Annotated in this window: 100 protein-coding genes and 5 pseudogenes (1 of these 105 running past the window's edge); 50 read left to right on the plus strand and 55 right to left on the minus strand. The window is 73.0% G+C overall.

Going from position 1 to position 113,562, the window contains the following annotated elements; genetic code table 11:
- Positions 1–221: 221 nt before the first annotated feature.
- Positions 222–611 carry a hypothetical protein gene (locus JYK04_RS37475; protein WP_189745138.1) on the plus strand — a complete coding sequence of 130 codons (390 nt, stop codon included), beginning with the start codon at positions 222–224 and terminating at the stop codon, positions 609–611.
- A 3-nt stretch (positions 612–614) separates the two neighbouring features.
- On the opposite strand, the gene JYK04_RS37480 is transcribed toward JYK04_RS37475, so the two are convergent.
- Positions 615–1,652 (minus strand): PP2C family protein-serine/threonine phosphatase, encoded by a 1,038-nt coding sequence (locus JYK04_RS37480; RefSeq protein WP_229876729.1) that lies wholly within the window; start codon positions 1,650–1,652, stop codon positions 615–617.
- Positions 1,653–2,205: 553 nt separating this feature from the next.
- On the opposite strand from JYK04_RS37480, the gene JYK04_RS37485 reads away from it, so the two are divergent.
- Positions 2,206–3,123 carry an SAM-dependent methyltransferase gene (locus tag JYK04_RS37485; RefSeq protein WP_189745134.1) on the plus strand — a complete coding sequence of 306 codons (918 nt, stop codon included), beginning with the start codon at positions 2,206–2,208 and terminating at the stop codon, positions 3,121–3,123.
- Positions 3,120–4,241 (plus strand): terpene synthase family protein, encoded by a 1,122-nt coding sequence (locus JYK04_RS37490; RefSeq protein WP_229876727.1) that lies wholly within the window; start codon positions 3,120–3,122, stop codon positions 4,239–4,241. The genes JYK04_RS37485 and JYK04_RS37490 overlap by 4 nt, the downstream gene beginning before the upstream one ends.
- Before the next feature lie 119 nt (positions 4,242–4,360).
- Here JYK04_RS37490 and JYK04_RS37495 read toward each other — a convergent pair whose 3' ends face one another.
- The 7 genes and pseudogenes from JYK04_RS37495 to JYK04_RS37520 form a co-directional block, all read right to left on the minus strand.
- Complete coding sequence (locus tag JYK04_RS37495) at positions 4,361–5,773, minus strand: cytochrome P450 (protein WP_229876723.1); 1,413 nt, start codon at positions 5,771–5,773, stop codon at positions 4,361–4,363.
- Positions 5,770–6,390, minus strand: coding sequence for a GTP-binding protein (locus JYK04_RS37500; RefSeq protein ID WP_189745133.1), 621 nt, complete (start codon positions 6,388–6,390; stop codon positions 5,770–5,772). Before JYK04_RS37500 ends, JYK04_RS37495 begins: the two co-directional genes overlap by 4 nt.
- Positions 6,371–6,730, minus strand: coding sequence for a DUF742 domain-containing protein (locus tag JYK04_RS37505; RefSeq protein ID WP_189745130.1), 360 nt, complete (start codon positions 6,728–6,730; stop codon positions 6,371–6,373). Before JYK04_RS37505 ends, JYK04_RS37500 begins: the two co-directional genes overlap by 20 nt.
- Positions 6,727–7,137 carry a roadblock/LC7 domain-containing protein gene (locus tag JYK04_RS37510; RefSeq protein ID WP_373297500.1) on the minus strand — a complete coding sequence of 137 codons (411 nt, stop codon included), beginning with the start codon at positions 7,135–7,137 and terminating at the stop codon, positions 6,727–6,729. The genes JYK04_RS37505 and JYK04_RS37510 overlap by 4 nt, the downstream gene beginning before the upstream one ends.
- Positions 7,138–7,140: 3 nt before the next feature.
- The gene (locus tag JYK04_RS37515) at positions 7,141–8,619 is read right to left on the minus strand and encodes a sensor histidine kinase (protein ID WP_229876719.1); all 1,479 of its coding nucleotides are present in this window, start codon (positions 8,617–8,619) and stop codon (positions 7,141–7,143) included.
- Positions 8,620–8,970: 351 nt separating this feature from the next.
- Positions 8,971–9,082, minus strand: a pseudogene (locus JYK04_RS42485) (IS5/IS1182 family transposase); the annotation flags it as partial.
- A gap of 45 nt (positions 9,083–9,127) precedes the next feature.
- A complete protein-coding gene (locus tag JYK04_RS37520) occupies positions 9,128–10,060 on the minus strand; it encodes an MBL fold metallo-hydrolase (RefSeq protein WP_189745127.1) in 933 nt (310 codons plus the stop codon).
- An 84-nt stretch (positions 10,061–10,144) separates the two neighbouring features.
- On the opposite strand from JYK04_RS37520, the gene JYK04_RS37525 reads away from it, so the two are divergent.
- Together JYK04_RS37525 and JYK04_RS37530 are read left to right on the plus strand one after the other, a co-directional pair.
- On the plus strand, positions 10,145–10,834 hold the full coding sequence (locus JYK04_RS37525) for a TetR/AcrR family transcriptional regulator (RefSeq protein ID WP_189745125.1): 690 nt from the start codon (positions 10,145–10,147) through the stop codon (positions 10,832–10,834).
- Positions 10,835–11,005: 171 nt separating this feature from the next.
- Entirely contained in the window at positions 11,006–12,184 is a 1,179-nt protein-coding gene (locus tag JYK04_RS37530) for an epoxide hydrolase family protein (protein WP_189745122.1), read from the plus strand.
- 13 nt (positions 12,185–12,197) lie between these two features.
- On the opposite strand, the gene JYK04_RS37535 is transcribed toward JYK04_RS37530, so the two are convergent.
- Entirely contained in the window at positions 12,198–15,275 is a 3,078-nt protein-coding gene (locus JYK04_RS37535) for a CHAT domain-containing tetratricopeptide repeat protein (protein WP_189745120.1), read from the minus strand.
- Between the two features lie 128 nt (positions 15,276–15,403).
- Here JYK04_RS37535 and JYK04_RS37540 point away from each other — a divergent pair, with 128 nt between their 5' ends.
- Both JYK04_RS37540 and JYK04_RS37545 read left to right on the plus strand, forming a co-directional pair.
- Complete coding sequence (locus tag JYK04_RS37540) at positions 15,404–15,793, plus strand: hypothetical protein (RefSeq protein WP_189745118.1); 390 nt, start codon at positions 15,404–15,406, stop codon at positions 15,791–15,793.
- Between the two features lie 2 nt (positions 15,794–15,795).
- Positions 15,796–16,743 (plus strand): hypothetical protein, encoded by a 948-nt coding sequence (locus JYK04_RS37545; RefSeq protein ID WP_189745116.1) that lies wholly within the window; start codon positions 15,796–15,798, stop codon positions 16,741–16,743.
- On the opposite strand, the gene JYK04_RS37550 is transcribed toward JYK04_RS37545, so the two are convergent.
- Entirely contained in the window at positions 16,740–17,381 is a 642-nt protein-coding gene (locus JYK04_RS37550; protein WP_202185962.1) for a TetR/AcrR family transcriptional regulator, read from the minus strand. The two genes, JYK04_RS37545 and JYK04_RS37550, sit on opposite strands and share 4 nt — an antisense overlap.
- Before the next feature lie 73 nt (positions 17,382–17,454).
- Here JYK04_RS37550 and JYK04_RS37555 point away from each other — a divergent pair, with 73 nt between their 5' ends.
- A complete protein-coding gene (locus JYK04_RS37555; protein WP_189745114.1) occupies positions 17,455–18,243 on the plus strand; it encodes an SDR family NAD(P)-dependent oxidoreductase in 789 nt (262 codons plus the stop codon).
- A gap of 102 nt (positions 18,244–18,345) precedes the next feature.
- Here the strand turns inward: JYK04_RS37555 and JYK04_RS37560 are convergent, their stop codons facing one another.
- Positions 18,346–18,780 (minus strand): hypothetical protein, encoded by a 435-nt coding sequence (locus JYK04_RS37560; RefSeq protein WP_189745113.1) that lies wholly within the window; start codon positions 18,778–18,780, stop codon positions 18,346–18,348.
- A gap of 343 nt (positions 18,781–19,123) precedes the next feature.
- Positions 19,124–19,294: a hypothetical protein gene (locus tag JYK04_RS41675; RefSeq protein ID WP_229876752.1), complete on the minus strand. Its 171-nt coding sequence runs from the start codon at positions 19,292–19,294 to the stop codon at positions 19,124–19,126.
- A 364-nt stretch (positions 19,295–19,658) separates the two neighbouring features.
- Between JYK04_RS41675 and JYK04_RS41680 the strand changes: the two are divergent.
- The 5 genes and pseudogenes from JYK04_RS41680 to JYK04_RS37580 all read left to right on the plus strand — a co-directional run.
- Positions 19,659–19,745 (plus strand): annotated as a pseudogene (locus tag JYK04_RS41680) (hypothetical protein); the annotation flags it as partial.
- 211 nt (positions 19,746–19,956) lie between these two features.
- Complete coding sequence (locus JYK04_RS41685) at positions 19,957–20,337, plus strand: sensor histidine kinase (RefSeq protein WP_229876751.1); 381 nt, start codon at positions 19,957–19,959, stop codon at positions 20,335–20,337.
- Between the two features lie 15 nt (positions 20,338–20,352).
- Positions 20,353–21,069: a response regulator gene (locus JYK04_RS37570; protein ID WP_189745111.1), complete on the plus strand. Its 717-nt coding sequence runs from the start codon at positions 20,353–20,355 to the stop codon at positions 21,067–21,069.
- A 75-nt stretch (positions 21,070–21,144) separates the two neighbouring features.
- Positions 21,145–21,927, plus strand: a complete 783-nt coding sequence (locus JYK04_RS37575; RefSeq protein ID WP_189745109.1) for a crotonase/enoyl-CoA hydratase family protein — start codon at positions 21,145–21,147, stop codon at positions 21,925–21,927.
- Between the two features lie 323 nt (positions 21,928–22,250).
- Positions 22,251–22,991 carry a DJ-1/PfpI family protein gene (locus tag JYK04_RS37580; protein WP_189745107.1) on the plus strand — a complete coding sequence of 247 codons (741 nt, stop codon included), beginning with the start codon at positions 22,251–22,253 and terminating at the stop codon, positions 22,989–22,991.
- A 25-nt stretch (positions 22,992–23,016) separates the two neighbouring features.
- Here the strand turns inward: JYK04_RS37580 and JYK04_RS37585 are convergent, their stop codons facing one another.
- The 4 genes from JYK04_RS37585 to JYK04_RS37600 form a co-directional block, all read right to left on the minus strand.
- A complete protein-coding gene (locus tag JYK04_RS37585; protein ID WP_189745105.1) occupies positions 23,017–23,370 on the minus strand; it encodes a UBP-type zinc finger domain-containing protein in 354 nt (117 codons plus the stop codon).
- The gene (locus JYK04_RS37590) at positions 23,367–24,854 is read right to left on the minus strand and encodes an ATP-binding protein (protein ID WP_189745103.1); all 1,488 of its coding nucleotides are present in this window, start codon (positions 24,852–24,854) and stop codon (positions 23,367–23,369) included. Before JYK04_RS37590 ends, JYK04_RS37585 begins: the two co-directional genes overlap by 4 nt.
- The gene (locus JYK04_RS37595) at positions 24,851–26,527 is read right to left on the minus strand and encodes an NAD(P)/FAD-dependent oxidoreductase (RefSeq protein ID WP_189745101.1); all 1,677 of its coding nucleotides are present in this window, start codon (positions 26,525–26,527) and stop codon (positions 24,851–24,853) included. Before JYK04_RS37595 ends, JYK04_RS37590 begins: the two co-directional genes overlap by 4 nt.
- A gap of 144 nt (positions 26,528–26,671) precedes the next feature.
- Positions 26,672–28,075, minus strand: coding sequence for a helix-turn-helix domain-containing protein (locus tag JYK04_RS37600; RefSeq protein WP_189745099.1), 1,404 nt, complete (start codon positions 28,073–28,075; stop codon positions 26,672–26,674).
- Between the two features lie 222 nt (positions 28,076–28,297).
- Between JYK04_RS37600 and JYK04_RS37605 the strand changes: the two genes are divergently transcribed.
- Positions 28,298–28,999: a DUF4232 domain-containing protein gene (locus JYK04_RS37605; RefSeq protein ID WP_189745097.1), complete on the plus strand. Its 702-nt coding sequence runs from the start codon at positions 28,298–28,300 to the stop codon at positions 28,997–28,999.
- Here the strand turns inward: JYK04_RS37605 and JYK04_RS37610 are convergent.
- Positions 28,994–29,752 (minus strand): ABC transporter ATP-binding protein, encoded by a 759-nt coding sequence (locus JYK04_RS37610; protein WP_189745095.1) that lies wholly within the window; start codon positions 29,750–29,752, stop codon positions 28,994–28,996. The genes JYK04_RS37605 and JYK04_RS37610 overlap by 6 nt on opposite strands.
- A gap of 196 nt (positions 29,753–29,948) precedes the next feature.
- On the opposite strand from JYK04_RS37610, the gene JYK04_RS37615 reads away from it, so the two are divergent.
- From JYK04_RS37615 to JYK04_RS37625, 3 genes are read left to right on the plus strand one after another with little or no spacing between them, the layout of a single operon-like run.
- Complete coding sequence (locus JYK04_RS37615) at positions 29,949–33,239, plus strand: ABC transporter permease (RefSeq protein ID WP_189745093.1); 3,291 nt, start codon at positions 29,949–29,951, stop codon at positions 33,237–33,239.
- Positions 33,236–36,142, plus strand: coding sequence for a hypothetical protein (locus tag JYK04_RS37620; RefSeq protein WP_189745091.1), 2,907 nt, complete (start codon positions 33,236–33,238; stop codon positions 36,140–36,142). The genes JYK04_RS37615 and JYK04_RS37620 overlap by 4 nt, the downstream gene beginning before the upstream one ends.
- Positions 36,139–37,101 carry an ABC transporter ATP-binding protein gene (locus JYK04_RS37625; protein ID WP_189745089.1) on the plus strand — a complete coding sequence of 321 codons (963 nt, stop codon included), beginning with the start codon at positions 36,139–36,141 and terminating at the stop codon, positions 37,099–37,101. Before JYK04_RS37620 ends, JYK04_RS37625 begins: the two co-directional genes overlap by 4 nt.
- A gap of 52 nt (positions 37,102–37,153) precedes the next feature.
- On the opposite strand, the gene JYK04_RS37630 is transcribed toward JYK04_RS37625, so the two are convergent.
- From JYK04_RS37630 to JYK04_RS42490, 4 genes and pseudogenes are all read right to left on the minus strand, one after another.
- Positions 37,154–38,032, minus strand: coding sequence for a GNAT family N-acetyltransferase (locus JYK04_RS37630; protein ID WP_189745087.1), 879 nt, complete (start codon positions 38,030–38,032; stop codon positions 37,154–37,156).
- 204 nt (positions 38,033–38,236) lie between these two features.
- Positions 38,237–38,359: pseudogene (locus JYK04_RS41690) on the minus strand (IS5 family transposase); the annotation flags it as partial.
- 57 nt (positions 38,360–38,416) lie between these two features.
- Complete coding sequence (locus tag JYK04_RS37635; protein ID WP_189745085.1) at positions 38,417–38,917, minus strand: hypothetical protein; 501 nt, start codon at positions 38,915–38,917, stop codon at positions 38,417–38,419.
- A 688-nt stretch (positions 38,918–39,605) separates the two neighbouring features.
- Positions 39,606–39,726 (minus strand): annotated as a pseudogene (locus JYK04_RS42490) (transposase); the annotation flags it as partial.
- 202 nt (positions 39,727–39,928) lie between these two features.
- On the opposite strand from JYK04_RS42490, the gene JYK04_RS37640 reads away from it, so the two are divergent.
- Entirely contained in the window at positions 39,929–40,981 is a 1,053-nt protein-coding gene (locus tag JYK04_RS37640) for a ferritin-like domain-containing protein (protein WP_189745083.1), read from the plus strand.
- A 358-nt stretch (positions 40,982–41,339) separates the two neighbouring features.
- Here the strand turns inward: JYK04_RS37640 and JYK04_RS37645 are convergent, their stop codons facing one another.
- From JYK04_RS37645 to JYK04_RS37660, 4 genes are all read right to left on the minus strand, one after another.
- Positions 41,340–41,579, minus strand: a complete 240-nt coding sequence (locus JYK04_RS37645; protein ID WP_189745081.1) for a hypothetical protein — start codon at positions 41,577–41,579, stop codon at positions 41,340–41,342.
- Between the two features lie 361 nt (positions 41,580–41,940).
- Positions 41,941–42,225 carry a DUF6221 family protein gene (locus JYK04_RS37650; protein WP_189745455.1) on the minus strand — a complete coding sequence of 95 codons (285 nt, stop codon included), beginning with the start codon at positions 42,223–42,225 and terminating at the stop codon, positions 41,941–41,943.
- A gap of 57 nt (positions 42,226–42,282) precedes the next feature.
- A complete protein-coding gene (locus tag JYK04_RS37655; protein ID WP_202185963.1) occupies positions 42,283–43,188 on the minus strand; it encodes a patatin-like phospholipase family protein in 906 nt (301 codons plus the stop codon).
- 588 nt (positions 43,189–43,776) lie between these two features.
- Positions 43,777–44,784, minus strand: a complete 1,008-nt coding sequence (locus JYK04_RS37660; RefSeq protein ID WP_189745077.1) for a LacI family DNA-binding transcriptional regulator — start codon at positions 44,782–44,784, stop codon at positions 43,777–43,779.
- A 195-nt stretch (positions 44,785–44,979) separates the two neighbouring features.
- Here JYK04_RS37660 and JYK04_RS37665 point away from each other — a divergent pair, with 195 nt between their 5' ends.
- The 6 genes from JYK04_RS37665 to JYK04_RS37690 all read left to right on the plus strand — a co-directional run bounded on the left by JYK04_RS37665 (position 44,980) and on the right by JYK04_RS37690 (position 51,668).
- Positions 44,980–45,927, plus strand: a complete 948-nt coding sequence (locus JYK04_RS37665; RefSeq protein ID WP_229876717.1) for a nitrilase-related carbon-nitrogen hydrolase — start codon at positions 44,980–44,982, stop codon at positions 45,925–45,927.
- A 98-nt stretch (positions 45,928–46,025) separates the two neighbouring features.
- Positions 46,026–46,601: a hypothetical protein gene (locus tag JYK04_RS37670; RefSeq protein WP_189745075.1), complete on the plus strand. Its 576-nt coding sequence runs from the start codon at positions 46,026–46,028 to the stop codon at positions 46,599–46,601.
- Between the two features lie 107 nt (positions 46,602–46,708).
- Positions 46,709–47,440, plus strand: a complete 732-nt coding sequence (locus tag JYK04_RS37675) for a hypothetical protein (RefSeq protein ID WP_189745073.1) — start codon at positions 46,709–46,711, stop codon at positions 47,438–47,440.
- A gap of 53 nt (positions 47,441–47,493) precedes the next feature.
- Positions 47,494–48,425 (plus strand): IS5 family transposase gene (locus JYK04_RS37680; protein ID WP_425282274.1). Its coding sequence is split into 2 segments (ribosomal slippage): positions 47,494–47,829 and positions 47,832–48,425, totalling 930 coding nucleotides; the frame shifts between segments, so codons are not numbered across the junction.
- Positions 48,426–48,887: 462 nt separating this feature from the next.
- Positions 48,888–51,029, plus strand: a complete 2,142-nt coding sequence (locus tag JYK04_RS37685) for a PIG-L family deacetylase (RefSeq protein ID WP_189744169.1) — start codon at positions 48,888–48,890, stop codon at positions 51,027–51,029.
- 192 nt (positions 51,030–51,221) lie between these two features.
- Complete coding sequence (locus JYK04_RS37690; protein WP_189744171.1) at positions 51,222–51,668, plus strand: hypothetical protein; 447 nt, start codon at positions 51,222–51,224, stop codon at positions 51,666–51,668.
- A 57-nt stretch (positions 51,669–51,725) separates the two neighbouring features.
- Here the strand turns inward: JYK04_RS37690 and JYK04_RS37695 are convergent, their stop codons facing one another.
- On the minus strand, positions 51,726–53,204 hold the full coding sequence (locus JYK04_RS37695) for a glycoside hydrolase family 15 protein (protein ID WP_189744173.1): 1,479 nt from the start codon (positions 53,202–53,204) through the stop codon (positions 51,726–51,728).
- A 418-nt stretch (positions 53,205–53,622) separates the two neighbouring features.
- Between JYK04_RS37695 and JYK04_RS37700 the strand changes: the two genes are divergently transcribed.
- A complete protein-coding gene (locus JYK04_RS37700) occupies positions 53,623–55,116 on the plus strand; it encodes a hypothetical protein (RefSeq protein ID WP_189744175.1) in 1,494 nt (497 codons plus the stop codon).
- Between the two features lie 16 nt (positions 55,117–55,132).
- On the opposite strand, the gene JYK04_RS37705 is transcribed toward JYK04_RS37700, so the two are convergent.
- The 3 genes from JYK04_RS37705 to modA all read right to left on the minus strand — a co-directional run bounded on the left by JYK04_RS37705 (position 55,133) and on the right by modA (position 59,459).
- A complete protein-coding gene (locus JYK04_RS37705) occupies positions 55,133–56,284 on the minus strand; it encodes a methyltransferase domain-containing protein (RefSeq protein WP_189744176.1) in 1,152 nt (383 codons plus the stop codon).
- A 428-nt stretch (positions 56,285–56,712) separates the two neighbouring features.
- The gene (locus JYK04_RS37710) at positions 56,713–58,644 is read right to left on the minus strand and encodes an ABC transporter permease (protein WP_189744178.1); all 1,932 of its coding nucleotides are present in this window, start codon (positions 58,642–58,644) and stop codon (positions 56,713–56,715) included.
- Complete coding sequence (gene modA, locus JYK04_RS37715; RefSeq protein WP_189744180.1) at positions 58,641–59,459, minus strand: molybdate ABC transporter substrate-binding protein; 819 nt, start codon at positions 59,457–59,459, stop codon at positions 58,641–58,643. The genes JYK04_RS37710 and modA overlap by 4 nt, the downstream gene beginning before the upstream one ends.
- 370 nt (positions 59,460–59,829) lie before the next feature.
- Between modA and JYK04_RS37720 the strand changes: the two are divergent.
- A pseudogene (locus JYK04_RS37720) lies at positions 59,830–60,030 on the plus strand (TOBE domain-containing protein); the annotation flags it as partial.
- Positions 60,031–60,192: 162 nt separating this feature from the next.
- On the plus strand, positions 60,193–61,437 hold the full coding sequence (locus JYK04_RS37725) for a molybdopterin molybdotransferase MoeA (RefSeq protein ID WP_189744182.1): 1,245 nt from the start codon (positions 60,193–60,195) through the stop codon (positions 61,435–61,437).
- Between the two features lie 19 nt (positions 61,438–61,456).
- Here JYK04_RS37725 and JYK04_RS37730 read toward each other — a convergent pair whose 3' ends face one another.
- From JYK04_RS37730 to JYK04_RS37760, 7 genes are all read right to left on the minus strand, one after another.
- Complete coding sequence (locus JYK04_RS37730) at positions 61,457–62,161, minus strand: M24 family metallopeptidase (protein ID WP_229876609.1); 705 nt, start codon at positions 62,159–62,161, stop codon at positions 61,457–61,459.
- Positions 62,162–62,189: 28 nt separating this feature from the next.
- Positions 62,190–62,852, minus strand: a complete 663-nt coding sequence (locus JYK04_RS37735; protein ID WP_189744183.1) for a class I SAM-dependent methyltransferase — start codon at positions 62,850–62,852, stop codon at positions 62,190–62,192.
- Between the two features lie 88 nt (positions 62,853–62,940).
- A complete protein-coding gene (locus JYK04_RS37740; RefSeq protein ID WP_189744184.1) occupies positions 62,941–63,612 on the minus strand; it encodes a pyridoxine/pyridoxamine 5'-phosphate oxidase in 672 nt (223 codons plus the stop codon).
- A gap of 162 nt (positions 63,613–63,774) precedes the next feature.
- Positions 63,775–67,968 carry a bifunctional nitrate reductase/sulfite reductase flavoprotein subunit alpha gene (locus JYK04_RS37745; protein WP_229876610.1) on the minus strand — a complete coding sequence of 1,398 codons (4,194 nt, stop codon included), beginning with the start codon at positions 67,966–67,968 and terminating at the stop codon, positions 63,775–63,777.
- A 175-nt stretch (positions 67,969–68,143) separates the two neighbouring features.
- Entirely contained in the window at positions 68,144–69,109 is a 966-nt protein-coding gene (locus JYK04_RS37750; RefSeq protein ID WP_189744185.1) for a GDSL-type esterase/lipase family protein, read from the minus strand.
- Positions 69,110–69,241: 132 nt separating this feature from the next.
- Positions 69,242–69,916: a hypothetical protein gene (locus JYK04_RS37755; RefSeq protein ID WP_308431102.1), complete on the minus strand. Its 675-nt coding sequence runs from the start codon at positions 69,914–69,916 to the stop codon at positions 69,242–69,244.
- A 10-nt stretch (positions 69,917–69,926) separates the two neighbouring features.
- Positions 69,927–70,274, minus strand: coding sequence for a S24/S26 family peptidase (locus JYK04_RS37760; RefSeq protein WP_189744186.1), 348 nt, complete (start codon positions 70,272–70,274; stop codon positions 69,927–69,929).
- 143 nt (positions 70,275–70,417) lie between these two features.
- Here JYK04_RS37760 and JYK04_RS37765 point away from each other — a divergent pair, with 143 nt between their 5' ends.
- Complete coding sequence (locus JYK04_RS37765) at positions 70,418–70,921, plus strand: hypothetical protein (RefSeq protein WP_189744188.1); 504 nt, start codon at positions 70,418–70,420, stop codon at positions 70,919–70,921.
- Between the two features lie 13 nt (positions 70,922–70,934).
- Here JYK04_RS37765 and JYK04_RS37770 read toward each other — a convergent pair whose 3' ends face one another.
- From JYK04_RS37770 to JYK04_RS37790, 5 genes are all read right to left on the minus strand, one after another.
- Positions 70,935–71,363 carry a VOC family protein gene (locus JYK04_RS37770; protein ID WP_189744190.1) on the minus strand — a complete coding sequence of 143 codons (429 nt, stop codon included), beginning with the start codon at positions 71,361–71,363 and terminating at the stop codon, positions 70,935–70,937.
- 22 nt (positions 71,364–71,385) lie between these two features.
- Entirely contained in the window at positions 71,386–73,020 is a 1,635-nt protein-coding gene (gene dacB, locus JYK04_RS37775) for a D-alanyl-D-alanine carboxypeptidase/D-alanyl-D-alanine endopeptidase (RefSeq protein WP_229876618.1), read from the minus strand.
- Between the two features lie 87 nt (positions 73,021–73,107).
- Complete coding sequence (locus JYK04_RS37780; RefSeq protein ID WP_229876620.1) at positions 73,108–74,574, minus strand: carotenoid oxygenase family protein; 1,467 nt, start codon at positions 74,572–74,574, stop codon at positions 73,108–73,110.
- Between the two features lie 98 nt (positions 74,575–74,672).
- Positions 74,673–75,050, minus strand: a complete 378-nt coding sequence (locus tag JYK04_RS37785) for a hypothetical protein (RefSeq protein ID WP_189744192.1) — start codon at positions 75,048–75,050, stop codon at positions 74,673–74,675.
- 104 nt (positions 75,051–75,154) lie between these two features.
- On the minus strand, positions 75,155–76,261 hold the full coding sequence (locus tag JYK04_RS37790; protein ID WP_189744194.1) for an aromatic acid exporter family protein: 1,107 nt from the start codon (positions 76,259–76,261) through the stop codon (positions 75,155–75,157).
- 173 nt (positions 76,262–76,434) lie between these two features.
- Here JYK04_RS37790 and JYK04_RS37795 point away from each other — a divergent pair, with 173 nt between their 5' ends.
- The 8 genes from JYK04_RS37795 to JYK04_RS37830 all read left to right on the plus strand — a co-directional run bounded on the left by JYK04_RS37795 (position 76,435) and on the right by JYK04_RS37830 (position 83,579).
- On the plus strand, positions 76,435–76,851 hold the full coding sequence (locus JYK04_RS37795; RefSeq protein WP_202185964.1) for an Ig domain-containing protein: 417 nt from the start codon (positions 76,435–76,437) through the stop codon (positions 76,849–76,851).
- A gap of 64 nt (positions 76,852–76,915) precedes the next feature.
- Positions 76,916–77,533, plus strand: a complete 618-nt coding sequence (locus JYK04_RS37800) for a nucleoside/nucleotide kinase family protein (protein ID WP_189744198.1) — start codon at positions 76,916–76,918, stop codon at positions 77,531–77,533.
- Between the two features lie 218 nt (positions 77,534–77,751).
- Positions 77,752–78,414, plus strand: a complete 663-nt coding sequence (locus JYK04_RS37805) for a hydrolase (protein WP_189744200.1) — start codon at positions 77,752–77,754, stop codon at positions 78,412–78,414.
- 5 nt (positions 78,415–78,419) lie between these two features.
- Positions 78,420–78,923 carry a DoxX family protein gene (locus JYK04_RS37810; protein ID WP_189744202.1) on the plus strand — a complete coding sequence of 168 codons (504 nt, stop codon included), beginning with the start codon at positions 78,420–78,422 and terminating at the stop codon, positions 78,921–78,923.
- Positions 78,924–79,044: 121 nt separating this feature from the next.
- On the plus strand, positions 79,045–79,875 hold the full coding sequence (locus JYK04_RS37815) for an alpha/beta fold hydrolase (RefSeq protein ID WP_189744204.1): 831 nt from the start codon (positions 79,045–79,047) through the stop codon (positions 79,873–79,875).
- A gap of 86 nt (positions 79,876–79,961) precedes the next feature.
- Positions 79,962–80,915: an alpha/beta hydrolase gene (locus JYK04_RS37820; protein WP_189744206.1), complete on the plus strand. Its 954-nt coding sequence runs from the start codon at positions 79,962–79,964 to the stop codon at positions 80,913–80,915.
- Positions 80,912–82,828 (plus strand): amidohydrolase, encoded by a 1,917-nt coding sequence (locus JYK04_RS37825; protein ID WP_189744209.1) that lies wholly within the window; start codon positions 80,912–80,914, stop codon positions 82,826–82,828. The genes JYK04_RS37820 and JYK04_RS37825 overlap by 4 nt, the downstream gene beginning before the upstream one ends.
- A 25-nt stretch (positions 82,829–82,853) precedes the next feature.
- Positions 82,854–83,579 carry a GPR1/FUN34/YaaH family transporter gene (locus JYK04_RS37830; protein ID WP_189744211.1) on the plus strand — a complete coding sequence of 242 codons (726 nt, stop codon included), beginning with the start codon at positions 82,854–82,856 and terminating at the stop codon, positions 83,577–83,579.
- 5 nt (positions 83,580–83,584) lie between these two features.
- On the opposite strand, the gene JYK04_RS37835 is transcribed toward JYK04_RS37830, so the two are convergent.
- From JYK04_RS37835 to JYK04_RS37855, 5 genes are all read right to left on the minus strand, one after another.
- Positions 83,585–84,541 (minus strand): AraC-like ligand-binding domain-containing protein, encoded by a 957-nt coding sequence (locus tag JYK04_RS37835; protein ID WP_189744213.1) that lies wholly within the window; start codon positions 84,539–84,541, stop codon positions 83,585–83,587.
- Positions 84,542–84,631: 90 nt separating this feature from the next.
- Entirely contained in the window at positions 84,632–87,400 is a 2,769-nt protein-coding gene (locus JYK04_RS37840; protein WP_189744215.1) for an AAA family ATPase, read from the minus strand.
- A gap of 151 nt (positions 87,401–87,551) precedes the next feature.
- Positions 87,552–88,157 (minus strand): GOLPH3/VPS74 family protein, encoded by a 606-nt coding sequence (locus JYK04_RS37845; RefSeq protein WP_189744216.1) that lies wholly within the window; start codon positions 88,155–88,157, stop codon positions 87,552–87,554.
- Positions 88,158–88,291: 134 nt separating this feature from the next.
- Complete coding sequence (gene efeB, locus JYK04_RS37850; RefSeq protein WP_189744218.1) at positions 88,292–89,557, minus strand: iron uptake transporter deferrochelatase/peroxidase subunit; 1,266 nt, start codon at positions 89,555–89,557, stop codon at positions 88,292–88,294.
- Positions 89,547–90,203, minus strand: coding sequence for a molybdopterin-dependent oxidoreductase (locus JYK04_RS37855; protein ID WP_189744220.1), 657 nt, complete (start codon positions 90,201–90,203; stop codon positions 89,547–89,549). Before JYK04_RS37855 ends, efeB begins: the two co-directional genes overlap by 11 nt.
- Positions 90,204–90,566: 363 nt before the next feature.
- On the opposite strand from JYK04_RS37855, the gene JYK04_RS37860 reads away from it, so the two are divergent.
- The 3 genes from JYK04_RS37860 to JYK04_RS37870 all read left to right on the plus strand — a co-directional run bounded on the left by JYK04_RS37860 (position 90,567) and on the right by JYK04_RS37870 (position 94,200).
- On the plus strand, positions 90,567–91,664 hold the full coding sequence (locus JYK04_RS37860) for an alpha/beta hydrolase (protein WP_189744222.1): 1,098 nt from the start codon (positions 90,567–90,569) through the stop codon (positions 91,662–91,664).
- Between the two features lie 100 nt (positions 91,665–91,764).
- Complete coding sequence (locus JYK04_RS37865) at positions 91,765–92,337, plus strand: PadR family transcriptional regulator (protein WP_189744224.1); 573 nt, start codon at positions 91,765–91,767, stop codon at positions 92,335–92,337.
- A gap of 126 nt (positions 92,338–92,463) precedes the next feature.
- Positions 92,464–94,200, plus strand: coding sequence for an acyl-CoA dehydrogenase family protein (locus tag JYK04_RS37870; protein ID WP_189744226.1), 1,737 nt, complete (start codon positions 92,464–92,466; stop codon positions 94,198–94,200).
- A 59-nt stretch (positions 94,201–94,259) separates the two neighbouring features.
- Here the strand turns inward: JYK04_RS37870 and JYK04_RS37875 are convergent, their stop codons facing one another.
- On the minus strand, positions 94,260–94,991 hold the full coding sequence (locus tag JYK04_RS37875) for an SDR family oxidoreductase (protein WP_189744606.1): 732 nt from the start codon (positions 94,989–94,991) through the stop codon (positions 94,260–94,262).
- Positions 94,992–95,155: 164 nt separating this feature from the next.
- On the opposite strand from JYK04_RS37875, the gene JYK04_RS37880 reads away from it, so the two are divergent.
- Positions 95,156–95,764 carry a TetR/AcrR family transcriptional regulator gene (locus JYK04_RS37880; protein ID WP_189744228.1) on the plus strand — a complete coding sequence of 203 codons (609 nt, stop codon included), beginning with the start codon at positions 95,156–95,158 and terminating at the stop codon, positions 95,762–95,764.
- Between the two features lie 171 nt (positions 95,765–95,935).
- Here the strand turns inward: JYK04_RS37880 and JYK04_RS37885 are convergent, their stop codons facing one another.
- A complete protein-coding gene (locus tag JYK04_RS37885; RefSeq protein ID WP_189744230.1) occupies positions 95,936–97,066 on the minus strand; it encodes an FAD-dependent oxidoreductase in 1,131 nt (376 codons plus the stop codon).
- A 102-nt stretch (positions 97,067–97,168) separates the two neighbouring features.
- Positions 97,169–98,068, minus strand: a complete 900-nt coding sequence (bla, locus tag JYK04_RS37890) for a class A beta-lactamase (protein ID WP_189744232.1) — start codon at positions 98,066–98,068, stop codon at positions 97,169–97,171.
- Between the two features lie 118 nt (positions 98,069–98,186).
- Here bla and JYK04_RS37895 point away from each other — a divergent pair, with 118 nt between their 5' ends.
- The 5 genes from JYK04_RS37895 to JYK04_RS37915 all read left to right on the plus strand — a co-directional run bounded on the left by JYK04_RS37895 (position 98,187) and on the right by JYK04_RS37915 (position 103,276).
- Positions 98,187–98,600: a hypothetical protein gene (locus JYK04_RS37895; protein WP_202185965.1), complete on the plus strand. Its 414-nt coding sequence runs from the start codon at positions 98,187–98,189 to the stop codon at positions 98,598–98,600.
- A 330-nt stretch (positions 98,601–98,930) separates the two neighbouring features.
- Positions 98,931–99,281: a GNAT family N-acetyltransferase gene (locus tag JYK04_RS37900; protein ID WP_189744236.1), complete on the plus strand. Its 351-nt coding sequence runs from the start codon at positions 98,931–98,933 to the stop codon at positions 99,279–99,281.
- A gap of 218 nt (positions 99,282–99,499) precedes the next feature.
- Positions 99,500–100,912, plus strand: coding sequence for a family 2B encapsulin nanocompartment shell protein (locus tag JYK04_RS37905; protein WP_189744237.1), 1,413 nt, complete (start codon positions 99,500–99,502; stop codon positions 100,910–100,912).
- 105 nt (positions 100,913–101,017) lie between these two features.
- Entirely contained in the window at positions 101,018–102,373 is a 1,356-nt protein-coding gene (locus JYK04_RS37910; RefSeq protein ID WP_189744239.1) for a family 2 encapsulin nanocompartment cargo protein terpene cyclase, read from the plus strand.
- Between the two features lie 15 nt (positions 102,374–102,388).
- Positions 102,389–103,276, plus strand: coding sequence for a geranyl diphosphate 2-C-methyltransferase (locus tag JYK04_RS37915; RefSeq protein ID WP_189744242.1), 888 nt, complete (start codon positions 102,389–102,391; stop codon positions 103,274–103,276).
- A gap of 81 nt (positions 103,277–103,357) precedes the next feature.
- Here JYK04_RS37915 and JYK04_RS37920 read toward each other — a convergent pair whose 3' ends face one another.
- Positions 103,358–104,980 (minus strand): FAD-binding oxidoreductase, encoded by a 1,623-nt coding sequence (locus tag JYK04_RS37920; protein ID WP_189744244.1) that lies wholly within the window; start codon positions 104,978–104,980, stop codon positions 103,358–103,360.
- A 64-nt stretch (positions 104,981–105,044) separates the two neighbouring features.
- Here JYK04_RS37920 and JYK04_RS37925 point away from each other — a divergent pair, with 64 nt between their 5' ends.
- Together JYK04_RS37925 and JYK04_RS37930 are read left to right on the plus strand one after the other, a co-directional pair.
- Positions 105,045–105,686, plus strand: a complete 642-nt coding sequence (locus JYK04_RS37925) for a TetR/AcrR family transcriptional regulator (RefSeq protein ID WP_189744246.1) — start codon at positions 105,045–105,047, stop codon at positions 105,684–105,686.
- 80 nt (positions 105,687–105,766) lie between these two features.
- Entirely contained in the window at positions 105,767–106,174 is a 408-nt protein-coding gene (locus JYK04_RS37930) for a DUF3224 domain-containing protein (RefSeq protein WP_189744248.1), read from the plus strand.
- 45 nt (positions 106,175–106,219) lie between these two features.
- On the opposite strand, the gene JYK04_RS37935 is transcribed toward JYK04_RS37930, so the two are convergent.
- Positions 106,220–106,711: a MarR family winged helix-turn-helix transcriptional regulator gene (locus tag JYK04_RS37935; RefSeq protein ID WP_189744251.1), complete on the minus strand. Its 492-nt coding sequence runs from the start codon at positions 106,709–106,711 to the stop codon at positions 106,220–106,222.
- 87 nt (positions 106,712–106,798) lie between these two features.
- Here JYK04_RS37935 and JYK04_RS37940 point away from each other — a divergent pair, with 87 nt between their 5' ends.
- A complete protein-coding gene (locus JYK04_RS37940) occupies positions 106,799–107,668 on the plus strand; it encodes an SDR family oxidoreductase (RefSeq protein WP_189744253.1) in 870 nt (289 codons plus the stop codon).
- 264 nt (positions 107,669–107,932) lie between these two features.
- Here JYK04_RS37940 and JYK04_RS37945 read toward each other — a convergent pair whose 3' ends face one another.
- Complete coding sequence (locus JYK04_RS37945) at positions 107,933–109,051, minus strand: serine hydrolase domain-containing protein (RefSeq protein WP_189744255.1); 1,119 nt, start codon at positions 109,049–109,051, stop codon at positions 107,933–107,935.
- A 171-nt stretch (positions 109,052–109,222) separates the two neighbouring features.
- Between JYK04_RS37945 and JYK04_RS37950 the strand changes: the two genes are divergently transcribed.
- Positions 109,223–109,882 carry a TetR/AcrR family transcriptional regulator gene (locus tag JYK04_RS37950; protein WP_189744257.1) on the plus strand — a complete coding sequence of 220 codons (660 nt, stop codon included), beginning with the start codon at positions 109,223–109,225 and terminating at the stop codon, positions 109,880–109,882.
- 96 nt (positions 109,883–109,978) lie between these two features.
- Here the strand turns inward: JYK04_RS37950 and JYK04_RS37955 are convergent, their stop codons facing one another.
- Positions 109,979–110,398 carry a hypothetical protein gene (locus JYK04_RS37955; RefSeq protein WP_189744259.1) on the minus strand — a complete coding sequence of 140 codons (420 nt, stop codon included), beginning with the start codon at positions 110,396–110,398 and terminating at the stop codon, positions 109,979–109,981.
- A gap of 373 nt (positions 110,399–110,771) precedes the next feature.
- Between JYK04_RS37955 and JYK04_RS37960 the strand changes: the two genes are divergently transcribed.
- Positions 110,772–111,509: an NPP1 family protein gene (locus JYK04_RS37960; RefSeq protein ID WP_189744261.1), complete on the plus strand. Its 738-nt coding sequence runs from the start codon at positions 110,772–110,774 to the stop codon at positions 111,507–111,509.
- Positions 111,510–111,581: 72 nt separating this feature from the next.
- On the opposite strand, the gene JYK04_RS37965 is transcribed toward JYK04_RS37960, so the two are convergent.
- On the minus strand, positions 111,582–112,736 hold the full coding sequence (locus tag JYK04_RS37965; RefSeq protein WP_189744263.1) for a substrate-binding domain-containing protein: 1,155 nt from the start codon (positions 112,734–112,736) through the stop codon (positions 111,582–111,584).
- Positions 112,737–112,769: 33 nt separating this feature from the next.
- Positions 112,770–113,562, minus strand: the 3' portion of a protein-coding gene (locus JYK04_RS37970; RefSeq protein WP_189744266.1) for an ABC transporter permease. It continues 272 nt past the right edge of the window; only the last 793 of its 1,065 coding nucleotides appear in the window; its start codon lies off the right edge, out of view; it ends in the stop codon at positions 112,770–112,772.

Raw genomic sequence — 113,562 nt, forward strand, 5'->3', positions numbered from 1 at the left:
CACCGTGATGGTTCAGCAGGTTCAGGACCCCTGTTCCAGGTCACGGGTGCTGATCGGCGGCAGCGGCGCGTTGCGCTCGGGTGCCCGTCACGCGCCTGTGACAGTCGGCGGACAGCCTCATGAAGATCCGCGGCCAGGCTCTTAGCGAGAGGGCAAAAGGGATATTTCACCTCTGGTCCTCTGGAACCTCCCCCTCGCCGCCTTTCATTGGAGTCGTTCTCATGATCCGCACGTCCCGGAAGCGTTTCGCGATGTTCACCGTCCCTGCCGCGCTCGTCACGGGAGGCGCGCTGGTTTCCGCCGGCGCATTCGCCGCCCGGGCCGCTCCGCACGCCGCCGAGGTGCACACGAAGAGTGCTCACGTGAGCGCGGTCGGCAAGAACGATCCGGGCGGCGGGAAGGACAGGTCCAAGGGCGGGAAGAACGGCAAGCCCCGGGACGTGGAGAACATGCCGGGCTGCAAGTTCTTCCAGGGCAAGGTGTACTGCGAGCACAAGCCCGACACCCCGAAGCCCGCTCCGGCCCCGGATCCGGGTGCGGTGGGCCGGGAGAACCCGGACGGGGTTCCGGCCCCCGGCGTGGGCGGGTTCGGCACCGAGCTGAAGCCCTGACGCTCAAGGCTCGCACAGGCGGACGGCGAGGGCGGCGATGTCGTCGTCGAGACGCCCCTTGCTGTGCCTGAGGAGGTCGCGGTGCAGAGCCGTGAGCAGTTCGTCGGGCGGCGTCGGGGGCTGCCGGCGCATCCAGGCCGCCAGCGGGAAGAACTCGCCGTCGCGGGCGCGGGCCTCGGCGATCCCGTCGGTATAGAGGAGCAGCAGATCGTCGGGGGCGAAGTCGAAGGTGTCGACGCTGTAGTGGTCGCCGATCAGCTCCGCGAGGCTGAGCAAGGGAGACGGGTTGGCGGACTCGAGGGTGAGGACCTTCCCGTCGTTCAGGAGCAGCGGCGGGGGGTGTCCGCAGTTGAGGATGTCGATACGTCTGCCCCCGTGCGGGATCTGGACGAGAAGGGCGGTGGCGAAGCGCTCCAACGGCCCCTCGGGTGGAAAGGCGCCGTTGTAACGGGTGCTGCTGGCGTCCATGCGGCGGGCGACGTCGACCAGGTCGGGCTCCCCGTACGCGGCTTCCCGGAAGGCGTTCACGATCGCCGCGGCCGCCCCCACCGCCGGCAGGCCCTTGCCCCGCACGTCGCCGATGAGCAGCCTGACCCCGAAGGGCGTGTCGACCACCTCGTAGAAGTCCCCGCCGATGCGGGCCTCGGCCGCGGCGGCGAGGTACAGCGACTCGATCTCGATGCCGCCGAAGCGGCGGGGCAGCGGGCTGAGTACCACCTGCTGCGCCGCGTCGGCGACGAGCCGCACCTGGAAGAGGGTGCGTTCCCGCTGGAGCCGGACATGGCTTCCGTACGCGGCGGCCACGGTGACGGCGATGATCCCCGCGGCCGTCCACCACGTCCCCAGGTCGGGGAAGACGAAGCTGAGGCCGATCATCAGAATGAGGCAGACCGTCCCGAGCAGGACGGTGGGCAGCACCGGCCACATGGCGGCGGCAAGGGCCGGCGCCGCGGGCAGGAGACGGCTGAAGGCCATTTCCGGCGGAGTGTTGTACGCCAGGCTGGCGATGACGACGGTCAGGATGACCGGCGACAGCCGCACAAGTCTCCCCGGGCCAGGGCGCCTGCGTAGCCGCGGCCGTCCAGACTCGATCACACTTCACAGGATATCTACGTAATCGGGTCATAGCGCTCTGGCGGCCGCTGCCCGCGGTCCTTCTTGCGGACAGGATCTGTCCGCAAGGGGGTGCACTCGCGGTGTGTCGGAGCGCCCCTTCCCCGAGGTGGGGCGTCTCCCGGGACGGGTGCGGGCGGCCCACGCCGTGTGCCGGCTCCGAGGTGCGGCGGATGCCGCTGCCGGGCGCGGTACGGGGCCGCGTCCGGCCGATCCGCACCTGCCGGCGGCCGTCCCGCACGGCCGGGACCTCGCCATCGCCACCGGCCGGGACCGCGCCCGCGACCCGGACGCCGTAGAGCCGGCCCGGCCCGTTTACGCGGGGACCCGGATGCCGCTCCGTGTTACTCCAGTGGGCTGACGTGCCGGATCTGAAGTGCCACGATGATCCGTGCTTCAACAGTGTGCCGGACGGGACGCGGTGAGTGCGGTGACAGCGTGTCCCGGAGGCAGCCCTACCCCACGAAAGGGCGGACACCCCATGTACGTCACCCCCCTCTTATCGTTTTTGGACAGCGACCAGGGATCGGCCGCGGACGACCCCATACGTCTCTACTACAGCCGCAAGACGCAAGAGATCCTGCACAAGTACGGTCCGGGCCCCCGTGTCCACTTCCACGTGGGCCTCTACCCGGACGGCCCGCCGGACAGCACCGCCCCCCAGCACGTGCTGCAGCAGCGCCTGTTCGACGCGCAGGAGCGGATCGTCGAGCACGCGGCCCGGTCGTGGGGCGCGTACGAGGCACCTCCCCGGCGCCTGCTGGACATCGGCTGCGGCCTGGGCGGGACGTCGCTCTACTGGGCGCAGGAGCACGGAGCATCGGTCACCGGCCTCACCGTCGCGGCGGAACACATCCCGATCGTCCGGCACTTCGCCCGGCACGCCGGGGTGGGGGAGCGGGTGAAGCCCGTACTGGCGGATGTGCACGACCTGGACGAGACCGGCGCGTACGACGCCGTCTACGCCAACGAGAGCAGCGGCTACACCGACCGGACCCGGCTCTTCCGCGTCGTCGCCCAAGCGCTGGAGCCGGGCGGATGGTTCGGGATCCAGGAGCATTTCGCCGGCCGCTCCGCATGGCGCGAGTTCATCGACGGCTACTACAGAACGCGACTGGGACGGAGAGAGGAATACCTCGCCGCGGCCGAGGCGGCCGGCTTTCAGCTCGTGGACGAGGAGGACGTGACGGACTCGGTGGCGGAGTTCTGGGTGCAGTCCATGGCGTGGAACACCGCCGAGCTCGACCGGCTCCGCGCGGGCGCGGATGCCGGGCCCGGCGCCTGGACCGGCGAACGGCTCGAACAGTCGACGCTCGCGCACAGCAGGTTCTTCCGGCTCTGGCGGGACCACGCGGTGCAGACGCGGCTGCTGCGCTTCCGGCTCGGGGGCCGCCGATGACGGCGTCACCGGCACCGGCACCGGCACCCGCACCCCGCCCCTCGCGCCTCGGTACGCGCCTGCCGTCCTTCTACTGCCCCCTGGAGCGCGACCTCGTCCATCCCGAGGCGAAGCAGGTGGAGGCCCTGGCGGTCGAGTGGCTGGACGCCTTCGGCGTCTATCCCGATCCGGTCGAGCGCGCATGGGGTCTCGCCACCCACAGCGCCGACTTCTCCTGCCGCATCATCCCCGACGGGGACGTGGACGCCCTCCTGCTCTTCACCCAGTGGAACTACTGGGCCAACGCCGTCGACGACTGGCAGGATTCGGGTTCCGATGAGGTGGGGACGGGTGCCGTCGTCGAACACGGCGTACGTCTGCTGCGCACCATCGAGGACCCGGGGGCCGCGGTGCTGCCCGACGGACCCATGACCCGTGCGCTGCTGGACCTCGTGCGCCGCACCCACGCGATGCTCACGCCCTACGAGCTGCGCAGGTTCGTCGAGGGGACGCGCGACTGGCTGCTCGGAGCGGCCTGGCGGGCCGCCCGGGCCGAGGCCGGGATCATGCCGGGACTGAACGACTTCGTCGCCATGGGGCCGCTGGCGAACGGCACGCGCTTCTCGCTGACCTGGTCCGACGTCGCACGCGGGGACCGGCTGCCGACGGAGGTGCTCTGCTCCCGCGCCCTGACGGTGCTGACGGATGCGGCGGGATTCGTCGTCAGCGCGGACAACGACCTGTTCTCCTACGACAAGGACGACCACCTGGAGCCCAGGGAGGTGAATCTCGTCAATGTCCTCGCCCAGCAGGAGAACTGCTCGCCCGCCGAGGCCGTGCCGCTCGCGGTGGCCCTGCGCGACCGGGTGCTGGTCCTCTTCATGACACTGAGGGCGCGGGCGGAGGCCGGCGCGAACGCGGAACTGCGCCGTCACCTGGCGGCGTTGGGCCACTACGTGGCCGGGTCCATCGCCTGGCAGAGCCGGGCACCCCGGTACGCGAGCCCGCGCAACCGGCACGAACTGCCGCTGCCGGACGCCCGGTTCGCGATCCGGTTCGCAGAGGACCCCAGTTTCGCCGGGACCGAGCCGCCGGACGTGCCGGCCCTCGCTTCCTGGTGGCGGCGGGTACACGACTGAGCGGCACCGAGGGCCCCGGCCGGTGTGGTCGGGGCCCTCGGTACGGAAGCCGTCAGCCGTCAGCCGTCAGCCGTCAGCCGTCAGCCGTCAGCCGTCAGCCGTCAGCCGTCAGCCGTCGGTCATCGGCCGAGGCCGAGCAGCCGCCGCCACCAGCTGACGGAGCGGTGGCGGCCCGCGACCGCGGGCGCTGCCGCCGGCTGCGGCGGGACGACCGCATGGACCGGGTGCCCGGCCGGCTGCTCGGCCTCGGGCCGCGCGGTCGCCACGGGGCGCGGGGCGAACCGTACCGGCAGGGACAGCAGATGGCGTGACATGAGGGTGCCGCGCCACTGCAGCTCGCTCGCGTCGACCGCCAGCTGGAGGTCGGGCAACCGGTCCAGCAGGACCTCGATGCCGGTGTCCGCGATGGCGCGGCCGATGTCCTGGCCCGGGCACTCGTGCGGACCGCTGCTGAAGGCCAGGTGGGAGCGGTTGCCGTGGACGGAGGCCGAGGGATCCGGCCGGATCTGCGGGTCGGCGTTGCCCGCGGCCAGCCCCAGCAGGATCATGTCGCCGGCCTTCACCTGCCGACCGCCGAGCAGGGTGTCACCGGTGGCCCAGCGCCCGATGATCGTGTTGATCGGCGGGTCGTCCCAGAGGACCTGCTCCAGGGCGTCGGGCAGCGTCATATGGCCTCCGGAGAGGCTGGCCCGGAAGCGCGGGTCGGTCAGCACGGTCCGCAGCGTGTTGGCGATCAGGTTGGCGGTGGTCTCGTAGGCCGCGATCAGCACGACGCGCAGGTGCATCAGCACCTCGGTGTCGCTCAGGTTCGCGGGATGCTCGAGCAGCCAGGAGGCGAGGTCGCGCACGGGCCTGGCCTTGCGCTCCACGACCAGGTGCTCCAGCGTGGCGGTGACGTAGCGGTCGCTCTGCAGGGCCGTCTCGGTCCCCTGGAGCATGTCGCGGGCCGCGTTGACCAGCAGGGGACCGTGTTCGTCGGGCGCCCCGATGAGCTGTGTCATGACCAGCATCGGGAGCTGGTCGGAGAAGGCGGACACCAGGTCGGCGTACCCCTCACCCGCGATCTGGTCGACGAGTTGATTGGCGAACCGCGTCACGTAGCGGCGGATGCCGCGCTTGTCGAAGCGCTCCAGGGACTCCACCACGGCCGAGCGCAGCCGCTCGTGCACGGGCCCGTCGGTGAAGTTGCACACCGGCACCCAGGAGACCATGGGGCCGAGCGGGGTGTCGGCCGGGACCCGGCCCTCCTTCATGTCGCGCCACCCCCGCGGGTCGCGGGCGAAGCGCGAGGACGTGCGCGCCACGTCCAGGTTCTCCCGGTGGCCGAGGACCAGCCAGGCCGGGAGGTCCCCGCTCACCAGGACGGGGGCCACCGCCCCGTGTTCGGCGCGCAGCTTCTCGTACAACGCAAGGGGATCGGCCTGGGCCTCGGCTCCGTGGAGGCGGTACAGGCCGCCGGCCGTCGCCGCCGCCGCGTGGGCGGGGCACTCGGGCGGTGGGGTGGGGCTGGCGTTGGTGGGGCCGGCGTTCACATTGCCTCCTGGGTGGCTGCCTGGGCGTGCAGGTAGCGCATGAGGGTCAGCAGGACATCGCGGGACGAGTCCCGCCGTCTGGCATCGCAGACGAGGATCGGGACCGCGGGCGGCAGGTCGAGGGCTTGGCGCAGCTCCTCCACCGGATGCTCGGGGGCGCCGGGGAAGGAGTTGACGGCCACGACGAACGGGACGCCCCGCTCCTCGAGCCGTCCGATGACGTCGAAGCTGATCTCCAGCCGACGGGTGTCGAGGAGTACGACCGCTCCGAGCGCGCCCTCGAAGAGCCCGCGCCACAGGAACCAGAAGCGCTCCTGACCAGGTGTTCCGAACAGGTACAGCACGAGCTCGTCGTTGATGCTGATCCGGCCGAAGTCCATCGCGACGGTGGTGGTGACCTTGCGGTCCACGCCCCAGGTGTCGTCGACGCCGACGCCGGCCCGGGTCATCGTCTCCTCGGTCGTCAGCGGCCTGATCTCGCTGACGGCACCGACCATCGTCGTCTTGCCCACGCCGAATCCGCCGACGATGACGATCTTCACGGCGGCCGCGGCCGTCTGCGGGAGTATGTCCGCCTCGCGCGGCCCGGCGGGCGGGTCAGAGCTTCTGAAGTCCATCGATCACTGCCTCGATCAGAGCAAGGTCGGGTAGCTGCGCGGCGGGAACGGGCGGACGGACGTACACGCGTCGAGCGGCCATCAGGTCCCCGACCAGCACGGTGACGACGCTCACGGGCAGGCCCGCGTACGCGGAGATCTCGGCCACCGACAGCGGTGACTGGCACATCCGCAGGATGGCCGCCTGCTCGGGCTGCATCTCGGGCCGGGCGGACCCTTTGGCCACGACCAGGGTCACGAGGTCCAGATGGACTTCGGTGGAGGGTCCGCTGCGTCCGCCGGTGATGACGTAGAGCCGTTCGGGACTGCTGTCCTCCCAGCTTGCGGGCGGCTCATTCACGCGGGCTGCCCGTCATGCCGGGGCGGGCTGCTCAGGTGCTCCCCCATTCGGGTCACCAGGTTGCGCATCTGTGCGCCCATCAGGCCCGCGTCCACGCCCTCGTCGGCGAGGACCGCGAGGTAGGAGCCGTCGCCGGCGGCCATCAGATAGAAGAACCCGCCGTCCATCTCGATCACGACCAGGCGCATCCGGCCCTCCGAGCGGGGCAGTTCCGCGGCCACCGCCCCGGCCAGGCTCTGCAGGCCCGCGCACGCGGCCGCCAGGCGGTCGGCCGTGTCGGTGTCGGCCCCGTACTGCGCCACGCAGAGTCCGTCCGCGGACAGTACGATCACGTGCCGCGTCTGCGGCACTCCGGCCGCCAGGTCCTTGAGCATCCAGTCCATGCTGCTGATTCGCTGAGTCATCATTTCCTACGCCCCCTTGGTCGCTGAACCCGACGTTCCTTCGGTGCCCGGCGCATCATCGTGGCCGGGCGTGCCGGACAATCCGCTGTGGAACGCCTCCAGCCACATTCCGGGGCCGCCGTCGTCCGCCGAGCGGGGCTCCGCCGCCGGTCGGGCGCCGGAGGTGGCCAGACGGTCCTTCCGGCGGCGCTGCGGCAAGCCGGTCGCGGTCCGCGCGGCGGCCTGCGACTGCTCGGCGGCAAGGGGCGCCGGCCTGGGCGCCGGAGCCGGCCGGGGCGTGCCCACGCCCTCCGACGAGCGGTCGAAGCTGTGCTCGCGCGGCGTGGCGGCCACGGCCCTGGGCCCCGAGGAGGAGCCGATGCCGTGGGCGAGACCGGTCGCGGACGTCGCCGTGGTGATCAGGTGCTGCGGCACGATCACCACGGCGCGGACGCCGCCGTACGCGGACGAGCGCAGGGACACCTGGAACCCGTACGCCTGCGCCAGCCGGCCGACCACCGCCAGCCCCAGCCGCGGCGTCTCGCCCAGGTCGTTGAGGTCGATGCCGGACTGCGCCTGCGCGAGCATCTTCTCCGCCCGGCCGCGGGCCTCCTCGCTCATGCTCAGGCCGCCGTCCTCGATCTCCACGGCGATGCCCGACTGCACCTCGACGGCCGTGAGGTGGACCCGGGTGTGCGGCGGCGAGTACCGCGTGGCGTTGTCCAGCAGCTCCGCCAGGGTGTGGATCAGCGGCTCCACGACGGGGCCGACGACGGCGACCTCGGAGACCGAGTGCAGGTCCACCCGCTGGTAGTCGATGATCCGCGACATCGCGCCGCGCATCACGCTGTACAGGGTGACGGCCCTGCTCCACTGGCGGCCGGGGCGCGCACCGCCGAGGACCGAGATGGAATCGGCGAGCCGGCCGATCAGGGCGGTGCCGTGGTCGAGCCGCAGCAGGTCGCCGAAGACGTCCGGGTTGTTCCCGTGCCGGTCCTCCATCTCCCGCATCTCGTGGGCCTGCTGGTGGACGATCGCCTGTACGCGCCGGGCGACGTTCACGAAGGCCCGCTGTGCCGAGTCGCGCAGGCTCTCCTCGTTGTCGACCGCGTCGACGACGTGGGCCAGCACGGCCTGGAGGGCGGCTCTGAAGCGCGGGGTCAGGGCCTCGTCGTCGCCCCAGCGGCTGCCGTGGCCGCCACGCCCTCCCAGGGCGGTCAGCACCTCCTCGGCCGGCTCGCCCTTGCGCAGTCGCTCGATGGCCTCGGGCAGCACCGCCTCGGACAGCCGGGCCGCCTCGGTCTGCTGCCGGGCCAGGGCGTGCTGGAGGGCCGCGACCTGGGCGCGTCCGGCGGCGAGTGCGCGGCCGCGCCGTCGTGCCTCGACGAAGACCGCCGCGGTGCACACGGCGCCGACGGCGATCAGCGCGGTGCCGAGCGGTGCCGAGGAGGAGGCCAGCGCGCCGACCAGGCAGGCGGCGGCCACGACCGCGGTCGCGGGCAGCATCCGGCTCGCTCTTCCCTCCAGGTGGGGACTTTCGGGGGGAGTACCTCTTTGCTCCATCGGCGTCCTCGAACTATCGAAAAGGGGGGCCTTCTGACCGGTGGGCGGGAGCATAACTACGCCCAACTTCGCTGATGTGGGCTTTCGTTGGAGTTCATCGGACCGGAGGAACCGTTATGCGCCATCGATGGCGTCGAATTCCGGCAAGGGAAGGGGTCCGTACGCGGTGTGCGTCGGCGTAACGGGAGGTCGACGGCGTGCCGACCCCGTTGGCCGCGCGGGAATCCGCGCTCATGTTCCGATCGGTTCGGCCGTATCCCGAGGCCCGCCGGTGGCGCGCCGGACGGAAATGCGCTAGGGCGTGTCTGACGCTTGGTCATCTGCCTGGTTCGCGGAGGCAGAGGATCGGCGAGGCCAAGACGACCCCGGCGCGATGGCGGTCGGCAAGCTTGTCGAACCTGGTAGCGGGTGTGCCCTTGAGGGCATCGACGCCGGTCGCGGGCGGCGGGGCTCAGACCGATGCGCTGGTGTCGTAGAAGGCGCGGGCGGCGAGGCCGATCCACTCGGGGCGTTCCCAGGAAGGCCAGCGGGTACGGGCGTTCTCGTCGATGGTGGCGGCCGTGTCGTCGGCGGTGGTGCCGCACTCGCGCAGCCGTAGGGCCTCGTCGCGGACGTAGGTGAGGTAGTCGCGGACGTCGTGGATGAGCGAGGCGCCGGTGACCTCGCCGTGGCCGGGAACGACGGTCTGCGGGGCGAGTGCGGCGAGCTGGTCGAGCACGCCGATCCAGCCCTCGCCGTCCACGTCGGTGTCGTGGGGCGGGAAGTACGGTGCGATCGGGAAGATGCGGGTTTCCAGCAGATCGCCGGCGAACAGCACCCGGCCGTCCACAAGGACGATCTGGTCGGAGCCGGTGTGCGCGGGACCGACCTCGCGCAGCAGCACGGTACGGCCGCCGAGGTCGATCTCGGCCTCGCCCTCGTAGACCAGATCGGGGTCGACCAGTTCGACTCCTTCGAGTTCGGCGGCGACCGCGGGGCTCAGGCCCCTGAACATGCCGAGATAGCCGGCTCCCTTGCGCCGCAGTTCGGCGCGCTGGCCGCTGTTGTAGACGATCGTGGCGGCGCCCTTGAACGCCTGCGCGCCGAAGCCGTGCTCAGGATGGAAGTGGGTGAGGGTCAGGTACAGGCGGCGGTCGCCGGCCAGGCGCCGGGCGTGCTCCAGCACCATCGCGCCGTTGCGAGGGCCGAGGCCGGTGTCGATGACCAGCGCGGCCCTCTCCCCGAGGACGATGCCGACGTTGGGGACCAACTCGACGCGGTGGTCCGGGATGACGAAAACGCCCTCGGACACCTCGACGGGAGATCCCGTCACGACGGGCGGGGGGCTCTGCAGGACATCCGGCGCGCCGTCGGAGCCGAGAGGCGTGGGGTCGGTGGGGCACATGGCACAACTCCAGATCGGATCTGAACAGTGTTGAGATTTCGGCCCGAGCGTAACATTCGATCTGAGCACCGCTAAGATGAAGGCATGGCGAAGGAGCGATATCACCACGGGGACCTGCGCGGCGCGCTGCTCGACGCGGCGGAGACCCTTGTGCGGGAGCGGGGTGCCGACGGCTGGTCGCTGCGTGAGGCATCGGCACGGGTCGGCGTCAGCCCCAGCGCCGCCTACCACCACTTCGGTTCGCGTGACGCACTCGTGTCCGCCCTGTCCGAGGTCGCGCTGGCCCGGCTGGGGAATCGCCTGCGCGACACCATGGACCAGGCGCCGGAGCAGGGTCCCGAACGTCTCGCCGCATGCGGGCGCGCCTATGTCACCTGGGCCGTCGAGGACCCGGCCGTCGCCCGGCTCGTCTTCCGCGGTGGGGCCACAACGGCGCGGTCCGCCATCTCACCCCACCCGCACGACGTGCTCACCACCGAACTCGACCGTCTGACCGACACGGGCCACCTGCCCCCGGAAGCCCGCCCGGGCGCCGAATTCGTGGTCTGGGCCGCCATCCACGGCCTGGCTGTTCTGCTCATCGACGGCCTCGTACACATCGACGACCGGCAAGGCATCGAAGGCCAGACCGAGCGTCTGGTCTTCGCCACCTTCAACGGCCTGGCGGGGGAAACCGCCCCTGAGCCGGACCGGTCCATGCCCACCACGACGCACACGCGGCGCCTCACCCGGAGCCCGGCCCCCGGCACGGCACCACGCACGCCCTCACCCTGAAGGCTCACGGAAGGCCGCAGGCCGGAGGGAGCCGCCCCCGGAGGCAGCGGCAGTCCCTCAGGGCGCCCTCGGCCCACCAGCGGGCCGCCACCGGAGCGCCGGTTGATCGCCACGCGTGTCGGGCGCACGGATCCCGATCCCGCGTGGGTCACCCCCGCTAGCATGCGCCGCATGCCGGACGCCCTGACCAGCCCGCAGCCGTTCACCCAGCGGACCGACCCCGCGGCGATCGAGGACCTGCGGGCGCGGCTCCGCGGGACGCGTTGGCCGGACGCGCCCGAGGACGCCGGGTGGTCGCTCGGGACCGACCTCGACTACCTCCGCGACCTCGTGACCTACTGGGCGGACCGTTTCGACTGGGCGGCGCAGGAAGCGGCACTCGCCAAGCTTCCCCGCTTCCGCGTGGCGCTCGGCGGCCTCGGAATCCATTTCCTGCACGCCCGGGCCGTCGCGCCGGCCGGGCCGGTGCTGCCGCTGGTCCTCAGCCACGGCTGGCCGGACTCGTTCTGGCGGTACACGAAGGTCGTCCCGCTCCTGACCGACCCCGGCGCGCACGGTGGCGATCCCGCGGACGCCTTCGACGTGGTCGTGCCCGACCTGCCGGGCTACGGCTACTCCGACCGTCCCGCCGGCCCGCCCCTCGACTCCATCGCCGTCGCCGGACTGTGGGCCGAGCTCATGGCCCTCCTCGGCTACCCGCGCTTCGGCGCCGCGGGTGGCGACATCGGCAGCCATGTGAGCCGCTACCTCGCGCTCGACCACCCCGAACGGGTCGTGGCCGTCCACCGGACCGACGCGGGTGTGCCCGTCTTCACCGGCGACCCCGCGGACCTCGCGCCCGAGGAGCGCGCCTGGCTCGACAGCGCCGCTGCCTGGGGCGGCAACGAGGGTGCCTACGCGGCCGTGCACCGCACGAAGCCCCAGACCGCAGCCGTCGGACTCAACGACTCACCGGCCGGTCTCGCCGCGTGGATCGTCGAGAAGCTGCGGTCGTGGAGCGACTGCGGCGGCCACGTCGAGCGGAGCTTCACGAAGGACGAGATCCTCACGAACCTCACGATCTACTGGCTCACGGGGACGATCGGCTCGTCGATGCGCATGTACCGTGCGAACGCCGCGATCCCGCCCGCCCAGCACGCCCGCCGCGTCGAAGTGCCGTCCGGCTTCTCGCTCTTCCCCGGTGACGTCGTCCGTCCGCCGCGGGCGTGGCTCACGCGCACGGCGAACGTCGTGCGCGTGACCGAGCCCGCGCGCGGCGGGCACTTCGCCCCGTTCGAGGAGCCCGAGCTCTACGCGGAGGAGCTGCGCGCGTTCTTCCGCCCGTACCGGACGGCCGCGGCGGCGGGCTGAGGGTCCCGCCGCGTCACGCGCCGGTGTGGAGGTGGGCGGCCCACAGGGAGGGGGTCCTCGGGTAGCGGTCGCGAACCGTCCGGACCGCGTGGTGCAGGGCGGCCGCGGACCGGTCGGGATCGAGCGTCCCCGGCGGACCGGTCGTCAGGTGCGTGTAGAAGGACTCGGCGACCGTGACGGCCAGGTGGTCGTCGATCGGCCAAAGCGTGCCGACGACGTGGGGGAAGCCCGCGAGCTGGAAGGCGCTGGCGAGGTGGATGGCTTCGTCGAGCAGGTCGGCCCTGCCGGGATCCGCGGTGCTGCAGGCGGAGAGGAAGGCCAGCCGTGCGCGGCCGAGGTCGACGCGGGCGAGGGCGGCGACGGTCAGCGGCGCGGTGGCGTGGTCCTGCAGGAACAGCCGGCTCAGGGAGGGGTCGGTACGGTCGCCGGCACCATGGCAGGCGAAGTGGGCGATGGCGCACTCCGGCAGGCGGTCGAGGACGGCGGCCAGGGTGGGAACACCGCTGCCCGCAGGCCCGGGGGCCGTTTCCTCCGGGTCGCTTCCGGGCGCGGTCAGCAGGACGGGGCGGGGCAGGAGCGACCGGAGTCGGCCGGCTTCCTCCTGCACGTACCGCAGCCGGCCGAGACCGGGGGTGGTCGGCATGGCGACGATCAGGGAACGGAGGCCGTCGGCGGTCCGGGGGCGGGGGCGCCTGGCATGGCGCAGGGCCCGGACGGTGGGTGTGTAGGAGGAGATCACCCGGTCCAGGACCGTACGGCGCTGCGGGCCCTGGCCGGGGGTGGCGTGGAAGCCGGCGGCGTGCAGGGGCAACAGCCCGAGGATGCCGCCGGGGGCCCACCACAGGCGTGGGAGGGGCTCCCCGTCCTGGTCGGGGCCGGCTGCGGGGAGCGCGTCGCCCAGTGCGGAGAGGACCGGCTCGACGGCCGCCTCCCACAGCCACTCCAGGACCCGGCACAGCGACTGCTGGGCGGAGATCCGGTCGCCGTCGGACGCCATCGTTCCGGCCAGCGCTCGGTAGAAGGTGTTCACCTGGCCGATGACGGCTTCTTCGGTGAGCCGGGGCAGCGGGCAGGAGGTGACGCCGTCGCGCGTGAGGAGGAGCGCGTCGCTGCGGTAGCGGCTGACGTTGAACGTCACCACCGGGCCGTGCGCCGCTTCGGCCAGGAGGTCGTCGAGGGTGGGCGGCAGGCCGAAGGCGGTGAACCCCTCACAGGCCCGGATGCGCGCCAGTACCGCCTCCAGCTCCTGCGCCAGGTGGTGGCGCTCGCGACCCGTCGCCGCGGTCCGGCCGGCGGCGCCGGGAGCGGCCGCCTCGGCCTGCCCCTGGTCCAGCAGGTCGCGCAGCTCGCAGAAGCGCTCGGCGAGACCGGGGTGCTCGTCGTACAGATCGGTGAGATCGCTTCGGGTCTCCAGTGCCTGGGACAGGAGCACGGCACGTCCGGCCTCCGCGAGGCGCAGGGCCCGCGCCGGCCGTTCCCGCACGTCGACGGTGGGATCGTCGAGGGCCGTGGAGGCGGCTTCGGCGGCCAGCCCGGCGGAGACGCTGCCGAGGACGAACTGCTGGTCGCCGCGGTGCAGGCGACGCGGCGCCAATTCGGGCAGCATCAGCACCGCCTGCTCCAGGAGGCCGGCGGCCAGGGCCGGGTCCGAAGGCGCGGCCCAACGAGCCGCTTCCCGCGCCGTCATGATGCGCAGGCGGGGCGGGGCCGTCCGCTCCTCGACCGTCCGCCTCCACAGGGACAGCTGCTCCTGCCCGTCCCGCTGTGCCGGGCCGTCCCGCTCGGAACGCTTCCCCAAGGCGTCGCCGAGCACGGCTTCGTACGCGGCGCGCAGGGGATAGTCCTCGGGGACGATGCGCAGGGCGCCGCGGAGCGCCTCCACGGCCTCGTCCAGATCCGCCGGTGCTGCCGTGAGGCCGAACCGCCGGAGCAGGGCGCCGCCGAGTCCGAACAGGAGGATGGCCCGGTCGACATCGGGGTACTGGTCGGGAGCGACGCGGACGGCGGCCCGGGCCGACTCCACCGCTTCGTCCAGGTCGTTCGCCTCCCCGCTGTGTTCGAACCGCGTGAGCAGGACGAAGCTGAGTGCGGACAAGCCCTGGGCGCGATCGTGACGGTCGCCGGGGGCGTCCCGGACGGCGGCACGGGTCAGCCGCACCGCCTCCTCGAGATCCTCCATGGCCCCGGTGCGCTCGAAGCGGGCTTTCAGGACGCCCCCGAGGACGGACCGGTACTTCACCTGGTCGGGATGGCCGGCGGGGGCCGTCCGGACGACGGTGCGGATCAGTTCCACCTCCTCGTCCAGATCCGGGAGAGCCGCCGTGCGCTCGAACCGCACGCCCAGGGCGAGGCTCAGGTGGTACATGCGGCTCACGCGCTCGGCATCGCCGTCGGAGGTGGCCCGGACGGCGGCCCGGAGCATCTCCACGGCCTCGTCGATGTCCGCCGGTGCCCCGCTGCGCTCGAACCGCGCCCTCAGGGCGAGGCCGAGGTTGGTCAGGTACACCGGCCGTCCGGGATCCTGATCGCTCACGGCCCGGACGGCGGCACGGACCGTCTCCACGGCCTCGTCCAGACCGGTGACGGCCGTCGTGTACGTGGCACGCATCAGCAGAGCGATACCCAGGTTGGACAGCAGGGCGGCGCGGGCGGGATGGTCCTCGGGGAGGCTGTTCACGATGCGCCGGCACAGGCGCACGGCCTGCGCCTGGTCCTCCGGATCACCGGTGATCTGCGCCCTTCTCTGCACCGCCAGGGCAGCGGGGACCGCCCGCTCGGCGAGGGAGGTGAGGAGGGGCTCCGGGAGAGGCATCCGACCGGCGACGAAGCACGGCGTGAGCCAGTGGACCGCGAGGTTCTGCTCGGCCTCACGCTGTTGCGGACGCGTTCCGAACCGGGCTCGGTAGTGGTGCAGCCAGCCCATGGCGTACCGGGCTTCCAGGTCGTTCCCGTCGCCCGCGTCGCAGATCTTTCCCAGGGACCGGGATTCATCGAGCGCGGCCGGATCCAGGACCGCGGTCCCCTCGCCCGTGGAGGCCGCGTGGGCCACTCTGCTCCGGATCGAGGTCAGCAGGTCTTCCCGTTCCCCCATGCACCCTCCCCCGGCTGAAGATCCGTCAATGGGGATTCGATCAGCCTCAGTTGCCCACCTCGGCGGCCACATTCGGGGACCATGGTCGCACGCCGCACCGAACGGCGGGCTGGGAACGGGGGCATGTGGTGATCGAGGCGAACGGCGACCGCGACACGCGGCGGCGCGACGAAGTGGCCTACGTATGCGGACGGCTGGACCGCATCCGTGCGGACCTGGAGGCGCACGGAGCCGATGGTGCGGCGCCGCTGGAGGACCTGGCGGCGGCGTTGCGGGCCGGAACGGACCCCACCGCGCGGCTCGACGCGCTGCACGAGGCCCTGTTGGCGGCGGGTGACGCCGCCGGTGTCGGCGGCGGGGCCAGGGGATTGGACCCGATCGGGACCAGTGCGCCGGTCCCCGACGCGTGGGTGCTGCTGTGCCCGACGGGGCAGTGCTCGCGCTACTCCTGGCCCGACGGACCCGAGGCGCCGCGCTGTTCGATCGGCGATGAACCCCTGCGCAGAGAGCGCCTGTAGCGGTGACCGGGTTCCTCACCGCCCTCGGCCAGAAACTCGCCGAGCGCTGGTTGACACTGCTGGTCCTGCCGGGCGCGCTGTTCCTGTGTACCGCCGCCGTCGCCCGCGCCCTCGGCCAGGCCCACGCCCTGGACCACCGCCGTCTCGTCGGCCGGATCACCGACTGGGCCCAGGCGCCCGCCGTGAGCGGTGTCGGCGGTCAGGTCGTCCTGCTCGCCGCGGTCCTCGCCCTCGCGGCGGCGACCGGTCTGGCCGCCCAATGGCTGGGCACGGTGGTGCTGCGCACGGTACTGGCCGCCGACTGGCGCACCTGGCCGAGCCCTCTGCGGCAGTGGGCCCAGGCGGCCGTCACCCGCCGCCACACCCGCTGGAGCGCCGCCGCGACCGCGTACCGGCAGCAGCGTGATGCCGACGCCCGGGCCCTGGCCCTCCAGGGGCGCCGGGCCGACGCGGCGCCACGCCGGGCCTTCCACGATGCGATGCGCGCGATCGCCGCCGAAGCACCGGACCGGCCCACCTGGAGCGGTGACCGCGTCCACGCCGTCGCCGTACGCCTGGACCGTGATCACCACTTGGACCTGCCCACTCTGTGGCCCTACCTGTGGCTCACCCTGCCCGAGACGACCCGCGCCGAGATCACCACGGCGGAACAGGCCCTCACCCGCGCCGCCACCCTCGGGGGCTGGGCACTGCTGTACGCCCCGCTCGCGGTCTGGTGGTGGCCCGCCGCCCCGCTCGCCGCCGCCCTCGCGCTGACCGTCCGCCACCGCATCCGTGCCGCGGTCGACGTCTACGCCCAGCTCCTGGAAGCGGCCGTCCGCCTCCACTGCGCCGATCTGGCGACCCACCTCGGCTCCCTCGGCACCGGCCCGGAAGCCTTCACCGTGGGCGATTCCCTCACCCGGCAACTCCGCACCGGCACACCCCTGCCACGGGGTGACACGGCCTAGGAGCGCGGCTCGGGACCGACCGGGCCGAGGCCTGCGAGCAGGACGTCGAGGGCGAGGTCGGTCGCCTCCTCCAGCGGCGTGTCGTCGAGGAGGGAGCCGACGGCCAGGGCCGCGAGGCCGTGCACCACGGAGAAGGAGACCTGGGCGAGCCGGGCCGGGTCGCCCGCCCGTACGACACCCTCCTGCTGGGCGAGGGAGATCAGTTCGGCGGCGATGTCCAGGCTCCGGTGGCCGAGCTCGCGGAGCTCGGCGCTGGAGTCGTCGGCGTGCTTGGCCGTGAACATCAGGCTCAGCAGCGGGGCGTGCGCGACGGCGAAGCCGACGTACGCCCGGCCCATGCGCGCGAGCCGGGCGGTGACGGGGCCCGGTTCGTCCACGGCGGCCCGCAGGCGTGCGTTGAGCCGGGTGAAGCCGCCCACGGCGAGCGCGTCCAGCAGGGCCTGCCGGTCGCGGAAGTGGCGGCCCGGCGCCGCGTGGCTGACGCCGAGGTCCCGCGCGAGCGCGCGGAGGGAGAGGCTGTCCGCCCCCGCGGTCGCGAGTACGTCTTCGGCGCGCGCCAGCAGGGCCTCCCTGAGATTGCCGTGGTGATAGGGCGCATCGGCGTCGGCCAAGGCGGTCTCCTCCGTCGATGTTGTCATTGACAACAATGTTTGCTCTGTCTACATTCAAGTATCGACCATCGACCGGAGTCCCGGAACGGAGCGCCGACCCATGTCTATGACATACCGCGGAACCACAGCCCTGATCACCGGGGCGAGTGCAGGCCTCGGCGTCGAGTTCGCCCGGCAGTGGGCCGAGCGCGGAGCGGACGTCGTCCTCGTCGCCCGGCGCGTCGACCGGCTGGAGGAGCTGGCGGCGGACCTGGAGCGCCGGTACGGGGTCACGGCCCGCCCGATCGCCGCGGACCTCGCCCGGCCCGGCGCCGCGGCGGCGCTGCGCGCGGAGCTCGACGAACTCGGCGTACCGGTCCACACGCTGGTCAACAACGCGGGCTTCGGCACCCACGGCCCCTTCGCCGGCGAGGACCCCACCCGGATCAGCGAGATGATCCAGCTCAACGTGCTCGCGGTCACGGAGCTGACCAGGGAGTTCCTGCCCGGCCTGACGGCCGACGGCCGGGGCGCCCTCGTCACCGTCGCCAGCGCGGCCGCCTACCAGCCGACCCCGGCGATGGCGGTCTACGGCGCCACGAAGGCCTTCGTCCTGAACTTCACCGAGGCCGTCGCGTACGAGACGCGCGCCTCCTCCCTGCGGGTGCTCGCCGTCTCGCCGGGGCCGGTCCGCACCGAGTTCTTCGACGTCGTCGGCAGCCGGGACGCGGCCGTGGGCCGGATGGCCACCCCGGAGCAGGTCGTCACCGCGACGCGCCGGGCACTGGAACGCGGCAAGACGCCGCCCAGCATCGTCGTCGGCCTCGGCAACCGGCTCTCCGCCACGGCGTCCGCGCTCGCCCCCCGCCGCCTCGCACTGACCGTGGCGGGTCGCGCGCTCAAGGCGTGACCGGTCGCGGAACACCGGCGTCCGCAGGGCGCACCCGAGCACCGGAGGGCGGGCCGTCACAGGGGTGACGGCCCGCCCTCCGGTATTTCACGCGGGACCGGCCTACCAGGCGGCGCGGCAGTTCAGCAGCTTGGTGGTGCCGACCTTGCGGTCGCAGGCATAGGCCTTCACGTCCTTCTTGTTCTTGAAGGTCCAGCTCCTCGTGCCGTTGACCACCGCCACGTGGTTCGTCACCTTGTGCCAGGCGCCGTCCTTCCAGTCCTGGTAGGCGAGGGCCAGGACGGCCTCGTAGCCGTCACCCGCCACCTTGTCCTTGGCCGTGGCGCCCTGGAACGACCCGGAGTAGAGCTTCTCGCCGGTCCCCGGGATCGTTCCCGACACGTGGTACTCGTAGGTGCCGCTGATCTCAGCCTTGCCACTGGCGGAGGTCTTGTTGAAGCCGACGGTGGCCGCGCTCGCGGTGCCCGCCAGCCCGATGACGAGTGCCGAGGCGACTGCGGAGGCTCCGACGAGCGTGCGCTTCACAGAAGTGGTCATGGCGGTGTCTGCCTTTCTCAGGGAACCGGAAGTCGGTGGGTGCGCCGCCGCCGCGGTGAGCTCCGGCGGCCGGCCGGACAGAACGCTAGGCGGGCCGGCGGCCGCCCGGCGGCACGCACCGGGATGATTCGGTTCTCCACCCGGTGCGGGTGGCGGGCGTCCTCCCTGCAACTGCGGCGGTAGCCGGACCCTGCGGGAGCGGCAGGGCCCGGTCCTGCGGCAGGCCCATGGCCCGGCCGCCCGGCGGCCCGTAGGCTGCGCCGATGCACGCTGGATCGGGATTCCTCGAAAGGCTCGGGGGACGGTACCGGCCGTCGGCCGTCGACTTGTTGCTCGCGCTGGGCTACATCGGCGCCGGGCTGTTGCTGGGGCAGGAGCAGCCACCGGCCGGATGGCGGTCCATGGACGGGCCGGGGGCGGCCCTGACCGCCCTGGTGGGTCTGGTCATGGTGGCCCGCCACATCGCGCCCGTCGCGGTGTTCGCCGCCGGCAGTGCGTTATGGGTCCTGTTCATCGCCTGCGGGTACTGGCCGGTGGTCAACTCGATGCCCCCGCTGCTGGCCCTGTACACGGTGGCGGCGACCCGTCGCCCCCGAACCGCTGTCGTGTGCACGGCCGTTGTGGCAGGAGCGTGGCTGTACGCCGGGATCGGCAACATCGAGCACAGCTCCATGCCGACCGTCCTCGCCCAGGCGGTCCTGTTCCCGGCCGTCGTCCTCGTCGTCGGGCGCGGCTCGGGAGCACTCGCCGAACGGAACAGGCAGTTCGCCGAACTGACCCTCCAACTGCGCAGGCAGCAGGAGGAGAACGCACGCCGGGCCCTCACGGAGGAGCGGGTGCGCATCGCGCGGGAACTGCACGACGTGGTCGCACACCACATGTCGGTGATCTCCCTCCAGGCCGGCATGGCCTCGTACGTCTTCCCCACGGACCCGGCGGCGAGCCGGCGGGCCCTGGACACCATCGCCGACACCAGCAGGGAGGCACTGGAGGAGATGCGCCGGATGCTCGTACTCCTGCGCGTCGGCCAGGAAGGACAGCCGGACGGGCAGCGGGACGGACAGGGGGGACGGACAGGGGGAGGACGGCGGCGGCGCCGCCCACGCCCCGGCCCCCGGGCTCGACCTGCTCGACAGGCTGCTGGAGCGGGTGCGGGGCGCGGGGGTCGAGGCCACCATGGAGATCGCGGCATCCCCGGTCCGCCTTCCGCAGGGGATGGCCCTGTGCGTCTACCGAGTGGTCCAGGAAGCACTGACGAATGTGCTCAAGCACGCGGGACCGACCAGGGCGGCCGTGACCATCCGTTACGAACGCCGCACCATCGTGGTGTGCGTGACGGACGAAGGCGACGGCACGTTCCGGCCAAACAAGGAGATGTCACCTGGTCACGGCTTGATCGGCATGAGGGAGCGCGCGAAGATCTACGGCGGGTCGGTCACCGCCGGCCCCCGCGCCCTCGGTGGATTCGAGGTACGGCTCACCCTTCCGGCGCCCACCACCAGTGACCGGCCGGGCGGCCTCCCGGCCCCGGGCACCGGGGACGTCCCTATCCGATGAGGACCGAATTCCCCGATGCCCACGGTACTGGTCGTCGACGATCAACTGCTCATCCGTGCCGGCCTGGTGTCCCTGCTGAACGCCGCGCCCGGGCTGTCCGTGGCCGGCGAGGCGCGCGACGGGGAGGAAGCCGTCCGGCTGGCCGAGGCCACCGCACCCGATGTCATCCTCATGGACCTGCGGATGCCCGGCACCGACGGCATCACCGCGACGCGGCGCATCCTCCGGCGCGCGGGCGACACGGGTGACACACCGCCGAGGATCCTGGTGCTGACCACCTTCGACCTCGACGAGTACGTCTACAACGCGCTGCGTGCGGGCGCCTGCGGGTTCCTGCTCAAGGAAACGCCTCCCGAGCGCCTGGTCGCCGCCGTCCACACCGTCGCCTCGGGCGACATGCTCTTCGCGCCGACCGTCACCAGGCGCCTGATCGAGGCGTACCGCCCCGGGCCGACCCCGCCGGAGGTGATCGCCCCGGAATGGCACACCGTGACCGGCCGTGAGCGCGACGTCCTGCGTCTCGTCGCCACGGGCGCGACGAACACGGAAGTCGCCCGGCAGCTCTTCATCAGCGAAGCCACCGTCAAGACCCACCTCAACCGCGCGATGGCCAAGCTCGGTCTCTCCAGCCGCGCCCAGGTCGTCGTCTTCGCCTACGAGACGGCGCTCGTGACGCCCGGTGGCCCGACGGGCCTGCCCGGCTCCGGCCCCGCCGCGGGCGGGCCGGACTGAGCGTCCGGGGGAGTCCCGCGCACAGCGGCCTCCCCGCCCCCACAATGGAGGCCGGCGAGCGTGAGGGGAGCGGGCATGGCGGACGAGCAGGCCGCGGTACGGGTGGAGCGGGACGGCCCCGTCTACACGGTGATCCTGAGCAGGCCAGGGGTACGCAATGCCGTGGACGGTCCGACGGCAGCGCAACTGGCGGATGCCTTCCGGGAGTTCGAGGCCGATACGGACGCGGCCGTCGCCGTGCTCTGGGGCGAGGGCGGAACGTTCTGCGCGGGCGCCGACCTCAAGGCCATCGGCACCGAACGCGGCAACCAGGTGCTCGCCTCCGGCGACGGACCCATGGGGCCGACCCGGATGCGGTTGAGCAAGCCGGTGATCGCGGCCGTCGCGGGGCACGCGGTGGCGGGCGGTCTGGAGCTGGCGCTCTGGTGCGACCTGCGGGTCGCGGAGGAGGACGCGGTGTTCGGCGTGTTCTGCCGCCGCTGGGGCGTTCCCCTGATCGACGGCGGTACGGTGCGGCTGCCCCGCCTGATCGGCGAGAGCCGGGCCATGGACCTGATCCTGACGGGCCGTCCGGTCCCGGCCGCCGAAGCGCAGGGGATGGGGCTGGCCAACCGCGTGGTCCCCACGGGCCGATCGAGGCAGGCCGCCGAGGAACTGGCCCGCGAGATCGCCGGGTTCCCCCAGCTCTGTCTGCGCCACGACCGGTTGTCCGTCCTGGAACAGCACGGACTGGCCGAGGAGGATGCACTGGCGGGGGAGTTCCGGCACGGCCTGGTGCCACTGACCGCGGGGGAGACGCAGGCCGGAGCGGGCCGGTTCGCCGCCGGGGCGGGCCGGCACGGCGCCTTCGGGCCGTAGGCCGTGTCCGCAAAGTCCCGCCTGCCCCGCGACGCCTGGCACCGCACCTCGCCGCGTTGTCGGGCCGCCCGAGTACGTCCAGTACACGGGCGGCCCTCCGCCTTGCGAGGCACGGCACCAGACGCCGCGGGGTCCGCCCTCCGGGCGGCCGGCGCTACTTTGCGGACCCGGCCTACCGGCTGCCGGGGGATCCACGGCTTTCGGCGATCGTCCCGGCCGGGGTGTGGCGCCTGCCACAGCCAGGCCCGGGAACCCGGCCTTCGGCGGCTTCGACTCCTGTCGCAGAGCGGCGTATCGGCCGGGCGATCGGAAGGAACCATCGGATGAACCGCAGGAACGTGCTCCGGGCCCAGGTCGCCGTCGGCGCGGCAGCCGCCTTGGGGGGTGCCGCCAGCGTGGCCGCGGCGGCGGAACCGCGATCCGCCGGAAAACAGGCGGGGCCGTTACGCGTGCACGTCGTCATGTACGAGGGCGTGGAGGAACTCGACTTCGCCGCACCCTACGAGGTCTTCTCGGCCGCCCGGTTCTTCACCGACCGGGAGGTCGACGTCCGCTACGTCAGCGCCTCCGGGCCCGGTCCCGTGCGTGCCGCCTACGGCACGCAGGTGAACGTCGAGCACGCCTGGGCCCCGCGCACCGCGGACATCCTCCTCGTGCCCGGCGGCGGATACGCGCGCCGCGACAGCCCCGGCGTGTGGGCCGAGATCCGCAGCGGAGTCCTTCCCGGGAGGCTGGCCGCGGCGGTGCGCCCGGGCCTCACCGTCAGCGCCGTCTGCACGGGCACCATGCTGCTGGCCGCCGCCGGGCTGACCACGAAACGCCCCTGCACCACCCACCACAAGGCGCGCCCCGACCTGGAGAAGCAGGGCGGCCTCCTGAAGAACGCCCGAGTGGTGGACGACGGAGACCTGGTCACCGCGGGTGGCATCACCAGCGGGCTGGACCTCGCCCTGTGGCTCGTACGCCGGGAACTGGGTGCCGACGCCGCGACCGGGGTGGAGGCCATGCTCGAATACGAGGCCCGCGGCACGGTGTGGACGCCGCCGACGGCCGGGCGGCCGTAGCCGGCGCTCACGGCCGGCACCGCGGTCAGCGGTTCAGCCGCCGCGTCCAGTCCTCGGGTACCCGGCCGGCCGGGCCCGGGGTCGGCTGGTCCGCCGGGTGGTCGCGCGGAGCGGTCAGTTCGGGGCCGGAGTCGTACAGCGCGTCCGTGGCGTAGTTCCAAAACCACTCCTCGCCCGGCTCGAAGCTCTGCACCAGGGGGTGGCCGGAGGACTTCCAGTGGGCGGTGGCGTGCTGGGCGGGGGAGGAGTCGCAGCAGCCGATGTGGCCGCACTGGGCGCAGCGCCGCAGGTGGAACCACCACCCGCCCAGCTCGTCGCACTCGACGCAGCCGGTGCCGGTGGGCGCGGCGTTCGGGTCGATTCCCTCGATCTCGCTCATACGGGCTCCTCAGCGGTCTCGGTCGCGGATCCGGTCCCGGTTTCGGTTTCGGGGGCCGGGGCGGTCAGCGGCAGCAGCACCTGGAACCGGGTGTCACCCGGGGCGGACTCGACCTGGAGGCTGCCGTGGTGCTTGCTCACGACGATCCGCCAGGAGATGTCGAGGCCCAGACCGGTGCCCTCGCCGACCGGCTTGGTGGTGAAGAAGGGGTCGAAGATGCGGCTGCGGATGTCCGCCGGGATACCGGGTCCGGTGTCGCGGAACTCCACCAGCAGGCGGTCGCCCTCGCGGGCCGTGCGGACCGTCAGCGTGCCCTCGCCGCCGGTGCTCCCGATGGCGAAGACGGCGTTGTCGATGAGGTTGGTCCACACCTGGTTGAGCTCCGCCGGATAGGCGGGCACGTCCGGCAGGGAGCGGTCGTACTCCTTGACCACCCGCACCCGGGAGCCGATCTTGCCGGACAGCATCAGCAGGGTGCTGTCGAGGAGTTCGTGGACGTCGACGACCCGGTACGGGGCGCGGTCGAGCTGCGAGTACTGCTTGGCCGCGTCCACGAGATGGGAGATGCGGGTGGTGGAGTCGTCGATCTCGTCCATCAGCAGCTCGGTCTCGACCGTGTAGTTGAGCCAGCCGATCGCCGACGGCAGGATCTCCTCGGCGACGGTCGCCGCGACCTGCTCCAGCCAGTCCGTGTCGAGCCCGGCCTGCACGAAGGTCGGCGCGAGCCGCCAGCCCTCTGCGATGCCGTGGTCGTCCAGCCAGTCGGCGAGCTCGTCCTCCCGGTCGGAGGCGTCCAGCGGGCTGAGCGCCGGCGCCTTCGCGACGCGCTCGACGGTGCGTTCCTGGATCTCGATGAGGTCGGCGATCGTCTCGCGCGAGTACTGGCCCTGGGAGATGTGGGCCAGCTTGTGCCGCATCTTGCCGACCCGTTCCCGCAGGGTCGCCGTGGCCCGGACGGCGGCCGCCGCCGGGTTGTTGAGCTCGTGGGTGAGGCCGGCGGACAAGGACCCGAGCGCCAGCAGCCGTTCGCGCTGCCCGATGGCCCGCTGGGTGTTCTTGGAGCCGAAGAACAGCCCCTCCAGCAGGTGCGCCGCCATCGGGAACCACTCCCGCATGATGTCCGCGAACGACTGCGCGGGCAGCACGAAGAACCGCGTCGGCTCGGTCACCCGCATCGAGTTGGTGTACGTCTGCGGCACCTGGTCGCCCAGGTAGGCCTGCATGGCCCCCGCGTACACGCCGCGCTGCGAGGTGCGGCTCACCTCGACGTCGTCGCCGCCGACCCGGCGGGACAGTACGACGGTGCCCTCGATCATCACGTAGAAGCACGTGGCCGGGGAGCCCTCCGTGTACACCGGACCGGCTACGAACCGCTCCACCCGCCCCTCGCCGCACAGCCGCCCGAGCTGCTCCGGGGTGAGCTTCTCGAACAGGAACAGCGAGGCGATCTCCTGCGGGCTGCACGGCATGACCTGCCCGCTCATGACTGCTCCAGGTACCGGTGGACGAGCATCACGGCCATGGCTCCCTCTCCGACGGCGGACGCGACGCGCTTCGCGGACTGGGCGCGCGCGTCGCCCGCCACGAACACGCCGGGAATGTTGGTCTCCAGGTGGTAGGGCGGCCGGTCCAGTTCCCATGCGGCCGGCGGCCGCCCGTCCGGGGTGAGGTCCGGCCCGGCCAGGATGAAACCGTGCTCGTCGCGCAGCACCGTACCGTCCAGCCAGTCCGTCAGCGGGGCCGCGCCGATGAACACGAACATCCACTGCGCGTCGACGAGTTCGCTCGCTCCGCCGTCCACGTCCCGCAGGGTCAGCTGCTCCAGGTGCCCCTCGCCGTGCGCCGCCTCGACGACGGTCCGGGTGCGCACGGTGATGTTCGGCGTCTCCTCGATCTGCTGGATCAGGTAGTGCGACATCGACGCCGTCAGGGACTCCCCGCGCACCAGCAGCGTCACCGACTTGGCGCCCCGCGCCAGGTACATCGCCGCCTGCCCGGCCGAGTTGGCGCCGCCCACGATGTACACGTCGTGCCCCTGGCAGGACGCGGCCTCGGTGAGCGAGGATCCGTAGTACACCCCGCAGCCGGTCAGCTGGTCGCAGCCCGGCGCGCGCAGCTGCCGGTACGACACCCCGGTCGCCAGGATGACGCTGTGCGCGGCGATCGCCGAGCCGTCCGAGAAGCGGACGACGCGCGCCGCGCCGTTGACCTCCAGCCCCGTGACCTCACGCGCCGTGAGGATCTCGGCGCCGAACCGGCCGGCCTGGCGGCGGGCACGCTCCGTGAGCTGGGCACCCGACACGCCGTCCGGGAAACCGAGGTAGTTCTCGATGCGGGAGCTCTGACCGGCCTGTCCGCCGGTCGCGGACCGCTCGACCAGTACGGTACGCAGCCCCTCGGAGGCCCCGTACACCGCGGAGCCGAGCCCGGCCGGGCCGCCGCCGATGACGACGAGGTCGTAGAAGTCCGCCGCGGGCGTCGTCGCGAGCCCCACGTGGGAGGCCAGCTCGGGCGCCTCCGGTTCGATCAGCGCGGTGCCCTCGGGGGTGATGACCAGCGGGAGCCGCTGCCCGTCGGCCCCGGCCGCCTCCAGCAGCCGCCGCCCCTCCGGTTCGTCGGAGGAGTACCAGCGGTACGGCACCTGGTTGCGGGCCAGGAACTCCCGCACGTCCGAGGAGCGTGCCGACCAGCGGTGCCCGACCACCTTGGTGGCGGGTACCGGACGGTAGTCGCTGGTGCGCCAGGCCGTGAGCAGATCGTCGACGACCGGGTAGAGCTTCTCCTCCGGGGGGTCCCAGGGCTTGAGCAGGTAGTGGTCGAGGTCGACCACGTTGATCGCGTCGATCGCCGCGTTGGTGTCGGCGTACGCGGTGAGCAGCACCCGCCGTGCGCCCGGGTACACCGCCAGGGCCTGTTCGAGGAACTCGATGCCGTTCATCTGCGGCATCCGGTAGTCGGCGAGGATCACCGCCACCAGGTCGCCGCGCAGCTTCAGCTCGCGCAGCGCCTCCAGCGCGGACTCGCCCGACTCGGCGCGCACGATCCGGTACTCGGCGCCGTAGCGTCGTCGCAGGTCACGGGCGATGGCCCGGGAGACCCCCGGGTCGTCGTCCACGGTCAGGATGACGGTCCGCGCTGTGTCGGCGGCCTGTGCCATACGTCGTCTCCACCCCGAGTGCTCTGGGCGGGCCGCACGGCGAGCCGCCCGCGCCGGTTCCCGCCCATCGTAGGGTCGATCCCCCGGGACCGCTCCGGGACGGCGCGGACCGTGCGCTCCAGGTACACACCCGGTCGCTCCTGGTCAATGAATCGTCGTGCCCTCCCCGACCCATCCGTCGCCGCCGAGGGGGAACTCGTAGCCGGTCCGCCCCCCGCGTCCGCTGGTGCGGAAGGGATTGCCGTCGTGGTCGATCTTGAGGGTGCCGTGCCGGGAGCCGCTGGACCAGGACAGCTCCAGGTACCAGCTCACGTCGTGGGCGGAGGTGGCGGCCTTGATGTGGAGCACCTCCGGTTCCGACTCGCTCACCGAGAAGGGGAAGTCCCGCTGGCCCGGCAGGGGCGCGACGGCCGGGCGCGCGGAGTCCAGGGCCACGCCGAAGGAGCGGGTCGGGACGCCGGCGCCGCAGCCCACCCCCGGGTAGCCCATGGCGTAGTCGTTCCAGGGGAGCGGGGCACGCTTGGCGACCGTACGGACGGTCAGCCCGTCCAGCACCACCGTGTCCGCGCCGGATCCCTGCAGGGTGAGGGTGACGTACTGCTCGCCCGCGGGTACGGCCCCGGCTGCGGCCACCCAGGCGGGTGCGTCCCGTTCCACGGGGGGCGGTCCCACCTGGGCCGGGGGCTTGTCGATCAGGTAGTGCTGGCCGCAGGGGGCCTCCCAGGTGTGGGGGCGGGTGGTCACCTTCACCGGCGTGCCGGCGGAGGTGTCGCCGCCCCCGCTGCTGCCGTGTCCCGCTGCTGCGGGGGCGGCAGGGGTGGCGTTCGAGGGCGCGGACGGCGACGACGAGGCGGACGAGGACGAGGACGACGACGGGGACGGGGACGGGGACGAGTGCGAGGACGGTCCGTCCGGGGCGTCCGGTCCGGCCGGGGACTTCTCCCCGGCCGCGAACCGGTTCGCGGCACCGACGGGGCGGTCCCGGACGTCGGTGCCCTGTTCCGGCGGGCGCTCGTCCAGGGTGAGCACGCCGGCCAGGGCGGTGACGGCGGCCACGACCGTCACCGCGATCCCGGCGAGCACGGCCCCGCGCGGGCGAGGACGCCGGGTCGGTGCGGTCGGCCCGGCCGCGGCGGTCGCTTCTGCGACCTCGGACCCCGCCCCGGACCCCGCCTCGGCCACTTCGGGTGCGTCCGCCGCGCCGTGTACCTCGGCCGTGTCGACCGGAAGGGTTCCGGTTCCGGCAGGTGCCCCGGCCAGCTCCTGCACGGCGCCGCTCGTGTCCGCGCCCTTGCGCGGGCGGTTCGCATCGGACCGCACCCAACTCCGGTGCAGGGCGAGGAGTTCCTCGGGCGAGGCCTTGCACAGGCGGGCGAGCCGTTCGACCGGTGCGTAGTCTGCCGGGACCACCTCGCCGCTGCAGTAGCGGTGCAAGGTCGACGCACTCATGTGGAGCCGCTTGGCGAGCGTTCCGTAGCTGAGGCCCGACCGGTCCTTCAACTCCCGCAGCAGCCCGGCGAACCCGGACCCAGCAGTGTCCTCCGACACCGTTCCTCCCACCCCGTGTCCTGTCCCGCATTCCAGGAACAGGTTGTTTGCGCAGCTCAGAGCCTATGCCGGTATTCCAGCGTTCCTGATGGCCCAGCGGATGTGGCGGCCGGGACGGAGCATCGCTCAGGCTGAGGTCATCCAAGCACACCGCTCCCGGCGGCCGGTCCCGGAGGACCCCCACCGGGCCCTGTCGCCATGCCCCATGAGAGGCCGTCAGCCATGCACGCGTTCCACCGCACACCCCTCGTCCGCACCGCCCGTACCTCCCGCCCGCACGCCTTCCGGCGCCTCGCCGGTGCGGCCGCGGCCGCCCTGTTCGTCCTCTCCCTCACCGGGTGCGAGGACGGCACGGGCTTCAAGGACGGGGGAGAGGCAGCCGCTTCGAGCCCCGCCACGGAAGCCGCTCCCTCGGCCTCATCGACCGCGGCAGCGGCCCCCAAGGGCTCGCCGAAGGCGTCGGCCGCCTCCGCACCGACGGCCGCGGGAGAACAGCAGCGCGTCCTGTGCAACGGCGCGAACACCGGCGTCACGGTGCAGCCGGTCTCCCGGCCGCTCAACCACATGCTGATCACGGTGAAGAACACCGGCTCGAAGACCTGCGATCTGACCTACTACCCGGTGCTCCGCTTCGACGAGATGCAATGGGTGCCGACCGCGCAGCAGCAGACCCGGCCCCAGGCCGTGGTGTCCCTCGCCCCGGGCGAGTCGGGCTACGCGGGGGCCCTGCTGTCGGCGGCCGACGGCAGCGGCGAGGGCGGGACGACCGGACACCGGCTCACGATCGCCTTCCAGGGCCGGACGCCCCTCAGCGACGGGGGCGCGTCCGCGACCCCGCCCCTCCCGGCGGCCGGTCTCGCCTACGACAGCTCGCTGTCGGTCACGTACTGGCAGCGGAGCAGCGCCGACGCGCTCGGCTCATGAGTCGGCCGCGACGATGCGGCCGTCACGCAGTTCCACGACCCGGTCGGCGAGCTCGATCAGGTTGGGGTCGTGGGTGGCGACGAGGATGGTCACCGACTCGCTGCGCACCACCGCACGCAGCAGTTCCATGACCGAGCGGCCGGTCTCCGAGTCGAGCTGGCCGGTCGGCTCGTCCGCGATGATCAGGTCCGGGTCGTTGGCCAGGGCGCGGGCCACCGCCACGCGCTGCTGCTGGCCGCCCGAGAGTTCGCCGGGCCGCTGTTCGGCGTGGTCGGCGAGTCCGACCAGGGCCAGCAGGGTCCGGGCGCGCTCCTCGCGCTCCTTGGCGGGCACGCGCCGCAGCCTCATCGGAACGCCGACGTTCTCGGCGGCCGTCAGGACGGGTATCAGGCCGAAGGACTGGAAGACGAATCCGATGCGGTCGCGGCGCAGGGCGAGCAGGCCCGGCTCGTCGAGCGTCGCCAGGTCGGTGCCGTCGAGGGTGATCCGGCCGCCGGTCGGGGAGTCGAGGCCGCCCACGAGGTTCAGCAGGGTGGTCTTGCCGGAGCCCGACCGGCCCCTGAGGGCGGTGAGTTCGCCGCGGCGGACCTCGAAGGACACGCCGCGCAGGGCGTGGACGGCCTGCGGTCCGCTGCCGAAGCTGTGGTGCACGTCGTCGACGACCACGATCGGGGAGCCGGCGCCTGCGCCGGCGCCTCCGCCGTCCCGCACCGCCCGTGTCGCGACCGTCGCCGGTGCCTGGTGATCCCTCATCGCGTCTGTTCCCCCGTCGAGTTGTCCGCGCGGGGCGCCCGGCCCCGCGTCCCGCGCCAGCTGCCACTGCCGCTTCCTGATCGCATTTGCGCATCTGTCGCACCAATCACGCAAGCCCCTTCCCTCCATCGATCGCATCTGACAGCATCGTCCGCTATCCGGTACTTCAGGTCCGGACGGGGGAGGAATTCAACACGTGCTCGGCTTCGTCGTGCGCCGACTGCGCGGGCGATGGCCGCTCGCCGTCGCCGTGCTGCTCACCGTACTGATCACCGCGACCACACTGACCGCGCTGACGGCCTTCACCCGTGGCGTGGGCGAGGAAGGCCTCCGGCGGGCCCTGACCGGGACGGCACAGCCCCGGACCACCGTCGTCATCACCAGCGGCCATCCCGCCGATGCCCGCGCCAAGGACGACCAGGCCGTACGGGCCTTCGCCGACGAGGTGTTCGGGCGGCTCCCGGTGGCCTCCGAGAGCGTGGCCCGCAGCCGCTCGTACGGACTGCCCGGCGTCGCCGCCTCCGGCCGCGACGCCGACCTGACCCTGCTCGCCGCCCTCGGCAAGGACCACGTACGGCTGCTCGCCGGTGAGTGGCCCGCGCCGGTCGCCGCACCCCCGGCCGCCGGCGCCCCGCCGGCCCCGACCCAGGTGGCCGTGCCGCGCGCGGCGCTCGCCCGGCTCGGCCTGGCCGAGTCCGCGCTGCCCGCACCGGTCCGGCTGGACGACCGGTTCGGCGGGGCACCGCTGACCGTGCTGGTCACCGGCGTGTACCGGGCCACCGACCCGGACGCCGCGTACTGGCGGCTCGACCCCCTCGGCGGCCGCGAGGTCCAGGCCGACACCTTCGCCATCTACGGCCCGCTCCTGGTGGACGACAGCGCCTTCACCACCGGCGGCCTCCTGCAGAACCACCGCCTCACGCTGCTCACCCCGGACCTGCGCACGGTCCGCGCCGCCGAGGCCGAGGCCGTCCGCACCGCGACCGACCCCGCGAGCGTCACCCTCGAACGCGCCGGCTCCCTGCGGACCGCCACCGAACTGCCCACGCTGCTGGCCGAGCTGAGCGCCGGCACGGTCGTCGCCCGCTCCACCCTGCTGATGGGCGCGCTCCAGCTCGCCGTCCTGTCGACCGCCGCACTGCTCCTCGTCTCCCACATCCTGACCGTCCGCCAGGAACCGGAACGGGTCCTGCTCACCGCGCGCGGCGCCTCCCGCCGTCGTCTCGGCGCGCTCACCGCGGCCGAGTCCCTGCTGCTCGCCCTGCCCGCGGCCGTCCTGGCACCCCTGCTCACCCCACCCCTGCTGCGCCTGTTCGGCCGGTTCGGACCGCTCGGGCGGGTCCACCTGGAGATCCCGGACACCTGGCTGGTCTGGCCGGTCGCGGGCGGCTGCGCCCTGGCCTGCGTGCTGCTGACGACCCTGCCCTCCGTCCTGCGCGGGGCCTCCGCCGCCGTACTGCGCCGCGTGGGCAGCCGCCAGGCGCTCGTGACGGGCGCCGCCCGATCCGGCGTCGACCTGGCCGTCGTGGTCCTCGCCGTCCTCGGCTACCAGCAGCTCTCGCAGTACGGCGGTACGGACGCCCCCGCGCCCGGTGCCTCCGCCGGCGGCGGGCTCGGTGTCGACCCGGTCCTGGTCGCCGCTCCCGCCCTGGCCCTGTGCGGGGGCACCCTGCTGGTACTGCGCCTGCTGCCGTTCGCGGCGCGGGCCGGGGGACGGCTGGCGGCGCGCGGCCGGAGCCTGGGACCCGCCCTCTTCGGCTGGCAGCTCGCCCGACGGCCCGGCCGGGCCACCGGGCCCGTGCTGCTGCTCGTACTCGCCGTCGCCAGCGGGATCCTGGCGCTCGGCCAGCACGTCGGCTGGTCCGCCTCCCAGCGCGACCAGGCCGACTTCGCGACCGCGGGCGGCCTGCGGATCTCCGGCAGCAGCATGTCCCCGATGGGGCAGGGCGGCCGCTACGCGGCCCTGCCCGGCGGCGACCGCCTCATTCCGGTGGTCCGCCGGGAGCAGAAGCTGCCGGACGGGAAGCCCGCCGACTTCGTCGCGCTGGACGCCGTCAAGGCGGGCGAACGGGTGCCGCTGCGCGCGGACCTGCGCGGCGGGCACGGCATGCGCGAGCTGTTCACCCCGCTCGCCGCCGGCGACCCGGGCACCGCGGCCGCCCCCGCGAGCCCCGGTGTCGCCCTGCCCGGCTCCCCGCGCCGGATCGACCTCGACGTGTCGGTCCGCTCCTCCAGGATCAGCTGGGCCGCCGTGAGCCTGGTGCTGCGCGACCGGTTCGGAGCCACGTACGGGACGCCCGCGGTCACCCTGCCCGAGGGCGGCGACACCACCCTGCCCTTCCTCCTCGACGCGCTGACCGGCGCCCCGGTCGGATCGGCGGCCACCCCGCTGACCCTGGCGGGGATACGCCTCTCGTACGCCGGGGACGGCGACCACCCGGGCGACGGCAGCGAACTGACCGTGCGCCGGATCGGCGTCTCCGACACCGGGGACGGCGCCGCCACGGGCGTCACCGTCCCCGCGGACGCCGCCGACTGGCGGACCTCGCTCCCGCAGGGGAACGGACCCCAGCGGGTCCCCGAGGTGATCCCGGTCCCGGCCGGTTCGACGGACCTGCTGCGGCTGCGCTACTGGGGCGGCTTCGGTACCCTGCAGGGCGCCAACACCGTGGTGTTCCCGGCGCCCGCCGGCCCGGCCCCCACAGCCGTTCCCGCGGTCGCCACCACCCGCTACCTGAGGTCCCTGGGCGCCGCCGTGGGCGATACGGTCCGCGTCACGCTGGACGGTGCCGGCGTCCCGGTGCGGATCACCGCCTCCGTGGACTCCCTGCCCGTGGCCGGCCGCTCGGCGCTCGCCGTCGACCTGCACCTGCTCGGCCGGTTCCTGCTGGAATCCGTCGGCCAGCAGCCGCCCTCGCCCACGGAGTGGTGGCTGCCCGCCGGCTCGGCCGCCGACCCGGTCCCGGCCCGCGCGGCGGACAAGCTGCGCGAAGGCGCCCGGATCGAGCGCGTCCAACTGCGTGAGGAGATCACCGAGCGGCTGCTCGACGACCCGCTGAGCGCCGGCCCGCAGAGCGCCCTGGCCGCCCTCGCCGCCGCCTGCGCGGTCCTGGCGGCCATCGGCTTCGCGACCTCCACCGCCGCCGAACGGCGCGTGCGCGGACGGGAGTTCTCGGTCCTGCTCGCACTCGGCACCCCGCGCCGCTCGCTGGCCCTCGCGTCCGCCGCCGAGGGCGGGGTGCTGATCGCCATCGGGTCCGCGGTCGGGACCGGGCTGGGCATCGCCCTCGTCCATCTGATGGCGCCCCTGGTCGTGCTGACACCCGCCGCCGGGCGGCCGTTCCCGCCCGTACAAGTGGACATGCCGTTCTGGCAGACCGTGCTCACGGTCGCCGCCATCGCAGCCGTCCCCCTGCTGTCGGCCGCGCTCAGCGGCCCCCGGGGCGGCGACATCGCCGCCCGGCTGCGTCCCGTGGAGGAGATGTGACCACCCCGCCGTCCGCCACCCCGCCGTCCGCCACCCGGGCGTCGTCCGCCCCGGCACCTGCCGCCCCCCCTTCGTCCACCGCCCCGCGGCCCGCGCCCTGGGTCAGGACCCGGCTGCGGGCGGCGCCACTGGGCACCCTGCTCGGCGCCGCGCTGGCCTTCGTCGCCGTCCTGCTGGCCGCCGCGCTGCCGCGGGCCCAGGACCGGGGCGCCGACCAGGCCCTGCGGTCCTTCCTGGAACACAGCGCGGCCGGCAACGCCGGCCTGCAGGTGACCGCGCCCTCCCCGGACAGCGGGCAGAGCGCCCAGGCCCTGGACGCCACGCTGGAGAAACTGCTCGCACCGACCGGATCCACCTTCCGCGTGGACCCCGGGTCGGTCGTCCACGGTGCGCGCACCACCAAGCGGCAGGAGCTGACGAACCCGGAACTCGACCGCCCCTCCGGCTTTCCGCCCAGCATGAACCTCCTGCACGTCCGCCAGGCCGAGGCCCATGTGAAGCTGGCGGAAGGGCACTGGCCGAGCAGCACACCCACGGCCCCCGCGCAGGCCGCCCCCGGGGAGATGGCGCCCCTCCAGGTCGTCCTCTCGCAGAAGGCCGCCGCGACCCTCGGCGCCCGCGTCGGATCCGTCCTGAACATCGCGCCCCGAGTGGACGCCACACCGTCCGTCGAGGTCGTCGGCCTCTACGCGGTCCTCGACGAGACCGACGGCTTCTGGACCGGCAACCTGGGGTGCCTCGCCCGCGCCTGCGAGCACTACTACAACGAGAACCTCGCCTGGGACGTCGACGCCCTCGTCGGCACCGGGGACCTCGACCGAATGAGCACCTGGAGCCGCACCGCCGAGGACTTCTGGCAGCTGCCGGTGGACATCGGCCACCTGCGGGCCGACCGGCTCGACGCCACGAGGAAGGACATCGCCTCGTACCTCGCCGGACCCACCGCCGCCACCCTCGCCCGGGAGACCGGCCGCGCGCGGCTGCACACCACCTCGTGGCTGCCCGAGCGGTTCGAGGAAGCCCGCGCCCGTACCCAGGCCGCGGCACCGCTCGCCGCGATCGGACCCGCCGGGGTCGGCGGCGTCGCCTTCGTCGTCCTGTGCCTGGCCGGCGCACTCGCGGCCGACCGCCGCGACGCCGAACTGCGGCTGCTGCTCGCGCGCGGCGGCTCGCGCGCCGCCATCGTCGGCCGGCTCCTCGGCGAGGGCGCCGTCACCGTACTCCCGGCGGCCGCGGCCGCCACCGCGCTCGCCGTTCTGCTGCTGCCCACCCCCAGGCTCGTGCCCGCACTGCTCTCGGCCGCGGCCGTGGCCCTGCTCGCCCTGCTGGCCTTCCCCGTACGGGCCGCCGTACTGCTGACCCCGGCCCGCCCCGCCGGGCGGTGGCGCAGGCCCGTGGCCGAACTGCTCGTCCTCATCGCCACCGCAGCCGCCGTGGTGGAGGTCCGCCGCCGCGGGGTCGCCCCGCCCGGCAGCGACCTCGACCCGCTGCTCATCGCGGCCCCGCTGCTGCTCGCCCTGTGCGGCGGGCTGCTGCTGGCCCGGCTCCAGCCGGTGGTCACCGGATGGCTCGCCCGGGCGGCCGGCCGCGGCTCCGGACTCGTCGGCTTCCTGGGACTCGCGCGGGCCGCCCGCGGCCCGGCGACCACCGGCACACAGGCCCGCGGCCGGACCGGCCCCTCCGTCCTGCCGATGGTCGCGCTGCTCGTCGCCATCACCACCGGGGGATTCGGCGCCGCCGTGCTGCAGTCGGTGGACTCGTCCCGGCTGGGCGTGGCCCGGCTGACCGTAGGGGGCGACGCGGCGATATCCGCGTACGGGAAGACCCCGCTCCCGGCGGGGCTCGCGAAGGCCGCGGGCGAGCTGCCGGGCGTACGGACCTCCGTGCCGCTGTGGATCGACCACGACTCCTCCCTGCACGGCACCACCGTGAGAGCCAGCCAGGTCACGGTGATCGCTGCCGAGCCGGCCGCGTACGCGGAGCTGTCCCGGGTCCTCGGCTGCGGATCCTTCGACCCCGCCCTGCTGGCCACCAGCGGTGCGCCGTCCCCCGATGCCCCGGTGCCCGCGCTGTTCAGCGCGCACCTGGCCGGACAGGCCAGGCAGGGCGGCACGTACACGGTGCAGCCCGGCGACGGCGGGGAGCTGAAGGTACGGGTCGTGGGCATGGTCGACTGCACCCCGGCCCATCCGGCGCGGGACGCCGCGACCGTCGTCGTGCCGGCGGGCGCCGCGACGGCCCTCATGGGCGGCGCCGACCACCCGAACCGGTGGCTCGGCCTCGGCGACATCGACAGTGACCGGCTGCGCGCGCTGGTGCGCTCCAAGCTCCCGGCGCCGTCCGCGACTCCCGCCCGGGCCCCGGCCCCGATCCCCGGTTCCGGTTCCGCTGCGGGCCCGGCCCCGCTCGACGACGTGTATCCCGTGCACACCAGCGCCGAGGCCGTCACGGAACTGGGCGCCGATCCGCTGCAGCGCTCCGCACAGCGCCTCTTCTGGGCCTCCATGGCCGGAGCGGCGGGCTTCGCCCTGCTGGCCGTACTGCTGACGCTGATGCGGACCGTCCCCGAACGCGCGGCGCTGCTGGCCCGGCTGCGCACCATGGGGCTGCGCCGCAGGCAGGGCGTGGCGCTGATCCTCGCCGAGACCCTGCCGCAGACCCTGGCCGCGACGCTGGGCGGGGCCCTGGTGGCGGCGGCGGCCGTGGCCCTGCTCGGCCTGGCTATGGACCTGTCCACGCTGGTCGGCGCGCACGTGCCGAACGGAGTGCAGCTGACGGCGGGGCCCGTCCTGACCCAGGCCCTGGGCCTGGCCGCCCTGGTCGCCGCGGCCGTGTGCGTCGAGGCGGCGACATCCGGGCGACGGCAGATCACCACCGAGTTGAGAGCGGGAGACCAGCGTTGAACACCGACCAGCCGACGTACGAGGAGCTGCGCCGCCGGGCGACGGCCGCCGCCGAGCCGCGCACCCCGGCGGGGGCGGACGCCGCGATCGCCTGCGACCGCCTGGTCCGGATCTTCAGCCAGGACGGCATCGAGGTACAGGCCCTCCAGGGGCTGGAGCTGACGGTCGAGCAGGGCGACCTGCTGGCCCTCGTGGGCGCCTCCGGCAGCGGCAAGTCCACCCTCTTGAACATCCTGGCGGGCCTGGACGTCCCCACGGCCGGCAGCGCGGCGGTCGCCGGCTACGACCTGCTGGAACTGTCGGCACGGGACCGGCTGCGGTACCGGCGCGAAGCGGTCGGGTTCGTCTTCCAGCAGACGGCCCGCAACCTGCTGCCGTTCCTGACGGCCGCCCAGAACGTGGCCCTGCCGATGCAGTTGAAGGGCGACAGCCCCCGCCGCGGCGCGGGCGCACGCCGCGCGGCCAGGGTCGGGGAGATCCTTGAGGCCCTCGGGATCGGCGACCTGGCGCACCGGCACCCGGCGCAACTGTCCGGCGGCCAGCAGCAGCGCGTCGCGATCGCCGTGGCCATGGCGAACGACCCCAAGGTGCTGCTCGCCGACGAACCCACGGGCGAACTGGACTCCGAGACGGCCGCGGCGGTCTTCGAGACCTTCCGGACCGTGAACAAGGAACTCGGCGTGACGGTGGTCATCGTGACGCACGACCCGATGGTGGCGGGCGAGGTCCGCCGGACCGTGGCGATCCGCGACGGCCGCACCAGCAGCGAGGTCCTGCGCCGCCTGGTCACGGACGAACACGGCGAGGAATCCATCAGCGAACGCGAGTACGTCGTCCTCGACCGCTCCGGCCGCGTCCAGCTCCCCCCGAAGTTCCTGGAGGCCCTGGGCATGGAACACCGCGTGGCGGTCGACTTGGCCCCGGACCACATCGAACTGCGCCCGGACGGCGCCCACTGAGTGCCGACGGGCCGGACGAGGTGATGCCCAGGTCCGGCCCGTCCGCTCGTCTCTACAGGTCGAGCTGGTACTGGAGTGTCGTGTGCGTGGGCAGGTAGCCGAGGCTGTCGCTGATGTGTCTCATGTGCGTGTTGCTGTCGGCGGTGTCGGTCAGGAGGCCGCCGAGGTCCGGGTAGTGCCCGTGGGCGTGTCGGATCGACTCGGCCTTCATCCAGCGGCCGAGGCCGTGTCCGCGGTGCTCGGGCAGCACGCCGGTGCCGTAGTGCTGGGCATCACCCGTGCCGCCGCCGGGCACGACGAGTTCGGTGAACCCGGCGATCGAGCCGTTGGAGGTGTCGATGGCGACGACGGTGTGCAGGTGGTCGCCGCGCTGTTCGACGGCCTTCGCGGCAGCCCGGACCCGGTCCACGTCCCAGGTCGTGGTGCCGTGGTCGGTGTCCTCCATGGGCATGTCGTCCATGGCGCGACGCGAGTCGGCGAAGGTCTGGGCGAGATCGTCGGGCACGGTTCCCTGCCAGGACGCCAGCCGGTAGCCGGAATGCGGACGCTCAATGATCCCTGCCAGGGAGGGGATGTCCACATCGGCCAGGGGCAGGCGGGAGTACCTCAGGGTGAGGACCTTGCGGAAGCCGCGGGCCGGCAGGAAGTGGTCGCCGGGCGATCCGGCCCCGGCCTGCGCCACGACGCAGCGCCGGGTGTTGTCCCGGGCGGCGGCCACGGCAGTGTCGAGGAGCCGGGAGCCGACGCCCTGGCGGCGCTCCACGGGATGGACGTGGACGGTCAGTTCGGCGAGGTGCGCTTGTCCGCCATCGAACAGGCGCAGAAAGGCCGTCCCGACAGGGTTGGCATCGGCGTCGGACGCCAGCCATGCAAGGCGTCGGCTGTGCGCCCCGTGAGCGGGGTCGGTCAGTGGGGTGATGCGGAGCGACAAGGTGTCTCCGTCGTGAGGAGGTGGCAAAGGTCAGTACGCGGGCTCAACTGCTGGGCACTCCTGCGCATGTGCTCCACACCTCCTCGTCGACGGTGCCGGTCCGGATCAAAGTGGACGGCTGGGAGAACGTAGCCGGTCCGTCGGCTCCTCGGCAAAGGATTAACCGAGGCTGCTGCGGCCGCGGGGTCACAGCCACTCACTCATCCCGCGCTGCCCGGCCGTGACCACCATCGACATGGGCTTCTGCCCCTGCTCGACCGCGAGATGGACCTTGGTGGTCGGCCCACCTCGCGAGCGCCCGAGACCGTGGTCGTCCGGCTCGACCTCAACGCCGCCGGGCGGCTCCTTCCGAAGATCCCCCTTTTGACGGCTCCGGCGGCGCTCTCAGTGAAGCTGCTGGGTGCCGACGCCGTCATGGACGAAGACGGACCGGGTGTCGGTGGAAGGGTAGCTCTCCTTCAGGGTGAAGGCCTGGGGCGCGCCGCCGGCGGGGGAGTCCGGGGCTTCGAAGTACAGGACGTAGGTCTTGGAGGCGGCCGTCTCGCTCTCCAGCTGCAGCCAGCCCACGACGCCGGCAGCCGGAAAGGTACCGGTCGCGGTGATGGTGGTCTTCGCGGTGCCCTGCTGGAGGGCGAAGGCGGCCGTGCCGAGGTCCAGACGCTTGCGGGCGCCGTCCTTCCAGCGCTGGAAGAGCGTGATCCACTCCTCCGGCCATGGGCCGCCGGTCGCCGTGGGCGGCATGTCGCTCTGCAGCCGCTCCAGGATGTCGTCGGCATTCGCCACGACGTCGTCGTAGTCCCACAGATCGAATGCGAAGCCCATGTGGACCTTGTCGGTGGCACGGAACATCGGCCGGATGTGGAGCTCGAACACGGGAGTGCGCATGCTGGCCGTACACCTCCATCAGAACGCTGTTGAGTGTGATCTCCCCGATCGGCTCGGGTGGTTGCTGTGGCTCACCCTGCGGCGTGGGGGAGGCCCTGTACGGCTGGGCGGAGCGAGTACGTCGAACGCGGCGTTGAGCCGATCGGTGTACCCGTGCCGACAGCCCAGCGCCAGCGTGTCGGCGAGCCCTTCACGTAGCCGGCGAACTCGGCCTGATTGCTGTCGTGGAGCACGATGTCGGGGGTGTTCGCCGGCAGCGGCGTCGACGGGCTCGCGTCACGGCCGGAGTCCAGGCCGGGCCGCGAGAACGCGGCCGGGAGCCGGCCCGTCGCCTGTGGGCGGAACCAGCCCCAGTACGGCAAGTCGCTGCCGTGTTCGCACGGGCCGACGGACCCGTCGCTGTGGAAGCACAGCCTGGAAGCCGTACCCGCTCATGTCGTCCGGATCGGCGGTCGAGCTTGCGCGCAGGATGTCGATCGCATACATGAGGTCGCTCAGCTCGCTCGGGCTCAGGGAGTTGATGTCCCGTCGACTTCTGGCCATCGCTCCACCTTCGGCTCGGCTCTCCCTATACGTATCAGCAGGAGCGCTGTGGCGCACGTCACAGTGGTGGCGTGTCCGTGTGAAGGGGTGTCGGGGGTGTGGCCCCACGAGTTTGGTCCGGCTGTTCGGGTGGTTGGGGTCCGTAGAAGGCGGAGAGGAGGAAGGCCCGTTCGAGCCGGCTGTCTTCTCGCCGGTTCGCTGCGGATCGCGGAACCTGAGTTGCGGGTCGCCGGGGCGAGTCCGGCGTAGGCGGCGAGGGAGCCGGCCGGGCTCGGGACGATCGGTGCGGCTGCTTTCGCCGCCAGGCGACTCCACGGTTTCTTCGGCTTCTTCGTCCCGGGCGGTGTCTTCGGGGCCGCCTGCCCCGATGGGGTGAACCGTCCGGGGGCTCGCCCCCACCTCGCTCGCCCGGCCTGCCGGACGGATACCCTTCCGTCCTGTCTGTACACAAATGAGGCAGGTGTGGGCATGACCCAGGTCCTTGAGTATGAGAGCAACGCCATCGTCGAGTTGCTGGGTGTTCTCCCGGCGGACCGCGATGCGGAGTGGCTGAAGAACTCCCTTCAGCAGGCGATCATGGTGGAGATCGCGACCATCGGCCCGTACGCGAGCGCCCTGTGGTCGATCAAGGAATCGAATACGGCGGTCGCCAAGAGCATCCGGGAGATCATCTTCGATGAGATGACCCACATGGGACTGGTGTGCAACATGCTCACCACCATCGGAGGGACGCCGGTCCTCGCCGATCCCAAGGTGGTGCCCAAGTACGAGCGTGCGCTGCCGGGGGGTGTGAGACCTGAACTCATCGTCTTCCTGGAGGGGCTGACCAAGGACTCGGTCGAGATGTTCTCCGAGATCGAGCGCCCGGATCACCCGGTCGCCCAGTTCAGCGCCTTCGCCACCATCGGGGCCTTCTATACCGAGATCGAAGAGGCGTTCGAGGCGCATCAGCAGCTGATCAGCGGCGACCGGCAGATCGACTTCTCCCTTGAGAACCACGGCCAGGGCAACAAGATCGTTCCGATCGACAGCATCGAGAAGGTGCGAGCCGCGATCGAGATCATCAAGGAGCAGGGCGAGGGCACCTCCGCCTCACCCGAGAACCCCTTCCCCGGCAAGCCCGGCGAGCTGGCGCACTTCTACGTGTTCCGGGAGATGTTCCGCGGCAAGAAGCTGATCAAGGTGTCGGAGAATCCGGTCGTCTGGGACTTCAAGGGCGACGATGTCCCGCTGCCCCCGGCCTTCCCCATGGGGCGGGTTCCCGAGGGCGGTTGGGCCAACGGCGGGCCGAACGTGCCCTCGCCCGAGGTTCAGCAGGTGCTCGCAGCGTTCAACAAACACTTCAGCGAAATGCTGCGGGCGCTGCAGGCAGCCTGGGTGACGGGTGACTCGGACATGCTGTTCCCGGCGATCGGCCACATGGGCGGGATGCGCACCGAGGCGCGGAAGCTCGTTCAGCTGGAGCTGCCCGACGGCAGCGGGAAGACCTACGGGCCGGAGTTCCTGTACGTCGAGGAGTGAGAGCCTGCGGCCTGCCGGCAGCGACCGGACCCGCTCCGACAGCCCGTTCCGGGCCGGTTCGGTCTTGCGGACCCCTGACCTCTCCTTGGCCCAGCGGTACAGCGCTGCAGCAGCCTCACCAGACAGCCCGGTGCCAGGGGCTCCGCCGTGCTCCGCGTCTGCCCCAGGGCCCCGGCCGCCCGTGCCTCGGCGGCAGTAGCCGGACCCGCACCTCACGGGTCCGGGACTTCGCCGGCGCCGCGTCCGCCAGCCCAGGCGGAACCGGTCCGGATGGACGGCCTGGTGCCGGTGCGGAGTCGGCGGCCGGGAACCGCGACCCCGGACGAAGTCGTTCACGGGTGGGACGGAGCCGTACTGCTCAGTCCCACCAGAGCGACCACATCGTCGACCGGACCATGCCGTCGCCGGCGGCCCGGGGATCGAGGGGCGGCCTGTCGACGGCCAACTCCAGACAGGCGCCGTGGGCGAGGAAGAGCTCGGCCCCCCATTGCTCCTGCCGGCGTCTGAGCAGCGCCGCATCGTCGGCGGGGGTGAGGACCCGGTCGCCGTACCCGAACCATTTGCCCGTTCCGATCAGGCGGGGCAGGACCACGGGCACCTCGTGGCCTCCTCGCACCGGTACGAAGTTGAGCCACCTCGGTCCCCCACCCCAGGTGTCCCGATCCGCGGACGCCCGGCGAGAGACCCCTGGGAGCGGCTCCGCGAGCGCCGGGCCCAGTTGCGGTGCCAGCCGTTCCGGGTCGTAGTCGTCACGCAGGCCCTCCTGATCCTCCTCGTCCTCGCCGGCGCCACCCGTTCCTCCAGACCCGCGGCGTCGACGCCGTCATGAAGAAGCGTGCCCGCAGGGCGCGGAAGAGCTCTTCGGCGGTCAGACGCGGCTGATGGAGAAACGTGTTCATGATCTCCGGACCCTACGGTCCACCCGCTCACCGCGCATGCCGGTATCCCCGGTGCTCCGGTCATGGTCCGCGATCTGGTGCGATGACCGCCGGGCGCCATTCCTGGCGATACTCGGGATGCCCGGCGTACGACTGGGCGAGGACTCGGATCGCGTACCCGAGGCCGGCCGCACGGGGGTCGGCGGGGGCGATGGCCCGGTACTCGTGCGCCAACTGCTCGGTCAGGTCGAGCATCGGCAGATGGCTGTCGAGAAGGGCCTCGCCGCCCATCGTTTCGGACACGTGGGCATAGGCATGGTTGTCGTCCATGATGCGTGCGACGAGGAACTTCAGGAGGTCGTTCATGTGCTCATCCTCCAGCGCTGTTCTCCCGTTCGCGCAGGCAGGGGTTCACGTCGGCCCTCATCGTCCGGGGCCGGGCTGCCACACGGAGCGGAGCCGTTCGGCGGTAGCGGGCGCCTGGGCGAGGCCGGCTAGGTAGGCCGGTGCCCAGTTCGTCCGGTCGTTCAGGTCGGAGCCGAACGCCCGTACCGCTTCCGCGTCGGGAGCCAGGGTCACCACGGTCCGCGCCCCGTCGGCCGTCCGCGCCCCGTCGGCCGTCGGCCGCCGGTCGAGCGGCTCGCGCGGATTCAGGTGCGCCAGGGGCTCGATGACGACGACCGTGCGGGCTCCGGCCGCGAGGTCCGCGTTGGCGCCGGCGCGCAGGGCGCCGTCCATGTAGTGCCGTCCCTGGACGGAGACCGGCGGTTCCGCCGCGGGGAAGGCGCTGCTCGCCGCCACCGCGTGCACCAGCGGCACACCGCTCGTGCGGTCCCACACCGTCGGCTCACCCGTGGCCGCCTCCACCGCGGTGATCAGCAACTCACCCTCCACCGGCCAGGCGTTCGTGCCGATCAGGGCGCCCCGGCCCGCGAGCAGGGCCCGTTCGGCCTCGGCGGAGGCCTCGCGGTCGGCGTCCGCATGGTCGAGTGCGATCCGGCCGACCCGGCGCCGGGCCTCCTCGGGCTCCAGTCCGGGCCGACCGAGCACGGCGAACACGGCGCCGGCGACCGAGGCGTCCACCCCGCGCCGGGGGGCCGGACCCGGTCGCGTCGCCACCTCGGCGAGGCGGCCGAGGTCCTGGCCGGTGGTCAGGATCGCGCCGACGATCGCACCGGCCGACGTGCCGACCGTCAGGTCGGCGACACCGAGATCCACACCCCTGCGCACCAGTTCACCGACCAGCCCGGCCATCCACGCGGTTCCGACCACACCTCCCGGCCCCAGTACGAGTGCCCGGTCGAATCCTGCTGAGGTCTCGAGCTCCACGGTTCCGTCTCCCCCTGGCATCAGGTGATGGTCTACGCGATCGGTGTGATCCACGTGATCAACGCTAGGACCTCAACCGGGCTTCGGGTCAAGCGGATACCGGAGACCGTCGCCCCGCAACGACTCCACGACCTTGGACGGACGGGACGCGGCGCCGGGGGGACGGGACCGGGTGACCGCTGGGGCCTGTTGCAGACGGTCTTCCCCCGTGCCGCGCTCCACGAGATCGCGGGCGAGTACCCGCGGGCGCCCCGGCCGCACGGGGAGGGGCCGGCCATCGCCCAGGAGCTCGGGCTGCGGACGGAGGCCGGCAAACGGCTGTGCGCGCTGGGCCGTTCGGCGCTGCCGGCAGGAGCGTACGAGGAGAGCCGGCAGCGGCACACGGACGCCCTGCGGCCGGCCGGGGAACAGAGCCACCGGGCCGCGAGGGCCGGGGCTCCGCTGCCGCCCGCCGAACGGTACGACGTGGACCGGACCCGGTCGGCCTGTCTGTCGGCACCCGGCCGCACGGCGGCCGGAGCGGCCTTCGCCGGAGTCCGAACCGGCCGCCTGCTCCTGAGCGTTGGCCGGCCGTTCGGCCCGGGGCGTTCAGGGGTGCTGGGATCCGGTGGTGGACGCCCTGGTTTCGAGGACCGAGGTGTGGTGGCGGACGGTGCCGGGCGCGGCGCGGCCGGCGAGGATGTCGCAGAGGAGTTCCGCGCAGGCCCGCCCGTAGTCGGCAGGGCGCAGGTCGACCGCCGTCACGGGCGGGTTCGCGCTCCGGTTCGCGGTGCCGTCGACGCAGGAGGCGACCAGCAGGTCGGCGCCCACCGTGCGGCCGAGGCCGGCCGCGGCGCGCAGGGTTCCGGGCGCGGCTCCGTCGGGGGCGCAGACCACGGCGTCGATCCCGGGGTCGGTCGCGAGCAGCTCGCGGGTGGCGGCGTCGGTGTCGGCCTCGGTCGCCGCGAACGGGACGGTGCGCAGGGCGACTTCGGTCCGGCGCGAGGTGCCCCAGGCGGCGGCCGTCTCGCGCAGGGCCTGGGCCCAGGCGGAGGTGCCCTCGGGCGTGAGGAGGGCGGGGCGGCGGGCGCCGCGCTCGTGCACGTGGTCGAGGAGGGCCCGGAGCGAGGCGGCGTTGTCGCAGACGACCGCGCCGGCGGGGGCGGGGGAGGGGCCGAGGTAGCGCTCGCCGGTGACGACGGGGACACCGGAGTCGAGGAGTCCGGGGACGGCGCTGTCGCCGATCTCGGGGTCGATGACGAGGAGGCCGTCGACCCGGGAGGCGAGCGGGCCGGAGGCGCCGCCGCCCGGCGCGAGCAGGACGACGTCGAGTCCTTCCTCCTGGGCGCGCTGGACGGCCCCGAAGGCCAGGTTCATGTAGTAGTCCAGCCGCGTCGCGGTCTGCGGCAGGTGCAGGCCGACGGCTCCGGTGCTGGAGCGGCGCAGCCTGCGGGCGGCGCTGTTGGGGCGGTAGCCGAGTTCCTCGGCGACCGCGCGGACCCGGTCCCGGGTGGCCTCCGCGACCCGCCCGGAGCCCTGGAGCGCGTCGGAGACGGTGCTCTTGGAGACGCCGGCGGCGCGGGCGACATCGAGCAGGGTCACGGCAGGTGGGGTCACGCCCCGCATTCTAGACGCTCGGTCCCGCCTTGCCGGAACGTTCCGGCAGCGTCTACATTCATGCCTTGCCGGAACGTTCCGGCGCCGCCGTGTCCGGCCCGTCCGTCACATCGAACCGACCGCCCCTTGACCGAACCTTTCCGCATCCCGCATTCTGACTGAAATTTCAGTCAGAACTCCGAAAGCAGCCCGCCCGTGACCTCGTACGCGCTCCTCACCTCCTTCGGATCCCCGCTCGGTTCGCCGGGCCGCACCCAGCCCGGCGAACGCGAACCGCTGCGCGTCGGCCTCGTCCAGATGCGCTGGTACGCCGATGCCGCCGAGCGCGACAACCGGCTCCGCGAGGGCGTCGCCCTCGCCGCCGGGCAGGGCGCCGCCGTCGTCTGCCTCCCGGAGCTCACCCGCAGCCCCTACTTCTGCAACACCGACGACCCCATGGCCGACGGCGCCGCCCGTTACCTGGAGGACGTGGAGAGCGGCCCCACCGTCGCCCTCGCCGCAGAACTCGCCACCGAGCTCGGCATCACCGTCCACGCCTCCCTCTACGAGCGCGCCGAGGACGGCGGACTCGGCTACAACACCGCCGTCTGCGTGGACCCCGACGGCAAGCTGATCGCCCGGACCCGCAAGAACCACATCCCCGCCTTCCCCGGCTACCGCGAGGACCTGTGCTTCCGCCCCGGCGACAGCGGCTTCCCCGTCGTCGCCCACGAGGGCGCCCGCTTCGGCTTCCCCACCTGCTGGGACGAGTGGTTCCCCGAGCTGGCCCGCGCCTACTCCCTGGCCGGCGCCGAGATCCTCGTCCACCCCACCGCCATCGGCTCCGAGGTGGACCTGCCGGACTTCGACACGCGGCCCATGTGGGAGCACGCCATCAGCGCGAACGGACTGGCCAACGCCCTCTTCATGATCGTGCCCAACCGGGTCGGCACCGAAGGCCGTTCCACCTTCTACGGGTCCTCCTTCATCTCCGACCCCTACGGCCGGATCATGCTGCGCGCCCCGCGCGACCGCGAGGCCGTCCTCGTCGCCGACCTCGACCTCGACCAGCGCCGCGACTGGCTGGAGTTCGGCCTCATGCGCACCCGCCGCCCCGGGATCTACGGCAGCCTCACCGAACGGCTGGACGCGCCGCGGGCGTAAGCGGTCTGTATCGGATCTTGTTTCGGGGCCGGGCGGGGCGGCGGGAATCTGGAATCTCCTTTGAAGTGCCGCCCCTGCGCACAGGAGAATCCGTCGTCATGGGAGCGGACATCCACGGGTTCATCGAGTGCCGCGGCACGTACGGCACCCTCGACGAGGAGGATTCGAGCTGGCATGCCGCCATCAACCTGGATCTGCTGTACGGCGGAAGGGGCTACGACGCCTTCGGCTGCCTGTTCGGCGTCCGGAACTACGCAGGCTTCCGGCCCCTCGCTGAAGGGCGGGGGCTGCCGCCCGACGTGACCGACGAGGTCCGGGACCACTACGAGGGTGCACCGGACCTCTTCCACAGTCCGTCCTGGATCGGGTGGGAGGAGCTGGTCGCCGTCGACTGGGACGAGCCCGCACTCACCGTCGACGCCCGCGTGCACGAGTACCGGTACAGCGTGGAGCACGGCTTGCGCGAGTCGGGGAAGTCGTTCCGGAACCTCGACGGCCGCTCCGAGGGCGACGAGTGGATACAGGAGGGCAAGATCATGCGGGTGGAGCGCATGACGCGCCGGGAGGCGGTGCGCCAGGACGGCGAGTGGGGCCCGGTCTGGGCGACCATGAAGGCTCTCGCCGACGTGCATGGCCCTGAGTACGTCCGGCTCGTCGCCTGGTTCGACAACTAGGCCGTCCCTTTCGGATCTTGTCGGCCGAGCCTGCGGTGCCGGGCGTCGCGGGCCCGGCAAGATCCGAAAGAGGCGGCCTAGGCGCTGTCCGGCCGATCATGGCTAGCGTGAACTCTAGGATGTGCGCGAGGGGGTGTGTGGTGGAGGACGTTTTCGACACGACTGGCAGACCGCCGAGTGGCTGGATGCATGCCATCTTCCACGGGGGTCCGTACGGGGAGGACGTGGGGCGGTGCATTCCCGGTCCTCCTGCACCGGAGATCCTCGCCGTGCCGCTGCCCGAGGGCGGCGTCCACGTCTACCGGCTGTGGAAGGTGGGTTCGTGGTCCGACCCGGATGACCCCATCGCCGTCTACAACCCTGACGGGCCGCCCGTACCGCCGCCACTCCTGACCGGTCAGGAGAAGACGTGGCTCCGGGAAAAGCGGCGCAGGCAGGGCATCGGACCGATCGGAGTTGTCGCGCTGGAGCACGGCCGGAGTGAGGACGACCCCGATCCGGCCACCATCGAGGCGATGCTCGCCGGCCTGAGGAGCAGGAAGCACCTGCTCCTCCAGCGGCTGACCGACTGCTTTGAGGGCGACGAGTACATCCAGGTCCTGCTCCGCGAAGACGAGGCCTACGAGGTGGAGTACCACATCGACGCCTCGGAGCACTGTCAGGCGCGGACAGACTCTCAGGCAAAGGTCCGCGAGGTCTTGCTCGGCTGGGCAGCCGATTGGGAGGGCTGGCAGACCGCCCTCCAGTGGACCGACATCGGCCACCCTGCCCAGGCTCCCGCCGGGGACGTTCCCGAACGTGCCGCGACGAGCATTCTTGATCGACCGGATACCCCCTAGGACTTGTCCGGCCGATCATGTGACTAGTCCGTGTCCGGGTCGTTGATGTGGACATGGGCCGGGGTGATCTGACGGATGCCGAGTGGGAACGGTTGCGGCCGTTCCTGCCGGTCAGCAACAGGCGTTGTGGCAGGTGGCGGGACCACCGGCAGGTGATCGACGGGATTCTGCACCGGGTTCGGACCGGCGTGCAGTGGCGTGACCTGCCCGAACGGTTCGGGCCGTGGAAGACCGTCTACGAACGCCACCGACTGTGGTCGGGTGACGGGACTTGGGAGCGTCTGCTCCAGAAGGTCCAGGCCGCAGCGGACGCGGCGGGTGAGATCGACTGGGACATCTCGGTCGACTCCACCATCGTGCGGGCTCATCAGCACGCGGCTGGCGCCCGCACCGACCCGCCGCCGGCCCCCGCCTCAAAGGGGGACGAAGTCCCAGAACACCAGGGCGAAACGCCGTGGCAGAGCCTCGTCGCCCGCCTGGTGGAGGTGGTGCTGGAGGTGAGGGCCTGGGCCGCTCGCGCGGCGGGTTCACCACCAAGCTCCACCTGAGCGCGGATGGCCGCTGCCGCCCGCTGTCCCTGGTCGTCGCACCAGGTCAGCGGGCGGACTGCACCCAGTTCAAGCCGGTCCTGGAGAAGATTCGCGTCCCGAAACCCGGGCCCGGCCGACCGCGCAAGAAGCCGGACAGCGTCGCGGCCGACAAGGCCTACAGCAACGGACCCTGCCGCCAGTACCTGCGCAGCCGCGGCATCCGCCACACCATCCCGGAGAAAACCGACAGCCAGGCCGCCCGCCTGCGCAAAGGCTCACGCGGCGGACGGCCACCGGCCTTCGACGAAGAGCGCTACAAGAAACGCAACACCATCGAACGGGCCATCAACCGCCTCAAACAGCACCGGGCAGTCGCCACCCGATACGACAAACGCCGCTACGTCTACCTCGGCACCGCAACGCCCGCAGCCCTCACCATCTGGCTCCGAACATGATCGACCGGACAAGTCCTAGGCGGGACAGGGGCCCCGCAGGCCCGTCCCGGGCCGGGGCCGGGCGTGGCTCCGGTCCGAGCGGGGGCGTGCCGGAAGTGGGAGCCGCGTCACCGCCCGAGCCGGCCGGCCTGAGGTGTGGAATGCGCCACGTGTGGGGGTCGGTGGCGAAGGGGCCGGCGCGCTCGACGGCCGTGCCGATCCCCGGCAACCCGCACGTGACCAGCACATACATCGGTTTCGGCCGGTTTTCCTAGCCAAGTACGCATGAGCTGACAAATGGGACAAAATAGTGCCTTTCTGTCACAACTCCCTTTGCGGTCATAAGTGACTTGATGGTGTGTCAGCCTCGAACGTGCGGGACATAATCGGCCGCGGTCGTCTCCGGAAGCAATGGAGCCATCGGGACACCGATCGACTTCCCAGGCGGATCGCCGCACCGGACCGACCCTCGAGGCGCTGTACATGTCCCTGGCCCGCCGAACCCGACTCGCGGCCCTGCTCGCCGCGCTCTCCGTCGGCACCGCCGGAATGACGGCCTGGGCCTACGGACACGGGACCGAGCGTCCGCAGGCGGCCCCCGAGGCGGTGGTCACCCCCAGCGTGACCGAGGGCTCCGCCCTCCAGGTCGTCGCGCACCCCGACGACGACCTCTTCTTCATGAACCCCGACCTCAGCCGCTCCATATCGACCGGCATCAAGGTCACCACCGTCTACCTGACCTCCGGCGAGTCCGACGGCAGGAACGAGGCCCACAGCCCGCACCTGCAGGACGCCGCCGGCCCCGCCGACCGCGCCGCCTACGCCGAGGCCCGCCAGAACGGCATACGCGCCGCCTACGCGCAGATGGCCACCGGGGACCGCGCCAGCGCCTGGCAGCGCAAGTCCGTACCCACCGCCGGCGGCGGCAGCGCCGAAGTGGACGTCCTCGTCGCCCGGCCCCACGTCAACCTCGTATGGATGGAGCTGCGCGAGGCCCGCAGCATCTCCGGGGACAATCCGGAGAGCCTCCGCGGCCTGTGGGACGGCCGGACCCCCGCCCTCGGCGCGCAGCTGACCTCCGGAACCCCGGTCAAGGACTGGTTCTCCTACACCAAGGACCAGACCGTGGCCGCCATCGCGGGCGTGTTCGAGACGTACCGGCCGACGACGATACGCACGCAGGACCCGACCCCCGGCAGGGCGGAGGGCGGCGGCGCCTTCCTCGACCACCAGGACCACATGTACGGCGCCCGCTTCGTGCAGGCCGCCGTCGAGCGCTACGCCAAGACCACGGCCCGGCCGCACTTCTCGGTCCAGAACTACGTGAGCTACCCGAACAGCTCGCTGCCCCCGACGCTCGACCCGCAGACGGCCGAGGAGAAGCTCGGCTACCTCAAGACCTACGCCTGGACCGACCACCAGGACTGGTGCGGCAGCCCCGCCGGCTGCGGCGACCGCAAGACCGCGACCCGGCCCACCGGCGCCGGCTGGAGCCAGACCATCCGCTACAGCCGCGGCGACGGCACCTCCTGGATGACCGAGGGCGTCTCCGGACGGCTGTGGGCCTTCGCCGCGCTGGACGGCCGTATGGCGTACTGGTCGCGCAGCGGCCCGCAGGCCCTCTGGCAGGGCCCCGAGTTCCTGCCCGGTGACGGCATCGACTCCGGGGCGGCGGCCGTCCGCCTCTGGGACGGCCGGATCGGCGTGTTCGCCACCCGCACCACCCTCGGCGCGACGCCCCAGGAGTACGGCCGGGAGATCGTCTACGCCGTCCAGAACGAGGTCGACGGCGGATTCGGCCCGTGGCGGTCGCTGGGCACCCCGGACACCGTGGACACGTCCGGCACCTCGGCCATCAGCGGGCCGTCCGTCGCCGTGGACCCCGAGGGCCGGATCACGGTGTACGTCCGCGACTCCAGCCGGACGCTGCGCGCCCGGGCCCAGGAGACCCCCGGCGGCGACTTCGGCGCGTGGCAGGCCCTGGGCGGCGCCGGCCTCCAGGGCGACCCGGTCACCGCGACCGACGCGTCGGGGCGGCGCCACGTGTACGCGGCCACGGCCGGGTCCGTCCTGGCCTGGGTCCAGCCGGCACCGGACGCCCCCTTCGGCGGCCCCGTCCCGACCGGCCTGCCCCAGACGACGGGCGCGCTCTCGGTCCGCCCGGAGGGCGACGGCGTCCGCCTGTTCTTCCGCCGGCCCGGTATCGGCACCGTCGCCACGAGCCTGGCCCGCGCGGGCGGGCCCGCACCGGAGTTCTCCCCGGTCGCCGAGGCCGGCGGCCTGGGCGGCTACGGCGCCGTCGGCATCGCGGGCGACCTGCTCGCGGGCCGGGCGGGTGCGGGCACCGTCGGCGTGGCGGCCACCGACGGTCCGCAGTCCTGGCAGGAGTCCCAGATGCTGTACACGGGTGCCCCGGCCGGCGTGGCCGAGGGGGCCGGTACGGCCGTCGCCGCGGCGCTCGGCCTGGACGCCGACCTGCACGTCATCACAACCGTTCCCGCGGGCGGCGCCGCACTGCCCGGCGGCCGGACCCCCGCCCCGTGGCACCGGGCCGTCCAGCCCTGGACGCTCGCGCAGGCCGGCCGCCCGGGCACGACCACCGCCGGGGGACAGCCCCCTCGCTGACCTGCGCCGCAGCGCTGGCCCGGGGCACCGGGGGCCCCGGCCCGCCGGGTGGCAGGGCCGCCAGGGGCGGGCGAGGATGGCAGCCGGACCACCGCGCAGCCAGGGCGGCCGCACGCGGACCAACGGGCGATCGGGGCTTCCATGACCCCTCCTCTCATCTCGTGCCGACTCATGTGCCCAGGACCCGCGACGGTGCGCGCTGTTACCGTCCTCGCCGCCTGCACGGCCCTGGTGGCCGGATGCGGCGGCGACACCGCGCCGGACCGGGGGTACCCGGAACTCGGGAAGGCCCTCCGATCGCTCTCCCGGGATCTCGACGGGGCCTGTGGGCGAGCGGAGGCCCCGGTGAGCTGCGCCGAGGACCTCGACAGGCTCACGGCGCCGACCGAGCGGGCTTTCGCCCAGGTCCTGGAGCACAAGCTGCTCGATGTCGGCACCGTGGCGGCGATGAACGAACTGGACCGGGCGAGGGAGCTGCGCGTCGCCGCCGCCGGGGAGGCCCGGTCCCGGAAGGATCCGCACCACGTCCCCCTCGCGCGCGCGGTGGCGGCCGAGAAGCGCGCGTACCAGGGCCTGCTCGACGAGCTGGAACGCCTGCGCACCGCTCCGCCGCCCGGTGACGGAACGGACCCGCTCTGAGGCGCCTGCCCCAGGCCGCAAGGGCCGCAGGGGCGGGGGACCTACGGGGCCGCGGCGCTACGGCCTCCCGGGTGGTGCGGGGAGCGCCCCGCCGTCGAGTGCCACCAGCGTGAGGACGACGATCGAGCCCGTCCACGCCAGTGGTGCGACCGACGAGGGCCTGCCCGCCCGGTCCACCTTCTCGGGCAGCTCCCCGAGCGGGTTCCGCTTGGCGAGGACCCAGTCCAGGACCCGCCGGGCCTTCGCCGGCTGCCCCGTACCCGCCCAGGCGAGGGCGAAGAACGAGGTGCTGGGGGTCCAGGCGTTCGCACCCCAGGGCGCGGTCGGATCGTTCCCGGGGGTGAGCCCCCCGCTGGGCAGCAGCAGCGCCTTGTACGTGGTGTCCAGCGCCCGGGGCAGGTCGGCCGGGGCCGTGTTGAAGGGGGGCGCCATGAAGGCCACCGCGCTGTCCCGTCCGTGCTGTCCGTCGACGGTGCGCTGATAGCCGAGGGGGGCGAACGTCCGGGAGATCCCGGTGGAGAGCCGCCCGGCGGCGGCGGACCAGCGGGCCGCGTCCCCCGGCAGGTCCAGCTCGCCGGCGAGGTCCGCGGCGGCGTTGAGCCCGGCGAGCAGGGGTGCGGCCGTACCGATGTTGGCGGTGGTCGTCATCACCTCCCAGTAGTCCGGGGAGGCCGGGGGCAGCCCGTCCGCCCCGAGGGAGGCCGCCGCGTGGTCGGCCGCCTTGCGGATCATGGGGTAGAGGGCGGTCAGCCGGGCGCGGCGGGTGGAGTCGGGCGCCGTCCGGTACCACTGCCAGGTGGCCCACGGGACCCAGCCGTTGGCGTCGAGCTGCCACCGCCTGCTGTCCGGCGGGCCGGACCCGTCGAGTTCCGTCCGCGCGTCCCAGGTGCCGTCCTTGCGCTGGGTCGCGGCGCTGTAGCGCAGGATCCGGTAGGCCTCGGCGTCGTGGCCGGTGTGGGCGAACGCCGCGGCGGCGAAGCTGGAGTCGCGCGGCCAGGAGTACATCCAGCCGGGAGTCCAGCCCGCAGCCATGGCCCCGTTCGGCCGCAGCAGGGCGCGCATGGCCAGCAGGGCCCGCTCGGCGGCCGCGCGCTGGGCCGCCGAGCTGCCGGGCACCCGGCCGGCGGCCAGCCAGGCGCGGCTCTCCGCGATCTGTAGACGGGCCGTCGGATCCTCCGGGGCCACCACGACGGACGCCGTCCGGCCGGCGGGGAGGTACCGCCACCGGCCGGACAGCAGGCGCAGTACGTGGCTCCGCTCGACGTACCGTGCGCCCCCGGCGCCGTCAGGTGTGACGCCTTCGGCGGCGGTGGTGTTGGAGAGGAGCCCGACGGTGGGGGCGATCAGCATGGACAGGGGCGCGTAGCGTCCCTCGGCATCGCCGTGGCTCTGGTGTCCGAGGGGCCGGACGAAGAACACCCGCCGCTCTTCCTCGGAGGGCCGGCCGACGGGGCTCCCTGCGACACACACCGGGAGGGCGACGCTCGCGACGGACGCCGTGACGGCCGCCCAGCGGACGAGCAGGGCAGCAGGCATCGCCACTCCTTGTGTCGGGCTTCTGCGCGCGCGGCCCCCGGAGCTCCCATCGTGGGCCGGATGTGCGGAGCCCGCCATGACATGCCCGCCGCCCGGGTGACGGAAGGGGGAGGGCCTGAAGAGGCCTCACGTTCCCGGACGGAGCAACGCACGGAGCAACGCACGGAGCAACGCACGGAGCATCCGACGGAGCAACGGACGCGGCAGCGAAGGCGGCATGGGACGCGGCAAGGGAGCGGCGGCCGCGGCACGGCGAGACGCCCGTGGCGCACGCCAGGAGGGCCGCGGGCCCGGCCCGGGCGGCTCTCCTCTCGGATGCCGGTGGGCGGTGGACCGTGCACATTGGTGTGACCGGAACCGGCGGCCCATCGGCAGTCGGAAGCCGGCCCGGCCGCGCTTCGCTGCGAAGGACTGGTGAATGAGCACTGCTTCGACCGAGGGGAATCGCCGGTTCGTCCGCAGGCTCCTGCCGGTCGCGGGCAGCTGCCTGGTGGCGGCGGCCGGAGCGCTGATCGCCGTCGGCTGCTTCCTCGGCCTCTACCTGCGGCCCACCTCGGACGACTGGTGCGCCGCCTGGAAGTCCCGGGATCTGGGCGTCCTCGGCATCACGCACGACTTCTACGCCACCCAGAACGGCCGGATCACCAACGCCTTCCTGAGCGGCATCGTCTACGGCGACGGACTCGCCGGGATGAAGATCCTGCCGAGCGTCATCGCCGTCGCCTTCACCATCGGCCTGGTCCTGCTCGGGATCCGGTTCCTGCGGTGCCTCGGCGTGAAACCCCCGGTACTGCTCCTGGTCGCCGCCTCCCTGGCCGTCCAGGCCGTGATCTACTACGGCGGCACCCGCAGCTATCAAGTCCTGCTGTGGGCACCGGCCACGATCTCCCACACGATTCCGAGCGTCATCGGGGTGTGGGCGCTGCTGCTGGGCATCTGGACCGTCCGCCAGCCCCGGGCCCCCGTACGCGCGGGCGGCTTCGCCGCGGCGTTCCTCATCGGGTTCGCGATCGGCACCCTGAGCGAATCGTTCTCCCTCGTCAGCGGACTCCTCGCAGCCTGTGTGGGGCTGCTGGCCGTGCCCCGCCTGGGGCTGGCGCAGACCTGGCATCCGTTCACCTGGTGCCTGCTCTGGTGCTCCGGGATCGTCTGCGGGCTGATCGTGCTCACCACGTCCCCCGGCGCCCGGTGGCGCCGCGCCCAGCAGCCGGCCAAGGAGTCCATGCTCTCCGCGGGTGAACTCCGGGGCACCTACGAGGACTGGCTGCACATGTGGGACACCGTCACCGGCCAGTGGGCCTACCTCGGAGCCGCCGCCGTCGGCCTCCTGCTGGGCCTGGGGGCCGGGCTCGCGGCGCCCGCGCCCGGGAAACGGGAGCCGGGCCGGACCGTCCCGCGGAGGATGCTGGTCGCCCTCCTGCTGCTGCCGGTGCTCGTGGTGGCGCTGGGATCGTTCGCGGTGGTGGTGGGGCTGCGCAGCGGTTACGGACCGAGCGGCTGGACGTACGCCCGTACCTGGACGAACTACCTCGTTCCGATGGAACTGGCGCTGTGCGCCTACGGAGTCCTGCCGGGGGTGTGGGCCCGCCGCTACCTGGCGCGCCGGGGGGCCGCCGCCGTGGTCCTGCCGGCGGGCATCGTGGCCGCTGCCGGACTGGCGCTCGCCTCGCTGGCCGTGCTCGTCCCGAGCGTCAAGCAGCTCACCACCGCCACGGTCACCCGCGCCGTGGCCTGGGACGCCCAGAACTTCCGCATCCGGACCGAGGCCGCGGCGGGTGCCACCGACCTCGGATACCGGCCCCTGCACATCGGAAGCCTGGCCGAGCCGTTCTTCACGTCCGCCTACGAGCGGGACTGGGTCGCGGCCTGCGTCTCGAACTGGTACGGGATCGAGCGGATCCACCGCCTCTGAGCACGCCCGTACGGGCTCAGCCGCGCGGCACCGCACGGGCCAGGAAGTGGCCGGCGGCATCCTCGTACTCCTCCAGGTGCCAGCCCGTGGTCCCCAGCACGCGGCGGAGGTTGCCCTCGGCGAGGAGGTCGTCGGGGTCCGGGGAGCGGCCGTGCCGGGCGGCGCGCTCCGCCCGGCCCGACGGGTGGAAGAGCAGCAGGACGCCGTCGGCGGCGGTGACGCGGGCCCATTCGCGCAGGGCTGCGGCCGGGTCCGGGAGGTGGTCGAGCAGCCCCGCCGAGAAGATGCCGTCCACGGACGCACCGGCCAGTGGGAGCCGGGTGCAGTCGGCGGCGAGCAGGGACCCGTGGCGGGTGCGGCCGTGCCGGGCGGCCGCGGCCAGCATGGCCGGGGTGAGGTCGACGCCGAGCACCCGGCCGCGGGGCCCGACCTGCGCCCGGAGCGCGGGCATGGCCCGTCCGGTGCCGCAGCCGAGGTCGAGGGCCCGCCCGCCGGGTGCCAGCCGCAGCCGGGCGATCGCGGCTTCGTAGGCCGGGGTCTGGTAGGCGAACCGCTCCTCCCAGGCGTCGGCCCGGCGGGTGAAGAAGGCCCGGGTGGCGGTGTGTTCGGCGCGGGCGGCCACGAGGCCGGCGAACCGGCCCAGGAGCTGCTCGCCCCAGGGGTCCAGGGGGAGCTCCTGCGGCAGGAAGCGGACGCCCCAGGCGCTGGCCCCGATCCGGAACGCCTGCTCCGGGTACCCGTCGCAGGAGGCCAGGACCACGGCGTCGGCGGGCAGTTCCAGCGGGTCGCACGCCGGGCGGAGATCCGGGGAGGGCCGGGTGGCCCCGGCGAACAGCGGGTCGGAGCCGGCGGCCCGGGTGAGTTCCACCGGCGGGCGGTCGGGTGCGGTGTCGGGCCGGGGCCCCGGGGCGGCGCCGGCCGCCCGCGCCAGGAGTCGGGTGCCCGGTTCCAGGGCCAGTACGGGCACCTCGGCGGCGAGGGCTTCCCGGAGCAGGCCGGGATCGGCGGGGCCCAGGACGATCAGGCCCTCCACCCCGGCGAGGTCGGCGGACGGACCGGCGTCGTCGGCGTGCGGGACGGTCCGGGAGGCCAGACCCGCCGCGGCGAGCACCCTGCTCACGGCGGTGGGAGCCTGCCCGGGCGAGGGCTGCATGACGACTACCGCCATACCTCAATCCTTACATTCGAGCCGATGCGGCTGTTCCAGGCTGTATCTGCGCAAGCATGCCCACATTGTGACCGCATATGCCAGAGGCGCTCCGGTCCGTGAGACGGGTGGCCGGAACGCAAAGAGGCCCCCGCGTACCGAACACCGCGATCGGCATGCGGGGGCCTCTTTTGCCGGTGCTCCCCATGGCGGCGAGAGCCGCTCGACCGTCACGGGGCCGGTGTGCGTGTCGGTCGGCCGATGTCGACCCGGCAGGGCGACAGGACGTGGACACGCAGCGGGCCGAAGCGGCCCGCCCGAAGGCAGTTAATCATCCACGAGGTGAATGCGCCAGAGTGGATGGCATATGCGAGGTGTTTCGCTCGGTTCTCGTGGTATGTGCCCGCTTCGATGCGCGCCGCCGATCGGAGCGTCGCACCATCACGGGATCACAAGGGCACGAGGGTGATCTCGGTGGCCTTGACGCTGCACCACACATCGGTGCCGTCGGCGATCGCCAGCTCGGCGGCCGCCTGCGGGGTGATCTCGGAGACGACGTCGGCGGCGGCCCGGGACGTGACGAGGACCCGGAGCCTGCTGCCCGCCGCCGTGATCTCACGGACGGTTCCGGGCCAGACGTTGCGCGGACTGCCGGACGGCTGCTCGCGATGCAGCGAGACGGCCTCGGGCGCGACGATGGCCAGGGCCTCGGAGCCCTCCGCCACGGGTTCCGCCACCACGACGGACCCGCCGGCGGCCAGCTTGAGCCCGTCCACCGTGGTCGTTCCCGGCCACGCGTTGCGGCCGAGCATCCGCGCGACCCATGGGGAGCGCGGATTGCGCGTGACCTCGGCGGGCGGTGCGTCCTGGAGGGCCCGGCCGTGGGCCAGTACGAGGACCCGGTCGGCCAGGGAGACGGCTTCGACGGGGTCGTGGGTGACGATGAGGCAGACCCCGCCGAAGCCGGCGAGGTGGGTGCGCAGGGTGTGCCGTACCCGGGCCCGGGTGGTCTGGTCGAGTGCGGCCAGCGGTTCGTCCAGGAGCAGCAGGCGGGGCTGGGCGGCCAGCGCCCGGGCCAGCGCCACCCGTTGGGCTTGGCCGCCGGACAGCTGCGCGGGCCTGCGGTCGGCGAGATGGCCGACACCGAGCCGGTCGAGCCACAGGCGCGCCCGGGAGCGGGCCTCGGCGCGGCCGGTGCCCTGCGCGCGCAGCCCGTAGGCGGTGTTGCCGAGCGCGGTGAGGTGCGGGAACAGCGCGCCGTCCTGGGGGACCCACGCCACGCCCCGCCGGTGCGGGGGCAGGGTGGTCACGTCGTCGTCGCCGAGCCGCAGTGCGGCGTGGGCGCGCGGGGTGAGGCCGAGCAGGGCGCGCAGCAGGGTGGTCTTGCCGGCGCCGTTCTCGCCGACCACGGCGATGGTGGTGCCGGGTTCAGCGTCGAGGGTGAGCTCGTTGAAGCCCGTGACCTCGGCGTGCAGGGACCAGCGGCCGGCGGGCGCGGATGGGGCGAGTGCGTCCGCGTCCGGCTCGGGGGCCCGGGCGACCGGGTCCTCGCCGGGAGTCGGATGAGGGGCGTCGCGTACCGCGTGGCCGGAGGTCCAGCGGCCGCGCAGGGCGACCAGTACCGCCATCGCCACGACGAGCAGGAGCAGGGACAGCGAGGTCGCGGCCTCGGGGTCGTCCTGGAGCAGCAGGTACACCTGGAGGGGGAGGGTCTGGGTGACGCCGGGCAGGTTTCCGGCGAAGGTGATCGTGGCCCCGAACTCGCCGAGCGCCCGCGCCCAGGTGAGGGCTGCTCCGGCGATCAGGCCGGGGGCCACCATCGGCAGGGTGACGGTGAAGAAGACCCGCAGCGGGGTGGCACCGAGGGAGGCCGCCGTCTCCTCGTAGCCCGGCCGCAGTCCGCCCAGCGCCCCTTCGAGGCTGATGACGAGGAACGGCATCGCCACGAAGGTGGCCGCCACGACGGCTCCCGAGGTGTGGAAGGGCAGGGTGATCCCGAAGGCGTCGTCGAGGAAAGGGCCCAGCAGACCGCGCCGGCCGAAGCCGAGCAGCAGCGCGACACCGCCCACCGTCGGGGGCAGCACCATCGGCAGCAGCACCAGGGACCGTACGACGGTCTTCCCGCGGAAGTCGACCCGGGCCAGCAGCCAGGCCATGGGTACGCCCAGGACCAGGCTGAGGCCCAGCGCCCAGAACGAGACGACGAGGGAAAGCCGCAGGGCCTCCAGGGAGCCGGGCGTGGTCAGGTGCTCGCCGAGTTCGCTCCACCGGGTGCGGACGAGGATTCCGACCAGCGGGAGCATCAGGAACGCGATCGCGAGGAGCGCGGGCAGGGCCAGGAGGAGCGGCGGGCGGGGCCCGGCGGTGCGGCGGGCGGTCACGGCTTCTGGAAGCCCGCCTCCTGGAGGATCTTCTGGGCCTCCGGCGAGGACAGCCACCGGACGTAGGCGGCCGCGGCGGCGGCGTTCTTGGTGGCCTTCAGCGTGGCGGCCGGGTAGGAGGCGACGGCGTTCTGGTCGGGCGGGATGCCGACCGCCCCGACCTTCCCCTTGGCGGCGGTCGTGTCCGTCTTGTAGACGAGGCCGGCGTCCGCCTCGCCCAGCTCCACCTTGGAGAGCACGGCCCGTACGTTCGGCTCCAGCGAGACCGGCTTGACGGTGATGCCCTGCTTGTCGATGATCTCCTGGCTGTAGCGCCCGGCGGGCACCTCCGGAGCGGCCAGGACGACCTTCAGGTCGGGGTCGGACAGGTCCTTCAGGGAGTCGATCTTGTGGGGGTTGCCCGGAGCGGTCGCGATCACGAGCTCGTTCTTCGCGATCACGGTCGGGGTCCCGGTCTCCGCCTTGAGGCCGTCCATCGTCTTGGTGTCCGCGGTGACCAGGGCATCGGCCGGGGCCCCCTGTCTGACCTGTGCGGCCAGTTCCTGCGATCCGGCGAAGGAGAAGGCGACCTTCGTGCCCGGGTGCTCCTTCTCGTACTGCGCCCCCATGGTCTTGAACACGTCGGTGAGGGAGGCGGCGGCGAGCACGGTCAGGTTCGCGGGCGGTACGGAGCCCGATGCGGAGGCGGTCGGTGCGGCGGCCGCGGAGACGGCGGTGCCGCCACCGCCGCAGGCGGCCAGGACGGGAACGAGGAGGGCGCCGCCGAGGAGGCCGACGACCGCCCGGCGCTGTCGGACGTACTGGAGGAAGCGCATGGCGGGATGTGTTCTCCTGTCCGGTCACCCGTATTTCGCGCACGCACGGTACGAGATACGGAAACGGTGCTGCATTTGCTGCCAATGGAGCCTCGGAAGACCGGCATCTGCCATTCGCCGCTCCTCGCCCGATGGGGCGCCGATTCCGCCAACCGGGTCAAAAATCCCAGTTCAGACGAGCGGAGAGCCCGGAAAACAAGAGGACCTCGGGCCTTTCCGGAATACGCCAGGAGGTCGCGTCCATTCGGTTGGCGAATGAGATGGGGGCGCTCCGGGCACCGTGCTTCATCGGGTACGTTCGGCCATGACGCAGGTCACAGAAGTGCTTGCGATTTCGTTTCCGACCATGTGAGGCGTGTTTTCCATGAGCCTGTCCATCCGCAACCAGATCGCCGGCACCGTCACGGACGTCGCGACCGGTGGCGCCATGGGCTCGGTGAAGGTCTCCGTCGAGGGCGGCGAGCTGACCGCCGCGATCACCAAGGACGCCGTCGAGGCCCTCGGCCTGGCCTCCGGTACCTCCGTCGTCGCCCTGATCAAGTCGACCGAGATCTCCCTCGCCGCCGCCTGATCCCCCCCGCATCCTCCTGAGGGCCGCGCACCGCACCGGTGCCCGGCCCTCGGGCGTGCATGCGGGCTTCACAGCCGCACGGCGCGGGAGGTGAGCGGATCGGAGCGCAACCGCAACCCTCCCGGGGGGACCCGGAAACGCCCCTGGCCGACAGTCGTCTCCATGCCTCCGACGACCGCGCCCGCACCCGCACCCGCCCCCGATCACGTATCCGCTTCCGCCTCCGCGCCCCGGGTCCCGGCACGGCCACCGGTGGTCTCCTGGGCGCGGGCCCGGGTCCTGGCCCACGGCGCGGCGCGCCCGCTGCCCGCCCGTACGGTTCCCCTGCGTGACGCCGCCGGACTCACCCTGGCCGACGCCCTGCCCACCCTGCGGCCGCTCCCCGGCTTCGACACGGCCGCGATGGACGGATACGCGGTGTCCGGCACCGGCCCCTGGCGGGTACGGGCCGCCGTCCGCGCGGGCGCGCCCTGGGCGGGCGTGCTCGGCGCGGCGGAGTGCGTGGAGATCTCCACCGGGGCCGAGGTGCCGGCCGGGGCCATGGCCGTGCTGCCGCTGGAGTCGGCGGTGACCACGGACGACGGCCTGGTGTCCGGGCCCGTGCCGCCGCCGGGCCGGCACGTACGGCGCACGGGCGAGGACGCCCCCGCGGGCCGCCGGCTCGCTCCCGCCGGTACCGGGATCGGTCCGGCGCTGCTCGGACTCGCCGCCTCCTGCGGCCACGACACCCTGCCGGTACGGCCGCGCCCCCGGGTCGGCGTACTGGTCACCGGGGACGAGCTGGACCACGCGGGTGTTCCGGGCCCCGGCCGGGTGCGCGACGCCCTCGGGCCGCTGCTCCCGGCTCTGGTCGCCGAACTGGGCGGCGAGACCGAAGAAGTGCGGTACGTCCCCGATCGGCCGCACGGACGGCTGGCCGGGGCCGTACGCGCGGTGCGGGGCGCCGACGTCGTCGTGGTCACCGGCTCCACCTCCGTCGGCGCCACCGACCAGCTGCGCCGGCTGCTGGCCGACGCCGGGGCGCGGATGCTCGTCGACACGGTCGCCTGCCGGCCCGGCCACCCCATGCTGCTCGCCGAACTGGCCCCGGACCGCTGGGTGGTGGGGCTGCCGGGCAACCCGTACGCCGCCCTGGTCGCCGCCCGTACCCTGCTCGGGCCCCTGATCGCGGGCCTGTCCGGACGCGCCCTCGGTCCCCTGCCGCACGTACCGGTGCACGGGCGGGCGCGGCCCGCCCCCGGACTGACCCGGCTGGTGCCCGTCGCCTGGGACGGCCCGCGGGCCACGATCGCCGACGGGCACCGCGCCGCCTTCCTCCAGGGGGCCGCCGTGGGTGACGCGCTCGCCGCGATCCCCCCGGACTGGACCGACGGCGCTCCGGCGCCGCTGGTCCTGACAGCCGGCTGACGGCCCGGCCGGCGGTTCGTCAGACGAGGTCCAGCAGCCGCTTGTACGAGCCGCCGAAACCGCGGAGCCCGTCGACCAGGTGGATCTCCAGGACCCAATGGGCCTGCCACCCTCCCTCGACGGTCCGGCGCAGCGGACGGTCGTTCTCCGGGCAGATGTACGCGTCCGGCCGCGCGTCCCATGCGCCCGCCGAGGGGTCCGCCCCGACCAGGTGACCACAGTGCCATCCGGCCACCGTCCAGCCCGCCGCGGCGGCGAGCGCCCGGAGCTCGGCGTGCAGCCGCCCGCCCGTGAGGCGCGCGTCGGCGAGCAGGGCCTCGCGGCAGGCGGCGAACACCTTCGGCAGGTCCAGGGCGAGCCGCTGCCTGTCGGGGTCCTCGCCGACGACGAGGGTCGAGGCGAATCCGGCCTCGGACACCGCGAGCACCGAACCGAGTTCGGCGACGACGACGTCGTCCTCGCCGATCACCCGGTCCGGTGTCTCCGGACCGTACGGGAGCAGGGTGTGCGGGCCCGAGCGCACGATCGGCCCGGGCAGGCGCGCGGACGTGCCGAACAGTTCCCTCGCCAGGTCCCCGATCCGGTCGCCCACCTCGCGTTCACTGCGGCCCGGTGCCACCAGGCCACGGGCCGCGGCTGCGGCGAAGAGGGCCTCGGCCATGCGCTGGGCCTCCACCAGCCCCAGGGCGCGCAGTCGTTCGTCCATCCGGTCGGGTACCGACATCGCGTTCTTCCTCTTCTTCCGCTTCGTCCTACGGGGTCGCGCGCACGATCACGAGCGATCCCTCATAGGTCGGCCGACTGCGCAGGTGGCCGAATTCCTCGTCCCAGGCCCCGGACTCCAGGTCCGCGCGGAGGGTCCGGTCGAAATGCTCGCGGACCCGGTCGTCGACGAAGCTCCAGGCCGAGCACGCCTGCCGGGCGGCCGGGTCGAGCAGTGTCTCCGGGCGCCCGTAGTAGGCCTCGTTGAATCCGCCGGTGCAGTCCAGGGGGATGGGCACGGTCCGGACCGTGCCGGAGCCGCCGAGGGCCGAGGCCAGCTCCTCGACGGTCGGGTGGCGCAGGGCCTCGGTGTCGAGGACCTCGGGCGCGTACCGGTACAGCCAGAAGTCCCGGACCAGGTCGGGGTCGCAGGTCAGGATGACCACCGGCCCCCGGGTCACGCGCCGCATCTCGCGCAGCCCGGCCCGTACGTCGGGCCACTGGCGGACGCCGAACAGGGTCATCGCCGCGTCGAACTCGCCGTCGGCGAAGGGCAGGTCCTCGGCGACGGCGCCGACGTCGAGAACGGTCCGGGAGTCGCCGAGGGCCTCGGCGATGAACCGGGCGATGCGCTCGTCCGGGCGGCGGTGGGGGGAGTGGCCGGCGGAGAGGGAGCCGATGGCTCCGCCCCCGTACGGGGTGCGTGTGGTCATACGGTGTTGCCTCGCCTTGTGAGCAGGAACGGGGGAGGGGCCCGCACGCGGGTGGTTGTGCCATCGGGCGCGGGTGTTCGTGGGGGTCCTAGGACCAGAGCCGGAAGCGTTCCCAGGCGTCCCCGGCCCGTTCGTAGCGCAGCCGGGTGTGCACGCGGCTGCGGGCCGCCTGCCAGAACTCGACCTCGGTCGGGGCGAGGGTGTAGAGGGTCCAGCCGGAGTCGACGAGCGAGGGCTCCTGCCGGATCAGCGCCAGGGCCTTCTCCAGGGCCTGGTCGCGTTCCGCCGGGTCCGCCAGGTACTGGCTCTGGCGGGCCAGCAGCGATTCGGCGCGCGCCGAGTCCGACCGGCCCAGGAAGTCGGTCGCGTTGTCCTGGGCGGAGCCGGGCGTCACGGGCCCGCGCAGGCGGACCTGGCGGCCGTGCCCGGGCCAGTAGAAGGTGAGCGCGGCCCGCGGATGGACGGCCAGCTGGTGGCCCTTGGGGCTGAAACCGTGCCCGGCGAACTGCCATCCGGCGCCGTCCACGCCCTTGAGGATCAGCACGCGGGCATCCGGGTCGCCGGCCTCGTCGACGGTGGACAGCGTCATCGCGTGCGGGTCGCGCAGGCCGTCCGCCACGGCGTCGGAGAGCCAGGACAGGAAGAGCCGTACGGGATCGGCCGGAGCCCGCTCCGGTTCGAACTCCGGAAGGGGTCCCGCGAACACCTCGATGCCCCGCAGCCAGCCACGGACGGCGCTGCCGTGATCTCCCTCGCCCATCAGATGTCCTCCTCCGCCTGCAACCTTCCGACACCATCCTGCATCTGCGGCCGATATTCGACAATCACATGGCAAATGCTTGTTGGAAGGCCCAAAATGCACTGCGTCTGAGCAGGCAATGTTGGAGGTGTCGACCAGGCGCATGCGTCCACGGGAGGGCGCTCAGTACACGTCGCGGCCGTACCGCTTGGCGGCCGAGAGCTGCTTCAGGTACGCGGCGGCCTCGTCCGCGTCGAGGCCGCCGTGCGTCATGGCTATCTCGCGCAGCGCCCGGTCCACGTCCTTGGCCATCCGGCTCGCGTCACCGCACACGTAGAAGTGGGCGCCGTCCTGGAGCCACGACCACAGCTGCGCGCCGTGCTCGCGCATGCGGTCCTGGACGTAGACCTTGGTCCGCTGGTCCCGGGAGAAGGCCAGGTCGAGCCGGGTGAGCGTGCCGTGCCGGTGGAGTTCCGCCAGCTCCTCACGGTAGTAGAAGTCGCGGGCGCGGCGCTGTTCGCCGAAGAACAGCCAGTTCCCGCCCTGGTGGCCGAGCGCCCGGCGGTGTTCGAGGAAGGCCATGAACGGCGCGATGCCCGTCCCCGGGCCGACCATGACGGCCGGGGTGTCCGCGCCCGCGGGCGGGCGGAAGTGCGCCGAGCTCTGCACGAACAGCGGTACGGGCGTGCCCGGTTCGGCGTCCGCGAGGAAGGCGGAGGCGACGCCCTTGCGGTGCCTGCCGTCCGGCCCCTCGTAGCGCAGGACCGAGACGGTCAGGCTGACCGCGCGGGGGTCGACGAGCGGGCTGGAGGAGATCGAGTAGAGGCGAGGCCCCAGGCGCCGCAGGCGCTCGGCCCACTCCTGGGCGCCGATCCGGACCGGGAACTCGGCCAGGACGTCGACGGGCTGGCGCCCCCAGGTCCACCGGGCGAGGCCGTCCTTGTTGTCGGGGCGGGTCAGCTGCTTGAGCGTGCGGTCGCCGGTGTGTTCGGTGATGAAGCGCAGCAGGTCGGGTGTGAGCCGGGTGATGTCCAGGTGCCGGTGGAGGGCCTCGGCGAACGGCATGGGGTCGCGGCCGGGCACCACGACCTCCGCGTCCGGGGAGAGGCCGGTGGCGGCCAGCCATTCCGTCACCAGTCCGGGGCAGTTGACCGGCTGGATCCCGAGGGCGTCGCCGGCCTCGTAGGCCGGGCCGTCCTCGCCCAGGTCGAAGGTGAACCGGCGGACCTCCTTGGTGGCTCCGGGCAGGCTGAGCAGCCGGTTGCCGGACAGACGGGCGGTGTGGGGGGAGTTGCGGTCCGCCGCGGGCCGGGGCTTCCGCGCGGGCTCCGGGGCCGGGGCGGCCGAGAGGGCCTCGCGCAGCTGCTCCAGCCACCGTCCCGCGGGCTCCTCGTAGTCGGGCTCGCAGTCCACGCGGGGCAGGAGGCGCCGGCCCCCGAGCTCTTCGAGGCGCTGGTCGAGCCGGCGGCCGTGGCCGCAGAAGGCGTCGTAGGTGGAGTCGCCGAGGGCGAGCACCGCGTACCGGACGTCCTGGAGGCGGGGCGCGTCGGCGGCGGTGAGCGACTCCCAGAACGCGGCTCCGTTGTCCGGCGCGTCGCCGTCGCCGAAGGTGCTGGTGACGACCAGCAGATCGGTGCCGGGTGTCAGCGCGGAGGCGGTACGGTCCGCCATGCTGTGCACGCCCGTCGGGAAGCCGCTCCCGGCCAGTGCCGCGCCGACGGTGGCCGCGAGGTCCTCGGCGTTGCCGGTCTGCGAGGCCCACAGGACTGTGGTCTGCCGGACCGGGCGGTCCGGGGCGGCGGGAGCGGTGGCCGGAGCGGCCGGGGGAGCGGCGGCCAGGGCGGCCGCCGTACGCGAGTACGTGCCGGCGAGGACACCGTCGACCCAGAGCGCGTGCCCGGCCTCGAAGGGGGCGCCGGCGGGAAGCGAGGGAACGCCCGGGCCGGGCGGGGCGGAGGCGAGCCCGGCGAGGAAACCGGCGAGGTACTGGCGCTCCCCGTCCGAGAGGGCGGGCGGGGTCCGGTCCTCCAGCCCGAACAAGGAGGCGAGGGCGGCCGTCGCGGCGGCGGCCGCCACGGGAGGGGCCAGCGTGGCGGTGGCGGTGGCGGCTCCGGCCCCGGCTCGGGCAGCCCCGGAATCCGCGCCCGTACCGGCCGGCAGGGCTGCCACGGGGACCGGGGCCCGGGTCTTGGCCAAGGTCACCGCGCACATCTTGAACCCGGGCTGGAAGGAGAGCGGGTCGACGGCGTCGTCGGTGACGGCGTTGACGCTGAGGTACTCGCCGAACAGGTCGTTCCAGTGGAAGGGGGCGAAGCAGTTCCCGGGCCGGACCCGGTCGGTGACGACGGCGGGCAGCACGGCCCGCCCGCGCCGGGAGGCCACCTCCACCCCGTCGCCCTCCGCGATGCCGAGCGCGGCCGCGTCCTGCGGGTGGATCTCCACGAACGGTGCGGGGTTGAGCCTGCCCAGCTTGGCGACCTTGCCGGTCTTGGTCAGGGTGTGCCACTGGTGCTGCAGACGCCCCGTGTTGAGCACGAACGGGTAGTCGTCGTCGGGGAGTTCGCCGTCCGGCAGGTGGGGGCGGGCGAAGAAGACGGCCCGTCCCGTCGCCGTCGGGAAGAGCAGCCGGGGGCGGGTGCCGTCCGGGCGCTCGGCCAGGGTCTGGCTGACCCCGTCGTTGAGGTAGCGGACCGGGTTGCGGTCCGGCCCGCCCGGGGCGGCCGGCCACTGCACCGGGCCCGAGTGCAGCCGCTCGTACGTGACCCCGCGCAGGTCCCAGCCCGTCTTCGGGTTCCAGGCCTGCCGGAGCTCCTCGAACACCTCCTCGGCACAGGTGTACGTGAACGCCTCGGCGAAGCCCATCGCGCAGGCGACCCGGGCGATCAGCTGCCAGTCGGGCAGGGCCTCGCCGGGCGGGTCGGCGGCGCCCCGCACCAGGGTGAGGTTGCGCTCCGAGTTGATCATGACCCCGTCCGCCTCGGCCCACAGCGTCGCGGGCAGGGCGATGTCGGCGTAGGCATTGGTCTCGGTCTCCGCGAACACGTCCTGCGTGATGACGAGTTCGGCGGTCTCCAGGGCCTTGATCACGGTGCTGCGGTTGGCGACGGAGGCGACCGGGTTGGTGCAGATGATCCAGCACGCCTTGATCTCACCGGCGGCCATCTTCTCGAACATCTCGACGGTGCCGCGGCCGACGTCCGTGCGCAGGGTGCCCTTCGGCACGCCCCACAGCTCCTCGACATAGTCGCGGTCCTCCGCCACCAGGACCGAGCGCTGGCCGGGCAGCCCCGGTCCCATGTAGCCCATCTCCCGCCCGCCCATGGCGTTGGGCTGGCCGGTGAGCGAGAAGGGGCCGCTGCCCGGGCGGCAGATGGCGCCGGTGGCGAGGTGCAGGTTGACCAGGGCGTTGGTGTTCCAGGTGCCGTGGGTGGACTGGTTGAGGCCCATGGTCCAGCAGCTCGTCCACTCGCCCGCCTCGCCGATCCAGCGGGCGGCCAGCCGGATGTCGGCCTCCGGTATGCCGGTGATCCGGGAGACCCGGTCGGGTGTGTAGTCCTCCAGGAAGGCGGGCATGTCCTGCCAGCCCTCGGTGTGCTCGCCGATGAAGGCCGGGTCGGTCCAGCCGCCCTCGACCAGGAGGTGCAGCAGACCGTTGAGCAGGGCCAGGTCGGTGCCCGGCCGGATCTGCAGGAACAGGTCGGCCTTGTCGGCGGTGGCGTTGCGCCGGGGATCGACCACGATGAGCCTGGCGCCGGAGGCCTTGACGCGGTCCATCATCCGCAGGAAGAGGATGGGGTGGCAGTCGGCCATGTTGGCGCCGATGACGAAGAAGGCGTCCGCCCGCTCGAAGTCCTCGTACGAGCCGGGCGGTCCGTCGGCGCCGAGCGAGAGCTTGTAGCCGGTGCCGGCGCTCGCCATGCACAGCCGCGAATTGGATTCGATCTGGTTCGTCCGCAGGAAGCCCTTCGCCAGCTTGTTCGCCAGGTACTGGGCCTCCAGGGACATCTGGCCGGAGACGTAGAGCGCCAGCGCGTCGGGGCCGTGCGCGTCGAGGATCTCCCTCAGGCGCACGGCCGCCTCGGTGACGGCCGCCTCCACCGGGGCGGGTGCGGGCCCGGCGCCCCGCTCGCCGCGGACCAGCGCGGTGGTCAGCCGGCCCGGCGCGGCCATCAGGTCGGCGTGCGTGGCGCCCTTGGTGCACAGGCGCCCGGCGTTCGCCGGGTGCTGCTTGTCCCCGGAGACCTTGGCCACCGTACGGCGGCCGTCGCCGCCCGTGGCGATGTCCAGGACGATCCCGCACCCCACGCCGCAGTAGGAGCAGACCGTACGCACCCGCTGCCCGGCCGCGGCCTTCGTCTCCGCCCCCGCCTCCGCCACCGCGGACCTCCTCGCGCCTTCGGCCGACACCGCACCGCTCCGGGCCGCTGCGGCCGTGTGCAGGCCGGCCCCGTCGCGGTCCAACGTAGGAAGTCCCTGTTGCGCGCAGGTGACGGGCGGTGCCCCCCGGGGGTTACAAGCGGCTTCGCCAAGATCACCAAGGGCGGTGAGGTGGTCAGCGGCCGAGCGCGTCGAGGTGCTCGTAGAGCGCCCGGTGCCCTTCGGCGGTGGGGTGCAGGCCGTCGACGAGCAGGTCGGTCCGCTCCCGCAGCGGCTCCCACAGGTCGAGGTGGTCGATGTGGTTCGCCTCGCACCAGGACCGGAGGAAGACGCGCAGGGCCAGCGCGCGCGCCCGGGTGAAGCGCAGGCCTTCGTAGGCGCGGGTGCGGTCCTCGTCGAGCCAGGACGGTCCGGCGACGACGAGCCGGGCGTTGTGGCCCAGGGCGGTGGCGGCCAGTGCGTCGAGGCTGCCGGTGAGCTGCGCGAAATCAGCGGTTCCGTCGGCTCCGGCGTCGCTCTCCGCGTCGCCCTCCGCGCCGGCGAGCGGTACGGCGGAGTCGTTGATCCCGGCGGCGACCAGGAGGGTGTCGGGCCGGCGCGCCGCCAGCAGCGCGGGCGTCTGCTCGCTGACGTCGGCGAGGGTGCTGCCGGGGACCGCAAGGTTGAAGAGCCGGCGTTCGGCCTCGTTCCCGGCGATGTGGGCGGCCGCCAGGTGGCCCACCCAGCCGCCGCGCGGGTCGCAGCGTCCGTAGGCGATGCTGTCGCCCACGACGACGATGCGCTCCGCCGGGCGCAGCGGCTTCGCGTCCAGGTAGGCCCAGGCGCTCTCGCCGGAGGAGAGGACCACCCGCCGGCGGGTGTAGTCGTCGACCTCGTAGGCGTCGGCCGCGGCGAGCTCCCGGTCGGTGAGGTGCAGTACGGCGCCTTCGACCGATGCGCCGAGCCTGCGCTCCAGGACCAGGTGCACGTCGAGCCCGCTGGCGGCGATCACGGCCGGATCGGTGATCTTCAGGGGCCGGGTGGTGTAACCGGCCAGCGACGCCGGGGAGGTGGGCATCGCTCTGCCGAAGAGAGCGGTCTGGACCCGCTCGTCCATCAGCGTGCCGAAGGAGAACAGGGTGTGTGCGCGTGATCCGGTCACAGTGAGCCGCAGGGCCTTTCTTCACGGAGGGTCAGGTTTCACCCTAACGGCCGACGGCTGACGCGCGGAGCCGAGTGTGCGGACCACTCCTCCTGGCAGGAGTGGCGCTGCTCCTTCCAGGGATCGCGGGGATCACCCGTGCGGGCGCCACCGGTCGCAGTACTCGATGTGGATCTCGCGCGCGGCACCGAGGACTCCGGCGGTGGTATGGAGCTCGCTGCAGAAGTGGCCGTGGCGCGGATGGGCGGCCATGTGTCCGGGGCCGTACCGGGCGACGTCGAAGAAGTGGTGCGCGGTGGCCCGGAACACCTTCGTGCTGCCGGTCATGAACAGGGTCTCGGCGTGGAGATGTTCGTGGAACAGATCCCTGTTCTCCCGGTGGTGCCGGGCCTCGTCTTCGGCCGGGGAGGCGCCGGTGAGCGCCGGACCGGAGACCGTCAAGGTCACCGTCTGCGGGCGCCCCGGGCCGAGCCGGGCGCGGAGTTCCTTCCAGCGCGCGGGCGCGAACTGGAGCGAGTGGTGCAGCAGCACGAGATCGAGCTGTCGGGCCCCGGCTTCCGGCAGCCCGCGCGCGGGTGCGTGGTTGCCGCGGATCGGCAGGTGGACCAGCGAGCGCGGTGACGAGGCGGCGAGCGTCCACAGGCCACCGATCAGATACGCGGCGTCCTGATCGAGGCAGGCGTCCACGTGGCGGTCGCGGTCGAGGAGTACGGCCCGGGCCGGTGGCTCGGCCGGTCGGACGACCTTGAACTCCACCGGCCCGAGCCGCACGTGGTGGACGGTGACCGCCAGCTTCATCCGGCGCATCGCGACAGCCCTACGCCGCACGCGTCTTGTCCGCGGCGCCCGCACGGGGGACGCCGTCGACCGCCGTACAGATGCCGAAGACGCGGTCGTGTCCGGTCCAGCCGTTCACCCGGCCCCGGTTGTTGCTGATCTGCACCCGCTTCCTCGCCGGGTCCACGGCCGACACCAGGTGCAGGTACACCGTCCCGGCGACGCGGGCGAGGACGATGTCCCCGGCCCGCAGCTGCGACGGGTCGGCCGGAGCGACCACCACCCGCTGACGACTGCGTATCAACGGGACCATCGAGGAGCCGGTCGGCCGGAACTCCACGGTGGCTCCGCCGGCGACCCTGCCGGCCACTGCGTCCAATGCACCCATCCGCGAATGCTCGCAGATCCACCCGCCCGCACCCATCGATTTACGCCCGCGCGCGGTACGGCGGTCGCCCGGTGTGTCTGCGGCGGTCCGTTCCCGGCGGGCGGTATGGATGGTGGGTCGGGGACGAGAGCGGGGAGTGGCGCGTGGCGGCGATGGTCGGACTGTTCTGGGTCACTCCGGACGCGGTGCACGTGGGGTCGCCGCCGAACGCCCTCGGGATCGGCGTCCGGCTGACCGCCGAGGGTCTGGAAGCCGCGGACCCCGACATTCCCCGGACGTGGACATGGGCGGAGCTGCGCTCCGCCGTGGTCGAGGACGTGCCCGGGCACAATCCGGTGGGCCGTGCGACGAAGGCCCTCGGCGCGATGATCTCGGCCGCGATCGGAACGGACTACCTCGGGGAGGGGGCGCCCGAGATGACGCTGCGTCTGGAGACGGAGGAGGGTACGCACGAGGTCACCGTCCACGCGGCGGTGGCAGGCTACCCCGCCGAGGAGGCACGGCTCTCCCAGGACCTGCTCGACCGCTTCGTGGCGGGAACCGCGGACCCGCGCGCCGTCGAGGCCTGGGGCCGGGAGCACGCCCGGGAGGGCACCCCCGAGCCGCGTGCGCGGGAAGCCCTGCTGCACGCCTGGGCGCAGCCGTAGCGGCGGCCCCCGCTCAGTCGATACAGAACTCGTTGCCCTCGATGTCCAGCATCGGGATGCACGAGTCGGTGCCGTCGTACAGCGTCCGCACGTGTACCGCCCCGAGCGGGACCAGTCGTGCGCATTCGGCCTCGAGTGCGGCGAGTCGCTCTTCCCCCACGAGTCCGGTGCCGACCCGCACGTCGAGGTGCAGCCGGTTCTTGGCGGCCTTCCCTTCGGGGACGCGCTGGAAGTACAGCCGCGGGCCCACGCCCGAGGGATCGGTGCAGGCGAACCACGCGTCCTGCCGCTCGGGCGGCAGCGAGCGCTTGAACGCTTCCCAGGTGCCGAACCCCTCCGGCGGGGGCGGTATGACATACCCCAGCACCTCGCACCAGAAACGGGCGAGGCGCTCGGGTTCCGCGCAGTCGAAGGTGACTTGGAACTGCTTGATCGACGGCATCGGGCCAGCATAGAGCCGGACTCTAGGAAGACTCCTGGAGGTAGGCGGCGATCATCGCGAGGTCGTTGGTGATGGCCAGCACCTCGGTGGGGTCGGCGCCCGGTGTGGAGGCGCCGTTGACGCCCGCGTAGAAGGTGTCGAAGCGGCCGCCGCCCTTGTCGAGGTAGCCCGCGATGGTGATGGCGCCCACGGCCAGCCGGTCGTTGAGGGCGTCACCGCCGACGGCCGCGCCGGTCTTGGCGAACACCTTCCCCCGGGCCGGACAGCTGCGGCAGTTCTCGGCCAGCAGGCCGTCGACCCCGAGGATGGGCAGGGCCTCCCGGAACAGCCGTGCGTCCGGGGTCCGTTGCCAGTACGCCAGCATCTGCACCAGCACCTGCGGCGTGGCCCGGTCGGCGGGGTTGCCGCCCCGGCCGTCCATGAGCTGCGCCTGTTCGCGGTCGACGCCGGCCTGGTCGAGGAAGTCGGCGAGCACGGGGAAGCCGGCCGGGCACTGGTCGCTCTTCGCGGTGACGGCGAGCAGGCAGATGCCGAGGTTGGCGCCCAGGTTGTGGCTGACCTTGAGGATCAGCTTGGCGTACTGCGCGTAGGGCGGGGAGGTGTACGCGGCCACGCGCGGGCGTCCGGCGTAGTCGTGCGGCAGCCGCCCCACCGGGTTGGGGCCCGTCGGGTCGGCGGTGACGTGCACCCCGGCGCGTTCGAGTGCCTCGATCAGCGCGACGCGTCCGAAGCCGGCCGGGTCGCCGATCGGGGAGGTGCGCAGCAGCGGTGCGGAGTCCGCCGCGATGGTCCCGGTCAGGCGGATCCGGGTGCCGCCGTCGGTGGCCGTCACCGTGACCGCGGTCGGCTTCCCGGCCGCCACGGTCTTCACCGCCGAGGTGACCTGGTAGGGCGCGACCTTGGGCCGCCAGTCCAGCCGGGCGTCCGCGCCGGGCCGGTCCCCGGGGGTGGTCAGGAGGTCGATCAGGTTGTCGTTGACGATCAGGGGCGTCGGGGTGGGGACGAGCTCCGGGTCGGGGAGGAACAGCCGGCTGTCGACGATCACGTCGCCGTCGACGCGGGTGATCCCGGAGTCGCGTACCTGCCGGGCGAGCAGGTCGATCCCGGCGAGCGGGTTCTCCGGGGTGAGGGTCGCCCCGGGGAAGTCGTTGGCGTAGGTGTGGTCGAGGTCGGTGTACGCGACCGTGCCGTCGGGCCGCGTCCGTCCGCCCATGGTGAGGTCGCCCTGGGCGACGAGGTCGAGGTCGCCGGTCAGCGTCGCGCCGTCGCGCGCGCCCACCGCGTAGAGCGGGGTCACGAAGCGGTGGTCGGCGCCCAGGGTGTGCCAGGGGCCCGAGACGCTGATCAGTTTGGCGGTCGATCCGGGGATGAAGAACTGCTCGGGGAACAGGCTGTGGACCACACGGCCGTTGTCCGGGTCGGTCTGCAGCAGGCCCCACTGGGCATTGCGGTAGTCCGGCTTGCGCATGATCTCCGTGATGCGCGGGTCGAGGCCGGCGAGTCCCGTGTCGCCGCTCGCGGACGGGGTGGTCGCGGACGGCGAAGGGGTCGGGTCCGCCGCGCTCGCGGTGCCCGAGGCGAGGGCCGCGAACAGCAGGACGGCGCAGCCGGCCGCCGTGGCGCGCCGCCGAGGTGCGGAGTGGATCGGTCTGCTCACAGCGCGCTCCGTTCGTCGCGGCTGTTTCCTCCCGAGGCCAGGAGAACAGCGTGGCACGGCGAACCCGCCCGGGCGCGCCGGGCGGGTTCACTCCTCCGTCGGCAGCCAGCAGCCGTGCAGGCCGAGCGGGACGCGTACGGGGATCCGGGCGCGGGCCACCGGGCCCGAGGCGGGATCCTCGGCGGGGATGACCAGGAACCAGCTCGACCCGTCGGTGCGGTCCGTGGCGAAGGTCAGCCAGTGGCCCCCCGCCTCGGAGCCGGAGCCGTTCGCAGAGCCGGTCGCGGAGCCGGTCCCGGAGCCCGGTTCGGGGGCGAAGACCGGCTCGCCGACGGACAGGTCCCCGGCCGCCCAGACGCGGGAGGTGCCGCTCTCGCCGTCGTACCAGCGCACGGCGTCGAACTCACCGGGCAGCAGGTCCGTCCGCCCGGTTCCGGTGGCCAGCGCGGTGTACCGGTGGCGCCGCCCGATGCGCCGGTCGTCGACCCGTGGGAACTCCACGCGGGAGTCGTCCAGCGGGGTACGGGCCATGCTGCCGGCGGCCGGGTCCAGGCGCGCCCGTACCAGGCCACCGCTGATCGGGTCCCCGTCCTCCTCCGGGCCGCCGACGGTGAGCCTGCTCCACTGCACGTAGTCGAGGACCACCGGGGCGTCCGCGCCCGGGCCGTCGTCGTACGCGTTCACGGTGTGCCACGCCCAGAAGGCCTCGTCGGCCGCCCAGCGGACGGGTCCGCCGTCGCGCGGGATCAGGGCCACCCGGGTGCCGCGCTCGGGGCGCCAGGCCAGGAAGGAGCCGCCCGCCATGGCCGCGGCGAGGTCGAAGAAGGCCGGGGCGAGCACGAGGACCGCGTAGCGGCCGGTCAGGGCCATGTCGTGGATCATCATCGGCTCGTCCACCCCGTCGACGGGCGTGGGCCCCCGGCCTACCGTGCCGTCGCGGTCGATGACGGACCAGGTCAGGTAGGGCGGCTCCAGGCCGTAGCAGAAGACGACCATCTCGCCCGTGACCGGGTCGATCTTCGGATGGGCGGTGATGCCCGCGGGCAGCACCCCGCCGAAGTCCTCGCGGCCGAGCGTCTCCAGTTCGGTGTCGATCCGGAAGGGGCAGGCCGACTCGGCGAGGGCCAGCAGGCGGCCGGCGTGCCGGACGACGTTGATGTCGGGCATGTCCCGGAAGGTGCCGGCGAGCTCCGGCCCCACCTGGCCGGCGTCCGGCATGATCATCGATTCGATGCCGCCCCACAGGGCGCGGCCGGCCCGCTCCTCGGCCAGCAGCGCGGGGGTGCGTACGAAGCGGTTGCGGTAGCGGGCCCGCCCGCCGGAGATCCACACGCCGTGCAGCATGCCGTCGCCGTCGATGGGGTACAGGTACGAGCCGATCGGCGTGAACCGCGGATTGGGACCGTTGCGCAGGTACAGGCCGTCCAGGGTGTCCGGCAGCTCGCCCGTGACCTCCAGGTCCGCCGCCTCGACCTCCTCGGACACGGGTGCGAAGGACCCCAGCAGGTGGGGGACGCGGGTGGGATCGAAGCGGGGTGGCACGTACGTGTTCACGGGACCTCCCGGGTACGCGCTCCTCCGTGGGCGCGCCGGCACGGCACCTTCCAGTGAAACGCGCGCCGGGTGAGGGCGCCAGGCAGCCCCGGCCGGCCTCAGGAGGACGCGAAGAGTTCCTCGTCCGTGCCGTCGAGGACGAACCCGTTGTCGAGGCGGACGCGGACCGTCACGTGCGGCTGCTGCTCCTGGAAGGCGGTCCACACCGGTTCCAGGGCGGCGACCTTCTCCTGGAGCTGTTTCCTGCTCCCCTCGGGCATCTGATGGCCGAAGGAGTCGAGGAGCGACTTCAGGCGCTCGTACTCGCGGACGTCCTCGCCGCTCTGCGGCCGGTGCACGTCGACCCGCTCGACGGTGCCCTCGGTGCCCGAGGCCAGGGCCAGGAGGCCGGCGACCGCGTCGCCCGCCGCCGTGAGCGAACCGGTCAGCGTGAGGTCCGCGGCCAGCTTCACCCGCTGGCCTTCGTTCAACGTCATCGATCCTTCATCTCCCCGGTCGGTGCACGAGCCTATCGGTGGCTCGCCCGCAGGGGCCGACCGGTACCGGCACCCGGGTGGGCGGGCCGGGCCCCGGACGCTCGTCAGGGGCGGGCCGACAGGTGGTCGGCCACGGCCTCGTGGGTCAGGTGGAGGCCCGCCCGCAGGACGGCGTCGTGCCGGGTGGGGTGGGCCGCGCGGTGGGCGAGGTCCAGGGCGCGGGCCCGGTCGAGGTCGGCGGCCACCGCGGCGCGGTCCGCGCCGCCGCGCAGTGCCGTGTCCACGGTCCGGGCGGTGGCCCGGACCAGCGGGGCGAGCTCGCGCAGGGCGGTGTCGCGCAGGGCGGTGTCCTGACCGGTCCGGGGAGGTCGACCCGTGCCGTCGGTCCGGGCGCGCTCGCGGAGTTCCTGGGTGAAGTACTGGAGGGTGAGGGCGGTCCGGGCGGCGAGCCTCAGCCGCTCCTCCAGCCCGTCCGGCGGCCGTTTCGGCGTACGGAGGTACAGCCGGGGGAGCCGGGTGCGCCGAGCGGCCCGCTCGTAGGCCGCGAGGCCGTTCCGCGGCCGCAGCCACAACTCCGCGTCCTCGGGGAGCCCGTCGGCGGTGGGCGGTCCGCCCTCGCCGAGCCGGGCGCCGACCGCGCCGAGGAGGCCGTCGAGTTCGCCCCGGTACGTGCCGAGCCCGGCCGCGGCCGACCGGTACGGATCCGGCGGCCACAGCAGCGGCCCCAACAGGACGACGGTGGCGATGCCGACGGCGCTCTCCACCAGTCGGGCCAGGGCGTATCCGGGGAGGGCGGTCGCGTAGATCACCAGCGCGCTGACCAGGACCTGCTGGTTGGGGGCGCCGCCCTGGTACATCAGGTACATGCCCGCGCAGCCGCAGGCCAGTACGGCGAGGAAGGACACCGACGCGGCCGCCGACACCGAGGTCACCGAGGAGGCCGTGGGCGGCGGCAGCCAGTGCAGCACGAACGTGGTCAGCGCCACCCCCACGACGACGCCCACGAGCCGGTCCCATCCCCGGCGCGGGGCGTCGTACACGTCGTCGCGCAGGATCAGTACGGCCGGCAGGGCGGCCGGCACCGGGACGGTGCTCGTGCCCCACCACAGGCACAGGAACCAGGGCACGGCGGCGCACACGGCCAGGCGGGTGGCGGAGCGCAGTCGGGCGCGGGGCGGCGGGTCGAGCGGGACGGGGACCGTACCGGGCATGGCGGACATCGTAGGCCTGTGCGGCCGACCGCGGGGCCATCGACGGGACGGCCGGGCCCGCCTATGATTCCGACGCGCCACGCACCTCGAACATGCATACCCACCACGGGCGGTGGCGGTCTCCGGGACCCGTACCGGGACGCCGCTCCCGCCCGACGAGTTCGGAGGTTCCGTTGAGCACATCCACACGCACCCCGCGCAGACTGGCGGCGCTGGCCGTCGGCCTGACCGCTGTCCTGGCAGCGTCGGTCGGTCCGTCCGTCGCCGCGCCGCACAGCTCGGCCGGCCCGGCGGCCACACGTACGGCGGCGGCCGCCCCGTCCGTGGTCAACCCGGGCAACCAGGTGTCCCTCCAGTACGACTCCGCGTACTTGCCGATGACCGCCACCGGCGGCGCGGCCCCCTACACCTGGTCCGCGGTCAACCTGCCGACCGGCGCCTCGATCAATTCCTCCACCGGGCTGATCTCGGGCCTCCTGCGCGGCAGCGGCATCCGCACGGTGACCGTCACCGCCAAGGACGCCACCGGCGCGACCGGCTCCACCACCTTCACCTGGCGCGTGATCCGCGACGCCTGTCCCCGCTGCTGACCGGCGGCCCGGCACCCCTCTCCCACTCCCGGGCAGGGGTGCCGGGCTCGGGCAGGATGTGCGGATGAACACGACGGAACCGGTAGCGAGGGCCCGGGCGCTGGCCGCCTCGGGCGGGCGGCGCGTCCTGGGCATCGCCGGGCCCCCGGGGGCCGGAAAGTCGACACTGGCCGCCCGGATCGCGGACGCCCTCGGGCCGGAGCGGGCCGTCGTGGTCCCGATGGACGGCTTCCACCTCGCCCAGGCCGTGTTGGACCGCCTGGGCCGCGCCGACCGCAAGGGCGCCCCGGACACCTTCGACGCCGCCGGCTACGTCGCCCTGCTGCGCCGGCTGCGCGCCCCGCACGGGCCCACGGTGTACGCGCCCGCCTTCGACCGCTCCCTGGAGGAGCCGATCGCCGGCAGCATCCCCGTGCCCCCGGACGTACCGCTGGTGATCACGGAGGGGAACTACCTGCTGCACGACGCGGGGGAGTGGAACTCGGTACGCCCGCTGCTGGACGAGGCCTGGTACCTCGCCCCGGCCGAGGACCTGCGCCTGGAGCGGCTGATCGGCCGTCATGTACGGCACGGCAAGGACCCCGCGTACGCGCGCGAGTGGGTGGCCCGCTCGGACGAGGCCAACGCCCGGCTCGTCGCCCTCGGCCGCCACCGCGCCGACCTCGTCCTCGACGCCGGCTGACGACGACCGGCTGACGACGACCGGCTGACGGCGCCCGGCTGACGGCGCCCGGCTGGCGGCGCCCGCCATGAGCCGGCGCCGTGCGCTCTCGTGCCAACACCCGTGCACGGTAAGGAAAGTCGGGTGGCCGGGGCCTGCGTAGTTTCGGGGTGTGCCGGGCCGCGGGATCGCGGACGGCGATATTCCTTATTCCTTGTTTGCTCCGGGAGGACACCCCCATGTTCGACATCAGCAAGGTCCAGGCCGCCCCGAGCGCGGACCTGCTCGCGCCCGACAACGCGGTCATGCTCTTCGTCGACCACCAGCCCCAGATGTTCTTCGGTACCGGCAGCGGTGACCGCGCCGCCATCATCAACAGCACGGTGGGCCTCGCGAAGGCGGCCAAGGCGTTCGACGTGCCGGTCGTGCTGACCACCGTGGCCGCCGAGTCCTTCTCCGGTCCGCTGCTGCCCCAGCTCGCCGACGTGTTCCCCGGGCACGAGGTCATCGACCGTACGTCGATGAACGCCTGGGAGGACGAGGCGCTCGTGGCGGCGGTCAAGGCGACCGGGCGCAAGAAGATCATCCTGTCGGGCCTGTGGACCGAGGTCTGCCTGGTCCTGCCCGCCCTGTCCGCACTGGAGCAGGGCTACGAGGTCTACGTGGTCTCCGACGCCTCCGGAGGCGTCAGCCCGACCGCCCACGAACACGCCGTCCAGCGGATGCTGGCCGCCGGGGCCGTGCCGGTGACCTGGGTACAGGTGCTGCTGGAGCTCCAGCGCGACTGGGCGCGCCAGGAGACGTACGGCGCCGTCATGGAGGTAGTCAAGGCCCACGCCGGCGCCTACGGCCTCGGCGTCGTCTACGCGCAGGCCGTCATCGGCGAGCACGCGGCCGGCTGACCCCTTTGGACACCGGCATCCTGATACTGCGTCTGCTGGTGGGCCTGCTCGTCGCCGCCCACGGGGTGCAGAAGATCAGCCGGCACCTGGGCGGCAACGGCCTCGACGGCGGCGCGCGCGAGTTCCGCGCCGACGGTTTCCGCGGCGGCGTCCTCACCGCCCTAGCGGCGGGCGGCGGCCAGATCGGATCGGGCCTCCTGCTGGCCGCCGGCCTGCTGACCCCGCTCGCCGCGACCGGCGTCATCGGGGTCATGACCGTCGCCCTCACCGTGAAGTGGCCCGGCGGCCTCTGGGTGCAGAACGACGGCTACGAGTACCCCCTAGTGCTGATCGTCACCGCCGCCGCGCTCGCGGCCACCGGGCCCGGCGCCTTCTCCCTCGACGCGGCGACCGGCCTCACCCCGTACCCGCTGTGGTGGACCGCCCCCGTACTCGCGGCGGGCGTCGGCAGCGGCCTGCTCACCCGGCTCGTCCTGCACCGCGCCCCGGACGCCGCCGACCACGGCTGAGCCCCCCCGCCGCACGGACCGGGCCCGGCCGTCCGCGCATACCCCTGTGCGCCGGCCGGCCGGGCCCACCCGGCCCCACACCCACACCACCCGTACACATCCGACAGAGGAGCACCACCCCATGCCGTACATCAAGGTCGCGGAAGGCCGCACCGCCCCCGTCGAGCTCTACTACGAGGACCACGGCACCGGACAGCCGGTCGTGCTGATCCACGGCTGGCCGCTGAGCGGGGCCTCCTGGGAGAAGCAGACCGCCGCCCTGCTCGCCGCCGGCCACCGGGTCGTCACCTACGACCGGCGCGGCTTCGGCCGCTCCGACCAGCCCGCGGACGGCTACGACTACGACACCTTCGCCGCCGACCTGAACGAGGTCCTCACCGCTCTCGACCTGCGCGACGCCGTCCTGGTCGGCTTCTCCATGGGCACCGGCGAAGTGACCCGCTACCTCGGCACCTACGGCAGCGGGCGCATCGCCAAGGCCGTCATGATCGGGGTGGTGCCGCCGTTCCTGCTCAAGACGGACGACAACCCCGGCGGGGTGGACGGCGGCGTCTTCAAGGGCATCGAGGAGGCCATCACCGCCGACCGCTTCGCCTTCATGACCTCCTTCTTCGCCGACTTCTACAACGTGGACGTCCTCGGCGGCGAGCGCATCAGCGAGGAGGCCGTCCGCGCCGGTTGGAACGTGGCCGTCGGCGCCTCCGCCCAGGGCACCCTCGACTGCGTCCAGGCCTGGCTCACCGACTTCCGCGCCGACCTGCCCCGCATCGACGTGCCCACGCTCATCATCCACGGCGACGCCGACCGCACCCTGCCCATCGAGGCCACGGCGATCCCCCTGGCGAAGAGCATCGCCGGCGCGCAGCTCACGGTCGTCCCCGGCGGCCCGCACGGCCTGACCTGGACCCACGCCGCCGAGGTCAACACCGCCCTGCTCGCCTTCCTCCGCTGAGCACGAGCACGAGCACGACCACGGCCACGAGCACGACCACGGCCCCGGCCACCAGCCCCCGACACCCCCACCGAAGGAGAGCACCCATGTCCGACGAGCCGGTACTCGAACCCGCCGCCCAGGCCTTCGCCCACGCCACCGCCCAGCCGCCGTACCTGTACCAGATCCCCGTCGCCGACGGCCGCAAGGCCGTGGACGACGTGCAGAGCGGCGAGGGCGTCGCCCTTCCCGCCGTCGACGAGGAATGGATCACCGTCCAGGGCGGCCCCGCCGGCGACGTCCGCACCCGGATCGTGCGCCCCCGCGGCGCCACCGGCCCGTTGCCCGTCGTCCTCTACCTGCACGGCGCGGGCTGGGTCTTCGGCAATGCCCACACCCACGACCGGCTGGTCCGCGAACTGGCCGTCGGCGCGCGGGCGGCCGTGGTCTTCCCCGAGTACGACCCGTCGCCCGAGGCCCGCTACCCGGTCGCCATCGAGCAGAACTACAGCGTCGCCCAGTGGGTGGCCCGCGAGGGACACCACAGGGACCTCGACGGCTCCAGGATCGCCGTCGCGGGCGACTCGGTCGGCGGCAACATGAGCGCCGCCCTCACCCTCATGGCGAAGCAGCGCGGCGACGTCCGCATCCTCCACCAGGTCCTCTTCTACCCGGTCACCGACGCGGCCTTCGACACCGACTCCTACGCGCAGTTCGCCGAGGGCTACTTCCTGCGCCGCGACGCCATGCGCTGGTTCTGGGACCAGTACACGACCGACGCGGCCGAGCGGGCGCAGATCACCGCCTCCCCGCTGCGCGCCTCCCTCGACCAGCTCACCGGACTGCCGCCCGCCCTGGTCATCACCGCCGAGGCCGACGTCCTGCGCGACGAGGGCGAGGCGTACGCCGCCCGGCTGCGCGCCGCCGGGGTCCCGGTCACGGCCCTGCGCGTCCTGGGCACCATCCACGACTTCGTCATGCTGAACGCGCTGCGCGAGACGCGGGCCGCGTCGCTCGCGATCGGCCAGGCCGTCGAGACCCTGCGCGAGGCCCTGGCATGACGGCCCCGGCCGGTACGACGAGCATGCCCGTGGCCGGCGTGGGCCCCGCCCGCCGCCCGGACGATCCGGCGGCCGGGCGCCCGGCCGCCGACCTGCTCGTGCGCAACGCGAAGGTGTACACCGGGGACCCGGCCCGGCCCGGGGCCCGCGCCGTCGCGATCCGCGACGGCCGGATCGTGGCCCTCGGCGACGACCACGACCTCGCCGGGCTCGTGGGCCCGGAGACCCGGGTGGTCGACGCCCTGGGCCGCCGGGTGGTCCCCGGGCTGAACGACTCGCACCTGCACGTCATCCGGGGCGGCCTGAACTACGTACTGGAGCTGCGCTGGGACGGCGTACGCAGCCTGCGGCAGGCGCTGGACATGCTGCGCGAGCAGGCCGGCCGCACCCCCAAGGGCCAGTGGATCCGGGTCGTCGGCGGCTGGACCGCCGAACAGTTCGCCGAACGCCGGATGCCGACCGTGGCCGAGCTGAACGCCGCCGCGCCCGACACCCCGGTGTTCGTCCTGCACCTCTACCAGTCGGCGCTGATGAACCGGGCGGCCGTGCGGGCCGCCGGATTCACCCGTGAGACCCCCGACCCGCGCGGCGGGCAGATCGTCCGGGGCCACGGCGGCGAGCCCACCGGGATCCTCCTGGCGGCGCCGAGCGCGCTCGTCCTGTACTCCACCCTGGCCAAGGCCCCGACCCTGGACGCGGCCGACCGGCGGACCTCGACGCGGCACTTCCTGCGCGAGCTGAACCGCTTCGGGCTGACCTCGGCGGTCGACGCCGCCGGCGGCTTCCAGAACTTCCCCGACGACTACGCCACCGTCATCGACCTGGCCCGGTCGGGGGAGCTCTCGCTGCGCATCACCTACCACCTGTTCCCGCAGACCGCCGGGCAGGAGCTCGCCGACCTGAAACGCTGGACCGAGACCGTCAAGCCGGGGGACGGCGACGAGTGGCTGCGCCTCGGCGGCGCCGGCGAGAACCTGACGTGGGCGGCCGCCGACTTCGAGAACTTCTCCGAGCCCCGCCCGGAGCTCGCCGCGGGGTACGAGGCCGAGTTCGAGCAGGCCGTCCGGCTGCTGATGGAGAACGGCTGGGGCTTCCGGCTCCACGCCACCTACGACGAGACGATCCGCCGCGACCTGGCGGTCTTCGAGAAACTCGCCGCCGAAGGGCTCTTCCCCGGCGGGAACCGCTGGCTCTTCGACCACGCCGAGACCGTCTCGGCCGACAGCCTCGACCGCATCGCCGCCCTCGGCGGCGCCCTCTCCGTGCAGAACCGGATGTCATTCCAGGGGGCCGCCTTCCTCGACCGCTACGGCGCCGAGGCCGCCTCCCACGCCCCGCCCGTGCGCGCCATGCTCGACCGGGGCCTCACCGTCGCCGCCGGCACCGACGCCACGCGCGTGTCCTCGTACAACCCGTGGGTCTGCCTGCACTGGCTGGTCACCGGCCGCACCGTGGGCGGTACGCCGCTCCACCCGGCCGGGACCTCCGTCGACAGGGAGACCGCGCTCGGCCTCTACACCCGCGGCGGCGCCCGGCTCACCGGCGAGGAGGACGTCAAGGGCGTCCTGCGGGAGGGCTGTTACGGCGACCTCACGATCCTGTCGGAGGACTACTTCACCGTGTCCGAGGCCGCGATCCCCGGCATCGAGTCCGTGTGCACGGTCGTCGGCGGCCGCATCGTGTACGCGACCGCCGAGTACGAGGGCCTGGACGAGCCCCTCCCGCCGGTCAGCCCGCAGTGGGCGCCGGTGGCCCGCTTCGGCGGGTACCGGGCGGGCGGCGGCGTACGCCAGGCCGAGCTGACGGCCGAGGCCGTCGCCGAGTCCGAACAGCACCGGCTGTGGCGGGCGGCGCGCGGATCGGCGCCGGGGACGCCGCCGCAGCCCTTCGTCGACCCGTGCTTCGCGCACTGACCCACGGAACAGGGGAACCCACCAGATGAGTACAGTCCCGGGCGACACCGCCGCGGGCGGCCCGGACGCGGCACCGCCCGGGCGCCGCCACGAACCGGACCTCCGGGCGATGACACGGATCAACCTGCACCCCATTGCCTCACCCATGCCACTGGGCTTCTTCACGGTGGCGATCGCCTCCGTGATGACGGGCTGCCTGCAGCTCGGGGTCCTCGAGGCCGCCGACCGCCGGGCCGTCGCCCTGTGCGTACTGCCCGCCTTCGCCCTCCAACTCCTGGTGAGCTTCCTCGCGTTCGGCGCCCGGGACGTGATCGCGGCCACGCTCATGGGCACGTTCGCCGGCAGCTGGCTGGCGTACGCCCTCGTGACGGGCACCGGCGCGGCCGGCGGCCACCGGGTGCTGGGCGTGTTCAACCTGGCGCTGCTGTGCTTCGGGGCGCTGATGGCGCTCGTGACCCGGCCCAAGCGGGCCCTGTGGCTGGTCATCGTGGTCTCCCTGCCCCGCTGGGCGGCCACCGGCCTGGCCGGGCTGACCGGGGCCGAGTGGCTCGGACGGCTGGCGGGAGGCCTCGGCCTCCTGGTGGCCCTCGCCGCCGCCTACGCCGCCTTCGCCCTGATGCTGGAGGACATGCGCGGCGAACAGGTGCTGCCCATCGGCCGCAGCGGCCCCGCCCACACCGCGGTCGAGGGGGACCTCGTCGTCCAACTGCGGAACCTGGAACGCCAGGCGGGGGTACGGCGCACCCTGTGACCCGGTCATTCGCCCCGGGCGCCGCACTGCCACTCCCGGGGCGACATGCCGTAGGCGGCGCGAAAGGCGCGGCTGAAGTGGGACGGGTTGGTGAACCCCCAGCGCTGCGCGACCGCGGTGACCGCCGGCGCCGACCCCGACCGCCGCGACAGGTCGCGCCGGCACCGCTCCAGCCGCTCCTGCCGGATCCAGCGGCCCACCGTGGTCCCCTCCGGCTGGAAGAGCTTGTGCAGGTACCGCACCGAGATGTGGTGCGCGGCCGCGATGCGCTCCGGCGAGAGATCGGGGTCGGACAGGCAGGTGAGGACGTACGCCTTGACGCGCGCCAGCATGCCGCGGGCCGTGTCCGAGGCGTACGGATCCAGCCGCCCCTGCCGCTCGCGCACCAGCACGGCCAGCAGGTCCATCGCCGTCATGGCCAGCTGCTGCCCCGTGTACGCGTCGAAGCCGGAGGCCCGTTCGGCCAGCCGCCTCAGGAAGCCCGCGACCAGCCCGGAGGTCCCGCCATCACCGCTGAAGACCGTGCCGGTGACCGCCCGCAGATCCGACTCCGGCACGCCCAGCCCGCTCTTGGGGACCCGGATCGCCGTGAAGCGGAAGTGGTCCGGCTGCTCCCGTTCGTACGGACGTCCGGCGTCCGGGCAGGTGAAGGTCCCGGGCCCGACCAGGGCCCGGCGGCCGTCCTGGGTCAGCCGCGCGGTACCGGTGTGCTGGAAGGTGACGGTGAGGAACTCCTCCCCGCCCCGGGAGATCAGCCGCCGGTCGCGCGACACGCTCTGCCGGCCCGCCTGGACCGCCGAGATCTGCAGGGGGCCGAGACGTTCGCTGGTGATGCTCCATGCGGACGGCACGGGCTCGTGCAGGGTGACGTCGAGCGGGATGAACGTCTCCGACACCAGGTTGTGCCAGTAGTCCGCCCGTTCGTACGGGGACAGCAGCGAGGTGGTGAATACGACGCTCATGGGAACTCCGAGGGGGGTGGGGCGTTTTCCTCCACCCAGTCTCGGAACGACCGGCGCCGCTGCCATCCGTCACATGACTTGCCCCGTGCCTCAGTCGCCCGACTCCGGCTCCACCACGTCCCGCAGCCGGCCGCGCGAGCTGACGCCCAGCACCGGGAAGGCCTGGTAGAGGTGCGTGCCGACGGTCCGCGGGGAGAGGAACAGACGCTCACCGATCTCGCGGTTGGTCAGGCCCTGGGCCGCCAGCCGGACGATCCGCTGACGCTGCGGCGTCAGGGTCCGGAACGCGCTGCGCGGGGCGGGGGCGACGGCCACGCCGGCCGCGCGCAGCTCGGCCTGGGCCCGCTCGCTCCAGTGCACCGCCCCCAGCCCCTCGAAGATCTCACGGGCCTTGACCAGGGCGGCCCGGGCCTCGGCGATCCGGCGCTGCCTGCGCAGCCACTCCCCGTACTCCAGCCAGGTCTGGGCATGTTCGAACGGCCAGCGGTGGCCGGCCGGGTCGGCCAGCGCGCTCTCGAAGAACGGGCCGGCCTCGGCCGGATCGGCGAGCAGCGCCCGGGCCCGGTCCAGGACCTGCCGCAGCCGGACGGAGCCCCCGCCGCCGACCACGGCGGTGACCTGCTCCAGGGCGGCGAAGGCGTCCTCGGCGCGGCCGACGAGCACGGCGGCCGCCGCGTGGTCGGCGACGGCGTAGCACGACAGGTGGTAGTGGACGGGTGCCCCCTCCCCGTCGAACAGGGCGCGGAAGTGCCGGAAGGCCGAGGCGTGGTCACCGAGCGCCGTGGCGGCGAGCCCGGCCGCCCGGCGGGCCCGGACGACGGCGCCGAGCACCCCGGCCGGCTCGGTGACGGCGAGGGCGGCCGTCGCGTGCCGTACGGCGAGCTCCGGTTCGCCGGTGAGCGCGCACAGGGTGGCCAGGACGGTCAGCGCCCGCGCGGAGCCGTGCGTGTGGACACCGTCCAGGAACCGGCCGGCGAGCCGCTCGACACCGAGCCGGGCGTCCGCCCAGCGGCCCCGGTCGAGATTGGCCCAGGCCAGATCGGCGGCGGTCATCCCCGAGTGGAAGGCGTCGGCGTCCTCCCATTGCGGGTTGGCCACCTCGCGGAGCAGGCTCACCGCCGTCTCGGTCTCGTCGAGGATCATGCAGAGCACGCCGAGCGTGTGGTTCTCGGTGGGCGCGCGGCCCGGCGCGGAGGTGACGGCGGGCAGGTGGGACCGGACCAGGCCGCCCTTGCCGAAGGGGTCCGTGACACCGGCGTCCCACAGGTGGAACGGATGCGGCGGCGCCGGATCCGTCAGGGCGCGGCCGGCCAGCAGCCGCAGCACGCGCTCGCGCTGGACGGGACTGCCCGAGTGGTAGGCGATCCCGGTGAGGATCGTGGAACTGCCCTCGTCGAGCTGCGCCACGTCGGGCAGGCCGTCGGGGGCGATCAGGGCGAACGCCCGCTCCATCCGCATCATCAGCATCTCCACCAGGGCGGTGAGCGCCGATATCCAGGGCGTTGCCGCCGGGTCCTCGTTGACCGAGGCCGCCTTCGCCGCGAGCTCCTCCGCCCGGTCGATGTCGCCGGTCAGGACGCCCGCGTACGCCGCCGTCGTCAGCAGCCGGGTCTGCTCGGCAGGGCTGGGGTTCAGCTGGGCGCACCGTTCCAGACCGGCCAGGGCCTCGGCGAGGGCGCCGCGGGCGAACGCGCGCATGGCGGTGGCCTCCAGCGCGGCCGACACCGCCGCGTCCGGCTCCACCGTGGCGGCCGACAACTGCCAGGCCCGGCGGTCGGGATCACCGTCGAGCGAGGCCGCCAGCGCCAGGTGGGTCCGCCGGCGCTCGGCGAACGGGGCGGCTCCGTAGATCGCGGAGCGGACCAGGGGATGCCGGAAGTCGATGCGGTCGCTGTGCAGCCGGACCAGCCCCGCCCGCTCCGCGGGCAGCCAGACGTCCATGTCCGTGCCGGGCGGCAGGGCGGCCAGTACACCGGCCGGCCCGACGCCCTCGGCCGCCGCCGCGACCAGCAGCGCGGCCCGCGTCGCCACGGGCAGCTCGTCCACCTGGGCGGCGAAGGTCCGCTCCAGCAGATCGGTGACCGGGAGATGACCGGCCGCGTGGAGTCCGGCCGCGTGGAGTCCGGCCGCGTGGAGTCCGGCCGCCTGTGGCCCGTCCGCCCGGAGCGCGCCTTCGCGGGCCGCCGAGCGCGAAAGCTCCACCAGGGCCAGCGGGTTGCCCGCGGCGGTGTCCAGCACACGGCGCCGGGCGGCTCCCAGGGGCGGATCCGGCTGCGCGCCGATCAGCTCCTCGGCCTCGTCCGGCGACAGCGCGGGCACCTCCAGCTCCGGGACCGACCGGTCCAGCCACTCCGGCCGGCACGTACCGCGCGAGGCGACGAGCAGCCCGATCGGCTCGCCCGCGAGACGCCGGGCGAGGAACCCCAGGACCTGGCAGCTCCCGGGGTCGATCCACTGGGCGTCGTCGACGGCGAGCAGTACCCGCCCGGCCGAGGCGACGTGCGAGACCAGGGTCAGTACGGCCAGGCTCATCATCATGGGGTCCGGCGGCGTCGGGTCGTCGCCCAGGCCGAAGGCGGCCATCAGGGCGCCGTGCTGACGGACCGGCAGGTCGTCGGCCCGGTCCAGCACGGGCAGCAGCAGCTGGTGCAACCCCGCGAAGGCCAGCTCGGTCTCCGCCGCGTTGCCGCGCACCCGCAGCACCCGGGTCCCCGCCGCGAGCGCGTCGTCGGCGGTCATGTCCAACAGCAGGGTCTTGCCGACCCCGGGCTCCCCGAGCAGCAGCAGCGACGCGCTGGCCGCCCGCGGTGACAACGCGGCGGCGATGGCCGCCCGTTCTTCCTGACGCCCGATCAACACGATTGTTCCGAACCTTCTCAGCAGGAGGACATCCGCCGTTCGTACACAGGGGCGGACGGCACTCCGGCGAGCATAGTCGGGCCGTGCCATGGTTCTGACCGGGCGTAACGCACGTCACGGACGCCCGTGGGCCGCACGGCGCCCGGGCGTATCAGGGGCCGCGCCAGATGTTGGCGAACGCCGCGTTCTCGATGGTCCGCCGCTGCCGTACGGCCTCCAGCTCCATCACCGCGTCGCTGACGACGGCCAGGACGGTCGTCACCGCCTCGTCCCCCGGGCGCGGTTCGGCCTCGGGGTCACCACTGCCGATGCCCACGACCGAGGCGAGGGCGGCGAGGACGGGCTCTTCCTCCTCCTGGCGGCTCAGCGCCCGGCGGCGGGCGGGCGTATCGGCCACCTCCATACGGTCGCTCCCGAAGGGCAGCAGGCCGCGCCGTCCCCGCGTCAGCTCACCGGCTTCCTCCAGAGCGGCCTGGTACGCCGCGGACAGATCACGCCCGCGGCGCCACAGCCAGTCGTCGACCCGCTCGTACGGCATCTGGCGGGTGAGCGCCGACGCGGCCTCGGCCAGCAGGGGGTCGTGCAGTTCCTGCTCCCCGCCGGGCACGATGCGGTCGCCGTCCAGTGCGGCGGCCTGCGCGTCGAGAAGGTCGATCAGCTCGGCTCCCGCGAGGGCGAGCGACAGGTCGCCCTGCCCGACGGAACGGTCCGGCGGCGGGTCCATGGCGATGATGAACAGGTCTTTCGCCGTGCTCATGAACGGCTCCCCTCGCGGTCGTCGGAAGGCGCGGATACCGGGGGCCAGCCGGCCGCAGGGACCAGCTGATCACCTTCCTATGGTCGCACCAACGCCCGCGACGGCCCGCTGGTTCCCGGATCCACCCGGACGGCCTAGATCTCCAGCAGGGCCTGGGCGACGTAGCCGCCCGGCCGGACGCCGCCGGGGACCACGAACAGCGACGAGGCCTCGTGGACCAGGTACCGGCCGAGGGCGTCGCCGCGGGCGAGGCGCTGCTGGACGGGCACGAAGCCGGTGCGGGGGTCGGACTGCCAGGCCACGAAGAGCATCCCGGCGTCCGGCGTGCCGTCCGCGCGCAGGCCGTCGTAGTACGACCAGCCGCGGCGCAGCATCGTCGCGCCGCCGTTGGCGCCGGGGGCGGCCAGCCGGATGTGTGCGTTGTGCGCGATCACCGGGACGCCGTCCGGGCGGTTGGCCGTGAGGTCGGGGGCGGTGTGTTCACCGCCGCCGGTGAGGGGGGAGCCGTCGGCGGCGCGGCGTCCGAGGGCCTGTTCCCGGTGCTCCTGCGGGAGGGTGTCCCAGTGGTCGAGGAGCATCCGGATCCGGCGGACCACCACGTACGAGCCGCCCGCCAGCCACGGCGGCGCACCGGGGGCGGTCACGAGGATCCGGTCGCGCGCGGCGGCATCGGCGGGGGAGGGGTTGGCGGTGCCGTCGAGCTGTCCCATGAGGTTGCGGTGCGTGGGCGCGGTGCGGCCGGGCACCGGCGCGGTGGTGAACCCGGACATCACCCAGCGGGTCTTCGCCTCACCGTGCGCCAGGCGCTGCACGGTGCGCAGGGCGTGCAGGCAGACGAGCGGGTCGTCGGCGGCGATCTGGACGAACAGGTCGCCGTCCCCGCGGGCCGGGTCGAGCCGGTCGTCGGGGAAGGCGGGCAGCGGTGCGAGTGCCTCGGGTCGGGCCGCGGCCAGGCCCACCCGGTCGAAGAAGCTCGCGCCGAAACCGAAGGTGAGGGTGAGCGAGGCGGGTCCGGCGCCCAGCGCGACGCCGGTGTCGGCGGCCCGGGAACCCGGCGGGCTGATCTCCTCACCGACCGGTTCGCCGCGGGTGAGGCGCTGGGCGGCGGTGCTCCAGCGCAGCAGGAGCGCGGCGGCCCGGCCCCGGTCGGTCCGCGCCCCGAAATCGAAGGCGGCCAGGTGGGCGTGGGTCTGGCGGGGGTGGAGGATCCCGGCCTGCTGCGGGCCGTGGAAGGGGACGGTGGCACGGGCGCCGCCGCTCGGCGCGGCCGGGGACTCGCGCACGGTGGCCGCGACGAGGGCGCCGCCGCCCGCCGCGGCCCCGAAGCCGGCGGCGCCGAGCAGCGCGCGCCGGGTCAGGGGCCTCCGGCGGCCCGGCGCTCCGGAGGCCTCAGTGGGCACCGTCGACCACCGGATCGACGGTGCCGACCCACAGCTGGTTCAGTTCCGAGACGTAGCGGCCGCCGCGGGTGTCCTGCGGGACGACCAGGCGCGGGCCGGCCGAGTCCTCGAAGGCCGTCCCGTCCTCGGAAACGGCCAGCAGGATCTGGGACTTGGCGAATCCCGGATCGAGTTCGGCCCATGCGAAGACCGCGCGGTAGTCGCCGCCGCCGGTGGCCGCGACCACCCCGCGCAACTGCCCGTTCTTCTTGGTCTGGTCGAAGCGCGGCTGGGCCGCCTTCAGCACCTCGTGCAGCAGCACGCCCTGGTAGGTGTGCTTCTGGTCCCCCTTGGCGCTGATGAACTCCACCGAGGCCTCGGCCCGGGGCAGCTTGCGCAGGTCGGCCAGGGTGACGGTGTACGGCTTGTCGACCTCGCCCGCTATACGTACCTCACCCGGCTTGATCGGAGCCGACGAGCCGTTGGGCGAGGCCGACGCGGATGCGGACGCGGATGCCGGCGCCGGGGCGGACGAGGCGGCCGCGTCCTTCGGGTCGTCGGCCGTGCCACAGGAGGTGATCAGCAGGGCGGTGGCGGCGGCACACACGCGTGCCACGCGTCGCGATGCCCGGCCCGCGCATCTGCGGCGGTCTTCGTCCTGCGTCATACGGATCTCCTGGTCAGCGACTGCCGTACCCCGAGGCCAGAACGTCTGTCGAACGCATCTGCAAGGCGAATCGGCATATGGAATGTAATTTGCCGCGTGAAACATACATGAGAACTGTCAAATGCCAACAGCGTCGGAAAGGGATTCCGTACCGGGATCCAGGCAGCCTTCGCCGCCCCATGTGGCATTGCACAAAGGGGAGCCGAGCCGGACGTGCCATTTCCGTTCCGGCTCGGTCGAAGCCACAAAGGCGAGGGAGGGAACGCGTGGCCCGCTCCGTCCCTCTTGCCTGGTGCGCCACCGACTGGTAGCGCTCCGGACCCGAGCGTCCGGACGGGTACGGCACAGAGGGTTCACTGATTCATGGGTCTGACGAGTGGCACGCTCATGGCGGGCGTCGCATTGTGCACGGCGCTGCTGTTCGCCCTCACGGTATGGCTGTGGCCCCGGCTCGGGCGCCCGGGCGCCCGCCGGGTGCTGGGGCGCGTCGGGCTGCTCGTGCTCGTCCAGGTGTCGGTCCTCGCCACGGTCGGCGCCGCGGCCAACCGCACCTTCCTCCTCTACGACTCCTGGGCCGACCTCGCCGGCACGAAGCAGCATGCCCCGGCCGTCCCGGGCGGCGCAGCCGTGGAGGTGCTGGGCCGGCAGGCCCCGGAGGTGCCCGGCGGCCGGAACCCGCAGGTGGGCGGAGTGATCGAGAAGGTGACGATCCACGGCGAGCGGTCCCGGGCCGCCGCCGAGGCGTACGTGTACCTGCCGCCGGAGTACTTCGACAAGAGGGACGGGCAGCGCAGGTTCCCGGCCGCCGTCGTCCTCACCGGCTACCCGGGCATGGCCGAGAACCTCATCAAGAAGCTCCACTACCCGAGGCTTGCGTGGAGCCTGGCGAAGCAGAAGCGCATGCAGCCGATGATCCTGGTGATGATGCGGCCCACCATCGCCGCGCCCAACACCCAGTGCGTCGACGTGCCCGGGGGCCCGCAGAGCGAGGCCTTCTTCGGCGCTGACGTCGTCAAGGCGGTCTCCGGTACCTACCGCGTGGGCACCTCGCCGCGGAGCTGGGGCATCATCGGCGATTCCACCGGGGGCTACTGCGCCCTGAAGATGACGGTGCAGCACCCGGAGGCGTACGCGGTCGGCGTGGGCCTGTCGGCGGAGTACCGGCCCGAGATCGACAAGGACTCCGGCGACCTGTTCAAGGGGAACAAGGACGAGGAGAAGCGGTCCGACCTGCTGTGGCACCTGGACCACCAGCCGCAGGGGAACTCCTCGTTCCTGGTGACCTCTTCGCTGCGGGGCGAGCCGAACTACGGCGAGACACAGGAGTTCATCCGCAAGGTGAAAGCACCCGCGCACGTCTCGTCGATCATCCTCGACAGCGGCGGCCACAGCTTCAACACCTGGCTGCGGGAGATCCCGCCGGCGCTCGTCTGGACCGGCGCGCGGCTCACCGCCGAGTGAGGCGGCGGCATCCGGCGGCGTCCCCCGCACCCGGGTGAGCCGCGTCTCACCTGACCCCCGCCGCTTGTCTATGCAACGAGTTGCATAGAAAGATCGGGGCATGGCGCTCGACCACGCGATCCTCGTCTCCCTGCTGGAGAAGCCGGGCTCCGGCTATGAGCTGGCCCGCCGGTTCGACCGGTCCATCGGCTACTTCTGGACCGCCACCCACCAGCAGATCTACCGCGTCCTGGGACGCATGGAGGGCAACGGGCTGCTCGCCGTCCGCGAGGTGCCGCAGCAGGGCCGGCCGGACAAGAAGGAGTACTCCGTCGCCGGCCCCGGCCGCACCGCCCTCGCCCAGTGGCTGCACGAGCCGATCGAGCCCGAGAGCCTCCGCCACGACCTCGCCGTCAAGATCCGCGGGGCGGCCTTCGACGACCCGGCCGCACTGATCCACGAGGTCGAGCGGCACCACCGGGCGCACAGCGACCGGCTGGCCCGCTATCTCGCCGGTGAACTGCGCGACTTCACCGGGCCGGACGCCCCCGCACCGCTCGACGCCGGTCAGGAGCTCCAGTACGTCGTGCTGCGCGGCGGCATCGCGTTCGAGCGGATGACGATCGCCTGGCTCGACGACGTCCTCGCCACGCTCCACCGGCTCGGCGGGGGCCCGCCGACCGCCACCGCCTGAACCCCGTGGCGCCGCGGCGGCCGCCCGCGCCCCGCGCCCCTGCCGCACCGCACCGCACCGCACCGCCCCCCCACGCATTCGCCCGGCCTCCCTCCCCTCCTCCAACCCCTCGGAAGGTGAACCCCCATGGCAGACGCCCTGCTCTTCAACCCGCACACGTACGACCCGGCGCACTTCGACCCGGAGACCCGCAGGCTGCTGCGCGCCACGGTCGACTGGTTCGAGAGCCGCGGCAAGCGCCGGCTGATCGAGGACTACCGCTCCCGCGCCTGGCTCGCCGACTTCCTCGCCTTCTCCGCGAAGGAGGGCCTCTTCGCGACCTTCCTGACCCCGGCCACCGAGGCCGGCGAGGGGGAGTCCGACAAGCGCTGGGACACGGCACGGATCGCCGCCCTGAACGAGATCTTCGGCTTCTACGGCCTCGACTACTGGTACGCCTGGCAGGTCACCATCCTCGGCCTCGGCCCGGTCTGGCAGAGCGACAACGCCGACGCCCGGGCCCGCGCCGCGCAGCTCCTCGCCGAGGGCGAGGTGTTCGCCTTCGGCCTGTCCGAGAAGACCCACGGTGCCGACATCTACTCCACCGACATGCTGCTGCGGCCGTACGTCGACGAAGCCGGCGCCGACGGATTCCGCGCGAGCGGCTCCAAGTACTACATCGGCAACGGCAACGCCGCCGGCCTCGTCTCCGTCTTCGGCCGCCGCACCGACATAGAGGGCCCCGAAGGCTACGTCTTCTTCGCCGCCGACAGCCGCCACCCGGCGTACCACCTGGTGAAGAACGTCGTCGACTCCTCCAAGTACGTCAGCGAGTTCCGCCTCGACGACTACCCGGTCCGCGCCGAGGACGTCCTGCACACCGGCAAGGCCGCCTTCGACGCCGCGCTGAACACCGTCAACGTCGGCAAGTTCAACCTCTGCACCGCCTCCATCGGCATCTGCGAGCACGCGATGTACGAGGCCGTCACCCACGCGCACAACCGGGTCCTCTACGGCCGCCCCGTCACCGCCTTCCCGCACGTGCGCCGGGAGCTGGCCGACGCGTACGTCCGCCTGGTCGGGATGAAGCTCTTCAGTGACCGCGCCGTCGACTACTTCCGCACCGCCGGCCCCGACGACCGCCGCTACCTCCTCTTCAACCCGATGACGAAGATGAAGGTGACCACGGAGGGCGAGAAGGTCATCGACCTGATGTGGGACGTCATCGCCGCCAAGGGCTTCGAGAAGGACAACTACTTCGCGCAGGCGGCCATCGAGATCCGCGGACTGCCCAAGCTGGAGGGCACGGTCCACGTCAACCTCGCCCTGATCCTCAAGTTCATGCGCAACCACCTGCTGAACCCGGCCGAGTACCCGGCCGTGCCGACCCGGCTCGACGCGGCCGACGACGCCTTCCTCTTCCGGCAGGGGCCGGCCCGCGGCCTGGGCTCCGTACAGTTCCACGACTGGCGGACCGCTTACGACGCGTACGCCGACGTGCCGAACGTGGCCCGGTTCCGCGAGCAGGCCGACGCGCTCTGCGCGTTCGTGGCCACCGTCGCGCCGGACGAGGAGCAGAGCCGCGACCTCGACTTCCTCCTCTCCGTGGGCCAGCTGTTCGCGCTGGTCGTGTACGGACAGCTGATCCTGGAGCAGGCCCGCCTGACCGACCTGGACGGGTCGGTGCTCGACGAGCTGTTCTCCGTCCTCGTACGCGACTTCTCCGGCCACGCGGTCGAGCTGTACGGGAAGGACTCCGCGACGGCGGCCCAGCAGGAATGGGCGCTCGGTGCGGTCCGGCGTCCGGTCGTCGACGAGGAGCGTGCGGCGCGCGTCTGGGCGCGGGTCGAGGCGCTGTCCGGCACGTACGAGATGGCCCCGTAGGAACACGGCCCCCTGGGGACCGGCACGGCCCGCCACGGCCGGAGCCGGTCCCCCACCGCTCAGGCCTGCGCGGTGGGGCGCACGACGATGTCGCCCACGTCGACACCGTCCGGCTGCTCGACGGCGAAGGCGACGGCGCGGGCCACCGCGTCCGGCGACAGCGCGGTCTCCATCATCCGGTCGATCCGGGCCCGGGCCTGCGGTCCCATGCGTTCCGTGAAGTCCGTACGGACGGCCCCGGGCGACACGACGGTCACGCGCACGCTGTCCCCGGCCTCCTGGCGCAGGCCCTCGGAGATCGTGCGCACGGCGTTCTTGGTGCCCGCGTACACCGACTGCTGCGGGACGACGCGCAGACCCGCGGTGGACACGATGTTGACGAAGTGTCCGGAGCCCTGCTCCCGGAAGAGGGGGAGCGCCGCGGCGATCCCGTAGAGGACGCCCTTGAGGTTGACGTCGATCATCTCCTCCCAGTCCTCGACGCGCAGTTCGTCCAGCGGGGAGATGAGTCCGACCCCGGCGTTGCCGACGAGTACGTCGAGCCTGCCGTAGCGCTCCCGGGCCAGGCCGACGAGGGCGGACACGTCGCCGCGCCGGGTGACGTCCGTACGGATCCAGGCGGCCCGGCCGCCGGCCCGCTCGATCCGGGCCGCCAGCGCCTCCAGGCGCTCCGTGCGGCGTGCGCCGAGGACCACCCGCGCGCCCCGCTCGGCGAGCAGGAGGGCGGTCGCCTCGCCGATGCCGCTGCCGGCACCGGTGATGGCGACGACCTTTCCCGCGATTCCTGCGATTCCGGCGATTTCTGACATGACGGGCCGTCCCTTCGGAGGAGGAAGAAGAGGAGGAAGGGGCAGGCCGATGACATGCCCTAGAGTGAAAGTGGAGGCGCCGCCACTTCAATCCACACTAAGTGGAGGCTCCTCCACTTAGCAAGTGAGGAGTGAGGGAGCCGCTGATGGCCACGGACGCAGGACGCCCGCTGAGGGCCGACGCGCAGCGCAACCGGGACAAGATCCTGGCTGCCGCGGTGCGCGTGTTCACCGAGCAGGGGCTGGAGGCGCACTTCGAGCGCATCGCCAGGGAAGCCGGTGTGGGCACCGGCACCCTCTACCGCAACTTCCCCACCCGGGAAGCCCTGATCGAGGCGGCCTACCGCAACGAGGTCGCGCGACTGTGCGACTCCGTCCCCGCCCTCCTGGAGACCCTGCCGCCGTACGAGGCCCTGCGCGCCTGGACGCGCCGCTTCATCGACTACGCCACCGCCAAGATGGGCATGGCCGACGCGATGCGCGCCGTCCTCGCGGCGGGGACCAACCCCTACGCCGACAGCCGCCGGATGATCCAGGACGCCCTCACGTCCCTCATGGAGGCCTGCACCGCCGCGGGCGCGATCAGGTCCGACATCAGCTCGACCGACATGTTCGCCGCCCTCGCCGGCATCGCCCTCACCTCGGCCGGCCCCGGCCAACGGGCCCAGGCCGAACGCCTCCTCGACCTCAACCTGGACGGACTGCGCCTCCCGCTGGTGCAGCAGGGTGCGGGAGGCGTCGGCGGGCTGTCCTGAGGTGGTCTAGGCCGTCTCTTTCGGATCTTGCCGGGCCCGCGACGCCCGGCACCGCACCTGGCCGCGTTGTCGGGGCGCCCGAGTACGTCCAGTACACGGCGCGCCCTTCCGCCTTGCCATGTACGGCACCGGACGCCGCGGGCTCGGCCGACAAGATCCGAAAGAGACGGCCTAGGCGGGTTGGACCTCGTCGAAGAGGGCGAGGGCTTGGGAGGGGTCCGGGCTCACGAGGCGTTCCAGACCGGCCAGCGTGATGTTCGCCCAGGTGCCGGCCCGTGGCCACATCCGTTCCTCGAAGGCGCGGACCGCCTCGTCCAGCTCTCCGGGGCCGGGGGCGGCGGCGATGGACTCGGCGAGTTCCGCGCCTTCCAGCATCGCGAGGTTCGCGCCCGCCCCCAACGGGGGCATCAGGTGGGCGGCGTCGCCCAGGAGCGTCACGCCGGAGACGTGGGCCCAGGTGTGGGACGCGGGAAGGGCGAAGAGGGGGCGGTGGGCGAAACCCGTGCCGTGGCGGAGGAGGTCGAGGACGGGCGCGGCCCAGCCGTCGAACCGGGTCAGCAGGCTCGATCGCACGGCCTCGTCGTCGTCCGGGCCCGGGTCCGCGTCCGTGTGCCGGTCCAGCGGTACGCGGAACTGGGCGTACACCTTGACGTGCCCGCCGCTGTTGCGCTGGGCGACGAGCGCGCGGTTCACCCCGTACACGGCCACGGATCCGTCGCCGACCAGCCGGGCGAGGTCGGGGTGGCGGGTGTCGACGTCGTCCAGGGCGGCCTCGACCAAGGTGACGCCGGTGTACTGCGGCGTCGCGGACGAGAGCGCCGGGCGGACCCGGGACCAGGCACCGTCCGCGCCGATCACGAGGTCGAACGTCTCCTGCCGCCCGTCCGCGAAACGGACCAGCACCCCCTCCGGGCCCTGCGGCACCACCTCCGTCACGGCCCGCCCCCACTGAACGTCCAGAGGCCCGAGTAACAGGTCGCGGAGCTGCCCGCGGTCGATCTCGGGATTGGCCCGGTCGCCCGGACGGGGTTGCCAGTCGCGCAGGACGGTCCCGTCGGTGTCCAGGATGCGCATGGCCTGCCCCTCGGGACGGGCCAGCGCGTGGAACTCCGCCAGCAGCCCGGCCTTCTCCAGCGCCAGCTGGCCCAGTCCCTCGTGCAGGTCCAGCGTGCCGCCCGGGGGACGGGCGTCGCGGGCGGGATCGCGTTCGAGGACGGTGACGGGGTGACCGTGACGGTGCAGGACGCGGGCGAAGGCAAGGCCGGCGGGGCCGCTGCCGATCACGGCGATACGTGGTCTCATGCCGATACAACGTACGGCCCCTCACCGAGCGTCCCCCACCCTGTCACCGAACCGGGACAACGGCGTGAGCCGGCGGCCGCCGGGCCGCCGGAGGCGGAGGGCTCAGGCGAGTGTGTCCGCCAGCAGCTTCGCCGTTCTGGCGATCAGGGTGTTGTCGCGCGGCGCCGTCGCCTCCGGCATGGTCGAGAGGATCGCAAGGACCAGGGGCGGGCGGCCCGGGGGCCAGGCGATGCCCACGTTGTTGTTGGTCCCGTACGAACCGGCGCCCGTCTTGTCCCCGACGGCCCAGTCCTTCGGCAGGCCGGCCCGGAGGCGGTCGCCGCTGGTGGTGTTCGACAGCAGCCAGCGGTTCAGCTGCTCCCGGTCCCCGGGGTCCAGCGCGTCGCCGAGTCCGAGGCGGGCGTACGTCCGCCCGATCGCGCGGGGGCTGGTCGTGTCCGTCTCCCGCCACGGCTCGGCCGTGTTCAGCTCCGGCTCCCACCGGTCGAGCCGGGTCGTACGGTCGCCCAGCGAGCGGCAGAAGCGGGTGATCGCGGTCGGGCCGCCGAGCTCGCGCAGCAGCAGGTTGGCGGCCGCGTTGTCGCTCTGGGCGATGGCGGCCGAGCAGAGTTCCGCGATGGTCAGGCCGCCCGCGATGTTCTCGGGCCGTTCCGTGACCGACCCGCCGCCCGCGTCGGTGACGTCCTGGAGCGTGTAGTGGATGCGCCGGGCGAGATGCGTGCCGTCGTGGTCGAGGTCCCGCAGGACGGCCGCGGCCGCCAACGTCTTGAAGACCGAGCACATGGGGAACGGTTCGTCGGCCCGGTGGACCACGGTCCGGCCGGTGGCGGTGTCCAGCGCGTACACCCCCAGCCGCGCCCCGTACTCGCGTTCCAGCGCGCGCAGCCCCGCCACCGGTGACGCGGCACGGGCCGTGCCCGCCGGCAGTGCGGCGGCCAGGGCCGCCCCCGCTCCCACGGTCAGCAGTGCGCGTCGGGACGTTGATGCGTCCGGGGTCCTCACGTCAGGTCCTCCTCTTCCTGGCCGGCCATATGCCCTCCAAGACGTCGAACGTGATCAATTCGTTCCCCACGTCGTCGATCCACCGGCCCACCGCGACCGGAACGGCCTCCAGTGGGCCGTGGTGGTGCTGATCGGCCTCGATCTGCTCGGGGGGATCCTCACCAACGCGACGAACTCCGCCAAGCGCTGGTACCACCGCCAGGCCCCCGGGGCCCGGCGCGCCCGGCTGCTCTTCGTCGGCGCGCAATTGCTCCACCTCGCCGCGGTGGGCCTGCTGGTGCTCGGCGGGGACCGCGGCTGGACGCTGGGCAACACCGCGCTGCTGCTCTCCGCCGCCGTGGTCGTGGGGTTCACCCCTGTCCATCTCAAGCGCCCCGCGGCCATGGCCGGTTACTCCGCGGCCGCGGTGGTCAACCTGTTCTGGCTGCCCGTGCCCGCCGCCCTCGCCTGGTTCGCACCGCTCTTCTTCCTGAAGCTCCTGATGTGCCACCTCGTACCGGAGGCGCCGCTGGAACAGCGGCGCGATGTCTGACCCCGACACGGGTCCCGGCCCAGGCCCAGGCCCCGGCCCCGACGCCGGTGCCGGGCTCGGGCCCGGACGCCTGGCCCGCGATGACGCCCCGCCGCCCGCGCGGTGCGCGCCCGTGCCTGCCGCCGCCTTCGTCCGCGAACCCGCCATGGCATGGATCGCCGGCGGATCGGACCGCGTACGGCAGGCGTGGTTCGGCGCCACCCTGCGCACGCACGCCACTCTCCCCGGAGCCCGCCGCCACCTGCTGACCGACCGGGACGGGCGGCCCGTCGCCGCCGCTGTCCCCACCCCGCCGGCCGCCGCCCCCTCGGCTGCGGCCCGCGCGCCCTGGTGCGGACGCTGCGCTACCTGTACGCCGCCGAGGCCCGAACCCCGGCCGGGGCCTGGACGCTGGAGTACATCGGGGTGGAGCCCGGGGCGGCGGGACGGGGTACCGGAGGGCGGCTCCTCCGCCACCTGCTCGCCACGGTCCCCGCCCCCGGCGGCATCTTCCTCACCACCGCCGACGAGGCGAACGTCCGGCTCTACCGCCGCTTCGGCTTCACCACCCTGCGGCGCCTGGCGGTGGGCCCGCTGGAGGTGACGGCGATGTGGCGGCCGGACCCCCGAGCGGACGCGCGCCAGCAGACGAGTGCGGCCCGGCGAGCCGACCGCCGCGCCGCTTTTCGGACGTGTTCGTGAGCAAGGCCGGATATCGTCCATAACCCCGGCAAACCACCTACAGCACAAGATCACTGCATCGAGGTAATGCCAACGGTTTTCAGGCTCAAGACGGGTGTACCGGCCGTTACTGTTCCCCCGGATCTGGACGGATTCCCGGATATTCACCCCCTTTTTCCTCGTTCCTTGGTGACGCGCGCGTCCGCCGATCACCACCCTTGCGAAGGAGAGCTCGCCCGATGACCGTTGACACCAGCCCGGAAGCCCAGCTGGAGCCGCCGCGGCAGTCCAGCCTGAGCACGGCGGCCGCCCGCAACCTTGCCAGCACGACCAAGTCCGCCCCGCAGATGCAGGAGATCACCTCCCGCTGGCTGCTGCGGATGCTCCCCTGGGTGGAGACCAAGGGCGGCACCTACCGGGTCAACCGCCGGCTGACGTACACCGTGGGCGACGGCACCATCGAGTTCGTCCAGGACGGCGCGAACGTCCGGGTGATCCCGCGCGAGCTCGGCGAACTGGCCCTGCTGCGCGGCTTCGAGGACGACGAGGTGCTGACCGCGATCGCCGGCCGGTGCGTCCAGCGCGACTTCCGGGCCGGTGAGGTGATCGTCGAGCGCGGTGCCCCCGCCGACCAGATCCACCTGATCGCCCACGGCCGGATCAGCCAGACCTCCGTCGGCAAGTACGGCGACGACGTCGCCGTCGCCGTACTCGCCGACGGCGACCGGTTCGGTGAGAACGCCCTGCTGGACGCGGACGCCACCTGGGACTACACGGCCACCGCCGAGACCCCCGGCATCCTGCTCACCCTCTCCCGCGGCGACTTCGCCTCCGTGCTCGCCGCGGCGCCCCAACTCCAGGACCACATCAACCGGTTCAGCTCGCTCCCGCACCAGCGCCAGAACCGGCACGGCGAGGCCGAGATCGCGATGTCCGCCGGACACACCGGTGAGGCGGACCTGCCCGGCGCCTTCGTGGACTACGAGCTCAAGCCCCGCGAGTACGAACTCTCCATCGCGCAGACCGTGCTGCGGATCCACACCAGGGTCGCCGATCTCTACAACGGGCCGCACAACCAGACCGAGGAACAGCTCAGGCTCACCATCGAGGCGCTGCGCGAGCGCCAGGAGCACGAGCTGATCAACAACCGGGACTTCGGTCTGCTCCACAACGCCGCCTTCAAGCAGCGGATCCAGACCCACTCCGGCCCGCCGACCCCGGACGACCTCGACGAGCTGCTCTGCCGCCGCCGCGGCTCCAAGTTCTTCCTCGCCCACCCCCGGACGATCGCCGCGATCGGGCGCGAGTTCAACGCCCGCGGGCTCTACCCGGACCACGTCGATGTCGGCGGGCAGTCGGTCCCGGCCTGGCGCGGGGTCCCGATCCTGCCCTGCAACAAGATCCCGATCAGCAAGGAGAACACCAGCTCGGTCCTCGTCATGCGAACCGGCGAGGACAACCAGGGCGTCATCGGTCTGCGCCAGACCGGCCTGCCGGAGGAGTACGAGCCGGGCCTCTCGGTGCGCTTCATGGGGATCAGCGAGCAGGCGATCATCTCCTACCTGGTCACCACCTACTTCTCCGCCGCCATCCTGGTGCCCGACGCGCTCGGTGTGCTGGAGAACGTGCAGATCGCCCGCAGGCGGGACTAAGAGGACCAGCCCGACGGCCGCGACAGCCAGGACCTCTGCCTGTCCTGGCCCGCCGAGCATGCCCGGGATCCGGGACAACCCACTTACCTCTCCAAGGAGTTACGGATGCCCGATCCTGGGCCTTCCCCTCTGCAGTCGAGCCTGCCCGCCGCCGTGGCGTCCTTCGGGGCCCACGTCCTCGCCAGCGCCCTCGCCGTCGGCGTCGAACCCGCCGCCGGCGCCGGGCCCGTAGAGCCTTCTCCACCGCCTCCGCCCGCCCTGCCGACGGGACCGCCCGTCCTGACCCCCGTACCCGTACCCGTACCCGTACCCGACGAGGGTGCGGCAGCGGCCGCGGCGCAGCCGAGTGCCGCCCTCGAACGGATCCTGCGCGGGCCCAGCGGTCTGGGCACGGCGAGCCTGCACTGGGCCCGGAGCGATGCGCCCGCAGCGCCCGTGCCGGCCGGGCCGGCCGGGGCACCCGACGCGCCCGCGCCGGCGGCGGGCCATCCGATCCCGGGCCTCTACCACCACCCGGTGCCGGAGCCCGATCCGGTGCAGGTCGAGGAGCTCAGCCGCCGGATCAAGGCCTGGGCGCTGGACGAGGTGTCTCTCTACCCGGAGGACTGGGAGGACCAGTTCGACGGCTTCTCCGTCGGGCGCTACATGGTCGCCTGCCATCCGGACGCCCCCAGCATCGACCACCTGATGCTCGCCACCCGGCTGATGGTCGCCGAGAACGCGGTCGACGACTGCTATTGCGAGGACCACGGCGGCTCGCCCGTCGGCCTCGGCGGGCGCCTGCTGCTCGCCCACACCGCCCTCGACCCGCTCCACACGACGAAGGAGTACGCGCCGGACTGGGAGGCGTCGCTCCTCTCGGACGCTCCCCGGCGCGCCTACCGCTCGGCCATGGAGTACTTCCTCCAGGCCACCACCCCCTCGCAGGCCGACCGGTTCCGGCACGACATGGCCCGGCTGCACATGGGCTATCTCGCCGAGGGGGCCTGGGCGCAGACCGAGTACGTTCCCGAGGTCTGGGAGTACCTGGCGATGCGCCAGTTCAACAACTTCCGCCCCTGCCCCACCATCACCGACTCCGTCGGCGGCTACGAACTGCCGGCGGACCTCCACGCGCAGCCCGCCATGCAACGGGTGATCGCGCTTGCCGGGAACGCCACGACGATCGTCAACGATCTGTACTCCTACACCAAGGAACTGGCCAGCCCCGGAAGGCATTTGAATCTGCCGGTGGTGATCGCCGAACGCGAGGGCTGCTCCGATCAGGACGCCTACCTGAAGGCCGTAGAGGTCCACAACGACCTGATGCGCGACTTCGAGACCGCGGCCGCCGAGCTGGCCCTCGCCTGCCCCGTCCCGACCGTGCAGCGCTTCCTGCGCGGGGTGGCGGTGTGGGTCGACGGCAACCACTACTGGCACCAGACCAACACCTATCGCTACAGCCTGCCCGATTTCTGGTAAAGATGGGAATTGTTCATGACTAGCATCGATCTCACCGCAGCAGCCGGCACCACCTCCGTGTTCATCCCCGCCCCGGTGACTCCGTATCAGGGGGACATCGCCCGTTACTGGGACCACGAGGCCAGGCCCGTGAACCTCCGTCTCGGCGATGTCGACGGCCTTTACCACCACCACTACGGCATCGGCGACATCGACCACGCCGCCCTCGGCGACACCGAGGACAGCGCATACGAGAAGAAGTTGATCGCCGAGCTCCACCGCCTGGAATCGGCCCAGGCGAAACTCCTCCTTGAGCACCTCGGCCCCATCGGGCGCGACGACACCCTCGTCGACGCGGGTTGCGGCCGCGGCGGTTCGATGGTCATGGCCCACCAGCGCTTCGGATGCAAGGTCGAGGGCGTCACCCTGTCGGCCAAGCAGGCCGACTTCGCCAACCGGCGCGCCCAGGAACTCGGCATCGAGGACCACGTCCGGGCCCGGGTCTGCAACATGCTGAGCACGCCGTTCGAGACCGGGCAGGCCGCGGGCTCGTGGAACAACGAGTCGAGCATGTACGTCGACCTGCACGACCTCTTCGCGGAGCACTCGCGCGTCCTCGAGGTCGGCGGCCGGTACGTGACCATCACCGGCTGCTGGAACCCGCGTTACGGCCAGCCCTCGAAGTGGGTCTCCCAGATCAACGCGCACTTCGAGTGCAACATCCACTCCCGCCGGGAGTACCTGCGCGCGATGGCCGACAACCGGCTCGTACCGCAGGCCGTCATCGACCTGACCCCCGACACCCTGCCCTACTGGGAGCTGCGCGCCACGTCCTCCCTGGTCACCGGCATCGAGGAGGCGTTCATCGAGTCCTACAAGGACGGCTCCTTCCAGTACGTCCTGATCGCGGCCGACCGCGTCTGACCGCGTCCGACCGAACGTGGACCGAAGGGGTCGGGGCCGTCGTCCGGCGGACCCGACCCCTTCGGGGTGTACGGGCCCCGATCAGTCCACGAGCACACCGGGGTTGAGGATGCCGCGCGGATCGAGGGCCCCCTTCGCGGCCCGCAGGGCGAGGGCGAAGGGCTCCGGGCGCTGCCGGTCATAGCCCGGGCGGTGGTCCCGGCCGACCGCGTGGTGGTGGGTGATGGTGGCCCGGTGGCGGTGCAGGACCTCGCCCGCGACGGCCTTCAGGTCGTCCCAGACGGCGACCTCGTCACCCGGCCGGCCGGCCGCGAGCACGGTGAAGTAGGGCGCCGCGCCGTCCGGATACACGTGCGTCAGACGGCAGTTGACGGTCGCCGGGAATCCGGTGGCCTTGACCGCGGCCTCGCCGACCTCCCTGCGTACGTCGTCGATCAGGCCGGGGATACGGTCCCAGGTGGCCGCCGTCTCGAAGGTCTCCGCGACCGCGCCCATCCGGGCCAGACCGTCGCGGAGGTAGGGCATCCGCAGGAACGCCGAGCGCCAGGCGCGCACGGCCGCGTCGCCGTCCGGGCCGTCCTCCCGGCCGCCGGCCCCGTCCGTCCCCTCGTGCCGGCCGCCGTGCGAGCGGGCCAGCGCGACGGCCCGTTCGAGCCGGGCGGCCACCGGTTCGTCCGCCGACTCGAACCCCAGGACCAGTACGGAGCTGCCGTCGTGCGCCGCGCCCGACAGCGCGGCCTCACCGGCGTCCAGCAGACGGCAGTTGGCGGGGGAGAGGTCGGACTGCGCGAGGGCGCGCACCGCCCCGAGGGCTCCCTGGAAGTCCGTGAACGCGACCGCCGCGGACGCCTTGTGCCGGGGGCGTTCCTGCAGGCGTACCCATGCCTCGGTGATGACGCCGAGGGCGCCTTCGGAGCCCAGGAACAGGCGGTCGGGGGAGGGGCCCGCCCCGGAGGCGGGCAGCCGCCACGAGCTGCTGGTGCCGGCCGGGGTCACGACGCGCAGCGACTGGACGAAGTCGTCGATGTGCGTCCGGCCGGTGGCGTAGTGGCCGCCGGCCCGGGTGGCGAGCCAGCCGCCCAGCGTGGAGAACTCGAAGCTCTGCGGGAAGTGCCGCAGGGTGAGGCCGTGGGGCCGCAGCTGGTCCTCCAGGCTCGGCCCGAGGGTGCCGGCCTGGATGCGCGCCGCCCGGCCCGCGGTGTCGACCTCCAGTACGCGGCCCATGGCGGTCAGGTCCAGGGACAGGACGGCCCGGTGGGCGTCGCCGCGGTACTCGACGCCTCCGGAGACCGAGGAGCCTCCGCCGTACGGGACGACGGCGACCTGCCGCTCACCGGCCCAGTCCAGCAGATCGGCCACGCCCTGGTCGTCCGTGGGGCGGGCGACGAGGTCGGGGATGCGGCCGGGGCGCCCGCGCAGGGCGCGCACCACGTCCCGGTAGGCCTTGCCCATGGCGTGCGCGGCGCGGTCCCCGGGATCGGCGGAGACCAGGTGGCCGAGGCTCGGCGGGGGTTCGACGGCGGGGCCCGCGACGGCCAGGTCGCGGACGCGGGGCACGGGGAGCGGGCGGCTGAGGGTACCGGGGAGCAGGGCGCCGATCGCGGTGCATTCCGCGTCGTCGGGATGCGCGTCCGTCCAGCCCCAGCCCCACCAGGACCGGGTGCGGGACGTGGACTGCGGCGGCTGCGGGGTGGTGCCGGCCATGGCGGCGCTCCAGGGGTCGAGGTAATTTACCTAGCGGTAAATTACCTACTGATAATATCGGCTCATGGCAACCCCCTCCTCGCATTCCTCGAAGGCCGGCACCAAGGGAGTCCCGCGGCAGCACCGCCGCCAACAGATGCTGGAGGCGGCCACGGAGGAGTTCGGCAGGCACGGCTACGCGGCCGCGTCGCTCCCCGCGATCGCCGGGCGCGTGGGAGTCACCAAGACGCTGCTGCACCAGTACTTCGGCACCAAGGAGGACCTGTACGTGGCCTGCCTGGTCCCGGTCGGGGACCGGCTGCTGGACACCGTCCGCGCGGCGATGGGGGAGGGCGGGGCCGCCCCGCACACGCCGCTGCGCGTGCTCCACGGCATCTTCGCCGCGCTGGAGGGGCAGCGCGAGGCGTGGTTCGTGCTCTACGACACCACCCTGCCGCCCGGCGGCGAGGCCGCGCGCCGGGCCTCGGAATACTGGGCGGCCATCGACCGGCTAGCCGCCGGCGGCACCGCGGAACTGCTGCGCGCGGCCGGATCCACCGACCCGCTGGACGCCGACGCGCTCAAGTACGTGTGGCGGGACCTGGTCGCCACCCTCGTCCGCTGGTGGGTCAAGCACCCGGAGCAGACGCCGGAGGCCATGACGCGGCGCTGCGCCCGCCTTTTCGCGGCCGCCGCCACCCTCACCCCCGACGGGCACCTCGACTGACAGCGCCGCGGCCGCCGCGTGCGGCCGCCGCGCGTCCCGGTCGGCGGCGCGTTGTCGGTGCCCACCGCTACGGTCGGTCCATGAGAGCTACTGGAACGTTCACCGTCAAAGCGTTCGTCCCGACCGGGCTGAAGCCCGAGCCTGCCGTCCCCACCGGGCTCCCCGTCGGTGTCGCGACCATGGAGAAGTCGTTCGAGGGCGAAGTGGCCGGCCGCTCCGCGACCCTGTTCACCGCCGCGTTCGACCAGGGGACCGGCGTCGGCACCTATGTCGCCATGGAGTCCTTCGAGGGTTCACTGAACGGCCGGGACGGGTCCTTCAACTTCGTGCACTCGGCGACCACGTCCGGCAGCGACCGCACCGCGGAGTTCTTCACCATCGTGCCCTCCAGCGGCACCGGCGCACTGGCGGGAATCGAGGGTGCCGGGGGCATGGCGGTCGATGCGGACGGCACCCACCGGATCTGGTTCGACTACCAGCTCGGCTGAGTCTGTCAGGTCGATGGCGGCCCGCAGCCCTTCCCGGACGGGGGACTACCCGGCGCGCTCCTGATCGGCCTGCGCCGCCTCTGCCGCCTTCGCGGCCTTGAGCTTGCGCCATACGGCGCCCAGTGCCTCCAGGTCCTTCTCGTCGAGGAGCTCGGTGAAGACCGGGGCGAGGGCTTCGCGCCGGGTGGCGTCCGCCTCGGCGAACACCGTGCGGCCCGCCTCGGTGAGGGAGACCTCCACCGACCGGGCGTCGCGCGCCGAGGGCGTGCGGCTCACCAGGCCCCGGGTCTGCAGGGCGTCCACGACACGGGAGACCTGGCTGCGGCTGAGCAGGGTGCTGTTGCCGAGTACGGAGGCGGGCACCGGCTCGGGGCTGGAGGCCAGCCACAGCATGACCTCGAACCAGGACACGGGGAGGTCGTGGGCCTTGACCAGGGCCCGGTCGACGCGATCGGTCATGACCGTCCCGGCCCACACCAGCCCGTAGAAGGCGTAGTCGGCCGCCGGCATCTCGGATTCGGTGAGCTTCTTCGGCATGTCGGCAGTCTAGAGCTTGCGTGCGCACGCACATAATTTTATAGTGTGTGTGCACGCACATAAATCACCCCTGTGAAAGGCCCCGCCATGTCGACCCCCTCCGCCGCCACCTCCGCGACCTCCGCCCGCACCGTTCTGATCACCGGCACCTCCTCCGGCATCGGCCTGGCGGCCGCGATCGCCGCCGCCCGGGCCGGCTGGCGTACGGTCGCCACCCTGCGCGACACCCGCCGCGCCGACGCCCTGCGCAAGGCCGCCGTCGAGGCGGGCGTCGAGCTCGACATCCGACAGCTCGACGTCGTCGACGAAGCCTCCGTCGCCGCCGCCGTGGAGGGCGTCATCGCCGACTACGGCCGGCTGGACGCCGTCGTCAACAACGCCGGCGCCGGCCACGTGGGCACCCTGGAGCTCGAATCCGTGGCCGACGTCCGTGAGGTCATGGAGGTCAACTTCTTCGGCGTGCTGAACGTCTCCAAGGCCGCACTGCCCCACCTGCGGGCCACCGGCGGCCGCCTGATCACGGTCACCAGCGTCGGCGGCGTCATCGGTCAGCCCTTCAACGAGGCCTACTGCGCCGCGAAGTTCGCCGTCGAGGGGTACATGGAGAGCCTGGCCCCCGTCGCCGGCGCCGTCGGTGTGAGCGTGTCCGTCATCGAGCCCGGCGCCGTGGCGACGGAGTTCGTGAACAACATCGGCCTCGACCTCGAAGCCCGGATCGCCGCCGCCGGCCCGTACTCCGACGCGCTGCGCCACTACGTCGAGCGCACGGTCGGCCAGTTCCTGAACGGCGCGCAGACTCCGGCCGGCGCGGCCGAGTCCGTCATGGAGGCGCTCACCGCCGACCGGCCCGCCTTCCGTATCCAGACCTCCCCGTGGGCCCGTGACTTCACGGGGACCAAGCTGGCCGACCAGGACGGCTCGGCGGTCGTCGGCATGACCGGAACCTGGGTCGCCTGACCTGCCGCGAGCGTCCCGGCCGCGGGGGGCGGAGCCCCCGACCTGTGCTCCGCCCGGAATCGGGTCATGATGGCCGGAGGCGGACGAGTCCCGCGTGCGGTCGGCCGGACCGCACGCAGCGGCCCGCCCGGGTCGGGAGGTGACTCGCAGGCATGGACGAATCGCGCAGGGCCTGGTTCATGATCGGCGCCGTCGTCGCCGTCATTCTCCTGGACCTCCTGGCCATCATCCTGATGAACACCCTCGGCTGACGCCCGGTCCCGGTCAGCCGTACATCGCCAGGTGGTACAGAGTCGCGAGCGCGTCGTCGATGGGATGGGGCTGCGGCTTGCCGGAGGAGTCGAGCCTGTTCCACCTCTGCATGTTCACCGCGACCGCCATCTGCCGCTTGCCGTCGGCACGGGTCATGGCCAGCGCTCCACCACCCCAGACCGTGCCGCCGTGGCCCCAGAAGACGCCCTGACCGGGACCCTCCATCGGGTGCAGGCCGAGGCCGTAGTCGATCGTCTTCCCCTCTTGGGAGACGACCGGGACCGTGCGTTGCATCTGCGCGAGCGACGACGGGCCGACGATCTCCCCGGCCAGCAGCATGCCGTAGAAACGGTTGAGGTCCGCGACGGTCGATATCAGGGAGCCCGCCGGAATCGCCCATGACATGTTGTAGACGCTGTAGTCCCGCGGTGGGTCGATCATGCCGAACCATGCCTCGTAGAGCTGCGAGTGCGGCCCGTCGACGTACGGTCCGACGGGGAGTTCGGTGTCCCGGAGCCCGGCGCGCTCGATGACGTTCCGGGTGATGTACTGCTCGGCCGTGGTGCCGGTCACCTGTTCCAGGAGCTGGGCGAGGAGCAGGTAGTTGGTGTTGGAGTACACCCCCGGCCGCCCGCCCGGGTGGCCGACCGCGGGTGCGGTGACCCCCATCTCGATCAGTTCGGTGGGGTCGAACCAGGTGAACCGGTGGTCGTCCAGGCTCTGGGGTCCGGTGTCCGCGAGGTGGGGGAACGCCTTGAGGGAGGGGTAGGCGTACGGGAGGTACTCGGCGAGGCCGCTCGTGTGGTTCATCAGCATGCGGACGGTGATCGCGTCACCGCGTTCTCCGGGAACCAGCCCCGGAAGGTGTCGCCCGATCGGTGTGTCGAGGCCGATCAGACCGCTTTCGACCTGCTGCAGGACCGCGGCGACGGTGAAGGTCTTGGTGATGCTGCCGACGCGGTGGCGCATGTCGGCGGTGACGGGGCGGCCGGTGGCGAGGTCGGCGACCCCGGCGGCACCGCGCCAGACCTGGTCGCCGTCCCGCACCTCGGCGAACAGGCCCGGCATTCCGGCTCGGTGGACGTTTTCGAGGGCTGCGTCCAGCGCAGCGCCATCCAGTGGGTTCTTCACGTCATGCGTCCTTTCGTCTTCCCCGGGGTGGGCTCCGCATCGGTCGCCTGACCCGGACAACAGGGCACGAGTGGCATGCCGGCCCGCCCGGCATGCTCATGTCCTCATTATGCACGCGGCGCGTGCAACACCGAGTGCACAGGTAGGATGAGATCCGGCGAGAGGAGCAAAATGGCAGGCCGAAGGCGTTGGTCAACCGAAGAGATCCTGGATGCGGCGGCCGAGCTGCTGCGCACGAGCGACGCGGATTCGTTCAGCGTGCGCAAGCTGGCCGCGGCCCTCGGGACCGATTCCTCCAGCCTCTACCGGCACTTCCGCAGCAAGACCGAACTGCTGCGTGCGGTCGCCGACCGGATTCTCCTGGCCGCGATGGACGGCTACCGCCCCGAGGGTGACTGGAAGCAGCGCATCACCGCCCTGGCCCTGCGCCTCAGGGAGGCGTTCGGCCGACAGCCCCAGCTCGCCGCGGTCTGGGGGCGGTACGCGTCCGGCGGCGCCGGTTCCCGGCTGGTCGTGGAAGAGGTGCTGCAGGCCCTGCGCGCGTCGGGGCTGCCCGACGAAGAGATCCCGCTGCGCTACCACCGGCTGGCGGTCCTCGTCGCAGCGCTGATCGCCTCCGAGGCCGGAGTCAGCGCCGTCACCCCCGAAGAGCACGAACAAGGCATGGAGCTGTTCCGCGTGGCGGTACTCGGCGCCGATCCCGAACGCTTCCCGGCCCTGGCCCACTTCGCCCGCGACGTCCGCCCCCTCGGTGCGGAGCGCCGCGCCGCGTTCGAAGAGATCCTCGCCGCCCAACTCGCCGACATCGAGGCCGCGATCCGCCCGAGCTAGGCGGCCTGGGTCCCGGGCCGGTCAACGGAGTCCAATGCGCCGCGCACCTGGGACGGGGCGGCTGGTGCATCGTCGGCCCGGCCCGCGAGCGCCATGTCAGCCCGCAGCGTCATCCTTCCTCCGCGCGGCTGAGCCGGAGCCCGCCGAGGGGAGCGTGCGGGGGCGAAGTCGGATGACGTCGGCCTGCTCGGGCTCGGCCTCCAGGACGGTGGCCTCGGTGGTGGCGTTCGCCTTGCGGCTCAGCTTCGACCTGAGGTCGTTCAGCTTGCTCTTGACGTGCGGTGCGGCCTTGGTGGCGGCGACGCCCAGGGCGGCGCCCGCGCCCAGGAGGGCGACGGCCGCCGTGATCGCAGCCACGTTGGCCGGAAACAGATCGGCGTGCGTGACCAGCGCATTGTCGTCATCCAGCGCAAGACCACGAAGGGCCCCAGGGGTGCTCGACTCCGGGAAATGCGTCTCGGCCGGACGCTCCACGAACATCAGGTCCCGCACCGTCTTGGGCGACTCGTCATCCATGCGGCCACTTTAGGAGGCGGCGGCGACGCCGCGGGCCGGAATGCGACTTCGGTGAAATCATTCCGTCGAGCTTCGCTCAGCGGCTGCTCAGCGGCTGCTCAGCGGCTGCTCGGCGGCGGGCGGGAGGCGGGCTGCGCCCGGCTCGTGAGCGAACATATCTGACATTCTGTCAATTTCCTTGTCCACAAGGCCCATCCGGCTCCTCGGTACGCAAGGAGCCGAGTCTGTGCGGCCCCTTGCCGTGTCGCCCCGGTTCGCGAATGATGCTCGCTGCGCGTCGGTCGGCGGTGTTCCGCCGTGATGCGTCCACCCCCCTCGCACCCGGTCGGCCAGGAGGCCCGTTTTGCGGACGAACCGTCATATCCGGAGATCGATGGTGGTCATCGGTGCCGCCCTCGCGGTGGTCGTCGCCGTTCCCCAGGTGGCCTTCGCGGCGCCGCCCCCGGCGCTTCCCGGCAGAGCCGAAGCGATCGAGCTGACCTACCAGCCCGCCTACGACTACGACACCGACGGCTGTTACCCGACGCCCGCCATCAGCGCGAGCGGGGTCCTCAACGGCGGGCTCAAGCCCACCGGCGCCCTCAACGGCAACTGCCGGGACGCCTCCGACCTCGAGAACACCAACGGCTATTCCCGCTGGGCCTGCAACAACGGCTGGTGCGCCGTCATGTACGCGCTCTACTTCGAGAAGGACCAGGCCCTGCCCGGCATCGAGCTCGGCGGCCACCGACACGACTGGGAGCACGTGGTCGTGTGGATCCAGGGCAACGAGGCCAAGTACGTCGCCACCTCCGCCCACGGCGACTTCAACGTCCACTCGCGCGACCAGATCCGCTGGGACGGCAACCACCCCAAGATCGTCTATCACAAGGACGGCATCGGCACGCACTGCTTCCGCGCCGCGAACACCAACGACGAGCCGCCCGAGAACCACCGCCGCGCCTGGCAGTTCCCCACCCTCGTCGGGTGGTCGGGCTACCCGGCGACCGTGCGGGACAAGCTCACCCAGGCCGACTTCGGCAGCGCGCACTTCGGTCTGAAGGACGGCTCCTTCGCCTCCCACCTGGCGGAGGCCAAGCCGGCGGGGATCCCCTTCGACCCGTACCAGTAGAACCCGGCAGGCAGGGAGGCACCGGCATGGGTCCCGCACCCGCGCGGGGCCGGTGCCCCCTGTGCCGTGTCGTCAGCCCGCCCAGATCCTGCGGTACCCCTCGCGGTAGCCGGTCGGGTCCCAGGACGTGGCGCCGTCGCTGTTGTCGGCCGTGGCGATGTGCACGGGGGCCACGTAGCCGCTGGCCGGCCGGCCCGCGAAGGCGCGGTTGAACTCGTCGATGATCTGCCAGCCCTGCTCGTTCAGCGGCTCGGGCACGGTGGCGGCCTGGAACTGCTCGCTGTTGATCCGCTGGAAGGCGGAGGGGTCGCCGTCGCCCGCACCGATGTTGAAGGGCGGTCCGGAGCCCGGCCTGCCCGCCGCGCGCAGGGCCGGGGCCGCGTCCGCGAAGTAGAGGTCGTTGATGGCGGCGGAGTACGTCCACTCGTCCTGGAAGCGGGAGAGCAGCGAGGAGACCGCCTGCGGGGTGCGGATCGCGGCGTCGGGGATGGGGATGTTCTCGTAGCTCAGGAGCCGTACACCGGAACAGGCGCCGAGCCCCTCGCGGATCAGCTCGGCCTTGTTCTTCGCGAACGGGATCGAGTCGTCGGTGAAGAGGACGACTCCGGCATCACCCGAGGACCGGGCGATGATCCAGTCCGCGCTGATCCTCGCCACGTCCTCCACCTTGGTGGTGACGTTGGTGAACAGCTTCGGTCTCTCGCTCGGGCCGGGGGAGCCCACCGCGTGCCAGCCGATCACCGGGATGTGCGCCGCTTCGGCCCGCGCCATCTGCTGCGAGGTCAGCTGGGGATCGAAGCCGCCGATGACGATGCCCGAGGGCCGCAGGGTGATGGCCTGGCTGAGGGCCGCCTGGATGCCGGCCGGGGTGCCGTCACCGTCGATCACCCGGACCCGCCAGCCGATGGCCTTCGCGGCCTCCTCGACGCCCTTCGCGACGCCTGCGACGCCGGGGTTGGTCATGGTCTGCGCGACGTAGACGATCGACTTGCCGGGGACCGCCGCGGGGCCGGTGGTGGGGCCGTGCCAGGCGGCGTCGGTGTTCTCGGCCCGCGCGACGGCCGCCCTGGCGTTCGCGAGGGCGGTGGGGCAGCCGGCCTTGGGCGGCGCGGCTCCGGTGGAGGGGCCGCCGCTCCCGCAGCCGGCGACGAGGGCGGCGGCCGCGGCCAGTGCGGCCGCGGCCGTGCGGGTGCTCCTGCGGTGAGAGTGCGAGTCCTTCGGGTACACGGTGCTCCTGACGCGGTGCGCGTACGGACGTTGCTAGGGGGTGCGCAGCCGGCGCCGGGCGGAGTAGCCGGCCAGGCCGACGGCGATGAGCAGGGTGGCCCCGTTGAACAGGGGCGTGGCCCAGAAGTCGGCTCCGAGCTGGCCGATGCCGGCGAGGCCGATGGCGAGGACCGCGACCGCCACGACGGTGCCGAGGGCGTTGACGCGGCCGGGTTTGATCGTGGTGGACCCGAGCAGGGCGCCGACGAATGCGGGGAGCAGGTAGTCCAGCCCGACGCTCGGGTTGCCGGTCTGCTGCTGGGCGGCGAGGAGGACCCCGGCGAGGCCGGTGACCAGGCCCGATCCGGCGAAGGCGTAGACGGAGTACCGGTGGCTGGGGATGCCGATGATGTCGGCGGTGCGCCGGCTGGAGCCGATGACGTACATGTACCGGCCGAGCGGCAGCCGTTCCAGGACCACCCAGAGCGCGGCCGCGAGGGCCAGGACGTAGTAGGCGGGCAGCGGCAGCCCGAGGAACCGGGAGTCGTAGAGGCCGGTGAAGGCGGTCGGCAGGCCGTCCGGGCCGGGGACGATCCGGGAGCCGTCGGTGATCCAGCCGGTGACGGCGTACATCATGCTGCCGGTGCCGAGCGTGGCGATGAAGGAGTCGATCCGTACGTACTCGACGATGACGCCGTTGAGGACGCCGACCAGTGCCCCGCCGAGGACCACGGTGAGGCAGGCGAGCGGCCAGGGCCAGCCCGTGTCGACGATGAGCTTCAGCACCATCACATGGGCCAGGCCGAGGCCGTAGCCCATGGACAGGTCGAACTTGCCGGTGGCGATG

Source organism: Streptomyces nojiriensis, from assembly GCF_017639205.1.
GTDB classification, from domain to species: Bacteria; Actinomycetota; Actinomycetes; order Streptomycetales; family Streptomycetaceae; genus Streptomyces; species Streptomyces nojiriensis.

Excerpts from the sequence above, each read along its gene's own strand:
- JYK04_RS37515 (WP_229876719.1), bottom strand. The coding sequence starts at position 8,619 with ATGCTGCCCGCGACCGCGGTCGTGGCCGCCGCCTGCCTGGTCGGCGCG.
- JYK04_RS37825 (WP_189744209.1), top strand. The coding sequence starts at position 80,912 with ATGACGGCCCCGGCCGGTACGACGAGCATGCCCGTGGCCGGCGTGGGC.
- JYK04_RS37855 (WP_189744220.1), bottom strand. The coding sequence starts at position 90,203 with ATGACGCAGGACGAAGACCGCCGCAGATGCGCGGGCCGGGCATCGCGA.
- JYK04_RS37510 (WP_373297500.1), bottom strand. The coding sequence starts at position 7,137 with ATGATGACTCAGCGAATCAGCAGCATGGACTGGATGCTCAAGGACCTG.
- JYK04_RS37805 (WP_189744200.1), top strand. The coding sequence starts at position 77,752 with ATGTTCGACATCAGCAAGGTCCAGGCCGCCCCGAGCGCGGACCTGCTC.
- JYK04_RS37860 (WP_189744222.1), top strand. The coding sequence starts at position 90,567 with ATGGGTCTGACGAGTGGCACGCTCATGGCGGGCGTCGCATTGTGCACG.
- JYK04_RS37955 (WP_189744259.1), bottom strand. The coding sequence starts at position 110,398 with ATGGATGACGAGTCGCCCAAGACGGTGCGGGACCTGATGTTCGTGGAG.
- JYK04_RS37925 (WP_189744246.1), top strand. The coding sequence starts at position 105,045 with ATGGCAACCCCCTCCTCGCATTCCTCGAAGGCCGGCACCAAGGGAGTC.
- JYK04_RS37760 (WP_189744186.1), bottom strand. The coding sequence starts at position 70,274 with ATGGGTGCATTGGACGCAGTGGCCGGCAGGGTCGCCGGCGGAGCCACC.
- JYK04_RS37490 (WP_229876727.1), top strand. The coding sequence starts at position 3,120 with ATGACGGCGTCACCGGCACCGGCACCGGCACCCGCACCCCGCCCCTCG.
- JYK04_RS37650 (WP_189745455.1), bottom strand. The coding sequence starts at position 42,225 with ATGAACGACCTCCTGAAGTTCCTCGTCGCACGCATCATGGACGACAAC.
- JYK04_RS37930 (WP_189744248.1), top strand. The coding sequence starts at position 105,767 with ATGAGAGCTACTGGAACGTTCACCGTCAAAGCGTTCGTCCCGACCGGG.
- JYK04_RS37910 (WP_189744239.1), top strand. The coding sequence starts at position 101,018 with ATGCCCGATCCTGGGCCTTCCCCTCTGCAGTCGAGCCTGCCCGCCGCC.
- JYK04_RS37935 (WP_189744251.1), bottom strand. The coding sequence starts at position 106,711 with ATGCCGAAGAAGCTCACCGAATCCGAGATGCCGGCGGCCGACTACGCC.
- JYK04_RS37820 (WP_189744206.1), top strand. The coding sequence starts at position 79,962 with ATGTCCGACGAGCCGGTACTCGAACCCGCCGCCCAGGCCTTCGCCCAC.
- JYK04_RS37555 (WP_189745114.1), top strand. The coding sequence starts at position 17,455 with ATGTCTATGACATACCGCGGAACCACAGCCCTGATCACCGGGGCGAGT.
- JYK04_RS37580 (WP_189745107.1), top strand. The coding sequence starts at position 22,251 with ATGAACCGCAGGAACGTGCTCCGGGCCCAGGTCGCCGTCGGCGCGGCA.
- JYK04_RS37635 (WP_189745085.1), bottom strand. The coding sequence starts at position 38,917 with ATGCGCACTCCCGTGTTCGAGCTCCACATCCGGCCGATGTTCCGTGCC.
- JYK04_RS37500 (WP_189745133.1), bottom strand. The coding sequence starts at position 6,390 with ATGGACTTCAGAAGCTCTGACCCGCCCGCCGGGCCGCGCGAGGCGGAC.
- JYK04_RS37525 (WP_189745125.1), top strand. The coding sequence starts at position 10,145 with ATGGCGAAGGAGCGATATCACCACGGGGACCTGCGCGGCGCGCTGCTC.
- JYK04_RS41685 (WP_229876751.1), top strand. The coding sequence starts at position 19,957 with ATGGAGATCGCGGCATCCCCGGTCCGCCTTCCGCAGGGGATGGCCCTG.
- JYK04_RS37845 (WP_189744216.1), bottom strand. The coding sequence starts at position 88,157 with ATGAGCACGGCGAAAGACCTGTTCATCATCGCCATGGACCCGCCGCCG.
- JYK04_RS37560 (WP_189745113.1), bottom strand. The coding sequence starts at position 18,780 with ATGACCACTTCTGTGAAGCGCACGCTCGTCGGAGCCTCCGCAGTCGCC.
- JYK04_RS37475 (WP_189745138.1), top strand. The coding sequence starts at position 222 with ATGATCCGCACGTCCCGGAAGCGTTTCGCGATGTTCACCGTCCCTGCC.
- JYK04_RS37640 (WP_189745083.1), top strand. The coding sequence starts at position 39,929 with ATGACCCAGGTCCTTGAGTATGAGAGCAACGCCATCGTCGAGTTGCTG.
- JYK04_RS37535 (WP_189745120.1), bottom strand. The coding sequence starts at position 15,275 with ATGGGGGAACGGGAAGACCTGCTGACCTCGATCCGGAGCAGAGTGGCC.
- JYK04_RS37785 (WP_189744192.1), bottom strand. The coding sequence starts at position 75,050 with ATGACGTTGAACGAAGGCCAGCGGGTGAAGCTGGCCGCGGACCTCACG.
- JYK04_RS37835 (WP_189744213.1), bottom strand. The coding sequence starts at position 84,541 with ATGAGCGTCGTATTCACCACCTCGCTGCTGTCCCCGTACGAACGGGCG.
- JYK04_RS37755 (WP_308431102.1), bottom strand. The coding sequence starts at position 69,916 with ATGCGCCGGATGAAGCTGGCGGTCACCGTCCACCACGTGCGGCTCGGG.
- JYK04_RS37960 (WP_189744261.1), top strand. The coding sequence starts at position 110,772 with ATGGTGGTCATCGGTGCCGCCCTCGCGGTGGTCGTCGCCGTTCCCCAG.
- JYK04_RS37570 (WP_189745111.1), top strand. The coding sequence starts at position 20,353 with ATGCCCACGGTACTGGTCGTCGACGATCAACTGCTCATCCGTGCCGGC.
- JYK04_RS37800 (WP_189744198.1), top strand. The coding sequence starts at position 76,916 with ATGAACACGACGGAACCGGTAGCGAGGGCCCGGGCGCTGGCCGCCTCG.
- JYK04_RS37530 (WP_189745122.1), top strand. The coding sequence starts at position 11,006 with ATGCCGGACGCCCTGACCAGCCCGCAGCCGTTCACCCAGCGGACCGAC.
- JYK04_RS37735 (WP_189744183.1), bottom strand. The coding sequence starts at position 62,852 with ATGACCACACGCACCCCGTACGGGGGCGGAGCCATCGGCTCCCTCTCC.
- JYK04_RS37585 (WP_189745105.1), bottom strand. The coding sequence starts at position 23,370 with ATGAGCGAGATCGAGGGAATCGACCCGAACGCCGCGCCCACCGGCACC.
- JYK04_RS37695 (WP_189744173.1), bottom strand. The coding sequence starts at position 53,204 with ATGCCTGCTGCCCTGCTCGTCCGCTGGGCGGCCGTCACGGCGTCCGTC.
- JYK04_RS37830 (WP_189744211.1), top strand. The coding sequence starts at position 82,854 with ATGAGTACAGTCCCGGGCGACACCGCCGCGGGCGGCCCGGACGCGGCA.
- JYK04_RS37685 (WP_189744169.1), top strand. The coding sequence starts at position 48,888 with ATGTCCCTGGCCCGCCGAACCCGACTCGCGGCCCTGCTCGCCGCGCTC.
- JYK04_RS37905 (WP_189744237.1), top strand. The coding sequence starts at position 99,500 with ATGACCGTTGACACCAGCCCGGAAGCCCAGCTGGAGCCGCCGCGGCAG.
- JYK04_RS37950 (WP_189744257.1), top strand. The coding sequence starts at position 109,223 with ATGGCAGGCCGAAGGCGTTGGTCAACCGAAGAGATCCTGGATGCGGCG.
- JYK04_RS37605 (WP_189745097.1), top strand. The coding sequence starts at position 28,298 with ATGCACGCGTTCCACCGCACACCCCTCGTCCGCACCGCCCGTACCTCC.
- JYK04_RS37740 (WP_189744184.1), bottom strand. The coding sequence starts at position 63,612 with ATGGGCGAGGGAGATCACGGCAGCGCCGTCCGTGGCTGGCTGCGGGGC.
- JYK04_RS37815 (WP_189744204.1), top strand. The coding sequence starts at position 79,045 with ATGCCGTACATCAAGGTCGCGGAAGGCCGCACCGCCCCCGTCGAGCTC.
- JYK04_RS37670 (WP_189745075.1), top strand. The coding sequence starts at position 46,026 with ATGGGAGCGGACATCCACGGGTTCATCGAGTGCCGCGGCACGTACGGC.
- JYK04_RS37940 (WP_189744253.1), top strand. The coding sequence starts at position 106,799 with ATGTCGACCCCCTCCGCCGCCACCTCCGCGACCTCCGCCCGCACCGTT.
- JYK04_RS37920 (WP_189744244.1), bottom strand. The coding sequence starts at position 104,980 with ATGGCCGGCACCACCCCGCAGCCGCCGCAGTCCACGTCCCGCACCCGG.
- JYK04_RS37770 (WP_189744190.1), bottom strand. The coding sequence starts at position 71,363 with ATGCCGTCGATCAAGCAGTTCCAAGTCACCTTCGACTGCGCGGAACCC.
- JYK04_RS37880 (WP_189744228.1), top strand. The coding sequence starts at position 95,156 with ATGGCCACGGACGCAGGACGCCCGCTGAGGGCCGACGCGCAGCGCAAC.
- JYK04_RS37575 (WP_189745109.1), top strand. The coding sequence starts at position 21,145 with ATGGCGGACGAGCAGGCCGCGGTACGGGTGGAGCGGGACGGCCCCGTC.
- JYK04_RS37870 (WP_189744226.1), top strand. The coding sequence starts at position 92,464 with ATGGCAGACGCCCTGCTCTTCAACCCGCACACGTACGACCCGGCGCAC.
- JYK04_RS37725 (WP_189744182.1), top strand. The coding sequence starts at position 60,193 with ATGCCTCCGACGACCGCGCCCGCACCCGCACCCGCCCCCGATCACGTA.
- JYK04_RS37595 (WP_189745101.1), bottom strand. The coding sequence starts at position 26,527 with ATGGCACAGGCCGCCGACACAGCGCGGACCGTCATCCTGACCGTGGAC.
- JYK04_RS41675 (WP_229876752.1), bottom strand. The coding sequence starts at position 19,294 with ATGAACAGGACCCATAACGCACTGCCGGCGGCGAACACCGCGACGGGC.
- modA (WP_189744180.1), bottom strand. The coding sequence starts at position 59,459 with ATGCGCTTCCTCCAGTACGTCCGACAGCGCCGGGCGGTCGTCGGCCTC.
- JYK04_RS37705 (WP_189744176.1), bottom strand. The coding sequence starts at position 56,284 with ATGGCGGTAGTCGTCATGCAGCCCTCGCCCGGGCAGGCTCCCACCGCC.
- JYK04_RS37730 (WP_229876609.1), bottom strand. The coding sequence starts at position 62,161 with ATGTCGGTACCCGACCGGATGGACGAACGACTGCGCGCCCTGGGGCTG.
- JYK04_RS37520 (WP_189745127.1), bottom strand. The coding sequence starts at position 10,060 with ATGTGCCCCACCGACCCCACGCCTCTCGGCTCCGACGGCGCGCCGGAT.
- JYK04_RS37790 (WP_189744194.1), bottom strand. The coding sequence starts at position 76,261 with ATGCCCGGTACGGTCCCCGTCCCGCTCGACCCGCCGCCCCGCGCCCGA.
- JYK04_RS37550 (WP_202185962.1), bottom strand. The coding sequence starts at position 17,381 with ATGACAACATCGACGGAGGAGACCGCCTTGGCCGACGCCGATGCGCCC.
- JYK04_RS37700 (WP_189744175.1), top strand. The coding sequence starts at position 53,623 with ATGAGCACTGCTTCGACCGAGGGGAATCGCCGGTTCGTCCGCAGGCTC.
- JYK04_RS37915 (WP_189744242.1), top strand. The coding sequence starts at position 102,389 with ATGACTAGCATCGATCTCACCGCAGCAGCCGGCACCACCTCCGTGTTC.
- JYK04_RS37590 (WP_189745103.1), bottom strand. The coding sequence starts at position 24,854 with ATGAGCGGGCAGGTCATGCCGTGCAGCCCGCAGGAGATCGCCTCGCTG.
- JYK04_RS37885 (WP_189744230.1), bottom strand. The coding sequence starts at position 97,066 with ATGAGACCACGTATCGCCGTGATCGGCAGCGGCCCCGCCGGCCTTGCC.
- JYK04_RS37610 (WP_189745095.1), bottom strand. The coding sequence starts at position 29,752 with ATGAGGGATCACCAGGCACCGGCGACGGTCGCGACACGGGCGGTGCGG.
- JYK04_RS37485 (WP_189745134.1), top strand. The coding sequence starts at position 2,206 with ATGTACGTCACCCCCCTCTTATCGTTTTTGGACAGCGACCAGGGATCG.
- JYK04_RS37865 (WP_189744224.1), top strand. The coding sequence starts at position 91,765 with ATGGCGCTCGACCACGCGATCCTCGTCTCCCTGCTGGAGAAGCCGGGC.